The organism is Arthrobacter sp. 92, from assembly GCF_050260325.1.
GTDB lineage: Bacteria > Actinomycetota > Actinomycetes > Actinomycetales > Micrococcaceae > Arthrobacter.
In genome coordinates this window covers 3129324-3244399 of the sequence record NZ_CP189863.1, presented here as the reverse complement: position 1 = coordinate 3244399, position 115076 = coordinate 3129324, and the positions used below count along the sequence as shown (strand labels likewise).

The window sequence follows — 115076 nt, the reverse complement described above, 5'->3', positions numbered from 1 at the left end:
TCCTGCATTCCGCAGGTCCTCGTTTCCCAGGCCGAGGAAGCCGGCGTGTTGGTTGACTCCCGCGGGCTCACCAGCGCTCCCGCGGTCCAGGAAAGCTTTGCGAAGCTCTGCCTTGCCGCCGATACCGGAGACGTCAAGGCCGGCGAGATCCTCGACAAGTCCGCCGTGCTGGTGGCCCGGGCGGTGGCGGTTGTGACCAACACTCTTGACGTGGAACGGGTGGTCTTTGGTGGTCCATTCTGGACGTCCCTATCGCACCGCTACCTGGACCGGATTCCGCCGCTGGTGACGGAGAACAGCGCGGCCCGCCGGATCCACGGCATCGAAGTGGTGGGTACGGGCGTTGGTGAGGACGTGGGCGCCATCGGTGCTGCCTGCCTGGTCCTCGAGCATACGTTGGCGCCTCGCGCCCAGCGCCTTCTCCTGGAAGGGTAGGGGGCCGCCCCGACACCTTGTCAGAGGGACTTGCTAACCTGAATTGCATATCGGCTAAAGGCTGGGGCCAGCAGAGACAATATTGGGGGCTGCAGCCGCTCGAGGAATGGAGCGTCATGCGTGGCCCTATAAAACTGTCTTTTTCGTTGTTCGCCTCAGCGGTGCTGCTGGCCACATCGGCATGTTCGGCGGAACAGCCCAACGCCGGCAGCCGGACCTTGAAAATTGTCTATCAAAAAACCGATTCATTTGCAGCGTTGGACAACCTGTTCAAGGATGCAAAGAAGGAGTTCGAGGCCGCGAACCAGGGAATCACGGTGGATCTGCAGCCTATCCAGGCCAATGACGACGATTACGGTACCAAGCTCGCTTTGGCATTGAGGTCAAAGGAGACCGCACCGGATGTCTTCTACGAGGACACGTTCAAGGTCAGGTCCGATGTCGACGCCGGATACCTCCTGAAGCTGGATGGCTACCTCGAGAAGTGGGACGACTGGAAGACATTCAACGAGTCAGCGAAGGCAGCCGGCGCCGCGGACGACGGCGGGATCTACGCCGTGCCCGTTGGCACGGACACCCGGGGCATCTGGTACAACAAGAAAGTCTTTGAGAAGGCCGGAATTCCGCTGCCCTGGCAGCCCAAGACGTGGGACGAGATCCTCGACGCCGCCCGCAAGATGAAAGCGGCGGATCCTTCCCTTATCCCCTTCAACATGTATGCCGGAAAAGCCACAGGTGAGGGCACAGTCATGCAGAGCTTCTACGAGCTGCTCTATGGCACCGGCAGCGAACTATACGACCAGAAGGAAAAGAAGTGGGTTGTGGGGTCTGCCGGATTCACGGACTCGCTTGCTTTCCTGAAGACACTCTACGACGAAAAGCTTGCTGTCCCGCCGGCCGAGGCGCTCGATTCCAACGTGTGGAAGAAGGTCTTCGGCGAGTTGCTGCCGCAAGGCAAGATGGGGGCGACAGTCGAGGGTTCCTATGCGCCCTCGTTCTGGCAAAAGGGCGGCAGCTACGAATGGCCGGGCTACACCACGGACATGGGAGTGGCACCATTTCCAACCCAGCACGGCCAGGCGCCCGGCGGTGTCAGCATGTCCGGCGGCTGGACCCTGGCGGTAGGGGCGGATTCCTCCAACCCTGAGCTCGCCTTCAAGTTCCTGTCCACGGCGCTCAACAAAAAGAATTCACTGGCGTTCAACGTGGCTGGCTCACAGATCGCCGTCCGCACCGACGTTGCAGCGGACCCCGGCTACCTTGGGGCCAATCCGTTCGTCAAGGACGTCACCGGGCTGGTCTCCGTCACCCACTACCGGCCGGCCACGGCGGACTACCCCAGGGTCTCCGCGGCCGTGCAGGCCGCCACCGAAGCGGTGATCACCGGCGCGATGTCACCGCAGGCGGCCGCGGCGCAATACGACAAATCAGTCAGGGACCAGGTGGGTGACGCCAAGGTCCTGCAGAAATAGCGGATGACATCCCGAGCCCCCGCCAGGCGCCGGGCACGGCCGGAGCGCTGGCTGCCGCTCGTTCCGTCCGTCCTGCTCATCCTGGTCTTCATAGCGGCGCCCGTGCTGTGGTCCTTTCGCGCGTCCTTCACCAACGCAGCCCTCACGGGACGCAATGCGCGGAATCCAAGCTGGACCGGGCTGGAGAACTACGCCCGGATGGCCAGCGACGCCATCTTCCCCTCTTCAGTGGTGCTCACCGTACTGTTCGTGGTGGGCTCGGCCATCCTGGGCCAAAACCTGCTGGGGCTGCTGATCGCAGGGCTGATGGCCCGGGCGCGGAGGCCAGTGGCGGCCGTCGTCGGTGCCGCCGTGCTGGCGGCGTGGGTGTTGCCGGAGATCGTAGCGGCCTTCGCCTGTTACGCGTATTTCAACAAGCAAGGCACTCTGAACCAGTTGCTGGCCGGGGCCGGCCTCGCTGGGGCGGACTGGCTTTATGCGTTTCCCATGGTGGCGGTGGTGCTGGCCAATATCTGGCGGGGCACCGCATTTTCCATGCTGGTCTACCGCGCGGCTCTCGCTGACCTGCCGGGGGACGTCACCGAGGCCGCCCTGATGGACGGCGCGGCGGGCTGGCAGCGGCTGGTGTACATCACTTTGCCCATGATGAGGCAAAGCATCGCCACCAACTTGATGCTCGTCACCCTTCAGACCCTGGCGGTCTTCACCCTGATCTGGGTGATGACGGCGGGTGGTCCCTCAAACGCCAGCACCACATTGCCCGTGCTGGCCTATCAGGAGGCGTTCAAGTTCGGGGACATCGGATACGGGACGGCTATCGCATCGGTGCTCATCGCCATCGGTCTGCTGTTCGGGGTGGTCTACGTCCGCCTGCTTCAGCGGGAGAAACCATGACGCAGGCACGGCAGCGGATGCGGCCGTCCAGGACCGGACGCGTGACATCGCCGATGCGGGGGAGTCTGCGGCGCGCCCGCACCCTGGCGGACCTGGCACTGTTGGCTATCGGTGCCTGCTTCGTGCTGCCGCTGTTGTGGCTGGCACTGGCCTCCCTCGACACGAAGGCCGGTTACCAGACGCAGCTGCCGGTCAGCCCCTCATTCGCCAATTTCTCGGCGGTCATCACCCCCGAGCTGCTGCTTCGCCCCATGCTCAACAGCCTGCTGATCTCCGCAGGGACCGCCACGCTGACCGTCGTTGCCGCGGTTCTGGCGGCCTACCCTCTGTCGCGTTTCCAATCGCGGTTCAACCGGCCGTTTCTCTATTCGATATTGTGCGGCACCTGCCTGCCCATCACGGCCATCATGGTGCCGGTCTATGGGCTTTTCGTGCAGTTGAAACTGCTTGATTCGATGGTTGCCACGGTCCTCTTTATGGCTGCCACCGCCTTGCCGATGGCAATCTGGATGACTAAGAACTTCATGGATTCGGTTCCCCTGTCCCTGGAGGAAGCCGCATGGGTGGACGGCGCCTCCGGGTTGACCGCCCTGCGCATGGTGGTGCTGCCGTTGATGCGCCAGGGACTGGGCGTGGTGTTCATCTTTGTGTTCATCCAGACCTGGGGCAATTTCTTTGTGCCCTTCGTGTTGCTTCTATCCCCGTCCAAGCAGCCCGCCGCGGTGTCGATCTTCAGCTTCTTCGGACAACACGGAGCCATCGCCTACGGCCAGCTGGCCGCATTTTCCATCCTCTACTCCGTGCCCGTGCTGGTTCTCTACCTGATCGTGGCACGCGGCACCGCCGGATCGTTGGCGCTGTCCGGGGCCATGAAGGGCTGACCTCAACGCGCTCAGGCTCCAACCCGGGCAGGGCTTTAGTCGATGTCCTCCACCACGGTCCCGAACGGGAGGGTGTCATCAAGATGAGCCTGATGATCGTGGGGGTGGACCACTACCCGCACGCCGTACCTGCGGTCAGCCGCGGACTGCATGAGGACCGGACGGACCGTGTTGACGATATTCTCGCTCTTGCCGGCGAGATACTCCTGGTAACTGGCTGGAAGCTGGATCATGCCACCAGAATAGCCCCGGGCAGCTCACATAGGGAGTGCCATAGGCCGCTCTTCGAATGGTCTGCCTTCCACCGGACCGGTCGCCTCCGGCCCGGCGATCTCCCCGCGCCTGACGCGGCGGCGGGTATTCTCCGCGCGGCTCCTGATTCCGTGCAGCATCCGCGTGGACATCACGAAGCTGGCCACTTCCACCGTCTCCACCAGCAACCGCGCCCACCACCGCCGGCAGGCATAGCGTTCACGAACCAGCAGCCGCGTTGTGCCGTCCGGCCTTTGCTGGAGGACAAAGGCCCACGTGAAGTCGAACGGAGCCGGAACCTCCCGGGGGCTGCGCAGCACCAGCAACTCGTCCGGAGCGATATCGGCCACCTCAAGGTACGCCGTGGGCGCCGGGGCAAGATGAATCCTGTCCCCGATATCCGTGCCCTGCCACTCTGGGTGGACCCGGTCGGCACTGCGGACATCCAGGCCGATAAGGTTCTCGAGGACGTCGTAGCTGTAGAATCCTCCCCGCCCCTGGCCAAGCTGGGCGAGCCAAGGCCAGACCTGAGTTGCGGGAGCCTTGATGCTGACGGCCCTGGTGGCCTCCAGCGCAGGACTGCGGATAAAGCCGTCGCCGGGCAGGTCAACGTCACACTCGGCAGTGGTGGCACCCCAGCGGAGTTGGATGCGCCGGAACAAAAGACCGCAGGACACGAGGCAGACGAGCGTTGCCGCAACGGCAAGCTCCGGAGGGATGGGTTTGCGTTTCATCGGCCAAGTCTTTCCGGCCCCGGGCTGCGTGTCACGGGCCGGAAGCCCCTAAGCAGCTCCATTGGCGAACAATGTTCTATTGCCGACTGAAACAGGGCGTAAAGGTGCGTCTTAATTCGGAGGCCAGCTTGAAAGCCCCGGGCTGGTGCCTCTAGAGTCTTATACAAGTTACCGAGGTAACGTGTCAGCGATCCTCTGCATTGGATCTGCCGCAAGCGGCAGCCAGGAGGGTGTGGGTGCCCCCATGTGGGCCTGACATTTGCTCACGGACAACTTCTTGTCAGGCGTAACAGTCGCGGCTGCGCCCTGCCGAAGTTCCTTCCGTGTTCCCCAAACTCAATTCATTGACGGCACAGCCATCCGAGGTCCCTCCGGCCACGGCGAAGCTGCTGGCAATGGCACCAGCCAAGGACGCAAATGTCACCACCCAGCCTTATTGACACCCATCCGAATCTCTCCGACACGGCGCCGGTAGCGCTGTCCTATGAGCTCTTTCCGCCGCGGTCGCCCGCGGCCGCGGAATCGCTGTGGACCACCATCAGTGAACTCGAGGCCACGGACCCCGACTACGTCTCTGTGACGTACGGCGCCAGCGGCTCCAACCGGGACACCGCCGTCGAACTCATCAACCGTCTCCTGCTGGAGACCACCCTTCGGCCACTGGCGCACCTGACGTGTGTGGGCAACACACCCCAGGAGCTCTCCGAAATCATCGGCGAACTGCTGGACGTAGGGGTCCGGGGGATCCTGGCGCTTCGAGGCGACCAGCCCAAGGACGGCGGGACGCCTCCTGCGGGTTCGCTGCGGTACGCCCAGGACCTCATCGAACTCATACGCCGGGTGGAGCAACGCCGCTCGGCCCTGCTGTGCGCCGGCAAGGTGGCCGTGGGCGTGGCAGCGTACCCTACGCGCCACCCGGAATCTCCCAGCGAGGCCCACGACGTCGAAGTCCTGCTCGCCAAGCAGCGTTCGGGCGCGGACTTTGCCATCACGCAGGTCTTTTTCCACACCGGGCAGTACGCGGACCTGATTGCCAGGGCACGCAGGGCCGGAGTCACCATCCCCATCATTCCGGGCGTGATGCCCCTCACCAGCGTCCGGAGGCTGACCCGGCTGAGCGAACTGACCGGCGTCGAGCCCGCTCCGGAGCTCATAGCGCGTCTGGCGGCAGCGGACACCGACGCCGAACGGCGCCTGATCGGGGTCCGGGCCACCGTGGACCTGGCTAACGCGGCGCTGGACGCCGGGGCCCCGGGAATCCACCTGTATACGTTCAACGAGCATGCCTGCGCCCTGGAGGTGCTGGACAAGCTGGCGCTGCCGCGCCCCGCTCGTCCGGCCAGCAGGCTTAGCGCCATCGCCCGCCGGCACCAGGAAATGGCGAGCTGAGGCTCGGGCCGCGCCCGCCGGCACTGCTCGCCAGGGCAAAAACACACTTTCAGCATCAAACACCCCTGATTTTTCACCCACAGATTCAAGGAATTTCACATGACTGACCTGACTGCCCCGCAGAACACCACCGCCGAAGGCACTGCCTTCCCGTCGGCCTCGATCCTTGGCTACCCGCGTATCGGCCGTCGCCGCGAATTGAAGAAGGCCGTCGAAGCCTATTGGGCCGGCAAGATCGACGCGGCGGCCCTTGATGCCGCGGCCAAGGAAATCCAGCTCGGCACGGCCAAGCGCCTCCAGGGCCTGGGATTGACCGAGGCTGCCGCCGTTCCCGGCACGTTTTCCTACTATGACCAGGTGCTCGACGCGATCGCCCACCTCGGCGCTGTCCCCGCACGTTTCGGCAACCTCCTCAACGCAGAGGGCCAGCTGGACATCGACGGCTACTTCACCCTTGCCCGCGGCACCAAGGACCAGCAGCCGCTGGAAATGACCAAGTGGTTCGACACCAACTACCACTACCTCGTTCCCGAAATCGGCCCGGAAACCACCTTCTCGCTGGCCTCGAACCGCATCGTTGAGGAATTCGAGTACGCCGTCGCCAACGGCGTGGAAACCCGTCCCTACATTGTGGGCCCGGTCACCTTCCTCTTGTTGAGTAAGGCTTCCGACGCCGCGACGGCGGACTTCGACCCGTTGTCCCGCCTCGAGGACGTCCTCCCCGTTTACGCCGCGCTACTGGAAAAGCTGGCTGCCGCGGGCGCCAGCTGGGTCCAGCTGGACGAGCCCGCCCTGGTGGTTGACCAGGACACGTCCGCCGAGGAAATCCAGGCCGCCGTGGAACGCTCCTACGAGGTCCTTTCCGCTGTGGCCAGCCGACCGCGGCTGTTTGTCTCCACCCCGTATGGCGCGTTGAACGGCCAGTTTGGGACCCTCGCCGCCACCAACATCGACGCCCTCCACATCGACGTCTTCAAGGGTGCGGTTCCTTCCGCCGAAGCACTGGCAGCACTGGGCAACAAGACCCTGGTTGCCGGTGTCGTGGACGGCCACAACATCTGGCGCAACGACCTGCAGGCTTCAGCGGACAAGATCGCCGAGCTGAAGAAGACCGTTGCCAAGCTGGCCATCAGCACCTCCACCTCCACCCAGCACGTACCGCACGATGTTGACGAGGAAACCCGGCTTTCCGCCCAGCTGCGCAGCTGGCTGGCATTCGCCGACCAGAAGGCAGTCGAGGTGGTCACCCTCGCAGGCCTGCTCACCGACCCGCTGGCCGTCCAGCCGGCCATCGACGAGGCCACCCGCATCATCGCCTCCCGCGCTGAGGCCGAAGGCGTGCGCCGGGCCGACGTCCGGGCACGCATCTCCGCCCTGACCCCGGCGGACTTCAACCGCTCCGACTATGGTGTCCGCGAAGCCGCCCAGGAAAAGGCGCTGCACCTCCCGCCCCTGCCCACCACCACCATCGGGTCCTTCCCCCAGACGTCCGAGATCCGTACCGCCCGTGCCCGCGCCAACAAGGGCGACCTCACCACCGAGCAGTACGAGCAGCTCATGAAGGACGAGATCAAGCGCGTTGTTGAACTGCAGGAAGAGCTCGGCTTCGATGTCCTGGTGCACGGCGAGCCCGAGCGCAACGACATGGTCCAGTACTTCGCCGAGAACCTCGAAGGTTTCGACGTCACCGTGCACGGCTGGGTCCAGTCCTACGGCTCACGCTGCACGCGCCCGTCCATCCTCTGGGGCGATGTCACCCGGAGCGCCCCCATCACGGTGGACTGGGCCAAGTATGCCCAGTCCCTCACCGAGAAGCCGATGAAGGGTATGCTCACCGGTCCTGTCACCATCCTGGCCTGGTCCTTCGTCCGCGACGACCAGCCGCTGGGGGAGACGGCCAACCAGGTTGCCTTGGCCCTGCGCGACGAGATCGCTGACCTCGAAGCAGCCGGCATCAGGGTTATCCAGGTGGACGAGCCCGCGCTCCGCGAACTCCTGCCGCTGCGCAAGGCAGACCAGGCCGCGTACCTGGACTGGTCCGTCAACTCCTTCCGGCTCTCCACCGCCGGTGCAGCCGACGCCACCCAGATCCACACGCACCTTTGCTACTCCGAATTCGGCGCCATCATTGACGCCATCGACGGGCTAGACGCCGACGTGACCTCCATCGAAGCCGCACGTTCACGCATGGAGGTTGTGCACGACCTCGAGTCCCACGGCTTCGGCCGCGGCGTTGGCCCGGGCGTCTACGACATCCACTCCCCGCGTGTTCCGGGGGAGCAGGAAGTCACCGAGCTCCTGAGCACCGCCGTAAAGCACGTCCCGTCCCGCCAGCTCTGGGTCAACCCGGACTGCGGACTGAAGACCCGCGGCTACGCCGAGACCGAGGAGTCCCTGCGGAACCTCGTCGAGGCCACCAAGACCGTTCGCGCCGAACTGTTGGAAGAAGCCAAGTAGCTCAACCACGCACGACGGCGCCCGGTCACCCCTCAAGGTGACCGGGCGCCGTCGTGCGTTACCGCGCAGTTTTCCCGGCGTCCTCAGGACTCCCAGAGGATTTCGTCGTCAACGACGCCGTCCTCGTCCGCGGAGGCCACCAGCACCTCGTCGGTGAAGTGGGCGCCAAGGGTGAAATCGAGGACGAAGTAACGTTCAGGCTGGCCTGGGTAGATACCCACATGGCCAAGCTTCAAGGCTTTGAGGAATACATCATGCGTGAGCTCGCTTCGGTCCGAGACTCCAAAAACCGCCTGTAGATGCTCCGGCTTGATGGCGTTGCAATGGAAACGCAGGTACTCCTGGGGACTGGTGCCGTCCTGTTCGAGTTCGTCGGCAATCATGTCCCGCACCTGATCCACGAGCTCGGGCAGGAAGCGCAGCCTGTAATCAACCTTGTGCAGGGCCGCCTCATCGAAGTGGTCGTGCGCGTTGACGTTCAGGTCCAGCTCCACGGTATGGCCGGCCAGCTCATGCCTGGCGGCGAACAAATGGTCGCGCCCGTGGTTGAGTTCGACCTCTCCGAAGTGCTGGCTTGCTACCTTGCTCATGTCTTCAACATAGTCCTCTCTGGCAGTCCATTCCAGCGTTGGAGAGCTTTTTGTCCGGCACCGTTCACGCCCCGGTCCGTCCGCGGTAGATTGATCGGATGGAATCCGCCGTCACCGCCGTCGCCCGTTCCCGCGAAGTCTTCAACAGCGGTGCGAGCCGCCCGCTGAAGTGGCGGCTGGAGCAACTGGCCAATCTGCGCAGCATGCTGAGCGAACGGGGCGAGGACTTCGCAGACGCCCTGCACCAGGACCTGGGCAAGCACCGTACGGAGTCGGAGCTGACGGAGATCGGCTTCGTCGCCGGAGAGGCGGCACATCTTCAACGGCATCTGGAGGCATGGCTTCGTCCCAAGCCTGTGCCGGTACCGCTCACGGCGCAGCCGGCCAAAGCATGGACCCAGCTAACGCCATTGGGCGTTGTGTTGATCATCGGTCCGTGGAATTACCCGGTGCAACTGACTTTGGCCCCCCTTGCGGGGGCCCTTGGGGCGGGCAATACGGCAGTGCTGAAACCGAGCGAACACGCCCCCGCCACCTCCGCTATGCTCTCGCGCTGGGTGCCGGAATACCTGGGCGGCGCGGTAGAGGTGGTGACGGGCGGTGTCCCGGAAGCCGCGGCACTGCTCGCGGAACGATTCGACCACATCTTCTTCACCGGCGGTGAAAGCGCGGCGCGGGCGGTGATGCGGGCAGCCGCCGAGCATCTGACCCCGGTCACTCTTGAACTGGGCGGCAAATCCCCGGTGTACGTCGATGGCGTGTCCGATATTGGAGCGACGGCGAAACGCATCGCGTGGGGACGCTTCATGAATGCCGGCCAGACCTGCGTTGCGCCGGATTATGTGATGGGGACCCCCGCTACCCTTGAGGCGCTGGAATCTGCACTGGTGAAATCCATTGCGGCCCTCTTCGGGGATGATCCTTCAACCAGCGATTCTTACGGCCGGATCATTGATGACCGTCACTTTGGCCGACTCTCGGCCCTGGCGGACGGGAGCACTGTGGTTCATGGAGGTCAGCGTGATGCCGCCACCCGCTATTTTGCCCCGACCATCCTGCGCCCGTCCCGGGACGATGCCGTAATGAAGGAGGAAACATTCGGGCCGCTGCTGCCGCTGGTCCCGGTGGCCGGTCCGGACGAGGCCGCGCGCATGATCAATGCCGGACCCAAGCCACTGGCCCTGTATGTGTTCAGTCGCGACGATGAAGTGCGCCGCACCTTCGCCGAAGGCACGGCCTCGGGTGCGCTTTGCTATGGCGTGCCCACCGCCCACCTGACTGTGCCGGGGCTTCCCTTCGGCGGCGTGGGGGCAAGCGGCATGGGCGCCTACCACGGTGAGCACTCGCTGCGGACCTTCTCGCACGAACGCTCCACCCTGGACAAGCCGCTGTGGCCGGACACACTCGAACTGATCTATCCGCCCTACGGCAAGGCCAAGAGCACCCTGATCAGAGCCATTGCGGCGCCGGCCTGCGGCCGTCGCCGCAAACCGAGTCGCCGCAAACCGAGGGGACCGTGGGGTTAGAGTCCGCGGCCGCCGCGCGAACGGTTCACGAGGAACACCACCACGGCGATGACCAGCAAAATCGGGGCGATCCACAGCAGGAAGCTGACTGCTTTGACCGTTCCTCCGATAATGAAGAAAATGATGGCAATGACGAGTACGATCCAAATAAGCGCGTTCATTTTGCTGCCCACCTGCATTCTTGTAAGGACCCGGAGTTTCTCCGATGACCGATAGTACAACTCCGCAGGGGCCGGCACCAGAGTCATGGAATGCTGTACAGCCGCTGGACGGGGAGGCCTGGAATGACTACCGGGGACCGGGACGATAAGCCGGACATTTTTACGCGTTTCACCACCAGGACCGCCAAAGTGCTCGGCCACGCCTGGGTATTTGCCGGCGCAGTGGCGGTGCTGGTTATCTGGGCGTTCACCGGACCGCTGCTGGGTTTTTCCGATACCTGGCAGTTGGTCATTAACACGAGCACCACCATCGTGACATTCCTGATGGTGTTCATTATCCAGAACACTCAGAACAGGGACACAGCGGCCCTGCACGTGAAGCTTGATGCTTTGATGCTGGAACTCAGAGTGAGTAACGCGAAACTTTATGACGCCGAAAATGAAGGCGAAAAAGAAATAGAGCGGCAACGCAAACGGATTGAAAGCGAAGCCGAAAAGAACCAGGAATAAGGACGTCCAGGCGCGTGCACACCGGGTTGGAGATGGCCGTCAGAGGTCAGCCCCGATGAGCCGCCAACTTGTGCATGGTGTCGGCGAGTAGTTCCACGAAAAGCTGGACCCGGGCTGTTTGCTTCTCATTGATCAGCAGGGCGAAGACGTTCCGCGCAAGCCTGATCTCGGGAACATCCAGCACCACCACGCCGTCGGGACGGTGCAGCAGGGCGAGCTCGGGAACCAGCGCGGCGCCCAGACCGGCGGCGGCCATCTCCAGGCTGGCGTGGAAGTCATCGCTGTAGGCCACCACGCGCGGATGCAGATTGCAGCTGGCAAAGAGGCGTTCGATCACGGTGGCGTCGCTGGTGCCGGGGTGGTGGACAATCCACGGCATGTCCGAAAGGTGGTCCGCTGCCACTTTGGATTCGGTGCCGATGCCCCAGGCCGCCGGCAGCACCACACGGAAGTTGTCATCCCCGATCCACTGGCGGTTTACCGTGTGCGGCCAGGCGAGGCCCGACTGGCCCACCTGGTACACCAAGGCCACGTCCAGTTCCCCGCCGGTCCGCAATCCCTGGATGGTCTGGGACGGTTCGGCCACGGACACCCGGAGGTCGATGCCCAGATTCTTCCACGCCGGGTTTCGCAGGATACGGGGCAGCACGTAGGTGGCGAGGCTGGGGAAAATGCCCAGCCTCAGCTCCTGGCTGGTGGTGTCGTGGGTCCGTGAGGCCGCTGCCATAAGAGCTTCGATGTCCGTCAGGACTTTGGACGCGTGGCGGACCATCACCAGCGCGGCCTCCGTGGGCTGGACGCTGCGCGCTGAGCGCTGGAACAGGGAAACGCCCGTGTCCCGTTCCAAAGCCGACATCTGCTGCGAAACAGCGGACGCCGTGTAGCCGAGGCGGGTTGCGGCCGCCGCGAAGGAACCCAGGCGGGTCACCTCAATGAGGGTCCGCAGATGAACGGGGTTAATCAATGGTTGTCCTTCGCCTGGTGCCACGCCGCCGGTGCCCCTGACGCCGGGGCGGAAATCCCGTTTCATTCTGGCACACCGCCCACTCCGGCGCCGCCGCCCCTTGCATGGTCCCCGCGACGTGCGGAACGTCGGCGGGGGGAACGGCAGGTCAACGCAGGAGAATCCTGGAAACCGGCCGCCGGAAAAATCGGACACATCCGCCGGCTACGTGGCTACGAATTGCCCATAAGACGATGTACAGCACAATTCAGGCCAAACCAACAGGAGCAGATCAGTGTCGAAAGCAACTATTCCCGACGGTCGGCGGATAGCCGTCATTGGCAGCGGCGTGGCAGGGCTGACCGCCGCCTATGTGCTCAACCAGAAGGACAATGTCACCTTGTTCGAGGCAGATTCACGCCTCGGCGGCCACGCCCACACGCACGACGTTGCGCAGGCGGACGGGACTGTCCTGGCGGTGGACACCGGATTCATCGTCCACAACCAGCGCACCTATCCCACGCTGCTGCGGCTCTTTGCCGAACTTGGCGTGGAGACACAGGACTCGGAGATGAGCATGTCCATCCGCTGTGACGGCTGCGGGCTTGAATACGCCGGGGCGCGCGCGAAGGGCCGCGGCATCATTCCCCGGCCCTCCACGCTGCTGCGCGGACGCTACCTGCTGATGCTCCTTGAGGTGACCCGCTTCTACCGCCGCGCCCGTGCCCTTCTTGCCGAGACCGGGACGGCCCATACCGAAATGACCCTGGGGGACTTCCTGGCCCGGGAGAAGTTCAGCACCTACTTCAACTCGCACTTCATGACCCCCATCGTCAGCGCGGTCTGGTCCTGCGACCCCACCACGGCGCTTGCCTACCCGGCCCGCTATCTCTTCACCTTCCTGGGCCACCACGGACTGCTCGGGGTCTCCGGCTCACCCCAGTGGCGTACCGTCACCGGCGGCTCGCGCAGCTACGTGGACAAACTCGCCGCCACCCTACCGGATATCCGCCTTTCCACGCCGGTCACCGGCGTACGCCGGCACGCATGCGGCGTGGAACTGATCGTTGAGGGCGGGAAGGAGAACTTCGACGCCGTGGTGATCGCCACCCACCCGGAGCAGGCTCTGCGTATGCTCTCCGATGCCTCGGCCACCGAGAAGGAGGCGCTGGGCAGCATGCCGTACTCGGTGAACCACACCGTTTTCCACCGGGACGAGGCGGTGTTGCCCTCCAGCGACAACGCCAAGGCCTCCTGGAACTACCGCCTTCCTTCCTGCAATGCCCGGCCGGACAAAGTCCTGGTCAGCTATGACATGACCCGTCTTCAGCGTCTCGCGCCTGCGGATGGCCGGCGCTACATTGTCAGCCTGGGTGAATCCGAGCGTATCGCCGAGGACACCGTGCTGGAGCGGATGGTCTACGAGCACCCGCAGTACACCCCGGAATCCCTTAAGGCGCAGCAGCGGATCCGCCAACTGGGCGATAACACCATGGCTTTCGCCGGCGCCTATCACGGGTGGGGCTTCCACGAGGACGGCGCCCTTTCCGGCGTCCGGGCCGCGGCCCGGCTGGGCCGTGAATGGGACCAGCGCCAGGCCGCCACGGGCGGGGAAGCCACGCACCCGGACCTCCACGTACTCTCCCTGGAGGGCGCATGAGCACAACAGCGGCGATCTACCGCACTTCCATAGCGCATGTGCGCCGGACTCCGCTGCATAACGCCTTCACGTACCGCAGCTACAGCTGGTATGTCGACGTCGACCGACTCCCGGCAGTGCCCCGCCTGCTTAAGCCGCTCGCCGGCTTTCATGCCTCGGATCATCTCGGCGACCCTGCCGGCACCATCCGCGGCAACCTCGAGCGTTTCCTGCAAACGCAGGGGATACCGCTCGACGGCGGCCGTATCACCATGCTGGCCAGCGCCCGCGTGCTGGGCCACGTCTTCAATCCACTGAGCCTGTTCTGGTGCCACGACGGTACGGGGGAGTTGCGCTGCGTTGTCGCCGAGGTACACAACACCTACGGGGAGCGGCACTGCTACGTCCTGGAGACCGACGACGCCGGCAGGGCCAGCGTGCCCAAAGCGTTCTACGTTTCTCCGTTCAACGACGTCGAGGGCCAGTATCGGATGAAACTTCCCGAACCGGGAGAACGGCTCGCTGTTTCGATCGTGTTGGAACGCGCCGGGCACAAACCGTTCATAGCCACCGTGGACGGCGAACGCCGCGAGGCCACCGCGCGGAACATCCTCGCGGCGGCGCTCGCCGTGCCGTTGGCGCCCCTGCGCGTATCCACGCAGATCCGCTGGCAGGGCATCAAGCTTTGGGCACGTCGGCTGCCCGTCATCAAGAGACCACACCATCCCTCACAGGAGGCAGTTCAGTGACAATGACCGAAGCGACCGGACCCGCTGCAGGCCAGCCTGCGAACCACGCCGCCACCAAGGCCAGGACCGGTACCACCCCCCACGGCAGGGTTCCGTACAGCGTTCCCCGGCCGCCCCAGGCGATCGACCCCGCGATCTGGCCCAGCATCGCCAGCGTGCCCTCAAGCTTCAAAGCGCGTGTTGCCGGCCGGGCAGCTGACGCCATTTTCAAGGCAGCCATTCGCAGACTTCCCCTGGAAGTCCGCTACCCGGACGGCACGGTCCTGGGCAAGGGCGCCCCCAGCCAGCCGCCAGCCGGCCCACCGTACCCCGTGATGACCATGAACCGTCCCGAGGCCTTCGCAGCCAGGCTCGGCGACGGCGGACTCATCGGCCTGGGCGAGTCATACATGGCCGGAGACTGGGATGCGGACGACCTCACGGCAGTGATGGAAGTCTTCGCAGCCCGGGTGGGAACCCTTGTGCCGGAGCCGTTGCAGAAGCTGCGCGCCCTTTACCTGCCGCGCCAGCCGCGCAGGGAACGCAACACCGAGCAGAACACCCGCTCCAACATCTCCCGGCACTACGACCTCTCTAATGACCTCTTTGCCTCGTTCCTGGACAGCACCATGACGTATTCCAGCGCGCTGTTCCCGGAAGCCGGGGAAGCCCTCAACCACGTCGACTGGGACGGTTTTGCCGACGCCCAGCAGGCGAAGATCGACCGGTTGCTGGACAAGGCCGGCGTGAAGAAGGGCACGCGTGTCCTGGAAATCGGCACCGGCTGGGGCGAACTCGCGCTGCGTGCGGCCGCCCGCGGGGCCACCGTCTACTCGGTGACGCTCTCCAGCGAACAGCAGGAGCTGGCCCGCCAGCGCGTGGCGGAGGCCGGCTACGCGGATGCCGTCACCATCGAACTCAAGGACTACCGTGCCGTCGAGGGGGAGTACGACGCCGTCGTGTCGGTGGAAATGATCGAGGCTGTGGGCTACGAATACTGGGCCACGTACTTCCAAACGATCGAGCGTGTCCTGGCGCCGGGAGGCAGGGTGGCCATCCAAGCCATCACCATTGCGCACGACAGGCTGCTGGCCACGCGCACCAGCTACACCTGGGTGCACAAGTACATCTTCCCCGGAGGCGTCATTCCGTCCGTGCGGGCCATCGAGGAGATCACCGAAAAGCAGACGGGGCTCCGCGTGCGGGAACGCTTCGCGATGGGCGAGCACTACGCGCAGACCCTCCGGCTCTGGGAAGAGCGCTTCATGGGCCGCGGGGAGGAGGTCAGGCGCCTCGGCTTCGACGAGATATTCCAGCGGATGTGGCAGTTCTACCTCTGCTACTCCAGGGCGGGTTTCGCCACGGGCTACCTCGACGTCCAGCAGATGGTACTGACGAAGGGATCGGCAGGGTAGTTTCGTTCGTCACACAGAGGGCCCTGATGCCACGTCGGGGCCCTTTTTGTGTGCCTCGGGACACGTCCGACACACCCTGGCGACACGCCGCCCACACGGCGACACGCTGGTTGATTAATTGTGGCTAACTAGTCCACAGGGTGTGGATTTCGTCCGCCAAAACGGCAGAAATACGGACATTTTGACCCCCTTCCCCTGTGGATTAACAGTGCATTAAATGACATACTTGTAATACATCATCTTGGGGTTCCACCGAGGTACTTGCACTACATGTAGTATCGACATACAGATTGACCGGGGCATCTGAGTTAGACACCAACATGCATATCCCAGCTGCTCCGGCGGCCGGGCGGCGAGGCCAGTATTCGGACATGGATTCCAGTTCGGGGCGGGTTCGCGGAAGAAGAAGAGCAATGACTTCAACAAAGGGGACAGGGACCATGACCGTAACGGTTTACACAAAGCCGGCCTGCGTTCAGTGCAACGCGACGTACCGCGCGCTGGACAAGAAGGGCATCACCTACCAGAGCGTGGACATCTCGCAGGACGCGGATGCACTCGAACGCCTGAAGGCCCTTGGCTACCTGCAGGCTCCCGTTGTGGTCACCGACCAGGACCACTGGTCGGGATTCCGTCCGGACAAGATCGAGGAGCTGGCGCTGGTCGCCGCTTCCTCCGTGGCGTAGCAACATCCTGCTCGCCACCCTCACAAGACACAACCCAGGCGAGGTGACTCCGGTGGCAACACTGGCAGTGGCCGAAGCTCCTCGCGGAGCCCAGGCCGAAAACACCACCCACAGCAATCTCATCTACTTTTCCTCGACATCCGAGAACACCCGGCGCTTCGTTGAAAAACTTGGCCGGGATGCGGCCCGGATACCACTGCATCAGCGTGACGCTGAACTGCTTGCCACCGAACCCTTCGTCCTGGTGGTTCCCACCTACGGGGGAACCGGGGGCGAAGGGTCGGTGCCCAAACAGGTCATCCGGTTCCTCAACAACCCGCAGAACAGGAAGCTGATCCGCGGCGTGATCGGTGCAGGAAACACTAATTTCGGGGACAACTACTGCATGGCTGGCGACATCATCGCCTTCAAATGCCAGATACCGCACCTCTACCGTTTTGAACTCATGGGGACGCCTGAAGACGTCCACCTGGTAAACCAAGGATTGGACAAGTTTTGGACACGACTGTCGCAGATACAGAAGTAACCATGCCTGCAGGCCAGAAGCCCGAGATGCCGGCCGCTTACAAGGGCCTGGGCTATCACGAGCTCAACGCCATGCTCAACCTCTACGGCCCGAACGGCGAGATCCAGTTCGAGGCCGACCGAGAGGCCGCGCACCAGTACTTCCTGCAGCACGTGAACAACAACACCGTGTTTTTCCACGACCTCGAGGAAAAGCTCGACTACCTCGTCAAGAACGAGTACTACGAGCGCGAAACCCTCGACCAGTACACGATGAACTTCATCCGCGAACTCTACAACCGCGCGTACAAAAAGAAGTTCCGCTTCGAGACCTTCCTCGGCGCCTTCAAGTTCTACACCTCCTACACGCTGAAGACGTTCGACGGCAAGCGTTTCCTGGAGCGCTACGAGGACCGCGTCTGCATGGTGGCCCTGCACCTGGCCCGCGGCGACGAGAAGCTCGCCACCCAGATGGTGGACGAGATCATTGAAGGCCGCTTCCAGCCGGCCACGCCCACGTTCCTGAACGCCGGCAAGAAGCAGCGCGGCGAGCTGGTCTCCTGCTTCCTGCTCCGCATCGAAGACAACATGGAGTCGATCGGCCGGTCCATCAACTCCGCGCTGCAGCTGTCCAAGCGCGGCGGCGGAGTGGCCTTCGCTCTGACCAACATCCGTGAGGTCGGCGCGCCGATCAAGCAGATCGAGAACCAGTCCTCCGGCGTCATCCCCGTGATGAAGCTCCTTGAGGACAGCTTCTCCTACGCCAACCAGCTCGGTGCCCGCCAGGGTGCCGGCGCGGTGTACCTGCACGCGCACCACCCGGACATCTACCGGTTCCTGGACACCAAGCGGGAGAACGCGGACGAGAAGATCCGCATCAAGACCCTCTCACTCGGCGTCGTCATCCCGGACATCACCTTCGAACTGGCCAAGCGTGACGAGGACATGTACCTTTTCTCCCCGTACGACGTCGAACGCGTCTACGGCATGCCGTTCTCCGACGTCTCGGTCACCGAGAAGTACTACGAGATGGTGGACGATGCCCGGATCAAGAAGACCAAGATCAAGGCGCGCGAGTTCTTCCAGACCCTCGCCGAGATCCAGTTCGAATCCGGCTACCCGTACATCATGTTCGAGGACACCGTGAACCGGGCCAACCCGATCGACGGCAAGATCATCATGTCCAACCTGTGCTCCGAGATCCTCCAGGTCTCCCAGCCCACCACGTACCACGATGACCTGTCCTACGACCAGACCGGCAAGGACATCTCCTGCAACCTGGGCTCGCTGAACATCGCGAAGACCATGGATTCGCCGGACTTCGGCCTGACCATTGAGACGGCCATCCGGTCGCTCTCGGCCGTCTCGGACATGTCCAATATCACCTCGGTGCCCTCGATTGCCCGCGGTAACGACCAGAGCCACGCGATCGGCCTCGGCCAGATGAACCTGCACGGCTACCTGGCACGCGAGCGGGTGCACTACGGCTCCGAAGAGGGCCTGGACTTCACCAACATCTACTTCTACTCGGTGGTGTACCACGCCGTCCGCGCCTCCAACCTGCTGGCCATCCAGACCGGCCAGACGTTCGGCGGCTTCGAGAAGTCCAAGTACGCCAGCGGCGAGTTCTTCGACAAGTACACGGAGCAGGAGTGGGTGCCGCAGACCGAGAAGGTCGCGGAGCTGTTCAAGAACATCCACATCCCCACCCAGGATGACTGGCGCGCGCTGAAGGCCTCCGTCATGGAGCACGGCATCTACAACCAGAACCTGCAGGCCGTTCCGCCGACAGGCTCGATCTCCTACATCAACAACTCCACCTCGTCGATCCACCCGGTGGCGTCCAAGATCGAAATCCGCAAAGAAGGCAAGCTGGGCCGCGTGTACTACCCGGCGCCGTACCTGACGAACGACAACCTGGAGTACTACCAGGACGCGTACGAGATCGGCTACGAGAAGGTCATCGACACCTACGCCGCCGCCACGCAGCACGTTGACCAGGGCCTGTCCCTGACACTGTTCTTCAAGGACACCGCCACCACGCGCGATATCAACAAGGCCCAGATCTACGCCTGGAAGAAGGGCATCAAGACCATCTACTACATCCGTCTCCGCCAGCTCGCGCTGGAAGGGACCGAGGTGGACGGCTGCGTCAGCTGCATGCTGTAGCTTCAACTAAATCGTGACAGTACGACGGCGGGCGCCCGCCCGCCGTCGTACGCTTTAACTAAGAACCAACCCAACATTTAGGGGATGACATGACCGAAAAGGTCAAGCTGCTTAGCCACGTCGAGGCCATCAACTGGAACCGCATCCAGGACGACAAGGACGTGGATGTCTGGAACCGCCTGGTCAACAACTTCTGGCTGCCGGAGAAGATCCCGCTGTCCAACGACGTCCAGTCTTGGGCCACGCTGACCCCCGACGAGCAGCAGCTCACCATGCGCGTGTTCACCGGCCTGACCCTGCTGGACACCATCCAGGGCACCGTTGGCGCCGTCTCGCTGATTCCGGACGCGATCACCCCGCACGAAGAGGCGGTGTACACGAACATCGCCTTCATGGAATCCGTGCACGCGAAGAGCTACTCCTCGATCTTCTCCACGCTGGCCTCCACCAAGGAGATCGACGAAGCGTTCCGCTGGTCCACCGAGAACGTGAACCTGCAGAAGAAGGCCCAGATCGTCATGGACTACTACCAAGGCGACGACCCCCTGAAGCGCAAGGTTGCCTCCACACTGCTGGAGAGCTTCCTGTTCTACTCGGGCTTCTACCTGCCGATGTACTGGTCCTCACGGGCCAAGCTGACGAACACGGCCGACCTGATCCGCCTGATTATCCGCGACGAGGCCGTCCACGGCTACTACATCGGCTACAAGTTCCAGAAGGGCCTGGAGAAGGTTTCCGAGGAGCGCCGGCAGGAAATCAAGGACTACACCTTTGAGCTGCTCTTCGAGCTGTACGAAAACGAAGTGCAGTACACGCACGACCTCTACGACTCCGTGGGCCTGGCCGAGGACGTCAAGAAGTTCCTGCACTACAACGCCAACAAGGCCCTCATGAACCTGGGCTACGAGGCCATGTTCCCGGCCTCCGTCACAGACGTGAACCCGGCGATCCTGTCCGCCCTGTCGCCGAACGCCGATGAGAACCACGACTTCTTCTCCGGGTCGGGTTCCTCTTATGTCATTGGCAAGGCTGTCAATACCGAGGATGACGACTGGGACTTCTAGTGTGATGTAGATGGACAGGCTATTTGGTCCTTTGGACAACCTATTTAGTTGTGAGATTCGAAGCTAGTTGAGCTCTTTCTGAAAAAGTTGGACCAATTCAGGTGGACTTGATGTTTCTTTCTCACGGGGCGGTGGCGAACGTCGGCAGCGCCCAATAACCCCGGCCTCCAGTATCGACCGCGCTACCGCGAGGTCTCCCGGATCGATGATCTTATGCTGGTGTCATGACGCAGACGTCGATCACTTCCCCCGCAGTGCTGGCCGAAAGGCTGGCCGCCACCGGCTACCTCGCCGACGAGGGCCTGGCCACTACCTGTTACCTCGCCCTGAGAATGGAACGGCCGCTACTGCTGGAGGGGGAACCCGGCACCGGCAAGACTTCTCTGGCCGAGGCACTCGCCCATGTCTTCGGCCTTCCGCTGATCCGTTTGCAGTGCTATGAGGGAATCGACGCCTCACAGGCACTGTACGACTGGGACTTCACGGCCCAAATCCTCCATCTGCGCAGCGTGGAGGCTGGCGGCGGTGCGGGAATAAGCGTGGCTCAGCTGGAACACTCGCTGTACGACAAACGGTTTCTGCTGGCCCGGCCCATTCTCAAGGCGCTGCAGCAAAGCCCGGCGGTGCTGCTGATCGACGAAATCGACCGGGCCGACGACGAGTTCGAAGCGTTCCTGCTTGAAGTGCTCTCCACCTACCAGGTCTCCATCCCCGAATTCGGCACGGTCAAGGCAGACGTCGCGCCGATTGTGGTCCTCACCTCCAACCGGACCCGCGACCTGCACGATGCGCTCAAACGCCGGTGCCTCTACCACTGGATCGACCACCCGGGGCTTGCCCGCGAGGTGGAAATTCTGCGCACCCGGCTGCCCGAGGTGCCCCCGCTGCTGGCCGAGCAGGTGGTTCGCGTGGTCCAGCAGATCCGGGCCACCCAAGACGTGCTCAAGCCTCCTGGCGTGGCCGAAACCCTGGACTGGGCCCGCGCGCTGCACCAGCTCGGCCGGCCAGAGCTGGACCTGGCCTCGGCCGCGGCCAGTATCGGCGCGCTTTGCAAGTACCGCGAAGACACAGAGCGCGTCTCGGCGGCGCTGTCCAGGATGCTCGGCTGAGCCATGCCGGCAGGACAACGCACAGATCACAGCGCCGAGGAGATCCTGTTGGCCTTTGCCGCTGCGGTGCGCGCAGCCGGAGTCAAAGTAACCGCTGACCGGGCGCGCAGCTTCGTCGACGCCGTCGGCAGGCTCGCCCTCGGCCGCCGGTCGGACGTCTTCTGGGCCGGCCGGGCCACCCTGTGCGCCGCTCCGGATGACGTGCCCGCCTATGAACGGACCTTTGAAGCCTGGTTCACAGTGGAGCATTCGGCAGCCCAGCGCCAGGAAGCCTCCTCAACCTCCGTCAGCGCCGCCGCCTTGGACAACGACGACGGCGGTCCGGAGAGCGGCCTGGACCAGCTTCGGGCACTCGCGAGCCGCCGGGAGCGGCTGCGGCACCGCGATGTAGCCATCCTCGACGACGCCGAACGGGCCTTGCTGCACCGAATGTTCGAGGAGCTTCCGGTGCGCTTGCCCGCCCGTCAGACCCGGCGCAGACGCCTGGACCGGCACGGCGACGTCGACCGGGTGCGGACTTTGCGCGACCAGCTGCGCCGCGGCGGTGAACCTGGGCCGCTGCGCCGCGCCCGGGCGCCGCGCAAACCCCGCAGGCTGGTCTGGCTGATCGATGTTTCGGGCTCGATGGCGCCCTACGCAGACAGCCTCCTGCGCTTGGCCCACCGGGTGGTGCAGGCCGCCCCGCACCATGTGGAGGTGTTTACGCTGGGCACGAAACTGACCCGGGTGACCGGCGCCCTGCGGGTCCCGGACGCCGACCACGCCCTGGCACTCGCCGGGCGCGCCATCCCCGACTGGTCCGGTGGAACCCGGTTGGGAGAAGTGCTGCGCGCATTCAACGATCGCTGGGGCCAGCGCGCAACGGTACGCGGCGCCGTCGTCGTGATAGCCAGCGACGGCTGGGAGCGTGGGGACCCGGCGTTGCTGGGCCGCCAGGCCGATCGGCTGCACCATCTGGCCCGGCGGATCATTTGGTCCAACCCGCACCGCGGCAAGATGGGCTACCAGCCCCTTCAACGGGGAATCATGGCGGTGCTGCCGCACGTTGACTATTTTATAGGAGGACACTCCATGCAGAGCTTCGAGGAATTGCTAGAGGTGATTGCCGATGCGTGAGGTTTTGGACGATCTGGTCGAAGCCATAGTGTCCGGCCACACTGTGGGGCTCGGTACGGTAGTGCGCACCTTCCGGTCCGCACCGCGGCCGGCCGGGGCCGCCATGATGGTCGACGCCGACGGCAGCGCCGTCGGCTCGGTGTCCGGCGGCTGCGTCGAAGGCGCGCTCTACGAACTGGCCACGAAGGTGGTCCAGTCCGGCCGGCCGGTGCTCCAGCGCTACGGCATCAGTGACGACGCCGCGTTCGAGGTCGGCCTGACCTGCGGGGGGATCCTCGACATCTTTGTTGAGCCGGTCTCCACCAAGATCTTCCCGGAATTGCCGCAGGTGGCCGACGACGTCGCTGCAGGCCGGCCGGTGTCGGTGGTCACCGTGATCGAACACCCCGATCCGGCATGGCTGGGCCGCCACCTGGTCATCCGCCCGGATGGGTTCGTCGGCTCCCTGGGCAGCGAGCGTGCAGACCAGGCGGTGTGTGACGATGTCCAAGGCCTGCTGGCAGCCGGCCGCAACGCCACCCTCATGTATGGACCGGACGGCCAGCGCCGCGGCGAGGGGATGCGCGTGTTTGTCCTCAGTTTCGCCCCGCAGCCGCGGATGCTGGTGTTCGGCGCGATTGACTTTGCCGCCGCCGTCGCCAAGCAGGGCAGCTTCCTCGGCTACCGCGTGACCGTGTGTGACGCACGAGCGGTTTTCGCAACGGCCGCCCGGTTCCCGCAGGCGGACGAGGTAGTGGTGGAATGGCCGCACCGCTACTTGCAGGCGCAGATCAGTGCCGGCCAAGTGGATGAGCGCACCGTGATCTGCGTGCTCACGCATGATCCGAAATTCGACGTGCCGCTGCTGGAGTTGGCGCTGCGCCAGGACGTAGCCTATGTGGGGGCGATGGGGTCCCGCCGCACGCACCACGACCGCATGGAACGGCTGCGCGAAGCGGGCCTGACCGATGCCGAATTGGCAAAGCTCTCGAGCCCGATCGGCCTGGACCTCGGGTCCCGTACGCCTGAGGAAACAGCCGTCTCCATCGCCGCCGAAATCATCGCGCTGCATTGGGGCGGCGGCGGCGGACGATTGAGCACCATGGAAGCACGGATCCACCACGGGCCCCTGGCCGAAGCGGACCAAGAAGATGCGGGGTACGAACTCAAGTCGACCTAAGGCGCTAACCTCCTCCTTGGAGTAACCTGTGTCACATCAGGACTGGATGCCGGGCAGTGATGCTCGTCCTCCAATGCGACAGGAGATCCCAATGGCGAGTTCCAAGACGATCACCGTCGAAGTCGATGATGTGACCTACACCGACAATGTCGAGCCCCGATTGCTGCTGGTCCAATACCTGCGCGAACGGCTTGGCAAGACCGGCACATTGATTGGCTGCGACACCACCAACTGCGGCGCCTGCACGGTCCATCTGGACGGCGTCAGCGTCAAATCCTGCACCATGTTCGCGGTTCAGGCAGACGGCCACAATGTCACGACCATCGAAGGCCTGGCCCGGGACGGAAAACTCGCCCCGCTGCAGCAAGCCTTCCACCAATGCCATGCTCTGCAATGTGGCTTCTGCACGCCTGGCATGATCATGCAGTCGGCGTCCCTGCTGGCGGAAAACCCGCACCCCACCGAGCAGGAAATCCGGAACGGCCTGGAGGGGAACCTGTGCCGGTGCACCGGGTACCAGAACATTGTTGCCGCGGTCCAGGCCGCGGCGGACGGCACAGTTTCCTCGGACAGCGACAAAACGGAAACGGCAGGTGTGGCATGACCACCACTGAGGTCGGCAGGGCCCGTCTCCGCAAGGAAGATGCCCATCTCATCACCGGGCGTTCCAGGTACACCGATAACATCACGCTGCCCGGCATGCTCCATCTGGCCATGGTGCGCAGTCCTTTCGCCCACGCGAAGATCACCTCGGTCGACGCGTCCGCTGCGAAGTCCTCACCCGGCGTCGTTGCCGTGCTCACCGGAGCCGACGTGGCCGACCAACAGGGAAGCCTGCCCAACGCCTGGCCGATAACGCCGGACCAAAAGGCCCCGGCTCACCCGGCCATCGCCGTCGACGCGGTGGCCTTTGCTGGCGAGGTGGTTGCTTGCATCATTGCCCGCAGCGCCGCCGCCGCCCGCGACGCCGTCGAGCTGGTCGACGTCAGCTATGAGGAACTGTCGGTCGTCCTGGACCTGGAGGAGGCATTGAAGGATGAGGTCCTGGCCCACCCGGACCTGGGCACCAACAAGTCGGCTACCTGGGTGTTTGACTCGGGCGAGGCGGGCACCGGCAAACCGATCGCCGAGGCGCTCGCGGGCGCCGAAGTCCTCATTGAGCGTACATTTCACCAGCAGCGGCTCATCCCGGCCTTTATGGAGCCCCGATCGACAGTGGTGGACCCCACGGGTGAGCAGATCACCATGTGGTCGGCCACCCAGATACCCCATATTCTGCGGCTCATGCTGGCGCTGACCCTGACCATCCCGGAAAGCAAAGTGCGCGTGATCGCCCCCGACGTCGGCGGCGGCTTCGGCGGGAAACTGCAGGTGACCCCCGAGGAGGTCATCACCGTGCTGGCAGCGCGGCACACCGGCAAGCCATGCAAATACACCGAAACCCGCAGCGAATCCCTGATGGCGGCCCACCACGGCCGTGCCCAAGTGCAGAAGGTGAAGCTCTCGGCCACCAAGGACGGGATCGTCACCGGGCTGGACGTTCATCTGCTGGCGGACATGGGCGCCTACCTGGGCCTGGTCACCTCCGGGATCCCGATCCTGGGCGCCTTCATGTACAACTCCATCTACAAGTTCCCGGCCTACCGGTTCGAATGCACCAACCTCTTCACCAACAAGGCGTGGACCGATGCCTACCGCGGTGCGGGTCGCCCGGAAGCGACCTTTGCCATCGAGCGCTTGATGGACGAACTCGCGGTCGAACTCGGCATGGATCCCCTGGAGGTGCGGAAAAAGAACTGGATCAAGCACGAGGAATTCCCCTTCACCACCGTCGCCGGGCTCGAATATGACACCGGCAACTACGAGGCGGCCACGGCGAAGGCCGTGGAACTCTTTGGCTACGACGAGCTCCGGGCCGAGCAGGTGCGGCGGCGCGAAGCGAACGACCCGGTCCAGCTAGGCATCGGCATCTCGACTTTCACCGAAATGTGTGGCCTGGCTCCGTCCCGGGTGCTCGGCGCGCTCAGTTACGCCGCCGGCGGCTGGGAGCACGCCCAGGTGCGGGTGCTGCCCACCGGCAACATTGAGGTGGTCACCGGCTCCTCCGCCCACGGCCAGGGCCATGAAACCGCGTGGAGCCAGCTCGTGGCGGACAGGCTGGGCGTACCGTTCGAAAATGTCGAAGTGCTGCACGGGGACACCCAGACCTCCCAGCGGGGCATGGACACCTACGGCTCCCGGTCGCTGACCGTCGGCGGCATGGCAGTGCTAGCCGCGGCGGACAAGGTGATCGAGAAGGCCAAGGTTGTGGCCGCGCACATGATGGAGGCCGCTGAAGAGGACATCGAGTTCGCGGACGGCAAGTTCAGTGTCAAGGGCACCGAGCAGTCCACGGCGCTCGGTGAAATCGCCTTCGCCACCTTCTCCGCGCACAACCTGCCGGACGGGTTTGAGCCCAATCTGGATTCGGACGCCACCTTCGACCCGCAGAACTTCTCCTTCCCGCACGGCACCCATCTGGCCGCCATGGAAGTGGACACCGAGACCGGGCAGGTCACCATCCGCAAATACGTTTGCGTGGACGACGTCGGGGTGGTGGTCAATCCGCTGATTGTCGAGGGCCAGGTCCACGGCGGCCTGGCGCAGGGAATCGCGCAGGCCCTTTATGAGGAGGCCGTGCATGACGATGCCGGCACCCTGGTCACAGGCTCCTTTGTGGACTACCTGGTGCCCGGCGCGCCGGATCTGCCGCACTTCACGACTGCGCGCACCGAGACCCCTTCCACCACCAACCAACTGGGGGCCAAGGGAGTCGGGGAGGCGGGAACCATCGCCTCGACGCCCGCCATCGTCAACGGTGTGCTCGACGCCGTGCGGCATCTGGGCGTGAAGGACATCAAGATGCCCTGTTCGCCGTCCCGTGTATGGACTGCCCTTGAAGAAGCCAAGATGACCGGAGGTGTGCAATGATTCCGAGCGCATTCGACTACGCCGCGCCCGCTACGGTCGCGGAGGCGCTGGGCGTGCTGGCCGACGCCGGCGATGACGTGAAGCTGCTGGCCGGGGGGCAAAGCCTGATCCCGGTGATGAAGCTGCGCCTGGCCGATCCGGCGATGGTGGTGGACCTGGGCCGGATCGGCGAGCTTTCCGGGGTGCGCGACGACGGCGATGCACTGCTGATCGGCGCCATGACAACCCACCACCAGATCGCCACCGACCCGATGATTGCCGCACATGTGCCGTTGCTTGCCCAAGCCGCGGCGACGGTGGCCGATCCACAGGTGCGCCATCGCGGCACGTTCGGTGGCGCTTTGGTGCACGCCGACCCGGCGGGCGACCTGCCCGCGCCGGTGCTGGCCGCGGAGGCGACATTCATCCTTGCCGGTCCGGACGGTGAACGCCGGGTGGCAGCGGCGGACTTCTTCCAGGGCTACTTCACCACCGCCGTCGATGACGGCGAGATCCTCACGCACATCCGCGTGCCGAAGTACACCGGTTGGGGCGCACGGTATGAGAAGTTCACCCGGGTGGCCCAGCAATGGTCCATCGTCGCGGTGGCCGCGATGGTCCGGGTGGAAGGCGGCACCATCGCGGAGGCCCGGATCGGGCTGACCAACATGGCCAGCACGCCCCTGCGGGCCACCGCCGTCGAACAGGCACTGGCGGGTGCTCCGTTGACCCTGGAAGCGATCGCCGCCGCCAGCGCACACGCGGCCGAAGGGGCCGATCCTGCCAGCGATCTTAACGGGGACGCGGCCTACCGGCGCCACTTGGCCGAGGTTTTGACAAAGCGGGCCGTCATCGCGGCCGCCGGGCTCTAGAAGATCACGGCGGGATAGACGTGGAACTCAAACACCGATTCGTGGTTCCCACTTCGCTGGAGGACACTTGGCATTCCTTCAACCAATTGGAAGACATCGCGCCCTGCTTCCCGGGAGCGACGCTCACGTCCGTTAACGGCGAGCAATTCACCGGAACGGTCAAGGTCAAGCTCGGGCCGATCGCCATGATCTACACCGGCACTGGTGAATTCCTTGAACGCAACCAGGAAACGCACACAGTGGTCATTTCGGCCACAGGGAAGGACAAGCGCGGCAACGGCACGGCGGGCGCCACGGTGACGGCGGTGCTGGCGCCTGACGGCGACGGCACCTCCGTGGATGTGACCACCGATATGAACGTCACAGGCAAACCCGCCCAATTTGGCCGGGGCGTCATCCAGGACATCTCGGACAAGTTGCTGGGCCAGTTTGTCCAGTGCGTGATCGGGAAGGCGGGCGACGGAGCCGCCGGAGCCGTTGCGCCGGCCGGACCCGGGGCCCACGGACCGGTGGCGACTGCCGAGCCCGCCTCCGCAGTCCCGGCGGCATCGGCAGCCCGGCCACCGGCGGCCCCTGTGCCCAGAACACCGTCCGCGCCGGCGGCCGAATTGGATCTGGGCTCGGCTGCAGGGCCGGCGCTGATACGCCGTTTCGGCCCCGCAGCGCTCTGCGCCGCCGCCCTTGCCCTGGCCATCTGGCTGCTGAGGCGACGCCCTGAAGGCAATACCCGCGCGCAATAGCAAGGCCCGGTTCCCTTTGCATTGAAAGGGAACCGGGCCTTGCTATTGCGCGGGCCGGAGCGGTTCGCGCTTTCCGCGACGTGCGGGGGAGTACCTGGTTTCGCACCAATCGCGGAGAGCTTCAAGAACTCTCAGTCGATGTATTCCACCAATATGGACTTAGCCTTCCATATTTCGTATGGAACCTCTTCGAGCGTCGAATCCAATTAGCCGAAGTCGCGGACGCGGTATCAAGGACACGAACTGAGGCCGGTCTTGATCCCGCGCCAGCAGTTCTAATCCAAGGACTGCTGCCCTGACGCGCGTGCGCGTCCGATGGCGCCAAGACGGTAGTGCCCACTAGCGTGGTGTAACCGGCCCCGAGGGGCGTGTTGCCAGATGCGAAGGCGGTCACCGCGTGATCCTTGGAAATGACAGTCCAATGTCTTTCCTGAAGGAGAACTCCGCGATGACCGCACCCCATTCTATCGATCCGACGCGTTTCCTTTCCGAGCAACTCGACCAGGCGTCCCCGGACCTGCTGCGCCAGATGCTCCAGACCTTCGTTACCGCGCTGATGGGGGCGGAGGCCGACTCCGTCTGCGGCGCCGGCTACGGCCATGCCTCCGCAGAACGGGTGAACTCCCGCAACGGGTACCGCCATCGCGACTTCGACACCCGTGCCGGGACCCTGGACCTCGCCATTCCCAAGCTCCGCCAGGGCACGTATTTCCCCGGCTGGCTTCTCGAGCGCCGCCGCCGGGCCGAGGCGGCCCTGACCAGTGTGGTGGCAACCTGCTACCTGCTCGGCGTCTCCACCCGTCGGATGGAGAAGCTGGTCGAATCCCTGGGCATCACGCGCCTGTCCAAGTCCCAGGTCTCGATCATGGCCCGGCCCGGGACCTGGACGAACAGGTGGAAGCGTTCCGGACCCGTCCTCTGGACGCCGGCCCGTACACGTTCGTCGCCGCGGATGCCCTGGTCCTGAAAGTCCGCGAGGGCGGGCGGGTCGCGAACGTCCACGCCCTGGTCGCGACCGGTGTCAACGCCGACGGGCACCGGGAAGTCCTGGGGATCCAGGCGACCAGCAGCGAGGACGGGGCCGGCTGGCTCGGCTTCTTCCGTGACCTCACCGCCCGTGGACTGTCCGGGGTCAAACTCGTGACCTCCGACGCCCACGCCGGCCTCGTGGCGGCGATCGGCGCGACCCTGCCCGGAGCGTCCTGGCAGCGGTGTCGAACCCATTACGCGGCGAATCTGATGTCCCTCACGCCCAAGACCAGCTGGCCCTGGGTGAAAACCCTGCTGCACAGTGTTTACGACCAGCCCGATGCGGATGCCGTGCACGCCCAGTTCGATCGGGTCCTGAACGCGTTGGAGGAGAAGCTGCCCAGGGTCGCGGACCATCTGGAGGCCGCCCGGGCCGACGTGCTCGCGTTCACCGTATTTCCGAAGGAGACCTGGCGTCAGATCTGGTCCAATAACCCCAAGGAACGCCTCAACCGGGAGATCCGCCGCCGCTCCGATGTCGTCGGGATCTTCCCCGACCGGCAGGCCCTGATCCGTCTCGTCGGCGCCGTGCTCGCGGAGCAGCACGACGAATGGATCGAATCCCGCCGCTACCTCGGACTCGACGTACTGAGCCGCTCACAGCAAGCCGGAACCACCACAGAAAAGGAGGACACCAGCCCCGAACTCGGCGCGCTCAGCGCCTGAGAAAACCGAGGATCACGCGGCAACCGCGTTACACAGAGATGATGGATTCGGCTCCGGCGTCGGCGTGACCCGAAATTACACGGACGCCCGCGAGGGCTGTCTTGGAGTGGATCTGTCCGTCGTCGCCGGAGTTTCCGCGGGCCGGGCAGGCCATGACTTGTCAGCGCCTCTGTGTGTCAAGCCGCCAGTTTTTGGGCGTGGTTGTGGTCGTGCAGGATCCGCCTGTAGAGGACATTGGAGAGGCGTCGTTTGAGCGCCCTACGGGCTTCGCGGGGTGTTTTTCCTTCGGCGGTTTTCTTCAGGTAGTACTCCCGGCCTGGTCCGGGGTCACGGCTTTGGCAGACGGCCATGGTGTGCAGCACGGAGTTGAGCTGCCGGTTTCCTCCGGTGTTGAGTCTGTGACGGTTTTGTTGGCCGCTGGAGGCGTCCAGGGGTGCTGTTCCGGTGTAGCTGGCGAAGTGTGAGGCGCTGGGGAATCTGGTGATGTCGCCAACGTGGCCCAGGAGTTTCGCCGCGAGGACGACGCCGACTCCTGGGATTTCCTGCAGTGTCGTGGCGGATGCGGCCAGGGCGTCGCGGGTTTGTGCCTCGTTGTTTTTGATGGCTGCATCGATGCGCCGCAAATCGGCCAGCAGTTCCCGGGCGAGCTCGCGTCTGAGCGCATCGGTGGCCGTCGCCGGCCGGATGGTACGCAGCGCGGCGGCAGCCTTGTCGGCGCTAAGGCCGGGCTCAACTCCTCCGGGTATGAGCTCGCGCAGGAGCCGGTGCAGACGGTTAAGCAGCCGGGCCCGTTCGTGGCCAAGGTCTTCACGGCGTTCGGCCAGCAGCCGCAGAATCGTGCTCTGGTTCTCGGCAGCGACCGGGCGCAGATTCTCCTGCCGGAGTGCAGTGACGGCAACAGCAAAAGCATCTGCCGGGTCGCTCTTACGGCCACCGCCGGTGGAGAGGACTCTGACCTTCATGGCCAGTGTCGAGGGGACATCGACCACGGACTCCCCGCCTGCCACAAGGATCTGAGCGATTCGGCGCCCCAGGCCGTTGGCGCCCTCGATGGCGAATCTGCGCTCGGGCCATTGGGCGGCCCAGCCCAGCAGTTGCTTGGCAGTGCCTGCATTGACCACGAAACGCCGCACCGCGAGCTGACAGCCCGTGGAATCGATGGCTGAGGCGGTGATGGAGGATTTGTGAGGGTCGATGCCAATAACGATCATGTCCGGGGTTCCTTTCGCCGATGTCGGTGATGGATCACCCGTGGCGGGCACCCTGACTTGAAGTGTTTGCATGCCTCTGTCGAGCCACGCCCCGGGCGGGTGTCAGCGGCGCGGCACGCTATCAGTGAGCCAACCCGGACAACCGGGCGGCAAGGAGCTTGCGGACCTGTGCCGGCTGACACCCTGGACGCTACAAGACTGCAGATCCCGCGGCATCCCACCACCATGGAACAAGTCAGGAGCCTGACCGGAAAGTCGTCTCGCCTTTGTGCTGTCTGCCCCACCCGGCCCGCGGTGACATTGTTCACCGCAGGAAGGGAATCCGTCTATGACGAGCATGACAGCCGTTACTCCAGCCGCCGGCCTCTCCGCACCGCAGGGCCTTATGGTCGCGGGGATCGACACGCACAAGCACACTCATCACGTCGCTATCGTCGACCCTCTCGGCCGTCCTGTCGCGGACCGGGAGTTCCCGACGACGCCCCTGGGTTATGCGGGGATTATCGATTTCCTCCGACTCCACGGGCAGGTTGATCAGGTCGGCGTCGAGGGCACCGGTTCCTATGGCGCCGGCATCGCACGGGATCTGAGCGCTGCGGGATTCACGGTGGTCGAGGTGATGCGGCAAAACCGGCAGGCTCGCAGGTTGCGTGGCAAATCGGACCCGATCGACGCGCACCAGGCCGCGTTGGCGGTGCTCACCGGTGCCGGCGCCACCGTCCCGAAGACGGCTGACGGCCATGTCGAATCGTTGCGGATCCTGATCAGCGAACGACGCTCGGCAGCCAAAGCGAAGGCGCAGACGATGAATCAGATCCAGGCGCTGCTGATCACCGCGCCAGAGCCGGTGCGGACAGCCTACCGCGCACTGGCCGGCGTCAAGCTCGTCGCCACGCTCGCGCGCACCAGGCCCAGCGCCGGCAGCGGATTCGATCCTGAGCTGGTCGCCCGGCAGACACTCAAACGGTTAGCGTCCCGCTATCTGGCCCTCCAAAACGAGATCGATACCATCGAGGAACAACTCAACCCGATCGTGCGTGCCGTGAACCCGACACTGCTGTCCCTCAGCGGCGTCGGAACGGTCACCGCAGCGACGCTTCTGGTCGCCGCCGGCGACAACCCGGAACGATTGGCGACCAGGTCCTCTTTCGCCGCCCTGGCAGGCGTCGCGCCCCTTCCCGCCTCGTCCGGGCAACGGACCCGTCATCGCTTGTCTCGCGGCGGGAACAGACAAGCGAACGCCGCCCTCCACCGGATCGTGCTGCTGCGCAGGCGACACCATGAACCCCGCACCATGGCATACTTCGCCCGCCGCCGCGCCGAAGGACTCACCGATCGCGACATCACCCGCTGCCTCAAACGCCACATCGCGAACGAGATCTACGCCGCTCTCCTCAACCCGGGCAGGGACAACCCTGTCGGCCGAGAACTGCGCATGGAACGGCAACGCCTCGGGATCCCGATCAGCGTGCTCGCCGCCACGCTCAGCGTCCCCTACCAGCGACTCCGACGACTTGAAATCGGCATCCGCGCCGACCCCGAACTCGAACAACGCGCGACCCGCGCTCTCACGCAAATCACCACACAAACCGCCGCTTGACAGCAATAGGAGCATCCACGCATTTGGACTTGACCCCTGTTTCAGGCTTCGGAGGTGAGGTGGGGCGGTAGGTAACCGTCGCGAATGAGCGGAAATACCTGCCGGGGTACGGGTTCCGAGCCGTGACCCTGCTGACGGACAGGGGCAAGGTGGAGCTGGCCGCGAGCCCCGAGTCATTGGACAGGCTTGCAGAGGTCGTTCGGTCGGGTCCCGCACAGCCGGCTTTCTGAAGGTGCCCCGGCTTACTGTCCGGCAAGAGAAGCCGTCATGGTGAGACTCATAGAGATAGCAAGACCTCACGGGGGTGAGTCTCTCGTGGAGGCGAAATAGGTTCACTAATACGACCGGATCACTGCTGGAGAGACCCCGTTTTTAGCGAACCAGCGTCCGCAAGGGCCCGGTTAGGGATCCTTGGGTTCTTGCGGTGATGGCAACACTTAGCGGATGGGTGTTGTCATGGCGAGGTATTCAATTTACGCAAGACCGGATCTTCTGCAGCGTCCAGCTTAATTATCAGTTTTTTCATCGAGCCCGTCAGTCTCCGGGATTCTCCCCGTTGTCTCATCTAAGTTGTCAATGTGGGCAATGACCGGCTGGGGGATACAAGCGTTTCTCGGCAGTTGGAATCGGTCCAAGATGGCTGCGGAAGCTCGTCCTCGCTGGATATGATTCGCCCTTCCCGCCTTCTCGGATCTCGAAGCTGGCGATGAAAGCAGAAAGTTGAGGAATCGGGTGCAGACACAACCGTTGAGACCGCCACCGGACCCACGCCGCATTCGGATCAGCGATCGTCTGAGAAGGCTGGTTGGCCCAGGAGCGGTCGCTTTTTACAGCGATGCTTGCGATCTGATGGAAAACTACTCACGGCTTCACTCTACGAGCCATCTCGTGAGTCACCTCATTCGAGAAGTTGAGTCCGCCCTCCGTGCTGTTCTTGTCCCCTTGGCTCCAGAAGTTCCGGGAAGGGGAGAGAGCGAAAACCACAAGCGGAGCATCGCCGCGATCATCTCGGCGCTCGACATTCCTTCGGCGGACCCGGTGGGCAAGGAGTGGCTCAAGCAGGCGGGCAGCTATCAGGGACGGGCGCATCGTCGCAACCTCGCGGAACCGGCCCCGTTCAACGATGCATTCATTCAGTACTTCGATGACTTCCAAGGAATCCTCGATTACGTCCTGGACAAAGCCGAGGCCAAATTCGCCGCGATAATCGTCAAGTTGGACGAGCTGGCTGTGAAGACCCATCCAGTGGCGGAAGACGTCGGGTTCCTCCTGACCAGCGTCCCCCAGAGCCCAGTTACCCTCGGGCGCTTCTTCGAGAGGATTTCGGATCCCGCTTGGTTGCCGCTGCTTCGAAGGAAAGACGTTTTCGCAAAGCCACCAGAACCCGAAGAACATGACGGTACCGTCAGCTTTCCACCGTGGCCACCGATGCAGTACCTGCTCAAGATGGCACCGATCATGGCCGTCGAGGTCACTGAAATCGTCCGGAACCTTCCCGCGACCGGCAACGCTTCCGTCAACGCGCAACTCGTCGCCGTCGCCCGCGCGCTGCCCACAGACCGCTCGGCCGAGCTCCTTCCCCGGCTGATCGAAACCCTCGACTCCCAATACCGTCTCGTCTTCCCCGACCAGCTCGCCGAGTTGATGGCCTCCTTCACCATTGCGGGCGACACCACATCGGCCCTCAGGTTGGCCCGAAGCATGCTGACCTTCGATGACCCCGAGGAGGATGAGCAGGACGGGGCCTCGCCGTCGCGATCGCGCCGAGAACCCGTGTTGCGGATCGACGAACACACCTACGGCGAGATCCTCCATCGCCACATGCCACCCCTGGCCGCCGCGGCAGGCGTGGAAGCGATCGAACTGATGGTAGAGCTTCTTGAGATTTCCATCATCGACTCATCATCACCTCACATGATCGAGTCCCGCGAAGACCACTCGTCAATCTGGCGGAAGGCGATCAGCTCGGGGGGCTTGGGCCACGACCACGACACCAAAAACCAGCTCACGACAGCGCTGCGCGAGAGCATCGCGGCCCGGGTGTCCCAAGATCCAGAAGACCTCCAACGGATCGTGGGCATGCTCGAGGCCCGCGGGTGGCCGATCTTTCACCGGCTAGCCCTCGACCTGCTGTGCCAAAACGTGCCTGTCGACGGCACCATTGTCGGGGAGCGCCTCACGGATCGTGCCAACTTCGACGACGCCCAGCTCCGGTCCGAGTACGATCGGCTCCTGTCTGCCCGTTTCGAGGAGCTCGACATCGAGGACCAAGCGAAAATCCTCACGATGATCGAGCAAGGGCCGCCCGGCCTCGACAGTCACGCAAAGTGGGTGCGCGAAGCACACGGGTATGAGCCAACGCCCGAAGAGCTGCAAACCTACATGGAAGTTTGGCAAAGGGACCGGCTCTCGCCCATCGCGGATGATCTTCCCGACGGATGGGGAGCTCGATACGACGCGCTCGTAGCCCGCAACGGACCTCCGCGACCCCGCACTCCCGCCGTCGGCGGAGGCGGTTTCATTTCCGAACGCAGCCCGGCCACTCCGGAAGAGCTCGCGGCGCTCGAGATCGACGAACTGGTCAACTACCTCACCGCGTTCGAACCTTCCTCTGAGTTCCCCGGGCCGTCCAAACGTGGACTCTCGCTGACCTTGACGGACGTCGTCGCCGCGGAACCGGATCGCTACCTGGCGGCCGGCCGACGGCTAGGTGACCTCGCCGTTGACTACGTCCAGGCGATCGTCAACGGCGTCCAGCGTGCCGTGAGCAATGGGAAGGAAATCAATTGGAATCAGGTGCTCGACTTGTGCGAGGCGATCGTCGATCATCCTCGGCCACCCGCCACCGACGAGGGCAGCGACAATGGCTGGGGCTGGGCACGGCTCGACGTGATGCGGCTACTGTCTCAGGGGTTCGCCTCCTCGAACCCGCCAACCGATAATCATCGTCGCCGAATCTTCGTCGTGATCGCGACGGTGGCTAGCGATCCCAACCCCTCGCCTGACGACGAGGAACGCTACGGCAGCTCAAATAACAGCCCAGACCTATCCCTCAACTGCGTTCGCCCGCGGGCGATCGAGGCGGTAATGCGGTACGGAGTTTGGGTTTATCAGCGTCACCCCAACGATGCATTCATTGAAGTCACCGAACTGGTCGCCAAGCATCTCGATCCGCGCGAGGAACCTTCGGTGGCCGTACGTTCAGTTCTCGGCTCCCACTTCGGGAACTTGGTGGCGTTCAACCAGGAATTCGCGGCTCAGGCGGCAAGTCGCGTCTTCCCTGATGACGAACGCTATCGGGCCCTGTGGGAGGCGGCATGGGGTGGGCACCTCGCGCGTGGCATGCCGAATCGACCCACCTGGAAAGCGTTGCAAGCGCAGTACGCCCTTGCCGTCGCCCGGCTGGAGGGGGAGGGGGATGATGGTCACAAGCACGGCCGAACTCGTGCTCTCGGGAACCATCTCGTGCACCTCTACTTGGCAGGCGAGCTTCGGCTCGAAGATGGACTCATTGCCGAGTTCTTCGACAAAGCCGACGAAGAGGTTCGCCGACAGATCCTGGAATGGATCGGTCGTTGGCTGGCCGAAGAGGACACTTCTTTGGAGCCGCCACTCCTCGACCGTCTGCTGGCCCTGTGGGACAGCCGGATAGCAGCCGCCCGTGCAGCTCCTACTAAAGAGTTGTCGGCGTACGGCTGGTGGTTCTGTTCCCCCCGACTGACAACTGACCGACGCGTTTGCGGGCTGCGAGATGCCCTCGCATTATCCGGGTCAGTTGAGCCCGCCCACCTGGTCGTCGAGCACCTCGCCGCACTCTCCTCGGAGGATCCGAGAAGCGCCGCGGAACTGCTGGTAGAGATGGTGAACCGTGAAGAGAATGGGTGGCGATTTGCGCAATGGGACGAAAGCGCTCGGACGATCATTCACAATGCGCAGGCCAGTCCCTTCGCCTTCGCCCAAGAGGCAGCGCAACACGCCGCCAGTAGGGCTGCCGCTAGAGGACACCTCGCCTGGCTCGAGTTCGAGTAGGCATCCTTGTCGCGGCACTCCGATGCGACACGACGCGATGCCGACGTCCACCATCGATGCTGGCCATCGTATTTCTGGACTCCTTTAGTCGAGGTCAATCCGGAACTGTCGGGCCCAAGGAGACTGGACAGTGAATCCGGCTGACAGGCTGTGGACCAGCAGGCCTGTAAATGATCTTCGCAAAGACATGGCACCAAGCGATGCAGGAATCGGGGCGCCCGGGCAACGTACGACGGGGCAGCGGTCGCCAGTCTCAGGCCTGTCCGGGCCGTGCTGCGAACACAACATCGTCGCGACCGAGCGTGCGCAGCAGGACTGAAATGTCTCATGAGACACGTGAACTCTACAGAACCGCCGGCCGGCTTCAGCTGGGTCTGTTTGCCAGCCTGGCCGAGTACGAGCGCGAGCTCATCAACGAGCGGGTCCGGGCCGGCATCATGGCGGCCAAGGCGCGCGGTGTCCGGTTCGGCCAGAAGCCGGTCAACCAGGACACGGTCGAAGCCAAGCTCGAGGTGGCACGCCAGCTGCTGTCTAAGGGAAAGACTGCGGAGCGCGCGGCCGAGACGGTCGGCTGGTCCCGGGCCACCCTGTACCGCTACCTCAAGAAGTACGGTGCCGAAGTCCCGGAGCTCGATGACCGGCACGTGGTTCTCGGCCGGGGCAGATCACAATACGCGCACAGTAAACCGCTGCCGCCCAGAGATTAGCACCAGACCGGTGTCAGGATTCACCGAATGACGGTAGGATGTCGCCCGGTTGCCCGTACTACCCCAGGCAACCCGCCAAGTACCACCCAACTTCATGATTGGTCTCATTATGACAAGCATTCTCTCTGCCCTCGGTGCGCTGGGCACCACAGGTAAAGTTGCCGTCGCCGCCGCAGTCATCGCCACGGGCGGGGCCGGCGCGGCCCTGGCTTCAACGACGTCAGACACCACCACGGCGCCGGCAACCTCCACCACCGCCCCGTCAACGACAGCACCCACCGCCGACGCAACAACCGAACCCGCCACTTCGGCCACCGCTGAGCCGACGGACTCCGCGACAGCTGAGCCGACGGAAGCTCCGGAGCCGGCTAAGACGGCACCTGTAACTACCTCGGATCCGACCGATCCGGCATCTGTTCCTTCCACCTACCCCGCACCGCCTGTAAAGGGCAACAGCGAAGTGGCCCACGCTGACGCCGCCGAACACCGCGCGGCCGGCCTGGCCACCGCAGCGGAACACCGCGATGAGCACGCGGCCACCCCGGCTACTCCGTCCTACGGTGGAACCGCAGCTGCCGCTCCGGCAGCGCCCGCGGCAGCCGCCGCACACACCGACTCCGGCCAGCACGGCAAGAGCGGCAAGTAGCACCCCTTACAAAGGGCTCCGGTGCATCACGCTCCGGGGCCCTTTGTGCTGGGCCGGGAGTTGCAGCTGGTACACGTCATGGTTGCACAACCCCTGAGGTGGTCACGAAGATCTGTACAGCATGGGCGGCGTGTCTTCTACGTCGTAGCTAGCCTTGCCGATTCGGCAAACTTAGGGAACGGACGCAACAAACTTCCAATTAGGTTGGCCGCGATGACCCGGTCCCCAGATACATGTCTCCACGGGATCCCGGCGATTCCTGTTGGAAGTTCTTCCAAATAGGTCGACATCTCACATGTGAGTGTGAGGTCGGAGGCTAGTTGGCGGTTCGACCCATTGTTGGCGAAACGGGACTGAGAAATTGGCGAAGACTGGTCTAGTTGGCGGAAGTCTTCCAACTACCCACGCCTCAGGTGCCAACGCTCCGAAGTCCACCGCATGACTCTCCGCAACGTTCTTGGACTCTGATTCGTGGGTTGGGTGTGCTCCTTAGAAGGTCCGGAGCGTCTGGCCTGCAGGGGATCATGGGTGTACCTGGCCCCACCTGGCCCACCTGGCCCACGTGGCAGCCGTGGTCGGATCCAGCTTCGCCTGCATGCTAGTGATCATTGCATGTGTTATTTAGCTGCCGTACTTTGACCTCGGTGAAGTTGGCGGCCGGCTACTTGTACTGATTATTGATTCCGCTTGAAGCCTGACAACCGCAACTCAGACCTTAACAGTCGTCCTTGTCGGATTCGACATGGCGCACGCTGGCGTGGGAGCGTCCTTGAGTGTCCGGGTGGGGTATACCCCAACCGGACGTCAGGACCGCGATCGGCAGTCATGTCAGGTTGGGATGGTTTTGAGGATTTATTGACAACCAGGGGTGCGGATTTTAGGGGTCAACGTGACACTCTTCGTTAGGAATGGAATGTCCGGGCAGTGCATCGGATACATCAGGGGCAGTAGGCGGGAGCGGAACGCTGGGCGTCAGCTCGAGGGTGTCCAGCTGGAGCGGGTCTTCACGGATAAAGCCTCGGGTATGGACATCAAACGCCCCCAGCTCGATGAGCGGACGACCTCCGGTCCCTGGTCCAGAGGTCGACGAAGAAGGGCGTGCGGATCGAGTTCATCAAGGAGCATCTGACTTTCACGGGGATGATTGCCCCTTGGCGAACCTGATGCTCTCGGTCATGGGTGCCTTCGCTGAGTTCGAGCGGGCGCTGATCGGGGGAGCGCCAGCGCGAAGGCATCACCCTGAGCGGGACCCGCGGCGCCTACCGGGGCAGCTGGAGAGGAGTCTGGCCCGGAGCGGTAGGTCAGCGGAGGGAGCGGCCCGGCGCGGGGAGCGGAACACCGCCCTGGCCCGCGAATCGGCATCAGCCGCGACACCCTCTACCAGTATCTGAAGACGGAGAGCTAGAGTCGGGAACGACCGGCGGGCCGTGCGATGCGATCGATGCCGGCAGCCGTGAGTGGCAGATGGCCCCGATGTTTGGGGGCCCGGTGTCAATGGCGTGTTCAGCGCTGGGCTGGCGAAGGCTCATCCGTAATACGGGTTGGCGGGCCGGCCAGCGTCACTGGGGAAGTGGCGTTCCAGGTGTAGGTTCCACGTTCAATGTTTTGGTGCACGGCCAGGAAGTGCATTTCTTTGATTTTCAGTGGTGGTAGGCCGTTTGTGGTGACGTCGTCGGATGCGCGCTGGATGTCTTCGCTGCTGCCATCGGCCAGGCCGTAGCCGAGGCTGATGTGGGGCCGGTTGGGAGCCTCCGGCATTGGTGTGCCGGAGTTGATCGTCCTGGCGGCTGCCGTGCGGACTCCTTCGACTAGTGCCTTCCACTCGGGAGTTGTGGTCCCGCGGGCGCCGAGGGCCCAGTCCTCTGCCTTCGGTGCCGCGAGTTGGATACTGAAGGGCGCTGTGGTTGCCGCCAGTAGTTTCAGCGCATCCATGAATGCCGCGGTTTGTTCCGCCGTGGTGTCTTCGGTACTCACGGCGAACTGCTGAACGGTCGCGTGCAGGTATTCCGCCGGTTGAATTGAGCAGTAGTCGAATTCTTTGAGGATGCGCTGCCGTTTTCCCATCTCGGAGCGCAGGTCATCGTCGGGAAGGACGTAAACATGCAGGCGGTTGCGCAGTGGCCAGAGAGTCATCGGAGTCCCGAAAAATCGTTTCACCGCGCCAGCATAGAAGGCGCCGTTGAACCCGAGGTTAACGTCACCCCCGGAGCGGCCGCACCCAGGGATGGTTGCCACCGTTCGTTGTGCAAGCACCGGGTCGGCGCAGGCTGCCGGCGGGGCGTGGCAGACCAGGTCTCGGGCAGTGGACCCGGGGTGTAAGGATGAACTGCTGTGGCGGTGGGGTTTGTCGGCTTTGAAGCGGGCTTGGTCAGGGGAGTTGACGGGGATGTCTTTTTGGGGGTGCGGCTGTGTTGCCGGGTACCAGCGTTCCGGTTAGGCGCTGTTGAGTGATGGTGGGGGAGGATGTTCTCCTACGAGCCGGCCCATGAGGTCGATGGTGCGTCGAGCCAGTTCGTTCACGGGCAGTCGCAGTGTCGTCAGGCCCATGAGGTCCAGGCCCGGCATGATGCCGTCGCATCCGGACACGGAGACGTCGTTCGGAGCGGAGAGGCCGGCTGAGCGCAGTCCGCGCAGGACCGCCAGTTGCCGGAGGTCCGATGGGCACATGATGGCTGTGACGGCACCGGCGCGCGTTAGTCTCACCGCGGTTTCGACCCCGTCGGGGCCTGTCACGGGAATGGGTGTCACTGGAATTCTTTGTTTGGTCAGTTCTGCTGTCATGGCTGTGCTGCGCACGAACTCGGGATATGACGTGGACTCGGCTGTGATCAGGACGGCGACGTCGCGGTGGCCCAGGGAGATGATGTGTTCGGCGAGCCGGCGAGCCGGCGTCCGGCGTCCGGCTCGTCGTAGGAGAGTGCGTGGATCCTTCCGGTGGGTTCAGGGCGCCCGGCTCTGACGATCGGTGTTCGCCGCTGGAACGGCCGGAGCTGTTCGCTCGTAACGCCGCCGGTCGCCACGATCAGTCCGGCAACCCGCATTCCCACGAGATGGTGCAGGCTCGCTACCTGCTGTTGTCCGCGGTGGTCGTCGCTGATGGGCATGGTCACCAGTGTGAGCCCGGCGTCATGGGCGGCTTTTTGGAGCTCGGTGAAGAGCATGCCGTAGGCGGGGTTGGCAGCATCCCGCAGCAGAAGCCCTATGGTGTTGGATGCCGGGATGCGAGCTCGGAGGCCATGACGTTGGGGACGTAGCCCATGCGTTGGGCTGCCTGGTGGACCTTGCGGCGGGTTTCCTCGGGGACCTTGTTCTGGCCCAGGAGCACACGCGACACGGAGGTGCGGGAGACGCCGGCCTCGGCCGCGACATCGTCCATGGTGTATCTGTGTGCGGGCCTCTCCTGCGTCGTCATAGGTTCATCGGCCGGGCCGGGGGGTTTGATCAAGTGACTGTCTCTGTTAGCGGTGGACCCGGTCTCGGCGGCGGGCCTCCGGAGATGTGGTGCTGTCCAGGGTGTCGGCCTCCCCGGCTGCGGATAGCTGGTGGGCCGCGGACTCGGCCACCGGCCCGGGGTGTGTCCGGACGGGGCGCTTTTTGTGCCGTTTTCCGGAGGTGGAGCGGCCGTAGACGAGGAACATGATGGTGCCGGCCACGATCATCAGCAACACGGTGTAGACGAAGGTGTTGGCAGCTGAGTGAACATCCCCGCCGCTGTCGGTGTTGGCCTTGATTTGCAGGCCGAGGGGCTGGAACAGCGGATGGGCCAGGAAGACGGCGGTGTCGTAGTCATCGAGAAGGCTGTTGAAGTTCAGAGCCGCGATGGCGGCGGCTGCCGGAAGGACGGCAGGCAGGAGGACACGCCGGAAGGTGTAGAGCGTGCCTGCTCCCATGACGGTCGCGGCTTCTTCCATCGATTCACTCACGGAGGCGAAGGCCGCTTTGAGCATTCGAAGCGTGAACGGGATTTTGATGATGACGAACCCGATCAGCATGATTCCTGTTGTGCCGCTGAGGACGATGCCGCCCAGCAGCGGGCTTGGGCGGTCGTAGGTGATGATCAGGCCCAGGGCGATCATGGCGGCGGGCAGGATCCATGGGATGTGAAGAAGGTATTCGAGGACCGAGGTGAGCCTGGAGGGGTACTTTTGCAGGATTCGGGAGACGAACAGCAGGCCGCCGACGACGATGGCGGCGGCGAGGGCGCTGTAGACGAGGCTGATTAGGAACGGGCGCAGGGCCGAGGCCTGGAAGAGGACCCTTGCGTAGTTATCCAGGGTGAACCGGTCCGGTGAGAGGACGCCGGTTTCGATGGCGGATCCGTCGGTGAACGAGTATAGGACGACGAAGATAACCGGTGAGATATAGATGAAGAAGAGCAGGTAAGCGGCGGTGTGGATGATTTTGCTTGCCGTCGGGTTGGTGATTGTCTGCTTCTCGAGCCGGGCTGCGACCTTGGATACTGCATAGTAGGTGCCGCCGCGTTCGAGGCGGGTCATGACCGCCAGCATGATGATGGTGGCGGAGCCGAGAACGATGGCCAGGAGCGCGGCGACGTCGCGGGAGGTGGTCGTGGCGGCGAAGGCGAGAATCATTGGGGTAATGGTTTGGAAGTCCTGGCCTCCGAGGACCTGCGGGGCACTGAGCGCCCCCAGGCCCGTGAGGAAGGAGAGGATGGTCACGGCGAAGAGTGTTGGTTTCAATGCTGGCAGAACAACCCGGCGCAGGATCCTCCAGTGGGAGGCGCCCATGTTCCGGGCCGCTTCGATCGTTTGGTTGTCCAGTCTTTTGAGGGCATTGCCGACGAACAGCATGTGGTTGGTGGTCGTGGCGAAGGTCATGACCAGGAGGACGGCGAAGAAGCCTCCGAACCAGTTCGGGTCAGTCTGGGGGATGAGGCCGGTCACGAGCCGGGTGATCACCCCGTCGGGTCCGTAGATGAATTTGTATCCGGCGGCCAGGACGATGCCGCCGTAGATGAACGTGGTGGCGTAACCGAGCCAGAGCAGGCGCGCCCCGCGGATCCGGAAGTATCCGGTAACCAGCACTATGAAGACGCCCACGATGTTGACCGTGACCGACAGGGCCAGTGCCAGAAGGAAACTGTTGCCGAGCGATCTCATGGCCCGCGGGGAGGAAAGGAGCTTGTCCACTGCGCGAAGGGAGAATGCGCCGTTCGGGAAGAACGTCGCGATCAGGAGGTTGGCGTTGGGCCAGATGAGGAAGGCCGTGACGAACCAGATGAGAACGGCGCCTGCTATCAGGACAAACGGGGAGCGGAGCGTCCTGGAGCGGAGGGCCGTCATGCGGTGGCCTGGTACTGAAGGACGTGGGCCGGATTCAGGCTCACGTGGACCGTGTCGCCGGGCTGCGGGCCCGGATGCCCGGTTTCTTTGATGAGGACCTTGAGTTCGGACCCGTGCGCGTTGACGGTGTAGCGGCTGTGGAGTCCGTGGTAGTTCCGGGCCGAGACGGTGCCCCGGATGCTGATGGTGCCGGCGGCTGCGGGTTCCCGGGGAAGGGTGGTCGTCAGTGCCGGTTTTTCGACTCTCAGGTAGCACCGGCGGGAGGGGTCCAGGTCCGCGGTTCCGGATCGGTTGAGTTCGCTGATGAACTCGGGGCTCAGGGCGGAGCTGTCTCCGATGAAGGTGCACACGAATTCGGTGGCGGAACGATCATAGATTTCCTGGGGCCGGCCGACCTGTTCAATCCGGCCCTTGTTGAACACGGCGATGCGGTCACTCATGGTCAGGGCTTCGTCCTGGTCGTGAGTGACGTAGACCGTGGTGATGCCGACGTCGGCCTGAAGCTGTTTGAGCTCCCCGCGCAGCTGCTGGCGGAGTTTGGCGTCCAGGTTCGATAGCGGTTCATCCAGCAGCAGGATCTTCGGCTCGAGCACCAGGGCGCGGGCGATCGCCACCCGCTGCTGCTGGCCGCCGGAAAGTTCCGTGACGTTCTTGTTCAGCTGGTCTTCGGTCAGGTCCACGCGGCGGGCAATATCTGCCACCAGCCGCTCGCGCTCCGCCTTGCCCGTCCGGCGTACCCGGAGACCGAACGCGATGTTCTCCCGAACGTTCATGGACGGGAACAGGGCATAGTTCTGGAAGACCATGCCGATTTGCCGCCTGTCGCTGGGCAGGTCGGTCACCTTTTGCCCGTCAACATAAACATCACCGCCTTCCGGGTCCACGAATCCGGCAAGGGTGCGCAGTGCTGTGGTCTTTCCGCACCCGGAGGGTCCGAGAAGGGTGAAGAACTCACCCTTTTCCACTTCAAGGCTTAGCTCGGGTATCGCGGTGAAGCCGTCAAAACTTACTCGGACCTTGTCGAAACGGATCATGGGTCACTCTCCAGGTATTCGATCGTCGGGCACAATGCCTCAGGGGCGCGGTGATCGCGCCGACGCGGAAACGGCTCCCGCGTCGGCGCTCATCGGCTTACTTCATGTATTGGAGCTGGATTTTTTCCATCCATGGGCCGAGGTTTTTCTGCACGAACGCCCAATCGATGTCCTGGGCCTTGAACTGCTGATCAATGGCCAGGGCCGCGGGGTTTGCCGAAGGCAGCGCCTTCTGGTTTACCGGCAGCGAGTTGAACTGCTTGGCCCACTGGCCCTGGATGTCGTCCGCGCCAAACCAGTCGATGAATTTCTGTGCCTGAGCCTGATTTTTCGAGCCCTTGATGATGCCGGCCTGTTCGACGGCGTAGGGCACCCCGATGGCGGGAACCACCGCGCCGGTCTTCACTTTTTGGGCCTTTTCCTGGGCGGCTATTGTCGACGATGGCATCTGTCCGTAGTCCGCCTCGCCCTTGGCGAACCGGGCGAACAGATCGACCTTCTTGACCGCCGGGACACCGTTCTGGAAATACTGCTCGACCTGCTTCCATCCCGCATCGCTGACACCCAGATCGCCCTTCTCATCCCGGTAGCGGCTGAGGATGCCGGCCATGACCAGCTGGGTCGTCGCCCCGGAGAGGTCGGTGACCCGTTCGTAGCGGGACTTGTACTGGTCCTTGCTCCATAGGTCCGTCCAGTCCGTCGGTGCCTGGTCCTTGGACACCCTGTCCGCGTCGTAGGTCAGGAGTATGGCCTGCTTCACCAGGGGCCAATAGGACTTCTCGGTTCCGGAATCGCCAAGGCCGCCATCGACATTGGATAACCACTTCGGGGTGTAGGGGTCCAGGACTCCCTCTGACTTCAACTGGGAGAAGTAGACATTGTTCAGTCCGAACGCCACATCGGCCACGGGGTTGTTCTTTTCAGCGATGAGCTTGTTCACAACGTCACCGCCGCCGGCCCCGACGATCTGAATGTCGAAACCGGCTTCCTTCGCTTTTTGCTGGAGCCATTCGCCGCGTCCGTCCGAATTGGAGTTGGTGTAGACGATTAGCTTCCCGTCGGAACCGCCGGTAGAGCCCGACCCGGCGGGGGCCCCACCCTGGCCGCAGCCGCTCAGAAGCAGCATGCTGGCGATCGCCGTCGAAACGATACTCGTAACCTTGTTCATCAGACTCTTTCTCTCGTGGCCGCCGACCCGCGATGGGGTTGACCTCGTTCCGGCGCACTCTATTGGCGAAGAACAATCACTGTTCGGGGGGCGCTCTCCCTCTGGCGCAAGGGCCGGATGCCGCAGCGCGCTGAAATACTTCATCCGGATCCAATGTCATCGCCTGGGCATCTCCGCGACCGTGAATCAACCGCGTCGGCCCTCTGGTTGGTGCCTTCAGGAAAGGCGGCGCCGTGACAGAGAACCGCTTTAGTCAGTGGAGCCCCGGCGTGCCTGCGACGATACGAGCGGTGGTTTGCCCACTGACTAAGTGAGAAGGAACGAGCACCCAACAACTCATGAACAACCCCCTGGAAAATCGCAGAAAGTCGAGGATTGGCGGGCGCTCAATGCGGACTCGGGATTGAGAAAACGGCTCACCTGGGAGCGGATCTCCGACCCTAACCGCGGGCGTTTCCGCACATATGCGCTGTTATCGGCGTTCGGACCTGGGTGACGACTGAATCTCCAGCAGCCCCGCCCTTCTTTGAAAGCTCAGTGGCCACCATGTGATGGCATCCGGGACAGGCGGGGGACGGCCTAGAGCATGAACGTCACGAAGCAGAACAGTTAGGGGTACCCGCGGCCGTGCGCCGCTTCCCGGGTAAGCATGTCGCTCAAAGTTCACCACGTCTATACCGGGCAGTAACTTGGCGCTGGAAGAGTCCATCGGGGATCACCGGACCACACGCACTAGGAGCAGCTCATGGCAGGTTTGGACCGCCGTCGTTTTCTTCAACTTTCTGCCGCCGGCGCCGCGGGCACCGCGATCTCGCAGATTCTTGGGGAGGGCATTGCCCGGGCCGCGGAGATTCCGGCCAACCGGGCCACGGGTTCGATCAAGGATGTCGAGCATGTCGTGATCTTCATGCAGGAGAACCGGGCGTTCGATCATTACTTCGGAACACTCAAGGGCGTGCGCGGGTTCTCGGACCCCCACCCCGCGGTTTTGCCCTCCGGCAAGGACGCGTTCCACCAGGCCAACGCCACGCGCGAGGTTACTCCGTTCCACCCGGCGGCCCCGGACCTGGGCATGCAGTTCATGGAGGACCTTGACCACTCGTGGAAGCTCACCCATGAGGCTTTTAACGACGGCAAGTACGATAAGTGGCTGCCGGAGAAGACCGACGCGACGATGGCGTTTTACGGACGCCAGGACATCCCGTTCCATTTTGCCCTTGCCGATGCGTTCACGGTCTGCGACCAGTACCACTGCTCGGTCCTGGGCCCGACGGACCCGAACCGCTACTTCATGTTCGCCGGCGGGGACGACCCGGACCGCAAAGGTGGGGGCCCTGACCTGTGGAACGATGAGAAGGGGTACTGGTGGAGCACGTACCCCGAGGAGCTTGAGAAGGCCGGTGTGAGCTGGAAGGTTTACCAGGACATTGGCGAGGGCCTGGACCCGGCCCACTATGAGGGCTGGACGGGTGACCCGTACATCGGCAACTATGGAGATAACTCGCTGCTGTATTTCAAGCAGTACCAGGACGCGAAGCCGGGAAGCCCGCTGTACGAAAAGGCGCGCACCGGCACGACTGCCAAGGCCGGCGATGACCTCTTCCGGGTTCTCCGCGAGGACGTGAACGCGGGCAAGCTTCCGCAGGTGTCTTACGTCGTGGCCCCGGAGGCTTATACGGAGCACTCGAACTGGCCGCCGAACTTCGGTGCCTGGTACGCGGCGAACGTTCTGGACATCCTTACCTCCAACCCGGAGGTCTGGAGCAAGACGGCGGTGTTGTTCATGTACGACGAGAACGACGGCTTCTTCGACCACATCGTCCCGCCGCACCCGAACACCCCGCAGATCCCCGGCGCGTCAACCGTCTCGACGGCCGGTGAGTGGTACGACGGCACCCCGACGTTCTATGGCAGCAAGGACGTTCCGGGACATTTCGGCCTTGGCGTCCGGGTGCCGATGATTGTGGCCTCGCCGTGGAGCATGGGCGGCTGGGTCTGCTCCGAGACCTTCGACCACACCTCGATCATCCGGTTCCTGGAGGCCCGCTTCGGCGTCCCCTCGCCGAACATCACGCCGTGGCGCCGCGCGGTCAGCGGCGACCTCACGAGTGCGTTCGACTTCGCCGCGGCCGGCGGCGCGGCGCCGGCGATGCCCGGCACCTCGGCGTACAAGCCGGCTGATCATAACCGGCACCCGAGCTATGTTCCGACGCCCCCCGCGACGAACTCGATGCCCGTCCAGGAGAAGGGCACGCGCCCGTCCCGCCCGCTCGGCTACGCCCTCGACGTCGAGACGAAGATCGAGGCCGGCAAGCTCACCGCCCGCTGGGCGAACCGGGGTGCCCTTGGCGCGCACGTGCAGGTCCGATCGAACCTGCTGCCGGCGGCGCCGTACTCCTACACCATCGGCGCCGGCGCCTCACTTGACGCGTCGTGGGCCCTCGGTGCCCAGTACGACGTGCACATGCACGGTCCGGCCGGCTGGTACCGGCGCCTCGCGGGCACGACGGCGGCCGCGGACCTCCGCGTCACTCTCGCCGCCGACGGAAAGGCCTCGCATGCGCAGTTCCGGATCGAGAACACCGGCTCCGCGGGCGCAGCCCTGACGCTCAAGGACGCCTATGGCGCCGGTACCCAGACGCTCTCGCTCAACCCGGGCCAGGGCAAGACCGTGGTCATCCCGACCCAGGGCGGCTGGTACGACCTGACCATCACCTCCGCCGAAGACCCGAAGCTCGTCCGTGTCATGGCCGGCCGTCTTGAAGACGGTCGCCCGCTCACCTCAGACCCACAGCTCGGCCGATAACTGCACCGCGTGGGGGAACGACGGCCGGAGTGCTGTCGTAGTCCGCCGGTAACTGAGCTTTCCCTTGCTGCTGTACCCGAGAAACAGGCGCCCGTCCGGGGCGCAAACCGAAAGGATTATCCGATGCTCAGCATGCTGAAAAACCGGGCGGCAGGCGCAGCAGCACTCGCTGCCACCATCGCCCTCACTGGATCCGCCGCCGTGGGCGCGGCCGCACCCGCTGACGCCCAAACGGCGTCGGGAGCTCCCGCCCAGGCGGCCGGGCAGGGGGCGAACGGTCCTGACCATGTCTTCGTCATCATGATGGAGAACCACGGCTACGACCAGGTCATCGGCAACACCGCCGACGCGCCCTACATCAATACACTCGCCCAGCGCTACAACACCGCAACGAACTACCACGGCGTGACCCACCCGAGCCTGCCCAACTACCTGGCCACCATTTCGGGCAGCTCCCAGGGCATCTGGGATGACTGCAAAGCCGGCGCGAATGTCACCTGCGCCCCCGAAGAGTTCGTCCCCGGCTCCAGCGACCCGGCGGCCACCGGGCTCCTCACCCCCGCACAGGTCGCCAGCGCCTCGTCCACCCCGCACATGTTCGCTGGCAAGACCATAGTTGATCAGCTTGAGAACAAGGGCCTGAGCTGGAAGGCGTACATGGAGAGCCTTCCAAGCGCCGGCTCCCAGGTCGAGTACGCGCCCACGATCGGCTCCTCCACGGTCAAGCTGTATGCGCAAAAGCACAACCCCTTTATGTACTTCTCGGACATCAACTACCCGGGCAGCCCGCGCCTGCAAAACATCGTGCCGCAGGAGAACAACCTCAACGCCGACCTGGCCAGCGGCAAGGTGCCGAACTTCGTCTGGATCAGCCCGAACCAGTGCCACGACATGCACGGGATCTCCCCGTCCGGTGCGGCCCTGATCGGCCTGCCCCAGTGCGGTTACCCGGCCTCCGGCCTGGACCATGGGGCGATCCAGCTCGGCGACACCTATGTCAAGGACACGGTCCAGCAGATCATGGACTCACCGACGTGGAAGACAACCAAGTCCAGCATTGTCCTGGCCTGGGATGAGAACGACTACTCCGGATCGACCGGCGGCCCGGGCAGCCCGGTGGGGCAGAACGGCGCCATCCTCGGTGGCGGCCACGCCCCCACAATCGTGATCAACTCAGCGGACGGCCCGCACAAGACAACCAACCAGGTTTCCGACCACTACACCCTGCTCTCCACCATCGAGCACATGTGGCACCTGGGCTGCCTGGCGAACACGTGCTCACCCACCACATCGGGCACCTTCGAGGAACTCTTCCGCCCCTGACCCCGGGGGGGCGGCTTCGGCGATTCCAGCGCCGGCACAAGAGGCTTGAAGCAACCTTCAGGGCTTCAAATATTGAGGGCCTGCCTGCACGCCACGTGCAGGCAGGCCCTCCCGCTATCCGGTCAGGCCACCATCCCGCGCTGCTCGCTTCGCCCTGGCCGCCGGCAAACAGTTCCCCGCCGACTCAAACCGGACAGGAGGCGACCGTTGCCAGCAGATGCAACTTGTTCCACGGTGCATCATCCATACTGGAGGATCGCGTGGCACGCACGGCCGTGGGCTCTTGTTGGTGAATCATCTGGAACAACGGGACGCTATCCGGAGCGTCTCTGGGACCGAGCTGTTCAGCTCTTCACCATCAACACTCGCGGGCGACGTGACTGAAGTCGCTCATCAAGAGTCGGAACTCACGCGCGGGGCGTTAGACCTTTGTAGGACCAGAAACCGGAACGCCGTGCCGGTGGACTCCCCGGACCTGGCCGCCTCCCGACCGAATCGGGGACCTGACTGCGCATTATCTCGAACCGGCGACCAACTCTGGGCCGGCGGTTCAGCTTTCACACTCGGTGCAGTACGCGTGGCCGTCTTTTTCGCGCGCCAGTTGGCACCGGTGCCGGACCAGGAAGCAGGAATAGCAGACGAACTCGTCCGCTGCCTGGGGGATGACCTGGACGATGAGTTCGTCGTTGACGATTTCGCCGCCCGGGATAATTGCATCATCCATGGAATCTGATTCGTCCAGGTCACGCACGATCCGGGCATCCGGTGCGTTCTCGGACTGCAGCGCCTCGAGCGAGCGGTCCTGAGACTCCTTGACGTCGGAACGGACTTCGTCATAATCGGTCCCGGCCCGGTGACCGCAACACCGAATGGATCACACATGCCACCCTGGCCAAGGCCGGTGCCAAGATCGGATCCCTTGTCGGCGCCGGGAGCGCCGCGGACAACATGCTGATCTACGCCCGTGAGCACAGGAACCGCATCGACTTCTAACCCGTCGAGCACAGCCGACGCCTTGCCTTGGTAGCCAGTATCGCTTTCACGTAGCCTCAGCATCTGCGCTGTGGCCGTGACCGGAGGTTCAGCTCAATACCCCGATGAAGTTATCCGCCACCCCCGCGAGGATCTGATCCAGGCGCTGGTCGAGGAGCTCGGCTCCACGCCCGGTGACGATCGCATCCAGGACGCCACAGGTTATCGACGACCTGGCCTTTGCCTCCTTTGATCCCGACGCGGTGTACGCCCGGTATTTCCGCGACGGGCCGGTCGCCACCGACCTGGACCTGGCCGCCGTGCGGGGCGGGGCCAAGGACCGGCTGCTGCTGTAGCGAACATCACTTCCGGACATGCCGCGGACGTAACCTTCTGGACTCCTTGTCGGCGCATGTTTATCGGTATGACACCTCGCACCGATCACCGCTACTTTTTGCCCCGTCACGGGCTGGCTTTCGAGGCCTCCTGGCCCAGGCCGGCGCGCACGCGAAGGGGCTGGATCCGTGCCCGGTTTTATGGCCTGGTGTTCGGCGGCCCGACGCCCGGCAGCCCGGAGGAAAAGGTGAACCCGGAGGCGCTCGTCGCGGCCGTTGACCTCGTCGAGGCCCAGGACATCGAGGCCGCCACGAGGGCGTTCACCGAAATGGGCTACCGCGTCACCGTCCGCGCGCTGCGGTGAAAGCGTCCGGGCGGCGTTGCTGGGCTCTGGTTGGAGCGGAAACAGGCGCTCGAGGAGGCGGAAGTTGCCGCAGGTGATGCGTTCGACGCGGCTTTCCAGGGGTGGGGCGGATCACGTCCTGCCCGGATCGATGTTGGTTAGACTGAGGAATTCATTCTTCGATAGTCAAGGAACTGGTGAGGGCCTACCATACCGGACGATCCGACTTCGGGGTCCGGGAGGCACTTAGCTGTCTCGTTCAGGTACGTCTTTGCGTCTTCCCTCTGGCTTCTGCGGCGTCCGCGTCGCGGATACCAGGCGGCGCCGGGAGTTCGCGAGGTGGGTGCGCATAGCCGCGGAAGCGGCAGGTCCATCGTGGTCTGCAATGCCCTCGAGGATGGACCGGTGTTCATGAACCACCTGTTCGAAGTGGTCGCGGGCGTAGTGTTCTTGGCCTGTCATCAGCCGGGTGCGAGGCATGGCGATCATGGTCTGGCCCAGTGATGCCAGGCAGTCCGAGTAAAAGGGGTTTCCGGACGCCGCGGCGATGGCCTTGTGGAAGTCGTAGTCGGACTTCATCGCGTGCGCGGGGTGGTCAGCGCTGGCGGTGAACTCCTCCAGGGAGTTCATGACGGCCCTCAGCTGCCTGTCCGTCCGGTTGCGGGCTGCTAGGGCGGCGGCCTCCGCCTCGACCCCCACGCGGAACTCGAGGAGGAGGAGTCGGTCCTCCAGGCTGACAACGGGCCGACCCCCGGGCGCCGGCGGATCGCCGTGCGGGTGCGGGGTCAGCGCAAAACTGCCCCGCCCGCGTTCGGTTTCCACCAGCCCCTCCGCCTGCAGCCGCGTCAGGGCCGAGCGGACCACGGTCCGGCTGACGCCGAACTCGCTGATCAGGGTGTTTTCGCTGGGCAGCTTCGCGCCCGGAGCAATGACGCCGTCCACGATGCGGCGGCGAAGATCGCTGGCAAGGTCGGCAGTCAGGTTCCGGCTCATGGCTTCAAGGTTACTTGCCGAATTCCACCGACTCGGTGGTCCAGGTGCGCGCCTGCTCGCTGAGGGAGATGCCGAGGCCGGGGCGGTCCGGGACGAGCATGCGGCCGTTCTTGGTTTCGAGGCGCTCGTTGAACAGCGGATCGAGCCAGTCGAAGTGCTCCACCCACGGTTCGCGCGGGTAGGCGGCGGCGAGGTGGAGGTGGATTTCCATGGCGAAGTGCGGGGCGAGTCCGAGTCCGCGCTCGTCGGCCAGGGCGGCGAGGCGCAGGAACTGGGTGATGCCGCCGACGCGGGGCGCGTCGGGCTGGATGATGTCACAGCCGTTGGCGTTGATCAGGCCCTTGTGCTCCGCGACGGAGGCCAGCATTTCGCCGGTGGCGATGGGGGTGTCCAATGTGCGGGCGAGGTCAGCGTGGCCTTCGAAGTCGTAGGCGTCGAGTGGTTCCTCGATCCAGACGAGGTTGAATTCCTCCAGCCGGCGGCCCATCCGCAGGGCGGTGGCTCGGTCCCACTGCTGGTTTGCGTCGACCATGAGGGGCACGTCCCAGCCGATATGTTCGCGGATGCCGGCGACGCGGCGCAGGTCCTCGGCGGTGTCCGGAAGGCCGACTTTGATCTTGATGCCGCCGATGCCTTCGTCCAGGAGGACGGTGGCGCGTGCCTTGACCTCGTCCAGGGAGGCGTTCAGGAAGCCGCCGGAGGTGTTGTAGGTCTGGACGGAGTCGCGGTAGGAGCCCAGGAACTTGGCCAGCGGCAGGCCGGCGCGCTTGGCCTTGAGGTCGTAAAGTGCGATGTCGATCGCGGCGAGGGCCTGGGTGGCCACTCCGGAGCGGCCGACGGAGGCCCCGGCCCACAGCAGCTTGGTGTAGAGCTTGCCGATGTCGTTGGGGTCCTCACCGATGATGCCTTCGGCAATTTCCTTGGCGTGCGCGTACTGGGCCGGCCCGCCGGCACGCTTGGAGTAGCTGAAGCCGATTCCGCTGTGTCCTTGTTCGGTGGTGATTTCGGCGAAAAGAAACACAACCTCGGTCATGGGCTTCTGGCGTCCTGTGAACACTTTCGCGTCGCTTATCGGAACGGCGAGCGGAAGCCTGGCCGTGGACAGCTTTACGTGGCGGATGAGATCAACGCTGGTCATGGTTCTCCCTGAAGTTCCTGCGAGGCAACTCCGCCCCGCTCAACATATGATATAAGTTACTTACTTGTATAACAAGTGTTACTTGTTTCCTGGTTCGCCACAATCAACCGAGCAGCCAGGCGATGACCAGCAAGGAGCCGGAGCAGAGCAGGGTGGTGCACAGGACGACGTCCCGGGCCACGATCACGCCGCGGCGGTACGGGGAGGCGAAGAGGAAGACATTCTGAGCTGTGGGCAGCGCCCCCATGATGACGATGGCCAGCAGATGCTTCCCCTCGAGGCCAAAAGGAAGCGGCCCAGGGACCAGACGATCACGGGCATCCCGGCGATCTTCAGGAGCGTGGCGACGAGCGATCCGTTTCTGCCAGGGGATCTTTGATCCCGATGCGAGGCCCTGTACGGTCAAATAGATCGGTGCCTGGACGAGGATCTGTGCCAGCAGGACGGGAGCCACGTGCTCGGCCGTTCCCACGTCGTAGAGGGAGAGGGGGATCCCGATGTTGTTGGCATTTGCCGTAACTGCTGGTCTTCGCCCCGACTGCCGTCTCCGCCACCGGCCGGCGGAAGAACAGGAAACTCAGCAGGGTATAGGGCAGCCCCACTGCAGCGGCGGAGAGCAGCGCCAGCAGGGCATCAGTTCCCAGCCCGGCCCGGATATCACTTCCGGTCACAACCGTGAACAGCAATGCCGGGTTGGTGACGTAAAAGGCGGTGCGGGTCAGGGCACCCTGGGCCTCCGGGCCGAGGACCCGCAGCCGGCCGTGAGATATCCGACGGCGATGACGGAGCCGACAATTAGTATGCCGGTGAGAACGCCGCCCAAGTTTGGTCCTTCTATTTGTCCGTGTATGCGTGGCTCTGCACGGCCGGGGCCCCTGTTGCGGGTGGTGGCCCGGCCGTGCAGAAGGAAGGGTTGCTTTCTACCGGACCAGGCAGGGCCGCTTGGGCTCAAAAGACCACCCGTCGACGTAGTACTGCATGCCGATGCTGTCGTCGCGGGCGTCGAGGCCGTGTTCCAGATACAGCTGGTGTGCTTTGTCCAGGGCGTCGCGGTCCATCTCGATGCCGAGGCCTGGAGCGTCCGGAACCTGAATCGCACCGTCTTTGATCTGTAGCGGGTCCTTAGTGAGCCCCTGGCCGTCCTGCCAGATCCAGTGCGTGTCCAGCGCCGTGATCTCGCCTGGGGCCGCCGCGCCGGTGTGGGTGAACATGGCTAGTGAGATGTCGAAGTGGTTGTTGGAGTGCGATCCCCAGGTGAGTCCGAATTCGGTGCACATCTGGGCGACGCGGACGGAGCCGTGCATGGTCCAGAAGTGCGGGTCCGCCAAGGGTATGTCGACGGCGTTGCTGCGGATGGCGTGGGACATTTCGCGCCAGTCCGTGGCGATCATGTTCGTGGCGGTATTCAGCCCGGTGGCGCGGCGGAATTCGGCCATGACCTCGCGTCCGGAGAAGCGCCCTTCGGCACCGCACGGGTCCTCGGCGTAGGCCACGACGCCCTGCATTCGTTTGCCCAGGCGGACGGCCTCGTCCAGGAGCCACGCGCCGTTGGGATCCAAGGTGATCCGGGCCTCCGGGAAGCGCTTGGCCAGGGCGTTGACCACGTCGACTTCGGCGTCGCCGGAGAGCACGCCGCCCTTGAGCTTGAAGTCGCTGAAGCCGTACCGTTCCTGGGCCGCTTCGGCCAGGGCCACCACGGCCTCGGGCGTCATGGCTTCCTGTCGGCGGAGCTTTTCCCACCGGTCTGCCGACGCATCCTCCACCAGATACGGCAAATCTGTCCGGCCGGGGTCGCCGATGAAGAACAGATAGCCGAACATGGGCACCGAGCTGCGCTGCTGGCCGTCGCCGAGCAATTCCGCGACCGGAACTCCGAGGAACTGGCCGTGGAGGTCAAGGAGGGCGGATTCGACGGCGGTGACGGCGTGCACGGTGGTGCGCAGGTCAAAGGTTTGGAGGCCGCGGCCGCCGGCGTCACGATCGGCGAACTTCGCCGCGACGGATCGCAGCAGGGAGCGGTAGCGGGCCACCCGCTGGCCGGTCAGGAAGGCGCCGGTCTCTTCGATGGTGTTCCGGATCTTCTCCCCGCCGGGGACTTCGCCGAGGCCGGTGCGGCCGTCCGAGTCGGTGATGAGAACGACGTTGCGGGTGAAGAACGGGCCGTGCGCGCCGCTGAGGTTCATCAGCATGCTGTCCTGCCCGGCGACCGGAACCACTTCAACGCCGGCGATGGTGGGCTGCTTGCTCATGCGTTGACCTCGGCATTCGCGTTGGCTGCCGCTCCGACCGTTCCGTCGATCCGGCGGTTCAAGTGCCAGGGGTTGGCATCCTGCAGCGGCACCGGGAGCAGCTCCGGGGGGAGGTTCTGGTAGGCGACGGGTCGCAGGAACCGGTTGATGGCCAGCGTGCCCACGGAGGTGGTCCGGGTGTCAGAGGTGGCGGGGAAGGGGCCGCCGTGGACCATGGCGTGGCCGACCTCGACGCCGGTCGGCCAGCCGTTGACGATGATCCGGCCGACCTTCTGCTCCAGTACCGGCAGCAGCCGGGCCGCAGTCGGATAGTCCTCTTCGGTGAGCTGGAGGGAAGCGGTGAGCTGACCTTCGAGCCGTTTGATGGCCTCAATGAGTTCCGCGGTGGTGGAGTAGCGGATCACCAGGCTGGCGGCGCCGAAGATTTCCTGGTGCAGCACGGGGTTGGCCACGAACTCGGCGACCGACGTGCCGAAGATGGCCGGAGCCGGCGCGTTCTTCGTCTCGCCGTCGGCGCCTTGCCCGACGACGCTGACGTCCTCGACGGAACCCAGGGCCGAAGCGCCAGCGTTCCAGGACGCGGCGATTCCTGGGGTGAGCATGGTTTGTCCGGCGCAGGTGGACAGGGCCCTTCCGACGGCGGCGGCGAATTCGTCGCCGCCCGCGCCGCCCGGGGCGAACAGCAGGCCGGGGGAGGTACAGAGCTGTCCGGAGCTGCCGGTGACAGCGGCGACGTACTGGCGGGCGAGTGCGTCCACGTCACCGGTGAGGGCGCCGGGGAAGACGAAGACCGGGTTGAGGGAGGACATTTCCGCGTAGACCGGGATGGGCTCGGGGCGGGCGGCGGCGGTGCGCATCAGGGCGATGCCGGCGGACTGCGATCCGGTGAAGCCTACGGCCTTGATGGCCGGATCGGCCACGAGGGCCTGCCCGATGCTGGCCCCGGGACCGTAGATCAGCGAGAACACGCCCGGGTGAAGCCCCAGGTCCTTGACGGCTTTGGCGATGGCCTGGCCCACGAGTTCACTGGTGCCGGGGTGGGCATTATGGGCCTTGAAGACCACCGGGCAGCCGGCGGCGAGGGCCGAGGCGGTGTCGCCGCCCGCCGTCGAGAAGGCCAGCGGGAAGTTGCTGGCACCAAAGACGGCGACCGGGCCCAGCGGGATCTGCCGCTGGCGGATGTCCGCGCGGGGGAGCGGTGTGCGTTCGGGCCGTGCCGGGTCGATCCGGACGCCGCGGAAATCACCCTGTCGGACCACTCCGGCAAAGAGCCGGAGCTGGCCGGTGGTGCGGGTCCGTTCGCCTTGGAGCCGGGCGGCGGGCAGTCCGGTTTCCTGGCCGGCGCGGATGATCAGCTCGTCTCCGATCGCCTCGATGTTCTCGGCAATGGCCTCGAGGAAACGGGCGTGGGTTTCGGGGTCGAGCGTACTGAAGGAGGGGTAGGCCGCCGCGGCCGCTGCGGTGGCGTCAGTCAGCTGGTCCTCGGTGAGCAGCGTGTAGCCGGGCTCGAGCTCGACGTTTGTGGCGGGATTGAAGGCGTAGACCCTCTTGCCGTCCCCGGCAACGGGCTGCCCGGCGATGAGTGAGCGTCCGGTGAGTGTCACGGTGCGTCCTCCTAGGAAACGGTGGCGATGAGGGACGTGAGGTCTGCGAGGTCCTGGGCCGCCAGGTTCTGCAGCGGCGGACGGACTCCACCGGCGGGGCGCCCGATCGCGTCGAGGCCGCCCTTGACAATCGAGACGGAGTAGCCCTTCACCCGGTCGCGGATGTCGAGGTACGGAATCACGAACTCGTTGAGCTTTTTGTTGACGGCGATCCGGTCCTGGTTGCGGACGTCTTGGTAGAAGTCCAAGGCAAACTGGGGCACGAAGTTGTACATGGCGCTGGAGTAGGTGCTCATGCCCAGCTGCAGCAGCGGGAGCGCGAAGGTCTCCGCCGTCGGGAGGCCGCCGAGGTAGAACAGGCGGTCGCCGAGCTTGGCGTACACGCGGGCATCGTGCTCAAGGTCGCCCACACCGTCCTTGAAGCCGATCAGGTTCTCATGGCGGTCAGCCAGCGTGGCGACCGTGGTGTCCTTGTAGATCGCGTTCGCACGGTTGTAGATGATGACGCCGAGGGAGGTGGACCTGCAGATGGCGCTGACGTGTTCGATCAGGCCGCCCTGATCCGCTTCGGTCAGGTAGGGCGGAAGCAGCAGGATGCCTTCCGCACCGGCGGCTTCCGCGGCGCGGGCGTTCTCGATGGCCTGGGTAGTCGATCCGCCGGCGGAGGCGAGGACCGGGACGATGCCGCCGACTTCCTCGACGGCGGCGCGGACCACGCGCTCGGATTCGGTCGGGGTCAGCGAGAAGCCTTCTCCGGTTCCGCCTGCCGCAAAGAGTCCGGCCACCGGGAAGCTTGCCTGCCAGGCGAGATGCTTGCGGTAGTTTTCCTCGTCGAACTGCAGCTGAGCATCGAACGAGGTGACGGGGAAGGAGAGCAGCCCGTCCTTCAACCTCGTTGCCAGTTCCTGGGGCGTGTATTTTGCCACGGTGTGGTCCTCCATGTCGGCGCCGCGTCGCGGCTGGTGATGATTGGCTTGCTTCAGCGTAGGCACCAGTTGTGATGCCTGTCTAAGTGTTTTTTTGAATACGGCGATACCCCCAGGGCATCGTTCTGATGGCTCCGGGGGTATCCCCGCGGTTCAGGAGAAAGGCGGAGCTAGGCCGGCACGTTTTCGACGGCAGGAGCAGCGCTTGTGGTGAATTCGAGCCGTTTGACCCGGCCCATGATCAAGTAGCCGATAAGGGCTAGGGCGCCGTGTGCGCCGACGAACCAGAGGGCGACATCGAATGAGCCGGTCGCGGCGATGATGTATCCGATGACAATGGGAGTCACGATGCCGGCGATGTTGCCGAAGGCATTCATGATTGACGCGGAGACGCTGTTGGATTCCTTGGGTGCCATGTCGGTCGCGAAAGCCCAGCCCAGCGCGGCAACGCCCTTGCCGAAGAATGCGAGCGTCATCAGCAGCACGATGATCGGGGTGCTGTCCGTGAAGGGGCAGAGCATTATCAGCATGGCCAGCGCCATACCTGCGACGGATGGGATCTTCCGTGCCGCGGTCAGTGACACGCCCTTGCGCAGGAGGTAGTCGGAGATGAATCCGCCGAGGAGGCCGCCGGCGAATCCGGCCAGTGCGGGGATCGCGGCGATGAAGCCGGCCTGCATGATGTTCAGGTGCCGGCTGCTGACGAGGTAGATGGGGAACCAGGTAATGAAGAAGTAGGTCAGGGCGTTGACGGCATACTGTGCCACGTAGAGGCCCCAGAACATACGGCTCGTAAACAACTGCTTGAACTGTGCCCGGGTGATGGTGGATTTCCTGTTGGACAGGGTGTCCGATTCGTCCAGGTCGACGAGGCCGCCGCCGGTCCGGATCGTATCGATTTCGGCTGCGGTGACGCGCTTGTGTTTGGACGGGACGTTCATCCAGCGGAACCAGACGAAGGCCATCGCCACCCCCAGGACGCCCAGGACGTAGAAGCCCAGGCGCCAGCCAAATGTGTACGTCATCCATCCGATCAGGGGGGCGAACATCGCAGTGGCAAGGTACTGGGCGGAGTTGAAGACGGCGGTGGCCTGCCCGCGTTCCTTGGTGGGGAACCAAATGGTGGTGATGCGTGCGTTGGCAGGGAAGGCAGGTGCTTCCACTATCCCCAGGAACAGGCGCAGGCCGAACAGGATCCCTACAGAGACGAGCACAGGCGTGGAAACCAGGCCGACAAAGCCCACCACGAGAGTGGCGACGGACCAGAGGATCAGGCTCCAGCCGTACGTTTTCTTGGCTCCGAAGCGGTCCAGCAGGTATCCGCCCGGAAGCTGGCCGACCACGTAGGCCCAGCTGAAAGCAGAGAAGACGAAACCGAGCTGCACTGTTGTCATGCCGAGCTCTTTTGTCATGTCTGTGCCGGCGATGGACATACTGCTGCGGTCGGCGTAGTTGATGACAGTGATGAAGAAGATCAGCCCTAGAACTAGAAACCGCGTGTGGGACTTGTTGCGGCTAGGTCGCGGCTGGGCCGCTTTCCCGGCTGGCGAATCGAGAGTGGGGTTGGACATCGACGTTCCTTATCTGGGTAAAAAATCCGTCATCAGCGGCGGCGCCGCAACGAAGGCGGCGGTGCGGGATCGCGTGATCTGAAGCACATGTGCGTTACCCAAATATTAGGAGCGGAAAGTAATGCACGTCCAAGACGTTATTCGCATGACTTGATGCCCTCAAGGTATTGTTGTGGGGCCTTATCCGTGCTGAAGGCGGGCCCGGCAGATTCAGGTCATGTCGAAGTCCAAGTGGCGCAGCAGCCGGGCCAGCGACGGGTTGGTGACGCGCCGGTTCCAGATCGCATGAAGCTCCACCGGCTCCCCACCGCTCGCCAGAGGTAGGAACTGGACGCCCGCGATTCCGAGCTTGACGGCCGAATGGGGCACGAAGGCAACCCCGCGCTTGGCAGCCACTAACGAGACCATCGTGAGGACCTGGCTCACCGTGTGCACGACGTTGCCGTGCTGGACGGGAAGCATCCTAATGACGAGGTCGTAAAAGTACCGGGCCCGGGTGGGGGAGTGCATGATCAAGGGCTCATCCTTGAGGTCAGCGTCCCCTATGTCCCTTCCAAGGAGGGTTAGCCGGTGACCGCGGGGAACGGCGAGCATCATCGATTCGCGGTAGAGCAGGCGTGAGTCGTAAGTATCGGTGTCGAATGGAGGGCGGGCCAGGCCAAGGTCAAGCTCTCCGGTCTGCAGGCCCTTGATCTGCTCGCCGGTCACCAGCTCTTGGAGATCTATGTCCACGTCCGGGATGAGTGCCTCGGCTTGCTCCAGCAGCGTGCCCAGGACACTGAACGCACTCGTGGCGGTGAAGCCGATTCGCAGCAACCCGGAACGGCCAGAGGCGATGCGGCGGGCCGTCAGCGGGGCACGGTCTGCCAGTGCCATCAACCGTCGGGCTTCCTCCAGAAACGCCTGCCCGGCAGCCGTCAGGTTCACCTTGCGGTTGTCCCGCTCCAGCAGTTCTGCCCCCACGGTCTTCTCAAGCTTCTGGATCTGCCGGCTCAGCGGGGGTTGGGTCATGTTGAGGCGTTCGGCAGCGCGGCCGAAGTGGAGTTCTTCGGCGACGGCGATGAACCCTGCCAACTGATCGAAAGTGAACGTTATGCCCTCCAGGTATTACGCCTACAGATTGAAGCCTAGACATGCATCGTAGCGTGCACACAGAGTCGCGCAGGACGCTTCAGCCGGCGTTCTAGAAATCAGTGCCCGAAACGGAACTATGGCCCCGAACAGGCGCGTCATCGAGCCAAAGACCGGGGAAATACAGCGCCCGGAGAAGCCCCGGTCATTGTGCCTCAGAAACCCTCATCCAGCACTCCGCAGAGACGATCTACGGTGAGACATCTTTCCAAGACGCGGGGGCGGCCCGGCACGCCGTCGATTCCTTCGATCTCCAAGACATGACGTCCGTGTCTTGAAAAGACTTGTTTATCGAGACGCCGGAGGGTCAAGCCGCAGAGCACTCCACGGCTGCGGGTAGGGGCTGAAGCGAGCATAAAGGCTGCAGCTCGCTGGCCTCCTGAGTCGGAGGTCTTAGAGTTCAACCTGAGACTCTTCGTTAGGAATGGAACGTGGCCGGGCAGCGCATCGGATACATCTGGGTCAGCGGGCCTGGATCAAAACGCCCATCGCCAACTCGAGGGTGTGGAGCTGGACAGAATTTTCACGGAGGTCAGCCCCCGGTCTTGTCCCACCAGGGGTTTCCAAGTTGGAGTCCTCAGCCGACGTGTGCGCTGATACCGGCGCTTGGAGCCGCCCGTCGTAGTGTCTCCGGCCAGCTAGCTGAGTTGGAAGCCGAAGAGTCGCCTGCACCTTCGCGTTTCTCTCGGTGATCAAGGCGCCAGGGCTCCAGCCATGAAGCTGCGGGAACGAGAGCGAAAGACCGCAGACCATCGTCATTCCACCGAGGCCGGGGCATCCATGGGATCGGCGTCGCCGTACTCGTCATGATCCCCGCGGTCTACCGGCTTTCGAATGGGCGGTCTCATTGGGTTGACGCCTCGCTGGTAGCCGTCCGCACCGGCCTCGCCATTGTCCAGGTCGTCCGATTGGTCCGCCTGAACCGGGGCACGTTGAGTCGCTTACGCCAAAAAGATATGGATGGTCCGGCGCCCTGGTCCCAGTCAACCCCGGACGCCGAACTCTGGACCCATCGCAGTCCAGGCATTCGCCAGCCCTGTTGCTGGCCCCGGAACGGCCCAGCTCGCAGCGTCGGCCTTCGCAGTATCAACCCGAAGCCGCCGGAGGCTCACTTCTTGACGACGCCTGAAGAGGCGGCCAGACAAGATCGATGCCATGTTGCGCTGCGATTCACACGCCGGGCCGGTTCACTCCGGTAATCGTCAGCTGTTTCGTTGCTCTCCACGCGTCATGCTCTAGTCCGCAAGGAAATTACACGCTATGATGAAAAGGTTTTCACGATAAATCTATCTGCCATTGAAAAGGACTGACGATGACGACCATTCCTATTGCCCGTAACTTGGCTGACGTCGCGCTCGTGTTGCGCCCGGGGGACGACGTTGCGGTCGCCATCATCAACCTTGAGCCGGGCATGGAGCTGACTGGTCATGGGAGTCCTTTCCTGGTGCGGCAGGGCGTGTCCCGGGGGCACAAGCTTGCTGTCCGGCCGGTTGAGGCCGGGGGGCAGGTGTACAAGTACGGCCAGTCGATCGGTCGTGCCACGCGTGCTATCGCCGCCGGAGACCACGTGCACACCCATAATCTCGGCATGGACGACACGGGACGGGACCATGAGTTCGGTACGGCCCGCGTGCAGCTCCCGGCTCCGGACGGGCCGCCGCGCACCTTTCAGGGTTACCGTCGCTCCGACGGGAGGGTGGGAACCCGGAACTACATCGGCATCGTGACCTCGGTGAACTGCTCGGCCTCAACGGCCCGAATGATCGCGGCGCAGTTCACCGGGCCCGCGCTGGAGGGCTATGCGAATGTGGATGGAGTGATCGCCCTTACGCACAACTCCGGTTGCGGGCTGGTTGCTGGCAGCGAGGGCGCCCGACTGACGCTGCGCACGCTGGGCAGCTACGCTGACCATCCCAACATCGCAGGTCTGCTGGTCCTGGGCCTCGGGTGCGAGATGCTGCCCGTGACTTCCCTGCTGGACGGCCTGGATCTTCCTGCCGAGAAGCTTGTGCGCACGCTGGTCATTCAGGAGAACGGCGGGATCCGCGCGACGGTGCGGGCCGGGGTGGAGGCAATCCAGGACATGATCCCGTCCTTGGAGGCGATGCGCCGCGAACCGGCTCCTGTCGCGGAGCTGGTGCTCGGGATGAATTGCGGCGGCTCCGACGGGTACTCCGGAATCACCGCCAACCCTGCCCTCGGCGCGGCCTCGGACCTGCTGGTGGCCCACGGCGGTACCACGATCCTGGCCGAGACGCCGGAAGTCTTCGGCGCCGAGCACCTGCTGACGCGCCGCGCGGTTTCCGAGGACGTGGGCCGAAAGCTCCTGCAGCGCATCGCCTGGTGGAAGGACTACGCATCCGCCGGGGGCGGTTCCCTGGATAACAACCCTTCGCCCGGCAACAAGGCCGGCGGGCTGACAACCATCCTGGAGAAGTCCCTCGGCGCGGTCGCCAAGGGCGGCACCGCGGAGCTGTCGGCAGTGTACGAGTATGCCGAACCGGTCACCGCTCGCGGGTTCACTTTCATGGACACCCCCGGCTACGACCCGGTCTCGGTGACTGGCATCGTCGCGGGCGGTGCCACCGTGGTGGTCTTCACCACCGGCCGGGGTTCCGTCCTGGGGTGCAAGCCCACCCCCTCGATCAAGGTGGCGACCAACACTCCGATGTTCGAGCGGATGCACGAGGACATGGACCTGAATGCAGGCGGCATCGTGGACGGGACGGCCTCGATCGAGAGTGTCGGCCAGGAAATTTTCGAGAAGATCATCGCGGTTGCTTCCGGGGAGCGGCCCGTCTCGGAACAACTGGATCTGGGCCAGGACGAGTTTGTGCCGTGGCAGCTCGGAGCGGTGACGTGATCGGGACCGGTATGGCAGACAGCGAAGCGGTTCGGCAGCGGCGACAAGCGGTAAAGAAGTTGAATTCGGCCACGGTTGCACGACCGGAGCTTCCTGTCACGATTCTGCAGTTCGGCGCCGGGAACTTCTTGCGCGCTTTCGTCGACTGGATGATCACCCGGAGCAACGAGGCTGGCATCACCCGGGACGGGATAGTGATCGTGCAGGCCACGGACCACCCGTCCAGGACGGTGGAACAGCTCTCCGAACAGGACGGCCTTTTCCACGTGTACCTCGAAGGCATCAAGGACGGCCGCCCCGTCAAGGAGGTCGACCTGGTCACCTCGGTGCGCTCGGTGCTCAGTGCCCATGACCAGTTCGAGGAGTACGACCGGCTGGTCGTGAGCCGGGACCTGCGGCTGGTCGTCTCAAACACCACCGAGGCCGGCATCGAGTTCGTGCCCGGGGACGACCTAACCGCGCGTCCTCCGCAATCATTCCCCGCCAAGGTGACCGCTTTGCTGCACCGGCGGTACGAGCACTTCCAGGGTGATCCGGCGACAGGACTATCCTTCCTGTGCTGCGAGCTCATTGAGGACAACGGATCCACCCTGCGCGAGTACGTTCTGCGCCATGCCGCCGACAGCGGCCTCGAGGCGGGCTTCCTCGAATGGGTGCGCACCGCCTGCCACTTCTACGACACGCTCGTGGATCGGATTGTCCCGGGGTTCCCCCGGGAGGAGATTGACGCCGTGCAGGTGGAGATCGGATTCGCAGATCAGCTTGTCGTTAAGGCCGAGTATTTCTATGTCTGGGCGATCGGGGGTGATCCGTCCATCCGCGAGTTGTTGCCGCTGGACAAGGCCGGCCTCAACGTTCTCTTCCTCGATGACATCCGTCCGTTCCGCTCCAAGAAGGTGCGAATCCTCAACGGATCCCATACCGCGATGTCAGCGATCGCACTTCAGCTCGGATGCGACACCGTGCGGGACGCCTTCGACATCCCGCAGGTGGAAACCTTGATCAACCGCCTGGTGGCCGAAGAGGTGCTGCCCACCATCGAGGGGGACCGCACGGAGCTGGCGATCTTCGCCCAGCAGATCCTCGAGCGGTTCTATAACCCCTCCTTGCGGCACCGGCTCGCGGATATCGCTCTGAATGCGCTGTCGAAATGGACAACGCGCAACCTTCCCGTCGTCCTGGACCGGTGGACCCACCACGCCCAGGCGCCGCTGACTGTCCTGTCGTTGGCTGCGCTCCTGGTGCTCTACAGCGGCCGGTCGGAGAATCTCCGATTCGAGCCCCGCGACGACGCGCGAGCCATGGAAGTGCTACGGGGCGCCTTCGACCCAGAGGATCTCCTGGGGTGGGTCAGCGATGTGATCGGGCATCTCCCGCTGGCCGCCCCGCTGGAGCCTGCGACGGCCGCGCGGCTGGCGCGGGAGACAGCTAACGGAGTCGCACTCATCCTCGAGTGCGGCATGTCCGGGGCACTGCAACAGACCCTCACCTGCCCTGCGCAGGCGGGTAATGTCTCAGCCGACGTCGTCCGCCGGGGTCGATAAGTCCTGGCTGGACTTACGCCGTGGTCGCCTGTGTTACCGGTGCGCGGACGGAGGTGCCGCGGAAGACGAACTCGGTGGGCAGTTGAGCCGGGGCCTCCACCGCGGAGTCCGATGAGGTCAACAATGCGTGCAGGTAGGTCATGGCCAGGGCGCCGGCCTCCTCCCGAGGGATCCGCACCGTAGTCAGCGGTGGATCCGACATGGAGGCGAACTCGATGTCGTCGTACCCGACCACGCTCAGATCCGCCGGCACAGAGACCCCGTACTGGCGCAGCTGCTTGATCAGGCCCAGCGCCATGACGTCGTTGTAGACCATGACGGCCGTGACGTCGGCGAGCAGGACCTTCTCCGCAGCGCTGCGCCCGCCCTCGAAGGAGGGCGCGAAACTGCCGATGGCAACCTCGGTCAGGCCCGCCGCTGCCAGGTGCTCCGTGGCAGCGCGCTGGCGCACGCGGCTCGAGTAGCTCGTAACGGGGCCGGCCACATACCCGATCCGCTGGTGCCCCAGCGCCTTCAAATGGGTGACTTCCTGGGCGATGCCGCTTTCATTGTCGAAGGTGACGGCCGGGATCCCCGGGACCTGGCGGTTAATCAAAACGATCGGGCACTGCGGTCGTTGGGCGGCCAGATCTTCATCCGACATGCGCGCCGCACACAGAACGAGCCCGTCCACCTGGCGGGCAAGACGCGTCACCAGCTCAACCTCACGGGCCGGATCCTCCCCGGTGTCGACCAGCAGCGCGGAGTACCCGATCCCCTCGGCCCGGGTCTGGATGCCCTTGACCATACTGGGGAAGAACGGGTTGCCAAGGTCCGGGACGACGATGCCGATGTTGCCGGTCAGACCGGTAATAAGAGACTGCGCGGCACGGTTGGGCTGATAGTCCAGCCGGGTGGCGGCACTCATCACCCGTTCGCGGGTCCCCTTGTCAACCTTCTCCGGACGCATGAAAGTCCGGGAGACCGTCGCGGGAGAGACGCCGGCAGCCCGGGCAACGTCCCGGATCGTCACGGGCTCAGCCATCCAGATCGCACTCCCATCGGTATTGTTACGGATTCTATCCGCGTCCTCGCCCATTCCGGGCGTCGTAGAAATTTCTGCGGACGTGACGTTGATCTCAAGACTATCGCGGAGCTACACTGATGAAAACCTTTTCAAATGAAAACCTTTTCATAAGCGGGGCTTTCGTACCCCGCAGGAACTGAGAGAGAGACACCGATGTCTGCATCCTTGGAACTGCAGCCGGACCTGCACCGGTCGCGGCGTGCCGACAAGCGCGAGCTGACGCTGCATCCGGACCGCGCACTGCCCGCGGACACGCGTCAGCGTGCCGTCGCCCGCGAGATCTATGAACAGAGCGCCCGTTTGCCGCTGATCTGCATGCACGGACACGTCGAGGCCGAGGTGTTTGCGGACAACAAGCCCTTCACCGACCCTGCCCAGCTGCTCGTCGTGCCAGATCACTATGTGACCCGCATGATGGTCTCGCAAGGGATCGCACCGGAGGCGCTGGGGATCCCCCGGGTCGACGGCGGTGCGGTCGAAACAGACTCGCGGGACATCTGGCGGACCTTCTGCGGGAACTGGAAGCTGTTCCGCGGCACCCCCTCGCGCTACTGGCTGGAGCACGAGCTCGTTGAGGTCTTCGGGGTCGATCTGGTGCCGGGCGTCGAGACCGCGGATGCCATCTACGACCAGATCGCCGCGCGCATCGCCGAACCCGGCTTCCGGCCCCGCCAGCTGCTCGATCGGTTCTCCATCGAACTGATCTCCACGACGGACCCCGCTACCAGCGACCTTCGCCACCATGCGCGGCTGGCCGGGCAGGGCCTGGGCGAGCGGGTTGTTCCAACCTTCCGCCCCGACGCTGTGTTCCACGTGGACCGCCCGGGGTGGCGCGCGGAGACCGCCCGGCTCGCCGAGGTCTCAGGGGTGGACACCTCCACCTACGCCGGCTTCCTCGACGCCCTGCGGGAACGCCGCAGGGCCTTCGTCGCGGCCGGGGGCCTGGCAACGGACCACGGTCATCTCAGCGCCGACACCACCCCCATGAGCGAGACCGCTGCCGCGGTGCTGTACGCCCGTGCATTGGCCGGACCGGTCAGCCCCGAGGAGGTGCAGGCCTTCGCCGCACACATGCTCTTCGTCACTGCCGGGATGGCATGCGAGGACGGGCTGGTGATGCAGATCCACCCCGGCGTGCTGCGAGACCACCACACCGGTGTCCTTGCCCGGCACGGACAAGACAAGGGCTTCGACATCCCGGTGGCGACCGAGTTCACCCGCTCGCTGCGCCCGATGCTGGAACGCTACGGCCACGACCCGCGGTTCCGCACCATCCTCTTCACCGTCGATGAGACCGTATACAGCCGTGAGCTTGCCCCGCTGGCCGGAGCATATCCATCGCTGCGGCTGGGGGCTCCGTGGTGGTTCCTCGACTCCCCGGAGGGCATGCGGCGTTTCCGTGAGGCAGCGACCGAGACGGCAGGGTTCTACAACACCTCCGGTTTCGTTGACGACACACGCGCCTTCGCCTCGATCCCGGCCCGCCACGACCTTTCCCGCCGCATTGACGCCGGTTACCTGGCCCGCCTGGTCCTCGAGCACCGGATCAGCCAGCACGAGGCCGTGGAGACGGCAATTGACCTGACATACAACCTTCCGAAGATCGCCTATTCCCGGCGTTCCGCCTGACCCCTGATTGGCCCGGATGCAAAGGAGCACCCCGATGGACAGCAAGACCACCACTACCGCCCCGCAGGCGATGAGAACGAGCGGGATCGTGTCGCTGAAGGAGAAGATCGCCTATGGCATGGGTGACCTGGGCAACGGCTTCATGTTCGATCTCGGCCAAGCCTATCTGCTGAAGTTTTACACCGACGTGGCAGGGCTGCCGCCTGCCGCGGCAGCCTCTGTCTTCGTCGTCACGAAGCTCTTCGACGCATTCATGGATCCGGTCGCCGGCACGGTGATCGACGGGCAGCGCAGAGTCGGGCGGTACGGGCGCTTCCGAGGCGTGATGTTCTACTCCTGCATCGCATTGGCCGTCCTGACGGTCGTCACCTTCCTCACCCCCGGGCATTCCGAGGGCGTGAACCTGGCCTACGCCTACGTGTCCTACATGGCCTGGGGCGTGCTGTACTCGTTCACCAACATCCCCTACGGCTCCCTGGCCTCGGTGATGACCCAGGAACCGGTCGAGCGGGCCAAACTGGCGTCCTTCCGCCAGGCCGGGTCCGTCACGGCACTGCTGATCACCGGCGTGGCGTTTATGCCAATTGTGCTGGCCTTCGATTCGGCGCGGGTGGGCTACGCCTTCGCCGCCGGCGCGATGGCCGTGACAGGCGTGCTGTGCTTCTTCGCCACGTTCCGCTACACCCGTGAGAACGTCCCCGTGGTGCGCCGTCACGAGAAGCTCACCGCCCGCGAATTCGTCAGGACCATCGCGAGCAACCGGCCGTTGCTGGCCCTGATCGCGATGACGATCTTCTCGATCTCGGCCTACAACGTGAAGACGTCAATGATCGTCTACTTCACCCAGTACTACCTGGGGGATGTGCGGCTGCTGGCCGCCGTGAACGTCATCGCCATCGGTTCCTCAATCATCGGGATCCTGCTCATCCCCGTGCTCACCCGCCTCATCGGCAAGAAACGCACCGCCCTGTACGGATTCCTGCTGGCCGTGGTCGCGGACGGGCTGAACTTCGTACTGCCGACCAACCCGGTGCTTTTCACGGTGCTGTTCAGCCTCTCCTTCATCGGAGTCGCCCTGCCCAACGGCATCACCTGGGCCATGGTCTCGGACGTCATCGACTTCGGCCACTGGCGCACCGGCAGGCGGCGCGAAGGCATCACCTACTCCATGTTCAACTTCTCGCGCAAGATCGCCCAGTCCGTCGCGGGCGGCCTCGCCGGATTCGGGCTCAGCGCCATTGGCTACGTGCCCAACGCGCATCAGACCGACGGCGTATTGTTCGGCATGAAGGGTCTGCAGACTCTCTACCCCTGCCTGGCCCTGGCCGTCGCTGCAGTCATACTTCTGCTGCTGTATCCCCTGACGGACAAGAAGGTCGCGGAGCTGGCACTGGAGACCCACGCACGGGAGGGCACTGAGGCCCCCGTGGAGCGCGGCCCACAGGATTGACCGATCCTGTCCCCAGCACCCTTGTCCTCCCGGCACCACCGGTGGGACACCGGTTCACCACCGTCATACCGGTCTGGCGTCCCCCGGGCGCTGATCATCCCGATGACTCATTACCCAGGAGAAAACTGATGCCCCACCACCGCCCACAGCCCTCCCAGACCTTGCTGGCCCATCCGGTGATCGCCGTCTTACGGGCCTCCCACGCCCGTGAGTACGCACCCGTTATCGAGGCACTGATCGCCGGCGGAGTCCGTTCCATCGAGCTGACCCTCACCACCGAGGGTGTTTTCCAGGAGATCGCCGAACTCAAGACCCGATTCGCTGATGCAGCAGAAATCGGGGTGGGCACCGTCACCGACGCCGAACAGGCCCAACGGGCACTCGATGCCGGTGCCGACTATCTCGTCACGCCGGTGACGGTTCCCGAGGTGATCCGCGCAGCCGTCAACCGGGGCGTGCCGGTCTTCCCGGGCGCCTACTCGCCCACCGAGATGCACACCGCGTGGTCCTTGGGGGCCACGGCCGTCAAACTGTTCCCCGCCTCCGTGGTGGGGCCCGGCTACATCGGTCAGGTGCACGGGCCGTTCCCCGGTCTGCCGATCATCCCCTCCGGGGGAGTGTCCATCCAAGACGTCCCCAAGTGGCTGCAGGCAGGTGCTCTCGCCGTGAGTCTGGGAGGACCTCTCCTGGGAGATGCCTTCAAGGGCGGTGATCTTTCCGCACTGACCGAGCGTGCCGCGGAGGTGACCCGCCTTGTCGGCAATGTCCGTGACAGGACGGTTGACGCATGAGCCAGGTCGTGACCATGGGGGAGACGATGGCCCTGGTGAAGGCAGAGACTCCCGGGCCGCTGGCCCACACCCGTTCCCTCAGCATCGGGATGGGCGGGGCCGAAAGCAACTTCGCCATCGCCCTGTCCCGGCTGGGTGTATCCGTAACCTGGGCCGGCCGAGTCGGCGATGACAGCCTGGGGGAGTTGGTGCTTCGGGAGCTACGGGCTGAAGGGATCGACGTCCACAGCATCGTGGACCCCGAGGCGCCCACCGGGCTGATGATCAAGGAACGCCGCACCGCCGAGCAATTGAAGGTGTGGTACTACCGCTCCGGGAGCGCCTGCTCCCGGCTCCGGCCCCAGGACGTCCCCGAGGAACAAATCCGCGCCGCCCGCCTCCTGCACCTGAGCGGGATCACCCCGGCCCTGTCGGCCTCGGCTGCCGCAGCCGTGGACCACGCCATAGCCGTGGCCCACGATGCCGGAACCCTGGTCTCCCTGGATCTCAACTACCGCTCAGCCCTCTGGTCACCGGAGGAAGCAGGCGAACTGTACCGGAGGTTGCTCCCGCAGGTGGATCTCGTCTTCGCCGGCGATGAAGAAGCCGCGATCGCCCTGGGACCGGACCGGACACGGTCGCACGAACCCCTCGCCCTGGCACACCGCCTCGCAGCGCTGGGACCGAGCCACGCCGTGGTGAAACTTGGGGCCCTGGGCGCCGTCGCGGTCGCGGACAATGCGGACCACGTCCAAGCCGCCGTCCCCGTCAACGTCGTGGACACCGTGGGAGCCGGCGACGCGTTCGTCGCCGGCTACATCGCCGAGTTCCTGGCCGGCGAAAACCTGGAACAACGCATGAAAACCGCAGTCCGCACCGGCGCCTTCGCCTGCCAGGTACCAGGCGACTGGGAAGGCATGCCCCGCCGGAACGAGCTTGACCTCCTGGAGGCCAAAGACCCCGTCGCCCGCTGACCACCCACCCCTGTCCAGAGAATGTCCCCCCGAGACAGAATCGCACCAGATTCGGTGAAGTGGCGGCTTGGCCGAGGGAATCGGAATCCGGGACTGCGCCATGCCGGCCTACCTCGTCAGAGGTAGGTAAATCCATGTGTTCCGAGACATCCCTAGTGCAGACACTTCCTCAAAGAGATGGCCATGACAGGGCAGCCTAAACAGCGGCAACGAGGGGGTTTTGGTTGAGTTCATTCCCCCTGTGTTGAGGCCGGGGGCCAGGAACAACGAGGGCGCCAGCGTGCACTGCATGTAGACACAACTCTCATAGACGATCGATTAACGAGTCAGGCGGCCGTGCTTACCCCGTGCTTAAGGCCTTCCCGGGGCGTTGCAAGTCTCAGAGCTATTTGGCGGTTAAATTGCTCCGATATTTGGCATGCGACAAACTGAATGGGATTGTTTCTGCCGGATCTGCCGTGGGAGGAATCGCTGGTGTTTGGAATGGTTAGCCTGAGGCCCTTCAGACTGCTCGACCAGCCCATACCGGATGCGTGGTCTGCCGTTCTTTCTTCTAACCCACTTGCTGGTGACGCAAGATGTGTGGTCAATCAGTTTGGCCGGCCCACGGAAAGTGGTCCTGAGCACTTTCTGTTTATTGGGGGGCGAGTTCACCGTAGAAGTAGGAGGCGGTGACGCCGCCGTCCATGAGGAAATCGCTTCCGGCGATGAAGGCGCCGTCGGGGCTCATCAGGAGTGCGGCCACCGCGCCGACTTCGTCCGGGGTTCCGCCCCTCCCCACAGGAGACAGCTCGATCATGCGCCGGTACCCCTCGCCGCGTGGCCCGGTCAGCTCGTCTTTCGCGAGAGGTGTGAAAATGATGCCGGGGCTGATCGTGTTGATCCGCGCGCCGCGTTTTCCCCACCTAACGGCCTCTGCCATGACGCGGAGGGAGTTGCCGCGCTTGGCCAGTTGGTAGGCGTTGAGCGAATCCGTAACCTGGTCCGGCTGAAGCATCGGCAGGGACAGCAGTTCGTCAGCCGGGGTCATGGCGAGGGCGGCATTCTGCTCGGTAGTCAGCGCGCCGAGGCGGTGCCCTGATTGTGAGGCGATGACGACGCCGGACCCCCCGGGTGCGATGACGTTGCCGAATTCTTCGAGCAGTACTGCGGTTCCGTAGGGGTCTACGGCGAGGATGGTTGCCGGCGATGCCTGGCTGGGTGAGACTCCTGCGGCGTGGATGAGCCCGGTTACGTTACCACGTGCTGTGGCCTCCTTGACCAGGGCTTGAATGGAGTCGCGGGAGGACACGTCGACGGTTGTGGTGCTGACGTCGAAACCGGCGTTGATCAACACTTCGGCCGCCGCATCGGCGCTGTCCTGGTTCAGGTCCGCCAGGACCACGTGCTTGCCCGCGCTCACGCGCCGGGCGATGGCCTGGCCTATCGATCCTGCCCCGACAACAACAACGACGTCGCTCATGGTGATCTCCTGTTTCTCTGTAGTGGATGTTCGAGGCGAAAAAACGGAGCTTTGGAATCAGCGGCGATTGAGCCGTGCGCGTTGCAGGCTGGTCCCGGACGTTCCCTGCTTGGTCCGGCTTACGTCCGCGACGTCAGCTGCCTGAACTGCGGTTTCCAGCCGAAATCGTCGCGAGGTCATGACGGAACGTTTCGGGTTCTTTGGTGACCGGTAGGTCGACCTCGTCTTCGACTGCATCCAAAGACTCGCCTGAGTCCGGTATCAAGGCGCCGAAGAGTGCGGTGAGGTCGGTCTGTTCGCTGCCGTGCTCGGCGACGAGTTCGAGGGTTTTGTGGTCGGCGGCATCACTGCCAAGGCTGTCGATGAGGACGCGTGCGATCTGGTCCCTGGCGATCACGCCGTCGGCGGGTGAGCCGGACTGGCGCCTGTCGCCTTGGAGCATGACGATGGTCCGCTGGTCGGGTTGGTTGTAGTCGAACCATCCGGGACGCACGATCGTGTAGGGGTTACCGCTGGCGCGGACGAGCCGTTCGCTGCGTAGCTTCCACCGGGCGGTCATGAGCGCGATGCGCACCCGGCGGCCGCCCAGTGCACGGAGGACGTTCGCGACCCCGGCGTAGTCGTTGTCCCGCACGTCCCGTTCGCTGGTGGTGGATCCGTGGGTGAAGACGACAGCATCCACTCCCTCTACGGCTGTACCGAGGGTTTCGGGACGGGTCAGGTCACCGATGACGAGCTCGGCCGCGTCGGGGAGCACACGGGCGGCCCGGGCCTGATCGCGCACGAGCGCCCTGACCCTGTAGCCCTGCTGCAGCGCCTCGGCCACGGCGTAGCGGCCGATGCTGCCGGTGGCACCGGCGATGAGCACGGTGGAGGGACGGTCGTTCATTTCTTCTCCTTAACGGCGGTCTCTGCCGTGGTCTGCTGGGTCGCGGCCCAGCTGGCGAGGACTTTCAGTGCGTCCTCGGAAGGTGTCCCGGGGTCGGCCGTGTAGACGTTGATGCGCAGTCCCGGGTCGGCGGGCAGCTCGAGTGCCTCGAAGCTGAGGTCCAGGTCCCCGACGATCGGGTGGTGGAGCCGTTTGCGGCCGGCGCGGTGGTACTTCACGTCGTGCCGGGCCCACCGGGTGCGGAACTCCTCGCTGCGGGTGGAGAGTTCCCCGATCAGGTCTGTGAGGTCCCTGTCATAGGGGTTTTTCCCTGCGGTGGAACGGAGGATGGCGACGATGTCGTCCGCCGCGCGTTCCCAATCGGCGAAGAACTCCTGCGCTTTCGGGTTCAGGAAGGTGAAGCGTGCGCTGTTCGGCGGTGTGGTTTGTTCCGCCATGAGGTCCAGGTAAAGGGCTTCGCCGAGTTCGTTGGCGGCGAGGACATCCCCGCGGTCGTTGCGGACCCAGGCCGGCGCCGTCGTGATTGCATCAATGACGCGTTGCACGCTCGGCCGCACCGTCTGGGGGCTGCGCTTGCGCCGCACCCGGGGGGAGGCGGTGGCGGCGCGGGCCAGGTCAAAGAGGTGGGCCGTTTCGGCGTCGTCGAGTTTCAGGGCACGACCCAAGGCTTCCAGGACGCTGTCCGAGGCACCGGAGAGGTTTCCGCGCTCCAGGCGGATATAGTAATCGATGCTCATCCCGGCGAGCATGGCGACTTCCTCGCGGCGCAGCCCGGTGACCCGGCGGTTGCCGCCGTAGACCGGAAGGCCCGCCTCCTCGGGAGTGATTTTGGCGCGGCGGGAGGTCAGGAACTTCCGCACGTCCTCGCTGTGTGTCATGGCATCCACGCTACGCCCGGCTTGTGGAGCGAGGGAGGGACTGGCGTTACCCTGTACGACAGTGACTCCCGGGCAATACGGAATCACGGTTGTATGGAAAGCATGAAACCTGAACCCGCACCCGCTCCCCACCCGGCAGCGATCCTGGCGATCATCCTGGCCAGTTACTTCATGATCCTGCTGGACAACTCGGTCATCTTCACCGCCCTGCCGAGCCTGCAGGCAGACCTGCGGCTGAGCACCGGGGAGCTCTCCTGGGTCCAGGACGCCTACGTCCTGGTCTTCGGCGGCCTGCTGCTCCTTGGCGCCCGGGCAGGAGACCTGCTCGGGCGCCGCCGGGTGTTCGTGTTCGGGCTGGTGGTGTTCTCGATCGCGTCCCTGCTGATCGGACTGGCTCCCTCCGCGGGGTGGGCCATCGCCGGCCGCGCCGTCCAGGGCATCGGGGCCGCGATCGTCGCGCCTGCCTCGCTGTCCCTGCTCACGGCGAGCTTCCCCGAAGGGCGTGAGCGCACCCGCGCCGTCGCCTTGTACGGCGCGACCGCAGGGATCGGCGCCAGCCTGGGCCTGGTCATCGGCGGGGCACTGGCCCACTGGATCTCCTGGCGCGCCGGGTTCTTCGTCAACGTACCCATCGGCGCCGCCATGATCATCCTCGCCCCGCGATTTCTCCCCGAAACCGGCCGGGCAACCGGACGGTTCGACGTGTCCGGCGCACTCAGCGCCACCCTGGGCGCCGGCGCCCTGGTGTTCGGCATACTCAACACCGCCGACGCCGGCTGGGATTCGCCGCTGACCATCACGGCCGTCAGCGCCGGCGTCGTACTCCTCATCGCGTTCGTGCTGATCGAACGTAAGGCCGCCCAGCCGATCATGCCGCTGCGGCTGTTCGCGAGCCGCCGCCGCACCGGCGCCTACGTGGCACGCTTCCTGTACCTTGGTGCGATGATCGGATTCTTCTTCTTCACCACCCAATTCATGCAGGAAGTCCTCGGCTTTGACCCGCTGCAGGCAGGCATCGGGTTCCTGCCCATGACGGCGGTCAACTTCGGCGTCGCCATGGCCAACCCGCGGCTCGCACGGCGGATGCCTGGCTCCGTTCTGCTCCTGGCCGGGATCCTGCTCACGCTGGCGGGGATGTTCTGGCTCAGCCTCGCCGGAACGAATTCTTCTTACCTGACCGGCGTCGCCCTGCCCATGGTCCTCATCGGCGGCGGCCAGGGCCTGGCGTTCGCGCCGCTGACGTCGTTCGGGATCAGCGGCGCACCCGCCGCTGACGCCGGCGCCGCCTCCGGCCTGCTGAATACTTTCCACCAGATCGGCACCTGCCTGGGACTCGCCGTCGCGGTGGCCGCCGCCGCCACCGTACCCGCCGGCCCGGCCACCGCCCATTTGGCGGCGCAGGTCAGCGCCGCCCTCACCGTCGGCAGCGTCCTCCTGCTCCTGGCCCTGGCCGTCACCGCGGGGCTCATCCTCCCCGCAGACCTCGCTTCACGGCCGACCAAGACGCCCCGGACGGCCGTGCCCGCACCGGAAGCCGAACCTGCCCGCTGACCCACCAATACAGCACTTCATGGGGGTACTGACATGCACTCCCAAGAGGTCCGTGACCGGTGTTGACTGGAAATTGACCGACAACATGGTAAGGAATCCCAACATGCGAGCAACACTGATGTACGGCGCCGGCGATGTGCGCGTCGAAACCGTCCCCAACCCCACCATTCAGGAGCCCACCGACGCCGTCGTGCGCATCGTCGCAGGCTGCATCTGCGGCAGCGACTTGTGGCCCTACGCCTCCAGGCCCGAGTCGGCTGAGGGCTCCCGCATGGGCCACGAATTCGTCGGCATCGTCGAAGAAATCGGGTCCGAGGTGACCGGCCTGGCGATCGGCGACTTCGTCATCGCACCGTTCGTCGCGTCCGACGGCACCTGCGACTTCTGCAAGGAAGGCCTGCAGACCTCCTGCCGCCACGGCGCACACTGGGGCGGCCACGACGACGGCGGCCAGGGCGAATTCGCCCGGGTCCCGCAGGCGTCCGGCACCCTCGTCGTCGTCCCCGCCGGCTTTGATGAGAAGCTGATCCCGTCGCTGCTGAGCCTCTCCGATGTCATGTCGACCGGATACCACGCGGCCAGGAAGGCTAACATCAAACCGGGCCAGAGCGTGACCGTGATCGGCGACGGCGCCGTCGGGCTCTCAGCCGTTCTCTCCGCCAAGCTGATGGGCGCCTCGCGCATTATCCTCATGGGCCGCCATAAGGCCCGCACCGACCTTGGCCGCGAGTTCGGTGCCACCGATGTCGTCGCCGAACGCGGCGACGAGGGCATCGCCAAGGTCAAGAAACTCACCAACGGAGACGGAACCCACGCCGTCCTCGAAGCCGTCGGGCTGAAGCCGGCGATCGAGATGGCGATCGGGGTGGTCCGCGATGGAGGTGTCATCAGCCGCGTCGGCGCACCGCAGTTCTCCGAGGTACCGCTCGGCTTCCCCGAGTTCATGCGCAACATCACCCTCACCGGAGGTGTCGCACCGGCACGCGCCTACATCGAGGAACTGCTGCCCCTCGTGCTCGACGGAACCATCGAGCCGGGCAAGGTCTTCGACCGCACCATCGGCATGGACGACGTTCCTGCCGGCTACCAGGCGATGGCCGACCGCGAAGCGCTCAAAGTACTCGTCCGCCCGTAACGACAAGGATCCGGATCGCATGCACATCACACTTAACAACGGGGTCACCATGCCGGCCATCGGGCTCGGGGTCTTCCAAAGCGCCCCGGAGCAGACCACGGCCGCTGTCGAGGCCGCGCTGGCCACCGGCTACCGGCACATCGACACCGCCGCCGCGTACGGAAACGAGCGTGAGGTCGGTGCGGGCATACGCAGCTCGGGCCTGGATCGATCGGAGGTGTTCATCGAGACCAAGGTCTGGGTCAGTGACTACGGCTACGACCAGACCTTGCACGCCTGGGACAAAGCAACGGGAAAACTCGGCGTGGACTATCTGGACCTGCTGATCCTGCACCAGCCCGCCCCCGACCGGTTCGAGAAAACCATCGCCGCGCACAAAGCACTCGAGCGTCTCCTTGCTGACGGGCGTGTGCGCGCGATCGGTGTCAGCAACTTCATGCCGCACCACCTGAAGGAACTGCTCGGCTCGACCGACGTCGTCCCGGCCGTGAACCAGATCGAGCTGCACCCCTACTTCACCCAGCCGGACGTGCAGGCAGCCGACACCCGGCACGGGATCCTCACCCAGGCCTGGTCGCCAATCGGCGGGATCACCTTCTACCCGGGGTGGGGCCAGGACCGCCGGAACGTGATGGAGGACCCGGCAATCGCCGCCATCGCGCAGGCGCACGGCAAGAGCCCGGCCCAGGTGATGCTCCGCTGGCACCTGCAGCAGGGCCGCTCAGCCATCCCGAAATCGACCAACCCCGCACGCATCGCCGAAAACTTCGACATCTTCAACTTCGAACTCAGTACGGACGAACTCGCCGCCCTCGACACGCTCGACACCGGAACGCGGAACGGACCAGACCCGGACGAGGCCCGCGAAGAGCGCTTCGCCATGGCCATCCCCGAAGCCTAAGACCGCCGAAGCCTAAGACCTAGAGAAGGAACCACCGTGGAATACCGTCCCCTTGGCCGCACCGGCGTGCAGGTCAGCCCCTTGTGCCTTGGTGCGATGATGTTCGGCCCCTGGGGCAACAAGGACACCGCGGACTCCATCCGCATCATCCACCGCGCCCTCGACGCCGGCATCAACTTCATCGACACCGCCGACGTCTACTCCGGCGGGACCTCCGAGGAAATCGTCGGACAGGCACTGGAGGGCCGGCGCGACGACGTGTTCCTCGCCACGAAGTTCTTCATGCCCATGAACGAGGACGATCCCAACCAGCGCGGCGGATCCCGCCGCTGGATCATCCGCGAGGTCGAAAACTCCCTCCGCCGCCTGAACACCGACCACATCGACCTCTACCAGGTCCACCGGCCCAGCCCCGACACGGACGTCGAGGAAACCCTCGGCGCCCTCACCGACCTCGTCCGCCAAGGCAAAGTCCGCTACATCGGCTCCTCGTCCTACTCCGGATCCCAGATCGTCGAAGCCCAGTGGGCCTCCCGGGACCGCAACCTGGAGCGGTTCGTCACCGAGCAGCCGCCCTACTCGATCCTGGTCCGCGGCATCGAGGAAGACATCCTCCCGACGGTGCAACGCCACGGCATGGGTACCCTCACCTACAGCCCGCTCAGCGGCGGCTGGCTCTCAGGACGGTGGCGCAAAGACTCAGCGTCCGCACCCACCTCGTCAGCCCGTCCGGGCGCCCGCTTCGACATGACAAGCCCTGCCCACCAGCGGAAACTCGACATCGTCGAAGACCTGGCCCAGCTCGCCGAACAAACCGGGCTGACGCTCATCGAACTGGCCATCGCGTTCGTGATCAACCACCCCGGCGTCACGGCAGCAATCGTCGGACCGCGCACCATGGAACAGCTCGAGTCCTACCTGCCCGCCGCCGACATTACTTTGTCCAGCGACGTGCTGGACCGCGTCGACAAGATCGTCGCCCCCGGAGTGACCGTCAACCCCGACGACAACAGCTACGGCACCCACGAACTCACGGCGTCGGCCCGGCGACGGTGACAGACGCGACCGCCGCGGCGGTGAAAACACTCTATGACACCCTGTGCGAGGCGATGGTGGACGGGGACGTGGCAGGGCTGGGCTCGATCCTTGCCGATGTTTGCCCTCTCCTATATATGGGAGGGGCGGCCGCCGGAATCCTGGTCGCAGGCGCGGCCTACCTGCTCCTGATCCGGGTGCGCGACCCGCTCATCATCAACATCGCCCTGCTCATCACCCCGTTCACCGCCTTCCTGCTCGCGGAAGCGGTGGGAGCGTCGGGGGTGCTGGCTGTTGTTGCCGCGGGGTTGATCATCTCCTTCACCTCGAACCGGATCAGTACGGCAGCATCGCGTCGCCAGACCGAGTCCGCATGGCCTCTCGGTTCCTACCTTTTGAACGGCGCCTTGTTCGTTCTCATCGGCCTTCAGGTGCAGGCTGCGGTCCACGAAATCAACGCCCGCGATGTGGGCCGCCTTCTGCTGTCCCCTGTTGCCGTGTGGCTGGTGCTCATCATCATCCGGTTCGTGTTCCAAACCGTCAGCATCACTGTCGTCCGGTTTCTGGACCGGCGCCCCTCCCAACGCCAACGCCGGATGACCTACCGGGCCCGGGCCGTGAGCTCCATTGCCGGCTTCCGCGGAGCCGTATCCCTCGCGGTCGCCCTCTCCGTGCCAACGGCAGTCAATGACGGCACCCCGTTCCCCGGCCGCGACGACATCAAACTGGCAATCGCGTCCGCCGCGGTCTTTGCCCTCGATGAACTCGCGCACGAGCTCGGGACGAGTCCAACGGTGCACAGCCGGCTCGCAGACGAGTATCGGTCCCACCTGTCCGTCACACAGGCACTGAAAGCCGGTTCTGATCCGGCGGCCACCATGCAATCGCGCCAGGAAGAAATAACGCTCCGCCAGGCCGTACTCGACAGGAAACGCGAAGCACTCCTGGGCCTCCGCCTCGATGGCACGGTCGATGACACCGTCGCCCGGCGGCTGCAAACCAGGCTCGATGTCGAAGAACAACGCCTGACCGGCGTCGAAAACATCGACTGACAGTTCCTAGGAACGACCGACCGCTACAGATTTCAAACCGAAAGAAGGATCATCATGACTGACCAGCCCAAGCAGCTCGGAGGCGGCCGAAAGATGTTTGGCGACTTCGCGCCAAAGCTTGCCGACCTCACCGACGACGTGCTCTTCGGGGACGTCTGGAACCGGCCCGAACTGAGCGCCCGCGACCGCAGCCTCATCACCGTAGCCGTGCTCACCGCCGGCGGAAACACCGACCAGTTGGGCTTCCACCTCGGCCGCGCCGTCGAGAACGGCGTGTCCCAAGAGGAGCTCATCGAAGCCATCACTCATGTCACGCTCTATGCCGGCTGGCCAAAGGGCATGTCCGCGATGGGCGTCGCCAAGCAACTCTTCACAGACAACAAATAAGGAAGACCATGAATATCGAACCCTCCCTGCCCACCACGAAAAACCCGGCAGCCCAGTTCGCCGGGGACGTGTGGCTGGATCCGATCGCGCTTCCCCACGAGTCCGACCAGACGATGGTCGTCGCGACCGTCCGCTTCGCTCCCGGAGCCCGTACCGCCTGGCACTCCCACGAACACGGCCAGTACCTACACGTCACCCAAGGTGTAGGCCGTTTCGGTACCCGGGACGGGAAGATCATCGAAGTCCACCCCGGCCAGACCCTCTACACCCCGCCTGGTGAGGAACACTGGCACGCCGCCACCCCCGGCTGCTTCATGGAACACATCGCCATGCTCCAAAACGGTGAAGACCCCTCAAAAACCACTACTTGGAACGAACACATCACCGACGACGAATACAACGGCCGCTGACCACCGGACACGTAATGCCGTTCAACAACACTTGGTCTCACAACGGCTAACCGTTCGGGATTAAGAGAACTATAGGGACGGCTATGGCTGTTATCGGGTATGCGAGGGTTTCCACCACGGATCAGAACCTTGATCAGGGTGAACTCGTCCTCCAGGGCCTCCCGGACCGAGTCGGGGACCTGACTGCGCATGTCGAACCGGCGATCAACTCTGGGCCGGCGGTTCAGCCTTCACACTCGTTGCAGTACGCGTGGCCGTCTTTTTCGCGGGCTAGCTGGGACCGGTGCCGGACCAGGAAGCAGGAATAGCAGACGAACTCGTCCGCTGCCTGGGGGATAACCTGGACGATGAGTTCGTCGTTGACGATTTCGCCGCCCGGGATAATTGCATCATCCATGGAATCTGATTCGTCCAGGTCACGCACGATCCGGGCATCGGGTGCGTTCTCGGACTGCAGCGCCTCGAGCGAGCGGTCCTGTGATTCCTTGACGTCGGAACGGACTTCGTCATAATCGGTTGCCACTTGTGGTGCTTCTCTTTTCATTTGTGGTGGTTACAGCAAGGTGAACGTACAGCATCGGCGTATGATTCCCCCACTCTTGGCGGCATCTCAGGTCGCGGCCGCTGGATGTATCCCGGCACTGTTGGTCGGGGACTGTTTGGTCTAGCGTGGGGGCGTATCGGGCCAGTGTGAACATGATTGCGCGCTGGAGGGGACCGGACGGGGATCATCTAACAACGCCTTCGGGGTCTCAAAGGCGAAGAAACGTAGTGATGATGATTGTTGACCCTGAATTCGACGCGCAGCACCCGTTGGCTGGCCGGGGCGTGTACCTGCTGGATGATCACGAGGTCGTGAGGCGGGGGCTGCGCCAGCTGCTGGAGTCTGGGGGTCTGAGCGTGGCCGGGGAATCCGGGTCCGCGCTCGACGCGGTCCGTCGGATTCCGGCCCTTCGCCCGGAACTGGTCATTATTGGCGATGTTCTTCCGGACGGTTCCGGTGCCGGCGTGTGCCGGGCCATTGCCGCTGCGGCGCCGGATATCCGGTGCGTGCTGATGACCGGGGACGCCGGCGAGGCGGTGCTCATCGACGCGATTCTGGCCGGGGCGTGGGGGTGCCTGTCCAAAGTCGATGACAGCAGCGAACAGCTTAGGTTGATCCGCCGGGCCCTGGCCGGGCACACCGCGTACAGCGCCCGTTTCCGGGACGTGGTCGTGGCCCCCATCTCCCCATTCGAGCCGCAGCGCCCGGATGAGAAACTCCTGACTTTGACGAAACAGGAAATGGTCGTGGCCATCGGCGTGGGGAGGGGGCTGAGTAACCGCCAGATCGCCCGGGAGATGTTCCTGGCCGAAAAGACAGTGAAGAACATGGTCTCGACCATCCTGATGAAACTCGGCATGGCGCGCAGGACACAGGCCGCAGTGCTGATCGCCAAGGCGCTGAATCCGTCCGAGGATCCCGCCGACCTCGGATACCGGTTCGGCCGGTTCCCGGACCTGATCTCTGAGGTCACGGCGGCACTGCTGAACTGCATCAGCGAGTCCGGCACCGTGCCGCCCACGAACGAAGCGCGGGCCAGGGATGCCGTCCGGCTTGCCGACGCGCTTGCCGCGACCCGCACCGGGCTGAAGGTCACCCGCCCGCTGCCGGGCCAGGGTCGCTAACACCCGGTGCTGAAAGAAGCGCTGCCGCAGCTACCTGGCATCATTTGCGAGTCAGTTCTGGCCGGCCCATGGCCGGACCGGTCAGGTGCGGGGCGGGTGGTCTTTGGTGTCGCGGCGGTGCGGGTTGTGGCGGGGGTGTGGGGGCTGGACTGTGTCGAAGAGCCGGTCGGTGCCGTGGGCGGGGTAGGCGATGTGGGCGCGGCTGCGGGTGAACTGCAGGTCGTCCTCGTTGAGCCGGGCCTGGCCGTGGGCGTCCTGGGGACGGGCTGTTCGGCGGTGCGGCACAGTGCCGCGGCAGGCACTGGGTTCTTGACCAGGGAGGCCCTTGATGGTCGGAAGTCCACGACAGAAGAGCGCCCCGAGAGGGCAAGCGCTTGCCGGGAAGCAAGAACGTGTGGTTGTTGTTAACATTTTTGCCGGTCCGGATGTGGGTGCTGACGGTTGATAGGTCGTGAAGGCTCATCATGGCCGGGCCGAGGGCGGAGCCCCGCGGGGATTCCGCCGCCGTTAGAAACAATGTCCCCGGGGTCCGGCCGGGCCCGGGGGAGTCAAGATGACAGAGGTGGTTTCGATGAAGAAATGGACGCGATGGCAGGATTGGGTCACGGTCGTTGCCGGGCTCTACGCTGCCCTGTCGGTCATCTGGACCAGGGCAGCCGGTTCCTCCACTGCCTTGATGCTCGTGTTCGGCGTTTTGCTGATCATCAGCGGCGTCATTAATCTGGCCATGCCCGGTACGCCGGCCATGGAATGGGCTCAGGCGGCCTTCGGCGCCCTGTTGTTCCTTTCTCCGTGGTTCGGTTCCTATGCCATGCAAGCCGGCGTCGCCTGGACCTCCTGGATCACCGGCCTGGTGGCGCTTGTTGTCACCGCGACGGCGATCAAGCCCAGCACCGAGGAACACCGGCATCATACGGTCAGCCCTTCGCACTAATCTGCGGAAACACTGAAGATTGGTCAATATCGACCGGCGGGGGCCGTGACGGCACCCGCCGGTCGCTCGAGTGTACGGCCGGGGCCCCGATGGCTTTCGCCCCCGCTGGGAAGGAAGAGGTGAGTTCCGCCGGCGGGCCGCCGAATGATTCATTCCCTGCACCCGGTGAGGCTGTTCCGGAATACGTCAACGTACCTCCGGGCCTATGGTGCCGGGTTCCAAGGCTTGCGGTCAGGAAGATAGCGCATGGATCAGTCCCTGATGCCATGATCAGATGGTGAGTATTCGCAGCTTCAGCGCCGCGACCCACAGCACCAGGTTCCGACTGTTCGCCATGGCGGTCGGCGGAGTCGCCGTGGACGTTGCCGTGGGTCTTCTTGGTTCCTGGGCGTATGCACCGGCCCTGGGCTGGGCGGCTTCGTCGCTGATCTACCTGGTCTCGGTTTGGTCGGTTATCTGGCCCCTTGATGCTTCCGGCACGTCCACGCATGCGCTCCGGGAGGATCCGGGCCGGATCGTCTCCGATTTGCTCGTCCTGGGCGCCACGATGGCTAGCTTCGGCGGCGTGGCACTCATCCTGCTGGAGGCAGGAAACGCGGAGGGCGGAAGGAAAGCAGTCATTATCGCGCTGGCCCTCACAGGCCTCGGCCTCTCCTGGTTGCTGGTCCATACACTCTTCGCCCTGCGCTATGCCACGCTGTATTACTTGGAGAATGACGGCGTCGACTTCAACAAGGAAAAACCGCCCAGGTACGCGGACTTCGCGTACCTGTCGTTCACCGTCGGCATGACGTTCCAGGTCTCGGACACCAACCTGACCACTGATGCCGTCCGGTACGCCGCGTTGCGCCAGGCGCTCATCTCGTACGTGCTGGGAACCATTGTGTTGGCCACGACCATCTATCTCGTCGCTGGTCTCGTCCGCTGAAGTTTCATCCCGCCGGGAGTCTTGAACCAGTGTGCCAGATTAGACGCTTCCGTCGCCCGCAAGATCAAACATCCGGGATGTCGCAAATCCGTGGTCGCCTCGATCACCGGAACAGCGGATGTTCAGGCCTGCTTCATCGAGGGACCCCGTACCTGCCATCGGAGCTGACTCTTGGCGGCGGAAAGCGCCGTTCAGGGCACGAGGACTGTTGCCGCTTGCACGGTCTGCGGATAGTTACTGGCATAACACGGCGCCGCGTCGTCCACAGGGCAGGATGCGAGGCGGCCGGCCCGGTGTGGCCTGGGCCGTCGTTCGACCGGGGCGCGACGTGGCAGCAGCGCATGGTGCACCGGTGGGAATCGAACCCACGACCCGAGGATTAAAAATCCAATGCTCTGCCAGCTGAGCTACGGATGCGGCCAGCGCCCGGGGGTTGACGAGAAGCCGTGCCGGAGGGGTTGCTGATGCCCGCGGTCCGGTGGCCGGCTCGGTGCTGGGATCCTCGCGACGGGGTTCTCCTCGGCGGTGCGTTGTTGGAGTTCTTGCGTGACCAGCGTGAGGAGTTCGCGGGCGGTGTCGGACCCGACGAGCTCCACACACTGGGTGAGGGCGGCCTGGAGCCGGAAGAGCTCGGTGGAGGGAACGAGCGGCCACCGCCGGAACGTGTCGAAGATCGAAGGCGAAGTGCACCCGGGCGCCGGCTGGCCGTAGGTGCTCACACCGTTGCTCCCTGCATCCGGGCGGTCCGCCGGTGTGAGCGTCTCAGATGAGCGTTGGCGGGCCGGTTCTCCGCCGGGTGAGCCCCGGCGGGTCTCAGGATCCGGGCGCCGGCCGGCTCTGAGGATTTGAGGAGTTGAGCGGCGGCGGGTTCCATCCCCGAAAGTGTCCGCAGATCCAGGACGAGGGTCAGATCCGGGGCGAGGGAGGCCGCGCGCTGCGCCACGGGCGTGAGTGCCTGGACATTGTGGAGCGTGAGGTGCCCGGTGGGGGTGACGGTGACGGTGCGGGAATCGATGTCCACGGCGACGGTAACATCTAGTTTGCTGGTCATAGACACGATCTCTCTACGAATCAGGTTTGGCCGGCTGCTTGGCGGTTTCCAGCATACTGATCCTTGATGGACGGCGTCACATGGCTACGTGGCTGAATTGGGCGGCGTGCCGTGGCGCGGCCCTCGGCGACCTCGCGTCAAGGGGCATGGTGGACCAGCTGGATCCGCTCGTGCCGAACGGGCTCTTGAATCGCTGCTGGAATTGTCCGTGAGCGGATGGAGCCCGGCTATGCCTCGCGGCTGCGCATGTACAGCCAGATGGTGTGGTCCAGGACGCGCGGATCGACCTCCAGCTCGGCAGCCGCGGCGTTCACCAGCCGGCGCACGTAGTCGTCAGAATCCAGCTCGGGGGTCTCGAGGACGAGCTGTACGAAGCGTTTGACCCAGATGTCAGGCTTCACATCATGGGCGCCGATCAGCATCGTGAAGTAGTACCAGGTCACCGCGCCGAGTCCCGGCACGTTCACATAGACAGCTTTCTGGCGCGGATCCAGCGGGTCGGTGTCGGCAGCTGTTTCCACGCCGATGCCCGAGAGGTTGCGGGCGGCCCGAACGATTGCAGAAGCTTTTGTTTCGGCGCCCGTCATCTGGTGGTTGTGCAGGACTTCGACAAGCTTGACCGCGTCGAAATCGGCGAGACGGGACAGGGAATTCGGAGTCTGATCGCCTACGGCGTCCTTGTAGCGGGTTACCGCGGCACGGACGCCGGTGTCTGCTTTGCCGTAGCGGGCCCGGATGGACAGGACTGCGTCGATAAGCGCCGCCGCGACCTGGTCCGGGTAGCCGCCCGGCCGTTCCGGGAACGGTTTCGGCACCCGGGAGTCCATTCCGGCCAGAAGTCCCTTCAGGTCTTGGTCAAAGTCGCGTGTGGCGCTGTCGGTCATGGGGTCCCCCGGGTCTTCGTCGGCCGCCGATCGGCGGGCTCCTTCGTAGTTATACACGACAGGCTCGGGGTCACAGGGGTTGGCGCCGCCGGCGGTGGAGTCCGCCGAAATCCCGGGGATAACGATCCGGGAGATTGATTATCTTTGGAGAGAGTGCCGTCCTGGTAGTGCCAGGAAAAACACACAAGCCGTGGCCGTCCGCCACTATCCATTGGAAAGATGTTGTGGGCCCGGTCCCATCGGCCTTCAGGTTCATCGGTACCAAAACGAGGACAAGGACTGCTGAGGCTTCGATTGACGCCTCCCCTAAAGCTCCACGATGGGCGCAGACGGCGAGGGCAGGAAGAATGCTGCGTCCGGCGCATGAGCGCGCGCGGGCCCTAATGTCCACGCTTGACCTGGCAGGAACGGAGCAACAGGTCCTCAAGTCCCGGATATGGATCTATCCGGCGCACGTGGGCTGCCGTGATCAGAGCCGGGGACTGCCCCTGAGGGCATCCACCCGTCACGGAACCCGGATCAATCGGTTCTGTGCCAAACTCAGACACCGGCAGATTCGGGGGATTGATCGTTGGTTTCGGACTCTTCCGGCGAAACTCCGCCCGGTATTGACATCACGCTCCAGAAACTGGTCCTGGACTCCACCGGCTTCGGGGACTTTCTGGGCGGGCTGGCGGGTCTGGCCGCGACCGTTCTTTCACGCCCTGGGGCCGGAGTGACGTGTGGGATCACGGTGACGCACCCGAAGAAAGCCGCGACGGTGGGTGGCAGTGATGCAGGTGCCCGTGCCTTGGACGAGCTGCAGGCCGAAACCCGCCAGGGCCCGGGCCTGACCGCCATCGGTTCACAGACCGCCGTCCTCGTCCCGGACCTGGACCGTGAGCAAAGATGGCCTCGTTTTTTGCGGGCCGCGTCCGAACGCGGAGTGGGATCCGTTCTCTCGGTCCCGCTTCCTGCAGAGGGCCAATCCCGGGGTGTGCTGACCCTTTATGCCAAACGGGCGGATGCCTTCCCTCCTGAGGACGTCACCACCGCACGGGCGTTCACCCGCCAGGCGTCCCCGGCGCTCCGGCTGGCGCTGCGGATCGCGCAGCTCACCGACACACGGGATCACCTCACGGCCGCCATGCACTCACGGTCAATAATCGATACGGCGCTGGGTGTGGTCATGGCCCAGAACAGGTGCGGCCGGGACCAGGCTTTTGGAATCCTGGTGGACGCCGCCAACACCCGCGAAACAAAACTCCGCCGCGTCGCCGCATCGATCATCGCCTCCGTCTCGGGTGAGAAAGACATCACCACACACTTCAAGGAATAAGTCCGCCGAGAATGCAGGCAATTCCGCAGGGAGGCCTGCGGGGTCACCGGGCCGGTTTGCCTGCACGGCCCACGATGCTGATGCTGATCCTGGCCGCCGCTCAGGGGGCCAGAACCTTGCCGAGCCGATCCGGTTGATGGCTGCCGGCAAGGGCAATACTATCGAGGGCCCGGTGCGGTCGATCCAACGAACGTGCCCTGTCCTGGTGTCGGGCGTGAGCATCGATGAAGCCTGTGGGCCGGCGGCACGGTGTGCGGCATGCACGAGATCATCACCGCGCAGTTCGATGGTGGGGTTGGGGTGTTTAGTCGTCGAAGTGGGTGGTGACGTGGGTGTCGCCGGCGATGGAGGTGATGATGGCGGATGCGAGGTCGTGGAGTTTGATGTTGCGGTTGTTGGAGGCGCGCTTGAGCAGTGTCATGGCGGCGGTCTGGTTGCACCGGTTTTGTGCCATGAGTGCCCCTATGGCGGTGTCGATGGTGGTGCGGGTTTCCATGGCCGCGGCCATATGGTCTTTGACGTCGGTGAGCCGGGTGATGCGCAGGGCAAGTTTCAGGGACGTGCAGGCCTTTCCGGCGAAGCCGAGGGCGTCGTCGATGTCCTTGCCAGTGAAGGCGGCTGCCTGTGCGGAGTAGAGGCTCAGTGCGGCCCTGGCGTCGCCGTCCAGCGGCAGGGGGATGGCCAGGACCGAGAGCAGTCCGTGACCGGCGGCCAGTGCGGTGTATTGAGGCCACCGGGTTTCTTCCCGCTTCAGGTCCGGGATGTGGACGGTGGCCTGTTCGCGGATAGCGGTCAGTGAGGGCCCGTGCGCGGTGCGTGCCTGGATTTCCTCCAGGGCGTACGCTCCCGGGTTGCTGCCGGCGGTTGCCGGCGCTTTTTTAGGCCGGGTCACCGTGAGCCCGCACGAGACCGCGCCGCTGTCCGGCGAGAGGAGGGTGGCTGCATGGGCGGCCAGTGCGGTTAGGAAGTCCTCAAGCTCCAGGCTTTCCAGGACGAGTTCCTGGAGGTCGGGGCCGGCGCCGTTGAGCGCGCCGGGCATTGACTTGACCAGGGCGGTCTGATGTCCGTGGTGCCGGCCGGCCGCGTGCCACCGCGGCCGTTCGGGGACCTCATCCGCAGGTGTGCCCTCATCAGCGGGTGCGCCTCGGGCCAGAACCCGCGTGATGATTTCCTGCCCCTGCCGGCTCAGACTGTTTCTCCCGGGCAGGGGGGAGCGCGGCCGCTGACGGGGCGGGAAGTGATGACCGGCCGCCGGCCCGGAAGGATGCTCCCGCTTCACCCGATCATCCACCCCTTGAGGATTTCCCGTCCCGACCCCGGACCGGAGGATAAGGGCGGGAGCCCGGGTGCTCCGGACATGGTCTTCGCGCCGGCCTGCGGTGCCGGCGCTGGACCGGCCCGGCGTGCAGGCTTAGCCAGGCAGGCGTCCGGCCGCCACCGGGGCTGTTCCGGCCGCGGCAGAGCCGCCTGGGTAAGGTTCTCCAGGCAATGGTCCTGGATAAGCCCGGTGCCGGCGCACTCGCGCACGTCGTTGATGGCTGCCGCGGCGGCGGCCTTGTCCTCAAAGGCCTGGGAGAGGGCGAGCACGGTCCCGTCCGGGGCGAGGAGCCGGAACCTGATCCGTGCGTCTTCATCGGTGAACAGCTCAAACGTTCCTGCCATATTCGTTTCCTTTCGGTCATCCCCGCACGATGATGATGCTCCCGTGCACCTTCGCGCGGGAAACAGCTTCCTGGCGGGTCCGCCGGGGCTCCATGGAAGCGGAAGGTCCCCGACGCTGCGGACAAGATCGTTAACCCCACCCCTGACGGCAGCGGTCACACCTCAGGATCGCCGCTCCCGCTAGGGCCCGGCAGAGACAAAGGTCCCGAAAACCGGGAGATTCCGGCCCGGTCTGCTCCCCCGGGCCGGACAGGGTGCCCCGGCAGGACCTTCGTCCCTGTCGCCCCGTGCCCGCCGGGGTATCTACTGGGATGACCCCGGGGCTCACAACGGAGTCCTGCCCTGCTCTGAAATGGGAGAAACCGCCATGGCTGATCTGATGAAATGGTCCCCGTTCGCAACCAGTCGCTGGAATTCGCCGTTCGAGCTCCTGAGGTCCCCGTCGGATATTATGGACGCCTTTGACAGGATGTTTGAGTCCGCGGCCGGTCCCGCCCCGATCCGGGTCGAGGAGTTCCTCGATGACAAAACACTCGTTGTCCGGGCCGAGATGCCCGGAATGGACCCTGATAAGGACATCGAAGTGAGCATTTCCGAGGGCGTCCTGCACATCCGTGCCGAGCGCCAGGAAAAGGAAGAACACAAAGACAAAAACCAGTACCGCTCCGAATTCCGGTATGGCTCCTTCACCCGCGATCTGACGCTGCCCGAGGGGATCAGGGAGGAAGACATCAAGGCCTCCTACACCGACGGTGTCCTGGAAGTCAGGACCCCGCTGCCAGAAGCCGTTGCGGCCGGAACGGAAAAGAAGAAGCTTCCCATCACCCGCGGCTGAAACCGGCGCCGCGGAAACGTGCAGGCCCGGGAGCGCGGCCCCAAGGCGGGGACTCCGATGACCATCAGATCGAACTGGAACGAGTTTGACCCTGCCACCCGGCAGTGGCTCATGGATCACCACGGTGCGGTCATCGTGCCCCGGACCGTGGCGGCCGCCATCAACCGGGCCACCGCGGAACCGGTCCCCACCGACTCCCACGGCCAGATCAGGCTCACGGACGAGGACGTCCTGTTCATCCGCAACCGGGCCCACAGCGCCTACGCCGCCCACGGGGTCGAACGGTTCTTCGACGCCGTCCAGCCCGAAGGCCCCCGGCATCACCCGGCCAGGAACAACGCGCACAGATGGCCCCACGCATGAGCGACGCCCGGAACAGTCCGCCGGACTTTGGCCGCATCCCGGTGAGCGGGGGCCGGCTCGGTGGTAGCGGGAACCTTCATGGGTGACCCGTCAACGCTCGCGTTCAACCTCACGTTCCTCGCAACAGCTGCGCTGGCGTTCCTGATGTTCCTGACCGGCTTCGTTTTCTTCACCGTTGTTCTACTGGCCGCCGGCGCGTTCCGGTTGATCACACTGTTGCTGACAGCCGTGACTGGAAGGCTGTTCGGGAGGCGCGCGGATCTCTGAATACTGTGTGGCACGAAGGAGAGACTCGGGATTTCGGGCTGGTCGTATTCCCCGTCAGACTGCGGCAGCGTACGCCAGGCGGCGGATGCCTCTGTCGGAGGAGTACTTCCCGGGCCTCCTCAAGTGAGGGCACAAGGGTCTCAGCTCCTGCCCTGGCGGGTTCACACCGGGGGACCCGGTACCAGGGAGGCCCGGGCATGCCGCTGCCAGGGGGTGCATCGGGGCGCGTGTGGCGATCATATTCCCGGCCTATTTGCAGGTCAAGCATTGAGGCCGGGGCCCGGGAGAGACCGCGTGCAACGATGCGGCCCGCATTGATATTGGGGGTGCGGGCCACATCCGTACGCTTCTCCCGTCGCAGCGCCGTGAGTGCTGACCGTGCGGGCGCGTAGCGGTGGAGGAAGACAGGTAGCGGACACTCACGCCGGGCCCGCGTATTAGGCCTAAAGTTTTTAAGAGAGGTTGTTTCTCTTGGAGACCACTCTCGGCGGTAGCGGCGGCCAGTGCCCGGAACATCGGTGACACCGGGCACTGGCGCGCGTTTCCGTTCAGGTTTTCGGCCCATGCCGGCAGGGTCGCTTGAACGGGGCCGGCGGCGATGCGCCTTGTGAGACCGAGGTGCCCCCCAGTCGTCGCCGTCCCTTAACAAACGGTGCATGACAATGAGCAACCCTCTGCTTCCGGGGCCGCCTGCGGCTATCGAGAGAGTAGTTTCTCACCGTCGGAACGCAACTCCCCTGTGGGGGAGACGTGCCGGTAGAGCGTCTGGCGGGTGATGCCGAGTTCGGTGCAGAGAGCGCTGACTTTGGTGGCCGGGCTTGCCCATGGACGCCATGGCGAGCCGGAGTTTCGCGGGGGTCATCTTGTAGGGGCGTCCGCCGTTGCGGCCGCGGGCCCGTGCGGCGGCGAGTCCTGCTGTCGTGCGTTCGGAGATGAGTTCGCGTTCGAATTCGGCGAGGGCGGCGAAGATTCCGAAGACAAGTTTGCCGGAGGCGGTGGTGGTGTCGATGGCCTCGCCCTGGCCGGTGAGGACTTTCAGGCCGATGCCGCGTTCGGTGAGGTCGTGGACGATGTTGACCAGGTGGCGCAGGTCCCGGCCGAGCCGGTCGAGTTTCCAGACCACGAGGGTGTCGCCGTGGCGCAGGGCTTTGAGGCAGCCTCCCAGGTGGGGCCGGTCGTCCTTCTTCCCGGAGGCCCTGTCTTCGTAGAGGGACTCCGTGCCGATGCCGGCGGCTACGAGCGCGTCGCGCTGCAGGTCGGTGGTCTGGGATCCCGTCGGCCTTTGAGACGCGCATGTATCCGACCAGCACGGATCTCTTTCTTCCTAATGAAACCATCCTCTATGATCCGGAGCTGCTTTAGGAATACCGCATCCCGGCGATCTGTGGGGATGCGTTGAGTCGAGGCGGATTTCCTAAGTTTTTGGTAATTTTGGGTTGTTTGTCGCGGAGTCGTTCTTCCGCGTTGGCGACCTGCATGCCCGTGTTGGCACGGATGAGATCGGATTCTCGAAACTCGATTCTGGGCACTGTCCGATAGAGTGACTTTGAGAACAAATTGCGAGAGACCCAAAAATAAGCAATTACTGACATTTCGCCAAACACCCCAAGACTGAGGACTTCGAGGTTGTCACTCACGGGCTGCAGGAGCCTTAAACAAATCAGGGACTAGAACAAATTAACTCTAGTCCCTGATTATCTAATGAGGTGTGTTAGTGCGCAGCTGCGTACTTCTCTATCACGTCAGCTTGAATACGGCCGCGGGTGTTGATCGGAATACCGTTCTCAATCGCCCAGGCACGGATAGCCTTCGTATCAGCCCCGGCTGTGGCCATCCGGCGCGCCGGCTTAGCTCGCCCACCTAGTTTGCGGGACACCGATATGAACCTGCTCAGTGCTTCCCGTAGTTCGTTAGCGTGAAGCTCGTTGAGATCAATCTCATATTCAGCCCCGTCGAGGGCGAAGCTGATGGTTTCGTTCGCATCCGAGTCGTCGAGATCGTCAACTAGTCGGATATAAGTTTTTGTAGCCATAAATACAGCATAGCCGACTCCCGGGATAAATCGGACCTAGGAGCGAGACGCTCGTATAACTTGCTCGATAAACGCCGGGCTAAGCCGATATCCGTCAGCCTTTTCCGCTAAGAAACTCCTTGTTCACTTACCGGCGCAGAACAATAGATCTTGCGATTACCCATTCATCCCTAGGATCAGCTCTTCAACTAATTCATCAATTCGCGGTAGTAAAGCCTGTTTATACTCGGCCACCTTCCTATCCGCCCAGCCCTGGCATCACGCAGCGCTCGATCAAATACCGGCGAATCGACAAGGTCTTTGTCGATCGCCCAGCGATCAGCCCGGCTACTGCCCGCCACCTTCCGCGCGCGGCAATCCTGAACTCGCTGGAGGCACGGAGTGCAGCGTGGAGCCTCGCCAGATTGGCCTGGTTTAGTACCCGCTGTTCTGCTGACTCTCCGTCAGATTCGTGGGCGGCCTCTGCCCGTGCCTCCAAGAGTGAATCCCAGAATTCCTCGTCGGCAGTTCATTCAAGAATGAGGCCGTGCGCCCATTGCAGGGTCAGTTTCTCAACCTCGCCCTCATGGGAACTGCCCCCAACCGATGACGTGTCGTCCTACGGGCGGTTGGGTCGTGGACGGATCCGCCGATGCTGAGCTTCACGTTCCGTGTGGTGAGGTCTTCGATGATGTCCCTGGCGTCGGGCAGGGAGCGGGCGAGCCGGTCGAGTTTGGTGACGACGAGGGTGTCGCCGGCGCGGACGGCGGCGAGGGCTTCGCGGAGTCCGGGCCGTTCCTTGTTTCTGCCGGTCAGTCCGTGGTCGACGTAGACCCGGTCAGCGGGGACGCCGAGTGCGGCGAGGCCGTTGCGCTGCGCGGTCAGGTCCTGCTCGCTGGTGGATACCCGGGCGTAACCGATGATGTGCGCGGTCACGGGTGCAACTGTAGCGGTTGAGCTACCTAAGCGGGACAGTTTTGCGGGCGGGGTATACGCGAATCCCGGACCCCAGCATCTGTATGGGATTTGTCATTTTCCGAAGTCGCCTGCACGGAATGTCCGAAGTCGCGTGCACAACGCCGCAGCCCCAGATCGGTCCCGTTTGGGCAACCATTGACGGTCACTGTCCAGAGACAGTGCCATTCCCAACGCATTCGGGCAGACCCAGCCCTACACCCAGACACTTGGGGGAGTTCTCGGCTTCTTCCGCAACGGGTGAGCCACGGCTAGGGTTCTGCCATGACAGGTGGAAGGGCACGCAACGCTTGGCTGCGAATCACTGACATGATGGGCCTGACTGAACCTGGGAGAAGGCCTCTGAGACCCCGACGGCGGCTTCTGCTATTGTCGACCGTTATCTGGTCGCTGCTGACCGTCGGATGGCTGACTCTGGTCATCCGTGATTTGTCAGAGGGAACTCCGGATTACCTCCGAATTGTCCTGGTGGTCATATGGTTCGTGTTGGCCGTCACCAACTTCGTAATGTGGCGGAAGTCGGGCAAATCTCCGGACGATTCAAACAACGCCTCTTAGCCAGGAGGGGGTGTTTCCCTCCCGATGGTGGCAGCTGTGGTGCGGTTCGAGCATTGCGCGTTCCCCTACGGCTCGGGCGTTCCATTTCGTTAGTCGTGGATCGGACCTATCCGCTGCTGTCAGACCTTCTTGCGCACCCGAGCGTCTACCGGGGACAGCAGCTTTTCGCCGTCGGGACGCAACTCGCCAGTTGGCGACACATGTCGGTAGAGAGTCTGCCGGGTGATCCCGAGTTCGGTGCAGAGGTCGCTGACTTTGGTTCCGGACTTGCCCATGGAGGCCATGGCGAGCCTGAGTTTCGCCGGGGTCATTTTGTAGGGGCGTCCGCCGTTGCGGCCGCGGGCGCGGGCGGATGCGAGCCCTGCTTTGGTGCGTTCGGAGATGAGTTCGCGTTCGAATTCTGCCAGGGCGGCAAAGATCCCGAAAACGAGCTTGCCGGACGCGGTGGTGGTGTCGATGGCGGCGCCCTGGCCCGTGAGGACCTTAAGCCCGATGCCGCGTTCGGTCAGGTCGTGGACGATGTTGACCAGATGGCGCAGATCCCGGCCGAGCCGGTCGAGCTTCCAGACCACCAGGGTGTCTCCGTGACGCAGGGCCTTGAGGCAGGAGGCCAGCTCTGGCCGGTCATCCTTCTTCCCCGAGGCCATTTCTTCGTAGAGAGAATCCGCACCGATGCCGGCAGCCAGGAGCGCATCTCGCTGAAGATCGGTTGTTTGGGAACCGTCCGCCTTCGAGACGCGCATATATCCAACCAGCAACGGCTTCTCCCTCTGTTATTTATACGTTCGTTTAAGTGACGGTCGGAATCGAAAAAGGCACGCATCGTTAAATTGTCACTTAACCCGTTATTTATTCTACGTCATGCAAAGGATGCCTGACCGTCCGTAAGTGACAAGATTTCCAGGGGTATGCCGAGTTCGGCGAAGTCGGCTCTCAGCCGGGTCACGGACTCCGGTGTTCTGCACCCGATGAGGGCGAAGGCGTAGAGGGCCTGCGCCTCGGCAGGGTCTTCCCGGGCCGCCTGGATCGCTTCTTCCAGGGCCTGCCCGAGCGCCTTTAGGTTGTCGGGTTGACTCTTCGAAAATTCAGCCGGTGTTCGGCCGTCACCGAGCTCGAGATCAGGTTCCGGAAGGAAGAGGTGCGCGCCGCAGCCACGCCCGGTGATTGTCCCTGCCTCGAGGAGGGCGATGGTGACGGCCGCAGCTTCCATGGTGTGCCGTTGCACCGTTTCCGGTTGCTGTTCGAACGGGCGCCAGAGTCCCTGTCCGTCGCGGGCCGGATAGCCGGCTTCTTTCCATATCTGCCGGATGGTGCCGGTATCGGCTGGCCGGTTCTCGGAGAGGGGACAGCTGAGCTCATCGACCACGGTGCGAAGAAGCCGGAACCAGATCCCGGCATGGACTCGCCGGCGCGGAAGCTCGACATGGCCGACGGCGAAGGCGTCCCGGGTTCGTTGATCCAACGTCAGGACGTGTTGCGGTGCCGGACTGGGTGCCGGCCGGTCGAAATCCCACATCCCGAAGTAGCTGCGCGCGGCGAGGGTTGCCTCAAGCCAGCAGCCGTGGGCCAGACAGCTGGAGACGATGGGGATTGCCCACAGTAACCGGTATGGATGAGGGGATGGGCTCTCTGCCACACATTCCGGACACCCTCTCGCCGGCAGCCGGTCCGGCAGCCACGGCCGCCACGACGGGACCACCCGCGCTTTCTGTTTCCCGGCCGGCCGCAGCACCGACAGCTGCCGGGTATAGGTGGGGAAGCCCTCCGGGCCGGGCTCCATGTCATCGAGCAACCACGGAACCGAGCCGGCCACACTCATTTGCCGCAGCCGGGCAGGGGCGACCCCGGTGCGCTCCGCCAGGACCTCGATCATGCCAGGCGGAGGCGCCAGGTCGACGTCATCAAGGTCACCCGCGTCGATCTTGTAGCCGATGTCATCACCCAGGTGTTCGATGTCGGTGCCGTAGCAGCCCGCGATCCGGCGCAGCCAGGAGGAGAGCGCTTCACCGTCGTTCGGCGCGGGATGCACCGGCCACCGCAGGGGTCCGCTCACAGTAGTTCCCGTTCGAACAACCGCCGCCGTTCGGTGGGTCCGGCGTACTCGGCCATGGCCAGGGTGCGGTGGGTGATGCTCTCTTCACCGCTATCAACTGCAGCGATCGCCGCAGTGGTCAAAAGCCGGGTGAGTTCCCCGATGGTTCCCTCGCTTCGGGCCAGCAAATACCGGGCCATGTCCTCGGTGGCGATCCGGGACGGCCGGCGCAGCGGCAGCGCGGCGGCGAAGCTGGCCAGCAACGACAGGGTGTCGGCGCCGGTACTCCACAAGGGAAGCACGACGGGTTCGAATCTGTTCTCCAACTGGTCATCGGATCGGACCGCAAGATACGCCTCCCGTGTTCCGACCCCGATGATCGGAATGCGCAGCTCGTTGCCGAGGAATCGGAGCAGGTTCAGGAACTCCCGGCGGCTGTTGCCCTGCCCGGCGAGGACGTTATGCAGTTCGTCGATGACCAGCATGCGAACTCCCGTGGCACGCAGCAGGCTCAGCGACACCTGCTCCACCTCGGCCAGACGCCGCCGGGGCTGAAGAGGCGCGCCGAGGGCAGCGAGGAGCGCGGTGTAGAACCGCAGTACGGAAGGCTCGGACGGCATCTGCACGCACAACACGGGAATGTGTTCCCTGTCCGCCTCGGTCCTTGGCAGGTGCCCGCGGCGGAACTTCTCCACAATCATCGACTTGCCATTGTTCGTCGGCCCGACCAGCAACAGGTTCGGCATCCGCTCCTTGTCCGGCCAGCGCAGCAACGTCTCCAACCGTGCCACCGCCTCCACCGCACGCGGGTAACCGATCCACCGGTCCGCCCGGATCAGTTCCACCCGCTCATTTGCGGGCAACCGTGCCGCGTCCCGCACCGCCGGATGCAGGTGGGACAGATCAGACACGACGCCGTCAGGCACTCTCACCACTGCTCAATCTGATCGAACCGGGACACCTGGGCAGCCGCCGGCTCCCCGTCCGGCAGCTGATCCTCAGGCGATTGGGGCGGCATTGGAGGGCCCGGGCTCTTGGCGCGCTTCTCCGTTGCGGCAGCCGCCATCCTGCGCCGCTCGGTGTCGCGGCGCATCCGTTTGGTTGTCTTCGTCGCAGTGCCGGCAATCTCTCTCATCTGTTCGATCATCCTGAACAGGGCCGCCTCATCTACCTGCGCGATACCGCGATCGTGAAGCCGCGCCAGGGCGTGCCGGTGCTCCCACAAGCTCACGGACGGGTTCGCCATCGTCCGATACGGCACCTCTAGATAGGCGTGTCCGTCCGGTTCCAGTACCCAGATCCGGCTGATGTCCCGCGGGTCACGGCGGATCAGGAACCGGCCAAGCGTGTCGCGTCGGCTGATCCACGGTTTCAGCGCGTTGGAAAAATAGTGGACATGGTCAACGACGAATCCCGTCCGGTCAGGGTGCGCCGTATGACCGGGAGGAAGTCGACCAGAAACGCCGTCGGGTTCGACGCCACGGCCGGCACCCCCGTGGCCGCGACTCCTTCGGCCCAGCGGCCGGCCGGTGTTTGTCCCAAGGTCCTGTGAACGGTGCCGTGGTAGCCGGCCACGGCAAGGGTCAGCCATTTCTCCAGCTCGCGAAGGGTCAACATCGCCATCCGGTCCGAGTCATAACGGCCGCGTTCGACGGGATTGGAGAATGTGGTCCCGGGAAGTTCGTGGACCTGCTGCATCGCGGTGCCGATCACCCGTTCCACGATCCCGCCATAGTGCGGCCGGCCCAGCGGCCGATAAGCCAGCTCGATACCGTGCTGCTCACACCCGCGCCGCAACGCCTCACTCTTGAATTCACTGGCGTTGTCCAGATACAACTGCCTCGGTTTTCCGCTCATCGGCCATTGCGCCTCAACACCCAAATTCTCAAGCCAAGGCCGTTTATCGGTGCCGGCATGCGCGAGGCACAGGCCTACCGACACTGCCGAGGGCGCTTCCAACGTGACGACCATGCCCACAAGGGATCGGCTGCACACATCGACCGCCGCGGTCAGGTATGGGCGGCCGATCGGTTGCCGTTCCCGTTCGTCGACGACGATCACGTCAATCACCGTGTGATCGATCTGCACCTGCTCCAAAATGTCCCCGGTCACCGGAACCTCACCACCGGCGGACTGCAAGCCCCGCACCGCATCCGGTCCGCCCCGACGGCGGCCCACTTCCACCGGATTCAACGCCCGGATCCGCCGCTCCACAGTATTCCTGGCCGGAACCGGAAGCCCCCGTGTCCGGCATGCTGCCGCGATGTCGCGGTACACCGCCGCCAACGTCCGCTTCTGCCGGGTCAGAAACTGTTTCCGTACGAGCTCGCGCACGAGGTCCTCGACCGCATCCGACAGGCGCGGGGTTCCTTTCCCACCAGAGGAACGCCGCGGGGCCAAATCCGTCAGTAGACCGGACCCGTCACGGTATCGCTTGATCAACACGTAGACCTGGCGAGGCGATAACCCCAACGCCGATGCGGCCGCATCAACCGCTGCCCTGCCGACAATCGTCTTCGCTGCCAACGGTGCGATCACGGCCGAAACTGCCTTCGTGCGATCCCACACATCGTCCGGCATGGTCAACGCGCCCGACTCACCAATGCGCACCGATTCCGCGTCCACTCCGCCACCTCCCTGTTGTGCATAGGAGTATCAAGCAGAAACGAGGCTAGTGCAGACGAGTACTGAAAAACCAGTGTTCAACACTCGCCTGCACAACCCCGAAAACATGCGGGCCGCTGTGCAGGCTGGTGCTGAAAATGACAGGGATTTTTCGTGGCGGGGGAGCGGGCCGGAGGTGTCGCGGTGGGGGACCGGCTTACGGACGCTCGGGCCGTCTCGCAACACAGCGATTCGACTGAAGGTCGCAGTTCGTTTCAGTTGTGACCATGGCTTGAGATCAGGCCGACGCTAATTGCGGAAGTCCTCGTTGAATCAGAGCTACGTGCGGGCGCGTACGAACTGCAACATCAGTTGAGGATCGGCGCGCCGAGACCGTTGGTAATCCTGAACGTCAGCCGTGCTGTGTAGGTTCAGCTATGGGCTTGTCTCGGGCCATCCCTTCCTGGGGAGCCGATGACAGCAGATGACAACTGATTCACCCAGCTAGGAATGTGCAGTTATGGCGACAAACGAGAACAAGGCATGAAGCCCGAGAAGGTCAATCCGCGGGAGGTCTTTTATCAGCCCTCGAGAATGGTGGTGCCTCTTTTCCAGCGCCCTTACGTCTGGTCCAAGGAGCGGCAATGGCAGCCCCTGTGGGAGGACATAGCGCGGCTCGCTGATGTGCTGGCCACAAAGAACCCGGCAGCCACTCACTTCCTCGGCGCTTTCGTCGTACAGCAGTTGCCTTTCACGCTTGGCACCATGCCGGAGTGGAGTGTCATCGATGGTCAGCAGCGACTCACGACACTCCAGATCCTCCTCGACTCACTTCACTCGCAGCTTGACGCCCGCGGTCTGACGATGCTCGCGGCACAGGTCGAGCCGCTCATCGTCAATCCGGCCGCCTTCCTCAAGAAGCCTGAGGACCGCTATAAGGTCTGGCCGACGAATCTCGACCGGGTGGGATTCAAATCGGTCATGAGCGCCCCTGCTCCGGTTGACTACTCGAGCGTCGTGCCATCGCGGCTCGCTGAGGCCCATCAGTACTTCAGCGATTCCATCGGCGCGTGGCTCGACAATGCGGACGAGCTCGAGATCAGCGCGAAGCTCCTCGTTGATGCCGTGTCCGGTCAGCTCGAGATCGTGAGCATTCGCCTCGACGCGACAGAGGATGCGCAGGCGATCTTTGAGACGCTGAATGCGCGGGGCGAGCCACTGAGCGCCGCGGACCTCATCAAGAACTTCATCTTCCAGAATCACGCCGGCACCGAAGCGGAAGTCGAAGTCGCGTACCTCAGTAACTGGGCTGAACTCGAGACTCCGTGGTGGGTCACGCAGGTCACGGCCGGACGCATCTCGCACCCGCGCGCGTCCTGGTTCCTCTGGCACTGGCTGCGCGCCCGACTGCTCGAAGACTTCCCGATTCGAGAGCTATTCACGCAGTTCAAGGGGTACGTGACCGACAAGCGGCCCGACCTGTCCAGTTTGCTACCGGAGATCAAGACGGCGGCGGATAGATATCGGTTCGTGATCGAGGGGGCGCAGGCGGTGAACGGTCCGTTGACGAGGGTGCAATGGTTCAGTTACCGCGTCGGCACTCTCGATTCTGAGGTTGTGCGACCGCTGCTGATCTGGCTCGATGAGGAGCCGCAGTCAGATGTTCCGGAAAAAGACAAGACTCAGATCCTCAAGTACCTCGAAAGCTGGTTCGTCCGCCGCGCGGTCGTGAAAGCGCCCTCGCAGGGCACAAACCGATTCATGCTCGACCTCATTGTCCACCTGAGCAAGCAGCCGCACGATCGTCTGGCCATTGAGGTCCAGTCCTACCTCGCTTCGAACAAGACGCCCGTCGGGTACTGGCCGGACGACGCAGAGGTCACCTCGGCGCTGAAGGGCGCGCCCGCATACAACAAGTATCTCCGGGCTCGACTCCGAATGATCCTTGAAGCGCTCGAAGACTACCGCCGTGGTTACCCTGATTGGAATGCACTCGGTATGGGGCCGATCGCGCGTGGGGTCGGTACGGTCGAGCACTTACTCCCTCAGAAGTGGCGGGCAGCCTGGCCGGCTATATGGTCGCCCGACGAAGCCGAAATGAAGGCGGCGTCACGTGACCGCACTCTGCACGAACTCGGCAATCTCACCTTGGTGACCCAGAAACTGAATTCGAAGGTTTCAAACGGGTCATGGACGACGAAGGTAGAGCACTTTCAGCACGTCAACGACGTGCTCCTCACGAACGATGTCATTCAGTCCGCCCCGACCAATTGGGACGAGACGGTGATCACTGCCCGTACGGCGACGCTTGCGACGTCGGTCCTAAAGGTTTGGCCTGCCCCAGCAGGACATATTGGACTCGCAACGCAGCCGGCGCAGCCTGAAGCTTCGGGGGAAGTCGACCTTGCTCTGCTTGTCTCGGAGGGGCTCATTCAGCCGGGAACCGTGCTCGTCGCTCGTCCCGCTGTACTGAACGGTGCGACCGCCGCGGTCGGGCTCGACGGGCGCGTGTTCGTCGGCGATGTCGGTTACGACACGCCCTCCGCGGCGGGGGTGGCTGCCAACTCGACGGACCTGTACCGGGGCGGCATCAATGGTTGGCGATTCTGGAAGATTCAAGGATCTGGGAAGTCGCTCTGGGAAGTTCGCAATGAATACCGCGCCAGCCTTGGCGAAGATGACCAAGGAGACGAGGTCGGCGTGGATGCACAAGACTCAGAGCAGATCGAGGCCGAACTGGTCGCCGCTGAGAGCGCAGACGAAGTTGACTACGAATAGGTCAGCGCAGGCTCTTGGCTCTTCCCAAGCACTTCCGACCGCAACTCCGCCCGGCACTAGACTAGCTTCTGCCCGGCAGCCGGGCAGTAAGTATCAAGAGATGGGGTACCCGTGATGCCGGTGATGTGCCCGTTGGACATCGGCCACGAGGATGTCGAGGTGCTCGAAGAGCTCCCCGATGGTCGCAAGAGGGCCCGGTGCCCAGACTGCGACTATGCGTGGGTGCATGGGGCGGCCCGGCCGGACTCTGCGTCTCGGATCGCAAAGCCGACCCTTCATCGCATGCCGACGACGGACAAGGCCTGCCCGGAGGCAATGGCCCGGGCCGAGCGCCTCAAGCCAGTGTTCCTGAGCCAGGAGCATGCTGGGCTTGATCCGCGCGTGCCGGCCTTCTGGGCAAAGTATCAGTACTTCTTCAGCGAAGAGGGCCTACCCACCGCTGGCCCCGCTGACTTGCGGGCATTCGGGAAGGACACCAGCGGCTCCAACCTAGGCATCCAGGCCACGTTCCTCAGCGCTTTCGACCAGAACCCGGAAGACGGTGCAGAGCAGGTCCGGCAGGTTGTGGACTACCTTCTGCACGGAACGGGCAAGTCCTTGGAAGACCGGCTCACCGACCTGATCCACGGGAAGCTCCCCTTCTCGTTCCCGGGGTTCAAAGAACTCCTGCTCTCAAAGGTGCTCTCGGTCATGTACCCCGAGCGGTTCTTGACCCTCCTGACTTACGAGCAGAAGACGATAGCGGCCAAGGATGTCTACGGCATCGACCTGCCGCCTTACGATCACGCAAGGATCGGCCACCAAATCGTAAGGAGCAACGACCTGCTCGCAGAGCTCGCCGGCGATGGCTTCATGCACCGCCCGCACGCGGGCGAGTTCCTGTGGTGGGTTCAGCAGCAGCCTTAGCTTTGACCCAAGGATAAGTTTTGATCATGGACTTGAGGATCTAAACCTAGGTCTCAAGCGTCCGGTTGAGGATCCTCAAACGGGATAGCAGGGAGACTCTCGGGACGTGGCACAAAGGACAACTGCCCTGGTTTCCGGGATAGGCTCGGCAGGACTTCAGCTGTTCGACGGAAGGATTCCATTGCCTCTGGAAATTGGCCTCTGGCGCGTGACGGACAAAGCCGTCCAATTGACACCAGCAAGGATGCCTTTGGAATCCCGCCTGGAACAGCTCATCCTCGACGATCCCGCGATCCTTGAAACCGAATTGCTGTTGATCGGCCACCAAGTTCTAACCAGTCACGGAAAACTTGTCGACATCCTGGGCATCGACGTCGAAGGTACGGTTCACATCGTGGAGCTCAAGAGGGACAAGACGCCTCGCGAAATCGTCGCACAGGCGCTGGACTACGCCTCGTGGGTGCAGGGCCTGTCGAATGAGGACCTTCGGGACATCTTCAACAAGCATCGTCCTGGCACGGATTTCGATACTGCCTTCGCCGACCGCTTCGGTGGGACCCCCACACCAGATGACCTCAATGAGGCCCACTCGATTACTGTTGTGGCGAGCGATCTCGACGACAGCACCGAGCGCATCGTCCAATATCTGAACACGACCTATTCCGTCCCGATCAACGTCATGCTCTTCCGCTACTTTTCGGATCAGGGCAATGACTACCTTGCACGGACATGGCTCATCCCGGCCACGCGTCAGGCCGCTCCTTCCGGAGGGGCGCAACACCGTTCTACCAAGGCCGCGTGGAACGGCTCGGACTGGTATGTAGCATTCGGACTGGAAAACTCGACACGTAGTTGGGATGACGCACAGGAGTATGGCTTCGTATCCGCCGGCGGCGGTGAGTGGTACTCACGTTCCCTGCGCAAACTCCCAGTCGGTGCGCGCATCTTCGTGTACGTTCCCGGCAGCGGCTACGTGGGGGTCGGGACGGTGACCGGTCCTGCCGTGCCAGCCTCGGAATCCAAACTCGAGCAGAACGGCGTGGAAAAGCTCTTCAGTCAGCTGGACCTCAAAGGTGACTATGGACTTCGCAGCGTGGCCCTGGGTCAGGATGGCGCTGACACTAACGAGTACATCGTGCCTGTCTCATGGACAAGTACCGTTGATCTTCGGGAAGCATTTTGGCTCAAGGGGCTTTTCGCCAATCAAAACAGCGCCTGCAAGCTACGCCATGAACTGACTCTCACAGAAGTTTCTAAGGCATTCCATTTGGACAACAAGGCCTGACCAAGCGCGGGCAAAGCAAATGGCCGTCTGCTGCTGGTCGGTGGACTGCTGCCGGGTCGAAATGCATGCGTAGTCGATCATCATCGTCTTGGGCTGCTCTGGTGCGTCTCGTAACTAACGGTGAATTCACCGACTCCGCCGAAAGGTTTAGAGACATAGTTACGGGAATCGCCGGCCGCGGATGAGCCCGCAGCTTCGGCGAAAATTAGAGTATGGCCGCTTCAGCGGTTGCCGGGTCAATGAGACGCCTCGTATCCCAAGCGTTCCGAGACGCCAGGGGCGTTGCAGCTGGAATCCGCTGCAGCTTCACCGGGCGTTTAATCGAGCGGGGTATATCGGATGTCCACGGCAGAGGAAAGCTCCGTCCCTGTCGGGTTGCGTCATTTGGGCCCGATCATGGCGTCCATGCGTTCCTGGGAGAGCGCGTGTTCTATGGCGAGGATACTTGCGCCGATGACGCCTGCTTCGGGTCCGGCCTTTGATTGCTCGATGACGAGGTTTTGTGTGGCCAACGGCATGGATCGTGAGTATACGATTTCGCGGATTCCTGCGATGAGTTGGTCGGCGACCGGGGCCAGGGAACCTCCTATGGTGATGAGGGAGGGGTTGACGATGCTAACGCACATGTTGAGCACTTCGCCGATGTCGCGTCCGGCTTGTCGGACGGCTTGGATCGCAGTCAGATCTCCGGCGCGCACCAGGTTGATGACGTCTGTGCTCGTTGCGGCGTCCAGGCCTGCGGCACGTAGCGTTGCAGCTATTGCGGGCGCGCTGGCGACCGCTTCGAGGCAGCCGAGGTTTCCGCATGTGCAGGGCACACCGGCTGCCCTGGCAATCGGGATGTGGCCGATATCGCCGGCCGTGCCGTCCGTGCCGCGTTGAAGCTGGCCGCCGCTGATGATGCCCGATCCGATGCCGGTGGCAACTTTGACGAAGATCATGTCATCGGGCTGAGGCTGCCTCATGGTGCGCTCACCGAGCGCCATAATGTTTACGTCATTATCGACCAGGACCGGAACCCTGTATGTACGTCTGATGTATTCCGGGACATCGAAGCCATCCCATCCTGGCATCAGGGGCGGTTTTGAGGGTTTTCCGGTTGCGTGCACTACAGGTCCGGGCAGTCCGATGCCGATGGCTATGAGCTCAGAGCCGTTCCATTCGATCTGCTCCAGTAGAGCTGCAATGGTCCCGACAAGGTATCCCAGCACTTTTTCCGGGCCCTCAGCAATGTCCAGTCTGGTGCGTGTCTCGCTCAGGGTTGTCCCCGCCAGGTCCGTGAGGGCGACAGTTGAGTGCGTCGCTCCCAGGTCGGCTGCGGCCACGATCCTGGCACGTGGATTGAAGGCGATCCGTGACGACGGCCGCCCTCCGGTCGATGCGGCGTCAGTGACCGGCTTTAGGAGGCCCAGCTCCCGTAACGCGTCGATGCGCAGCCCTACTGTTGAGCGCGCCAGTCCCGTGAGTGCTGCGATGTCGGCGCGCGTCCGGGGTTCACCGTCGCGCATGAGCTGAAAAAGCTCATAAACCCCCGCCACGTTTGCGCTGGTCGTGGAATTGTTGATCGTCATCGGCTTCCCTTCGCACACTCTGTCGGGCGTGTTGTCCCGACACTTCTCGTCTTCATTATCCGTTGGCCCGCGTACCTGTAGTACTCCACATGAAAAGAGTATCGACTATCGGTCTACTTTTGAATAGAGCTTGACAAAAGTAAGGTGATCCATGCCATACTTTCGAGTGAGGGTGTGAAAGTAAGCCGCTGGTGGGGTTGTAGGGATCCTGGATCTTCGGCAAGCGAAGCCTCTCCTTTTTTACTAGCGGCCCATCACATATTCATCGGAGAATATTCATGAAACACAAGCTTCCGCTCGTCGTTCTTAGCGCCGCCCTTGCGGTCGCCGCTTCCGGTTGCAGCTCATCCACTACCGTCTCGGGCACCCAGGATTCCGGCGTGTCCCAGAAGGCAGAGAAGGCCTTGGCGCAGGTGAAGGGGCAGGTACTCAGCAAGGGCCCGAACGGGGAGACGCCGTCGCCGGCGTCGGTGGCTGATCTGACGCCTGATGAAATCGCGAAGGTTAAGGCGCTCGGCGCGAAAGCTGCGGTCGTGATGCACTACGGCGGCAATGACTGGGCGACCGCGCAGATCGCAGGTCTGAAGAGCGAGTTCGAAAAGCTGGGGATCAAGGTCATTGCGACCACGGACGCCGACTTCAAGCCGGATAAGCAGGTGTCCGATCTTGAGACGGTCATGACGCAGAAGCCCGACATCATCGTTTCCATCCCGACGGATCCTGTCGCGACTTCCGCTGCCTACAAAAAGGTGGCAGACGCTGGAACGAAGCTGGTGTTCATGGACAACGTCCCCCAGGGCCTGACGGCCGGCAAAGACTACGTTTCGGACGTATCGGCGGATAACTACGGCAACGGTGTTGTCTCGGCCCATGAGATGGCCAAAGCGCTCGGCGGCAAGGGCCAGATCGGCGTGATCTTCCACCAGGCGGACTTCTTCGTCACCAAGCAGCGTTACCAGGGCTTCAAGGAAACGATCACCAAGGAATACCCGGACATCAAGATCGTAGAAGAAAAGGGCATCGCAGGTCCGGACTTCGCCGGTGATGCCCAGGGCGCCGCCAATGCCATGCTCAGCAAGCACACGGACCTTTCGGGGATCTGGGCTGTGTGGGACGTTCCGGCCGAAGGCGTCATGGCAGCCGCCCGCGCCGCCGGACGCACCGACCTGAAGATCGCCACCGAAGACCTCGGTAAGAACGTGGCCATCGCGTTGGCAAAGAATGAGCTCGTCGTCGGTCTCGGCGCTCAGGTTCCCTTCGACCAGGGCGTGACCGAAGCCAGGCTCGCTGCCGGTTCCCTGATTGGCAAGAAAGCCCCGGCGTACGTCGCCCTCAGCGCCCTTCCGGTCGATCACTCCAACGTCCTTGAAGCGTGGAAGCAGGTCTATCACGAGGATGCTCCCAAGGATCTTCAGGATGCTTACAAGAAGTAACCCGGCAAAGGGGCGGCGCCACTCCTGCGCCGCCCCGCCCACGAAAGCGACCTTCCCATGACCACAACAGACAACGTCGTCGAGATGCGCTCCATCTCAAAGAGCTTCAGCGGGGTCAGTGTCCTCAAGGACGTCGATTTCGAAGTCCAACGGGGCGAGGTCCATGCTCTTGCAGGCGGTAACGGCGCCGGTAAATCCACTTTGATGAAAATCCTGCAGGGCGTCTATCAAGCAGACTCCGGCGAGATCCTCATCGGAGGAAAAACAACGCTCATCAACACCATCCAGGACGCGAAGGCCGCCGGTATCGGCATGGTGTTCCAGGAATTCAGCCTCGTGCCCAGCCTGACAGTGGCTCAAAATATCTTCCTCGCCGCCGAACCCCAAGGCCGTACCGGGCTCATTGACGACAAGGAATCCGTGCGCAGGGCACGCGACGTCTTCGCGGAGATGGAAGTTACCGTCGACCCCCGGGCACACGTCTCCCGTCTGGGCACCGCCTACTGGCAGTTGACGGAAATAGCAAAGGCCCTCGCCCAGAACGCCCGCGTGCTCATCATGGATGAACCGACGGCGAGCCTGGCGAAGCATGAAACGGAAGCCCTGTTCGATCTGATCGAAAGGCTGAAGAAACGCGGAATCTCGATCATTTACATTTCGCACCGGATGGACGAGATCTATCGGATCGCCGACCGCATCACCATCCTTCGCGACGGACGCAGACTCCTGACGGAGCCGCTGACGAACGTCACCCCTGAACAAATTGTGGAAGGCATCGTCGGGAAGAAGATCGAAGGCCAGCTGGCCTATCACGAGCGGGACCACACAGCCCACCTCGGCAAACCGCTTCTGGAGGTCCGGGGACTGAACGCCGGTCCCAAGGTCCGGGACGTCTCATTCACGCTTCGCCCCGGCGAAATTCTCGGCCTGGCAGGTCTGATGGGCAGCGGCAGGACCGAATTGGCCCGTGCCCTGTTCGGCATCGACAAACTCGACAGCGGAGAGATCCTGATCCGGGGGAAGAAAACTACTCTCGCCACACCCCAGCAGGCGATAGGGGCCGGGCTGGCCCTGATCCCCGAAGACCGGCGCGCCCAGGGACTGGTCCTTGAACACTCGGTCCGGGACAACCTGCTGCTGCCGTTGCTGGGAAAGATCAGCCGTGGACCACTGCTTGATCTCGCTGCCGGAAAATCCCTGTCCGCCGCCCTGATCAAGAAGTTCGCTGTGAAAGTCGCGCACCCCGGCCGTCCCGTCCGCCTCCTCTCAGGCGGCAATCAGCAAAAAGTGGTGCTGGCAAAGTGGTTGGGCACCGAGCCGGACATCCTGATCCTTGATGAACCGACGGCCGGGGTGGACATCGGCACCAAGAGCGAAATTCTGGACATGATCCGTGAACTGGCCAATGAGGGCAAGGCTGTCATCGTTATTTCTTCGGAATATCCCGAGCTGCTTGCGGTCAGCGACCGCGTGCTCGTCCTCAGGGAAGGTTCCGTCATCCGTGACCTGCCTCGCAGCGAGATCGCTGACGAGGAATCGCTACAACTCGCAGTCCAGGGAGTCTGAGAATGAACAAGGCAAGCGCGATCGGAGCCCGCGAAGCGACGGCTCCCCGCAACATCGGCACCGTACTGAAGGAACTCGACTGGCGGCGGTACGTCATCTACATCGGTTTCGTCGTCGTCTTCATCTTCTTCGCGATCCTCTTGCGGGACCAGGGTTTCCTCTCCGCCAACAACATCCTGAATATCTTCCGGCAGACGGCCACCATCACCGTCATCGCGGTCGGCATGACCTACGTCATCTCGTGCGCCGAGATTGACTTGAGCGTGGGTTCAGTGGCCGGCCTGTCAAGCGTTTGCACAGCCATGGCGATCTCCCACTGGGGTATCCTTCCGGGCATCCTGGCCGGGCTGGCCGTCGGCGTGGTCGTCGGCGCAATCAACGGTTCGCTGGTGAGTCTGCTGGGTATTCCCTCGTTCCTGGTCACCCTGGGCATGCTGGGCATTGCGGTCGGAGCCGCGCAGTGGATCACCGCTTCAGCGCCCCAGCCCATCCTCGATGACACCTTCAACCTCGTCTTCGGCTCCGGAAACTTCGGCCCCGTTCCCGGGCTTGTCCTATGGTCAGCAGTGTTCGTCGCAGTCGGAGCGGTCGTCCTTGCGCGCACCAAGTTCGGCCGCCAGGTCCTGGCCACCGGAGGAAACCGCACCGCGGCCGATTTCACCGGGATCAACACCAAGCGCATCAAGTTCCAGGTCCTGCTCATCTCCGGTGTCGTCGCCAGCATTGCCGGCATGCTCTACGCAGGGCGCCTGCAGTCCGGCCGCTTCCAATGGGGAACCGGCGACGAACTCTCGGCCATCGCGGCCGTGATCCTCGGCGGAACCAGCCTCTTTGGCGGCAGCGGCACCGTCGTCGGCACACTGTTCGGGGCGTTGCTGATCGGGCTGATCAACAACGGCCTGATCCTGGCCGGCCTGGACAGCAGCCAGCAACAGGTCGTCCGTGGTTGCATCATCATCCTCGCCGTCGCCCTTGCCCGCAAGAAGTAGCCGGGCATGAGCACAAACCTTCGCTCCGGAATCATCGGAACCGGTTTCATGGGCTCGGTCCACGCGCACGCAATCAGGGCTTCCGGAGGGGTTGTCAGCGTCGTGGCAGGCCGCAGCCGGGACAGTGCCCACGCAGCCGCCCGGCGTCTGGGAGCGGGATCAGCGGCCGAGTCGGCGGAAGAGCTGATCGCCAGCGACGAAGTGGACGTCGTCCATATCTGCACCCCTAACGCCACCCACGTTGACCTGGCGCGGAAGGCCATCGCTGCAGGGAAAGCCGTCATCTGCGAAAAGCCTCTGGCCACGACGTTGCCGGACGCCATTGAGCTGAGTGAGCTGGCCGACCGTGCCGGGACGGTCACAGCCGTTCCCTTCGTTTACCGCTTCTACCCGGCGGTCCGGGAAGCACGGGCACGCCTGGCCGCAGGGGAGGCCGGGCGGTTATGGCTCCTGCACGGGTCATACCTGCAGGACTGGCTGGCCGGGGCGGACACGAATAACTGGCGCGTTGATCCCGGACAGGGCGGATCATCGCGGGCCTTCGGCGATATCGGTGTCCACTGGTGCGATCTCATGGAATTTACCACCGGTCACCGGATCACCAGGCTCGTCGCGAAGACTGCGCGTGCCTTCGAGCACCGCGAAGGCAGCGGAGGACTGTCGGCGGTGGGCACGGAAGACGGTGCGACCGTGCTGTTCGAGACGGACCTGGGAGCAACGGGGTCCCTGGTGGTCAGCCAGGTCACGCCTGGAAGGAAGAACCGCCTGTGGTTCTCTTTGGACGGAACCGAAGCATCTTTCAGTTTCAACCAGGAGCAGCCCGATACTCTGTGGGTCGGCGGAACCCGGTCGAGCAGCCTTGTTCACAGCGGAGCAGACACTCTGTCTACTGAGGCAGGGAAGCGATATGCCCGGCTGCCCGCCGGACACCCCCAGGGTTACCAGGACAGCTTCAACGCCTTCATCGCGGACGTCTACTCAGCCGTTGAAGGCCGGACACCCGACGGTCTGCCGACTTTCGGCGACGGTCTGCGCGCGGCCCGGATCACTGACGCTGTCCTGGCGTCCGCCTCCCGCGGAGGCTGGGTCGACGTGCCAGGCGGGGACCCGAACACCCCGACTGTTACAACCGGATCATTTTCATCTTCACTTGAAAGGCAGGAACAATGAAACTGGGATACTGTTCGATCACCTGGGGCGGCGTCGTCGGCGACGCCGGGGGCGTCACCAGCGTCAAAGACCTCTTCTACAGGACCAACGGACCCATGGACAAAGCCGTCCAGGATATTGCTGCGGCCGGGTACGAAGGCACCGAAATGTTTGACGGCAACCTTGCCGAATATGCAGAGAACCCCGATGAACTCCGCGGCATTCTCGAAGGCTCAGGGCTTTCGCTGGTCAGTGTCTACACTGGGGCGAACTTCATCTACGCCGACATCCTGCCCGATGAGCTTCACCGCATCCACCGCGCCGCCGAACTCGCGGCGACCTTCGGCGCAGAACGCCTTGTCGTCGGCGGCGGCGCACGACGGGCAGCCGGCACGACCGATGAAGACTACGTACGTCTGGGGACCGCTCTGGACCGCGTGACCGACATTGCCGAAAGCTTCGGACTCTCCGCCAGCTACCATCCCCATCTGACCACGATCGTGGAAAGCCCAGACGAGCTGGAGCGCCTGATGGGTTTGAGCCGGATCGGTTTCTGCCCCGACACCGCGCACCTGGCCGCGGGCGGCTGCGACCCGGCAGCGGAGATCCGCAAATATTCTGACCGCCTCCGTCACGTCCATCTCAAGGACTTCCGGAAGGACCCGTTCCAGTTCCTTCCTCTGGGCGAAGGCGACCTGAACTTCCCCGACATCATCGCGGCCATCAAGGAAAGCGGCTACGACAGCTGGCTGATGGTCGAACTTGATTCCTACGACGGCGACCCCCGCGCGGCAGCGGAGATCAGCAAGAAATACCTCGGCACCATCCTCTCCTGACCGGGACGGGAGCCATCAAACGGCCCGTCTGAGCGCAACCGGAAAATAATTCAGCAATACGAAGGGAAAAATCCACGTGAAAAACCTCAATGTCGGCCTCATCGGCGGCGGATTCATGGGCAAGGCCCACTCCTTAGCCTACGCAGCTATGCCCATGTTCTTCTGGCCGGCGCCCGCGCTGCCGGTACGCGCCGTGATCGCGGAAGCAACCGAAGAACTCGCCAGCGAAGCCGCACGCCGCTTCGGTTTCGAAAAATCGACGTCGGACTGGCGAAGCATCATCGATGACCCAACCATCGACGTCGTGGACATCGCCACACCCAACCACCTCCACGCCGAGATCGCCATCGCCGCCGCCCAGGCCGGCAAGCACATCATCTGCGAAAAACCGCTGGCCCGAACGGGCGAAGAGTCCAAGGCCATGTACGACGCGGTGAAGAACACCGATATCGTGCACATGGTCGCGTTCAACTACCGGCGCACCCCTGCCGTGGCCCTGGCCAAGAAATACATTGAGGAAGGGGCCATCGGCCGGATCACCAACTTCCGTGGCACGTACCTGCAGGACTGGAGCGCCGATCCGAACTCGCCGCTGTCCTGGCGGTTCCAGAAATCCATCGCCGGCTCCGGCGCCCTCGGCGACATCGCAACCCACGTGATCGACATGGCCCGCTACCTCGTTGGCGAATTCAGCCAGGTAAACGCACTGATGTCGACCTGGATCCCCGAACGTCCCCTTCAGAGCGGCGGTGCCGATTCCCTCGGCAAGGCCCGCACCGGAGAAGGGCCCAAGGGAGCGGTTGACGTCGACGACGAAGTGATGACCATGATCCGCTTCGCCAACGGAGCAGTCGGGTCGATCGAAGCGACCCGCAACGCCCACGGACGCAACAACTTCATCACCTTCGAAATCCACGGGACCGAAGGCAGCATCGTCTTCAATTACGAACGACGCGATGAACTTCAGGTGTCCTTCGCCAACGACCAGGCCGACCGGCGCGGCTTCCGTACCGTCTACACCGGCCCCAACCACCCCTACGGCGAGGCACTCTGGCCCATCCCCGCCCTGGGAATCGGCTACGGCGAAACCAAGATCATCGAAGCCCACGACTTCTTCAAAGCCATCGCCGAAGGCGGCAGCGTAAGCCCGAACTTCGCGGACGGTTACCAGACGGCCCTGATCGATGACGCCATCATCGAATCAGCCGAAAAAGACAGCTGGGTCGACGTTCCGCTCATCGACGCATAAGCGAGTCCGCATCGGGAGGACCGGTCCGCTGCCGGCAGCCCGGTCCTCCCGACCACGCACCACCACCCCTCCGACACGAAAGCCGACCCATGCCCGACAACACAGGCCCCGCGGCGCAAGACCACCGGATTACGCTCATACCCACATTCGTTGCAAAGCCGGGCTCAATCCAAGACCTGGAGAACGCGCTCAACGACCTGCAGGCCGCCAGCCGCCGCGACCCCGGCTGCGTCGTCTATGACGTCCTGGGCGATCTGTCCGACCCTGCCCGGTTCTTTCTCTACGAGCGATGGGAAGACGACGAAACGCTCGAAGATCACAACCGGCGGTCCCATGTGACAGATTTCCTGGCCCTGGCCGATCCATTGCTCGCCGAGCCCATGGTCGTCCACCGGCTCCGCAGCATCGGCTGAATGCAGCCACCAACTCACAACAGCAAGCGTTTAAAGGAGCCTGACATGCCCCGCCCGTACACCCTGTTCACCGGCCAGTGGGCCGACCTCCCCTTCGAGGAAGTCGCACGCCTGGCCTCCGGCTGGGGCTACGACGGCCTGGAAATCGCCGTGTCCGGCGACCACCTGGACGCCTGGCGCTGGGACGAGCCCGGCTATGTCGAGTCCAAGCTAGCGGTGCTGGAGAAGTACAACCTCAAGGTCTGGGCCATCTCCAACCACCTCAAGGGCCAGGCCGTCTGCGATGACCCCATCGACTTCCGGCACGAGGCCATCGTCGGGTCCAAGGTCTGGGGCGACGGCGATCCCGAAGGCGTCCGGCAGCGCGCCGCCGAGGAAATGAAGCACACGGCCCGGCTCGCGCGAGCGTTGGGCGTTGACACCGTGGTCGGATTCACCGGCTCCTCGATCTGGCAGTACGTGGCGATGTTCCCGCCCGTCCCGGAGAAGGTGATCGAGGCCGGCTACCAGGACTTCGCTGACCGCTGGAACCCCATCCTGGACGTCTTCGACGAATCCGGGGTCCGCTTCGCCCACGAAGTCCACCCCTCCGAGATCGCCTACGACTACTGGACCACCGTCCGCACGCTCGAGGCGATCGGCCACCGCCCCGCGTTCGGGCTGAACTGGGACCCGTCCCACTTCATGTGGCAGGGCATCGACCCGGTCTCCTTCATCTGGGACTTCAAGGACCGGATCTATCACGTGGACTGCAAGGACACGAAGCTGCGCCCTACCGGCCGGAACACCGTCATGGGCTCGCACCTGCCCTGGGGCGACCCGCGCCGCGGCTGGGACTTCGTCTCCGCGGGCCGCGGGGACGTGCCCTGGGAATCGTCGTTCCGGGCCCTCACCGCGATCGGCTACAACGGCCCCATCTCCGTGGAATGGGAAGACGCCGGCATGGACCGCCTCCATGGCGCCCCCGAGGCTCTCGCCGCCCTCAAGAAGTTCGACTTCCCGGCGTCGAACACCTCCTTCGACGCCGCCTTCAACACCAAGCGCTGACCAGTCCGCTTAGGCCCCTGCGCAGCCTGTAATTCGTCTCGGAAGCGTAGGTCGCGCCGAAATTAGTGACAGATCCGGACTTTGTACCTATATGGTGCCTAAATGCTGCCGCGGTGATCATGGGGGCACTCCACGGCAGTCATCACCCTTGTCGCCTCTGTGCTTGTATCTCTTGTCCTCTCCAATACTCGCTGCCTAAAGACCACAGCATGAATACGTTTGGAGCTCGGACTCAATCTCCCTCGACATCCTTACCAGATCAGCTCTGGACAGCACCCTGAATGCCACGGTGCAACTCCTCACGCCAAGGGCCGAGGCCCGCCGGCACGGCATCCTGGTCACGCGCACCGGCCCGAGCAAATTCATGGCCAGTCTCAAGTCCCCACGTACCGTACGGCACAACCCGGGAAAAGACTGGACTGGAAATGGAGTCAGTGACTTCTTCTGACGATGTCGGTGGATCAGGCGCACGGCAGCACTGACTTTCTGGACGACAGGGCGCACCTCACGCGTCAGGGTCGACGGGACGGGTGACGAACGACTTTGGTGTTTCCCAGGGCATGCGGTGCCCACCTTACATTCGGGCAAG

General features: G+C 64.0%; 104 protein-coding genes, 1 tRNA gene and 3 pseudogenes (1 of these 108 only partly in view). 62 read left to right on the top strand and 46 right to left on the bottom strand.

What is annotated here, in order from left to right:
- From ACP4XC_RS15030 to ACP4XC_RS15015, 4 genes are all read left to right on the top strand, one after another.
- Positions 1-435: the final stretch of an ROK family protein gene (locus tag ACP4XC_RS15030; RefSeq protein WP_427171026.1), read on the top strand. It extends 819 nt beyond the left edge of the window; 435 of the gene's 1254 nt are visible here — the last part of the coding sequence; the start codon falls outside the window, past its left edge; it ends in the stop codon at positions 433-435.
- 116 nt (positions 436-551) lie between these two features.
- Entirely contained in the window at positions 552-1907 is a 1356-nt protein-coding gene (locus ACP4XC_RS15025; RefSeq protein WP_427171024.1) for an extracellular solute-binding protein, read from the top strand.
- Positions 1908-1910: 3 nt separating this feature from the next.
- A complete protein-coding gene (locus ACP4XC_RS15020; protein ID WP_427171022.1) occupies positions 1911-2801 on the top strand; it encodes a carbohydrate ABC transporter permease in 891 nt (296 codons plus the stop codon).
- Positions 2798-3682 (top strand): carbohydrate ABC transporter permease, encoded by an 885-nt coding sequence (locus ACP4XC_RS15015; protein ID WP_427171020.1) that lies wholly within the window; start codon positions 2798-2800, stop codon positions 3680-3682. The genes ACP4XC_RS15020 and ACP4XC_RS15015 overlap by 4 nt, the downstream gene beginning before the upstream one ends.
- 35 nt (positions 3683-3717) lie before the next feature.
- Here ACP4XC_RS15015 and ACP4XC_RS15010 read toward each other — a convergent pair whose 3' ends face one another.
- The gene (locus tag ACP4XC_RS15010) at positions 3718-3915 is read right to left on the bottom strand and encodes a hypothetical protein (RefSeq protein WP_427171018.1); all 198 of its coding nucleotides are present in this window, start codon (positions 3913-3915) and stop codon (positions 3718-3720) included.
- Between the two features lie 24 nt (positions 3916-3939).
- Entirely contained in the window at positions 3940-4668 is a 729-nt protein-coding gene (locus tag ACP4XC_RS15005; protein ID WP_427171016.1) for an SRPBCC family protein, read from the bottom strand.
- 417 nt (positions 4669-5085) lie between these two features.
- Between ACP4XC_RS15005 and ACP4XC_RS15000 the strand changes: the two genes are divergently transcribed.
- Both ACP4XC_RS15000 and metE read left to right on the top strand, forming a co-directional pair.
- The gene (locus ACP4XC_RS15000; protein WP_427171014.1) at positions 5086-6057 is read left to right on the top strand and encodes a methylenetetrahydrofolate reductase; all 972 of its coding nucleotides are present in this window, start codon (positions 5086-5088) and stop codon (positions 6055-6057) included.
- Positions 6058-6156: 99 nt separating this feature from the next.
- Positions 6157-8514, top strand: a complete 2358-nt coding sequence (gene metE, locus ACP4XC_RS14995) for a 5-methyltetrahydropteroyltriglutamate--homocysteine S-methyltransferase (RefSeq protein WP_427171012.1) — start codon at positions 6157-6159, stop codon at positions 8512-8514.
- An 83-nt stretch (positions 8515-8597) separates the two neighbouring features.
- Here metE and ACP4XC_RS14990 read toward each other — a convergent pair whose 3' ends face one another.
- Complete coding sequence (locus ACP4XC_RS14990; protein ID WP_427171010.1) at positions 8598-9104, bottom strand: DUF2004 domain-containing protein; 507 nt, start codon at positions 9102-9104, stop codon at positions 8598-8600.
- Between the two features lie 98 nt (positions 9105-9202).
- On the opposite strand from ACP4XC_RS14990, the gene ACP4XC_RS14985 reads away from it, so the two are divergent.
- Positions 9203-10630 carry an aldehyde dehydrogenase family protein gene (locus ACP4XC_RS14985; protein WP_427171008.1) on the top strand — a complete coding sequence of 476 codons (1428 nt, stop codon included), beginning with the start codon at positions 9203-9205 and terminating at the stop codon, positions 10628-10630.
- Here the strand turns inward: ACP4XC_RS14985 and ACP4XC_RS14980 are convergent.
- Complete coding sequence (locus ACP4XC_RS14980) at positions 10627-10791, bottom strand: hypothetical protein (RefSeq protein ID WP_427171006.1); 165 nt, start codon at positions 10789-10791, stop codon at positions 10627-10629. The genes ACP4XC_RS14985 and ACP4XC_RS14980 overlap by 4 nt on opposite strands.
- Positions 10792-10914: 123 nt before the next feature.
- Here ACP4XC_RS14980 and ACP4XC_RS14975 point away from each other — a divergent pair, with 123 nt between their 5' ends.
- Positions 10915-11301: a low affinity iron permease family protein gene (locus tag ACP4XC_RS14975; protein WP_427171004.1), complete on the top strand. Its 387-nt coding sequence runs from the start codon at positions 10915-10917 to the stop codon at positions 11299-11301.
- 46 nt (positions 11302-11347) lie between these two features.
- Here the strand turns inward: ACP4XC_RS14975 and ACP4XC_RS14970 are convergent, their stop codons facing one another.
- Entirely contained in the window at positions 11348-12265 is a 918-nt protein-coding gene (locus tag ACP4XC_RS14970; RefSeq protein ID WP_427171002.1) for a LysR family transcriptional regulator, read from the bottom strand.
- 274 nt (positions 12266-12539) lie between these two features.
- Between ACP4XC_RS14970 and ACP4XC_RS14965 the strand changes: the two genes are divergently transcribed.
- The 15 genes and pseudogenes from ACP4XC_RS14965 to ACP4XC_RS14895 all read left to right on the top strand — a co-directional run bounded on the left by ACP4XC_RS14965 (position 12540) and on the right by ACP4XC_RS14895 (position 30089).
- Positions 12540-13904: an NAD(P)/FAD-dependent oxidoreductase gene (locus ACP4XC_RS14965; RefSeq protein WP_427171000.1), complete on the top strand. Its 1365-nt coding sequence runs from the start codon at positions 12540-12542 to the stop codon at positions 13902-13904.
- Positions 13901-14632 (top strand): DUF1365 domain-containing protein, encoded by a 732-nt coding sequence (locus ACP4XC_RS14960; protein WP_427170998.1) that lies wholly within the window; start codon positions 13901-13903, stop codon positions 14630-14632. The genes ACP4XC_RS14965 and ACP4XC_RS14960 overlap by 4 nt, the downstream gene beginning before the upstream one ends.
- Complete coding sequence (locus tag ACP4XC_RS14955; RefSeq protein ID WP_427170996.1) at positions 14629-16026, top strand: class I SAM-dependent methyltransferase; 1398 nt, start codon at positions 14629-14631, stop codon at positions 16024-16026. The genes ACP4XC_RS14960 and ACP4XC_RS14955 overlap by 4 nt, the downstream gene beginning before the upstream one ends.
- A gap of 440 nt (positions 16027-16466) precedes the next feature.
- Positions 16467-16712: a glutaredoxin-like protein NrdH gene (nrdH, locus tag ACP4XC_RS14950; RefSeq protein WP_427175123.1), complete on the top strand. Its 246-nt coding sequence runs from the start codon at positions 16467-16469 to the stop codon at positions 16710-16712.
- Between the two features lie 52 nt (positions 16713-16764).
- The gene (nrdI, locus tag ACP4XC_RS14945) at positions 16765-17238 is read left to right on the top strand and encodes a class Ib ribonucleoside-diphosphate reductase assembly flavoprotein NrdI (RefSeq protein ID WP_427170994.1); all 474 of its coding nucleotides are present in this window, start codon (positions 16765-16767) and stop codon (positions 17236-17238) included.
- A gap of 26 nt (positions 17239-17264) precedes the next feature.
- Entirely contained in the window at positions 17265-19385 is a 2121-nt protein-coding gene (gene nrdE / locus ACP4XC_RS14940) for a class 1b ribonucleoside-diphosphate reductase subunit alpha (protein ID WP_427175122.1), read from the top strand.
- 89 nt (positions 19386-19474) lie between these two features.
- Positions 19475-20449 (top strand): class 1b ribonucleoside-diphosphate reductase subunit beta, encoded by a 975-nt coding sequence (gene nrdF / locus ACP4XC_RS14935; RefSeq protein WP_377984912.1) that lies wholly within the window; start codon positions 19475-19477, stop codon positions 20447-20449.
- A gap of 224 nt (positions 20450-20673) precedes the next feature.
- Positions 20674-21558, top strand: a complete 885-nt coding sequence (locus ACP4XC_RS14930) for an AAA family ATPase (protein WP_427170991.1) — start codon at positions 20674-20676, stop codon at positions 21556-21558.
- 3 nt (positions 21559-21561) lie between these two features.
- On the top strand, positions 21562-22674 hold the full coding sequence (locus ACP4XC_RS14925; RefSeq protein WP_427170989.1) for a vWA domain-containing protein: 1113 nt from the start codon (positions 21562-21564) through the stop codon (positions 22672-22674).
- Positions 22667-23833 carry an XdhC family protein gene (locus tag ACP4XC_RS14920; protein WP_427170986.1) on the top strand — a complete coding sequence of 389 codons (1167 nt, stop codon included), beginning with the start codon at positions 22667-22669 and terminating at the stop codon, positions 23831-23833. Before ACP4XC_RS14925 ends, ACP4XC_RS14920 begins: the two co-directional genes overlap by 8 nt.
- A gap of 91 nt (positions 23834-23924) precedes the next feature.
- On the top strand, positions 23925-24437 hold the full coding sequence (locus tag ACP4XC_RS14915; RefSeq protein ID WP_427170984.1) for a (2Fe-2S)-binding protein: 513 nt from the start codon (positions 23925-23927) through the stop codon (positions 24435-24437).
- Complete coding sequence (locus ACP4XC_RS14910; protein ID WP_427170982.1) at positions 24434-26803, top strand: xanthine dehydrogenase family protein molybdopterin-binding subunit; 2370 nt, start codon at positions 24434-24436, stop codon at positions 26801-26803. The genes ACP4XC_RS14915 and ACP4XC_RS14910 overlap by 4 nt, the downstream gene beginning before the upstream one ends.
- Positions 26800-27654 (top strand): FAD binding domain-containing protein, encoded by an 855-nt coding sequence (locus ACP4XC_RS14905; protein WP_427170980.1) that lies wholly within the window; start codon positions 26800-26802, stop codon positions 27652-27654. The genes ACP4XC_RS14910 and ACP4XC_RS14905 overlap by 4 nt, the downstream gene beginning before the upstream one ends.
- A gap of 20 nt (positions 27655-27674) precedes the next feature.
- Complete coding sequence (locus ACP4XC_RS14900) at positions 27675-28394, top strand: SRPBCC family protein (RefSeq protein ID WP_427170978.1); 720 nt, start codon at positions 27675-27677, stop codon at positions 28392-28394.
- A gap of 448 nt (positions 28395-28842) precedes the next feature.
- Positions 28843-30089, top strand: a pseudogene (locus tag ACP4XC_RS14895) (IS256 family transposase).
- Between the two features lie 28 nt (positions 30090-30117).
- Here the strand turns inward: ACP4XC_RS14895 and ACP4XC_RS14890 are convergent.
- Together ACP4XC_RS14890 and ACP4XC_RS14885 are read right to left on the bottom strand one after the other, a co-directional pair.
- Positions 30118-30243 carry a hypothetical protein gene (locus tag ACP4XC_RS14890; protein WP_427170569.1) on the bottom strand — a complete coding sequence of 42 codons (126 nt, stop codon included), beginning with the start codon at positions 30241-30243 and terminating at the stop codon, positions 30118-30120.
- 22 nt (positions 30244-30265) lie between these two features.
- On the bottom strand, positions 30266-31300 hold the full coding sequence (locus ACP4XC_RS14885; RefSeq protein ID WP_427170571.1) for an IS110 family transposase: 1035 nt from the start codon (positions 31298-31300) through the stop codon (positions 30266-30268).
- A 328-nt stretch (positions 31301-31628) separates the two neighbouring features.
- On the opposite strand from ACP4XC_RS14885, the gene ACP4XC_RS14880 reads away from it, so the two are divergent.
- From ACP4XC_RS14880 to ACP4XC_RS14865, 4 genes are all read left to right on the top strand, one after another.
- Positions 31629-32900 (top strand): IS110 family transposase, encoded by a 1272-nt coding sequence (locus tag ACP4XC_RS14880; RefSeq protein ID WP_427170573.1) that lies wholly within the window; start codon positions 31629-31631, stop codon positions 32898-32900.
- Positions 32901-33788: 888 nt separating this feature from the next.
- Complete coding sequence (locus tag ACP4XC_RS14875) at positions 33789-36929, top strand: hypothetical protein (RefSeq protein ID WP_427170976.1); 3141 nt, start codon at positions 33789-33791, stop codon at positions 36927-36929.
- A gap of 320 nt (positions 36930-37249) precedes the next feature.
- Positions 37250-37636, top strand: a complete 387-nt coding sequence (locus ACP4XC_RS14870) for a recombinase family protein (RefSeq protein WP_427170973.1) — start codon at positions 37250-37252, stop codon at positions 37634-37636.
- Positions 37637-37745: 109 nt separating this feature from the next.
- Positions 37746-38282: a hypothetical protein gene (locus ACP4XC_RS14865; protein ID WP_427170971.1), complete on the top strand. Its 537-nt coding sequence runs from the start codon at positions 37746-37748 to the stop codon at positions 38280-38282.
- Between the two features lie 1503 nt (positions 38283-39785).
- On the opposite strand, the gene ACP4XC_RS14860 is transcribed toward ACP4XC_RS14865, so the two are convergent.
- From ACP4XC_RS14860 to ACP4XC_RS14830, 7 genes are all read right to left on the bottom strand, one after another.
- Complete coding sequence (locus ACP4XC_RS14860) at positions 39786-40415, bottom strand: 2'-5' RNA ligase family protein (RefSeq protein WP_427170969.1); 630 nt, start codon at positions 40413-40415, stop codon at positions 39786-39788.
- Positions 40416-40715: 300 nt separating this feature from the next.
- Entirely contained in the window at positions 40716-41111 is a 396-nt protein-coding gene (locus ACP4XC_RS14855) for a substrate-binding domain-containing protein (RefSeq protein ID WP_427175121.1), read from the bottom strand.
- Positions 41111-41443 (bottom strand): hypothetical protein, encoded by a 333-nt coding sequence (locus ACP4XC_RS14850; RefSeq protein ID WP_427170967.1) that lies wholly within the window; start codon positions 41441-41443, stop codon positions 41111-41113. Before ACP4XC_RS14850 ends, ACP4XC_RS14855 begins: the two co-directional genes overlap by 1 nt.
- A 38-nt stretch (positions 41444-41481) precedes the next feature.
- Positions 41482-41658, bottom strand: a complete 177-nt coding sequence (locus ACP4XC_RS14845) for a LacI family DNA-binding transcriptional regulator (RefSeq protein ID WP_427170965.1) — start codon at positions 41656-41658, stop codon at positions 41482-41484.
- 82 nt (positions 41659-41740) lie between these two features.
- On the bottom strand, positions 41741-43585 hold the full coding sequence (locus ACP4XC_RS14840) for an ABC transporter permease (protein ID WP_427170963.1): 1845 nt from the start codon (positions 43583-43585) through the stop codon (positions 41741-41743).
- A complete protein-coding gene (locus ACP4XC_RS14835) occupies positions 43582-44619 on the bottom strand; it encodes an ABC transporter ATP-binding protein (protein ID WP_427170961.1) in 1038 nt (345 codons plus the stop codon). Before ACP4XC_RS14835 ends, ACP4XC_RS14840 begins: the two co-directional genes overlap by 4 nt.
- Before the next feature lie 97 nt (positions 44620-44716).
- Complete coding sequence (locus tag ACP4XC_RS14830; RefSeq protein ID WP_427170959.1) at positions 44717-45787, bottom strand: extracellular solute-binding protein; 1071 nt, start codon at positions 45785-45787, stop codon at positions 44717-44719.
- A 745-nt stretch (positions 45788-46532) separates the two neighbouring features.
- Here ACP4XC_RS14830 and ACP4XC_RS14825 point away from each other — a divergent pair.
- Together ACP4XC_RS14825 and ACP4XC_RS14820 are read left to right on the top strand one after the other, a co-directional pair.
- A complete protein-coding gene (locus ACP4XC_RS14825) occupies positions 46533-48593 on the top strand; it encodes a phosphocholine-specific phospholipase C (protein WP_427170957.1) in 2061 nt (686 codons plus the stop codon).
- A gap of 123 nt (positions 48594-48716) precedes the next feature.
- Entirely contained in the window at positions 48717-49916 is a 1200-nt protein-coding gene (locus ACP4XC_RS14820) for an alkaline phosphatase family protein (RefSeq protein ID WP_427170955.1), read from the top strand.
- 550 nt (positions 49917-50466) lie between these two features.
- On the opposite strand, the gene ACP4XC_RS14815 is transcribed toward ACP4XC_RS14820, so the two are convergent.
- Positions 50467-50787: a DUF4193 domain-containing protein gene (locus ACP4XC_RS14815; RefSeq protein WP_427175120.1), complete on the bottom strand. Its 321-nt coding sequence runs from the start codon at positions 50785-50787 to the stop codon at positions 50467-50469.
- A gap of 295 nt (positions 50788-51082) precedes the next feature.
- Here ACP4XC_RS14815 and ACP4XC_RS14810 point away from each other — a divergent pair, with 295 nt between their 5' ends.
- Both ACP4XC_RS14810 and ACP4XC_RS14805 read left to right on the top strand, forming a co-directional pair.
- On the top strand, positions 51083-51244 hold the full coding sequence (locus ACP4XC_RS14810; RefSeq protein ID WP_427170952.1) for a hypothetical protein: 162 nt from the start codon (positions 51083-51085) through the stop codon (positions 51242-51244).
- 68 nt (positions 51245-51312) lie between these two features.
- Positions 51313-51588: a hypothetical protein gene (locus ACP4XC_RS14805; RefSeq protein ID WP_427170950.1), complete on the top strand. Its 276-nt coding sequence runs from the start codon at positions 51313-51315 to the stop codon at positions 51586-51588.
- 225 nt (positions 51589-51813) lie between these two features.
- Here the strand turns inward: ACP4XC_RS14805 and ACP4XC_RS14800 are convergent, their stop codons facing one another.
- From ACP4XC_RS14800 to ACP4XC_RS14765, 8 genes are all read right to left on the bottom strand, one after another.
- Positions 51814-52560, bottom strand: a complete 747-nt coding sequence (locus ACP4XC_RS14800) for a FadR/GntR family transcriptional regulator (RefSeq protein WP_427170948.1) — start codon at positions 52558-52560, stop codon at positions 51814-51816.
- A 10-nt stretch (positions 52561-52570) separates the two neighbouring features.
- Positions 52571-53698 carry an L-talarate/galactarate dehydratase gene (locus ACP4XC_RS14795; protein WP_427170946.1) on the bottom strand — a complete coding sequence of 376 codons (1128 nt, stop codon included), beginning with the start codon at positions 53696-53698 and terminating at the stop codon, positions 52571-52573.
- Positions 53699-53801: 103 nt separating this feature from the next.
- Positions 53802-54152 carry a hypothetical protein gene (locus tag ACP4XC_RS14790; RefSeq protein WP_427170944.1) on the bottom strand — a complete coding sequence of 117 codons (351 nt, stop codon included), beginning with the start codon at positions 54150-54152 and terminating at the stop codon, positions 53802-53804.
- Positions 54153-54618: 466 nt separating this feature from the next.
- The gene (locus ACP4XC_RS14785; RefSeq protein ID WP_427170942.1) at positions 54619-55947 is read right to left on the bottom strand and encodes an enolase C-terminal domain-like protein; all 1329 of its coding nucleotides are present in this window, start codon (positions 55945-55947) and stop codon (positions 54619-54621) included.
- Positions 55944-57551, bottom strand: coding sequence for an aldehyde dehydrogenase (NADP(+)) (locus tag ACP4XC_RS14780; protein WP_427170940.1), 1608 nt, complete (start codon positions 57549-57551; stop codon positions 55944-55946). Before ACP4XC_RS14780 ends, ACP4XC_RS14785 begins: the two co-directional genes overlap by 4 nt.
- Positions 57552-57562: 11 nt before the next feature.
- On the bottom strand, positions 57563-58477 hold the full coding sequence (kdgD, locus tag ACP4XC_RS14775; protein ID WP_427175119.1) for a 5-dehydro-4-deoxyglucarate dehydratase: 915 nt from the start codon (positions 58475-58477) through the stop codon (positions 57563-57565).
- 170 nt (positions 58478-58647) lie between these two features.
- On the bottom strand, positions 58648-60048 hold the full coding sequence (locus tag ACP4XC_RS14770) for an MFS transporter (protein ID WP_427170938.1): 1401 nt from the start codon (positions 60046-60048) through the stop codon (positions 58648-58650).
- 210 nt (positions 60049-60258) lie between these two features.
- Positions 60259-61122 carry a LysR family transcriptional regulator gene (locus ACP4XC_RS14765; RefSeq protein WP_427170935.1) on the bottom strand — a complete coding sequence of 288 codons (864 nt, stop codon included), beginning with the start codon at positions 61120-61122 and terminating at the stop codon, positions 60259-60261.
- 1369 nt (positions 61123-62491) lie between these two features.
- Between ACP4XC_RS14765 and ACP4XC_RS14760 the strand changes: the two genes are divergently transcribed.
- Positions 62492-64042, top strand: a complete 1551-nt coding sequence (locus ACP4XC_RS14760) for a UxaA family hydrolase (protein ID WP_427170933.1) — start codon at positions 62492-62494, stop codon at positions 64040-64042.
- A gap of 11 nt (positions 64043-64053) precedes the next feature.
- Entirely contained in the window at positions 64054-65586 is a 1533-nt protein-coding gene (locus ACP4XC_RS14755) for a tagaturonate reductase (RefSeq protein ID WP_427170931.1), read from the top strand.
- 13 nt (positions 65587-65599) lie between these two features.
- On the opposite strand, the gene ACP4XC_RS14750 is transcribed toward ACP4XC_RS14755, so the two are convergent.
- Positions 65600-66610, bottom strand: coding sequence for a LacI family DNA-binding transcriptional regulator (locus tag ACP4XC_RS14750; protein ID WP_427170929.1), 1011 nt, complete (start codon positions 66608-66610; stop codon positions 65600-65602).
- Between the two features lie 195 nt (positions 66611-66805).
- Between ACP4XC_RS14750 and uxaC the strand changes: the two genes are divergently transcribed.
- From uxaC to ACP4XC_RS14730, 4 genes are all read left to right on the top strand, one after another.
- On the top strand, positions 66806-68281 hold the full coding sequence (uxaC, locus tag ACP4XC_RS14745) for a glucuronate isomerase (protein WP_427170926.1): 1476 nt from the start codon (positions 66806-66808) through the stop codon (positions 68279-68281).
- A gap of 34 nt (positions 68282-68315) precedes the next feature.
- A complete protein-coding gene (locus ACP4XC_RS14740) occupies positions 68316-69731 on the top strand; it encodes a glycoside-pentoside-hexuronide (GPH):cation symporter (RefSeq protein ID WP_427170923.1) in 1416 nt (471 codons plus the stop codon).
- Between the two features lie 128 nt (positions 69732-69859).
- Complete coding sequence (locus tag ACP4XC_RS14735) at positions 69860-70522, top strand: bifunctional 4-hydroxy-2-oxoglutarate aldolase/2-dehydro-3-deoxy-phosphogluconate aldolase (protein WP_427170921.1); 663 nt, start codon at positions 69860-69862, stop codon at positions 70520-70522.
- Positions 70519-71475, top strand: a complete 957-nt coding sequence (locus ACP4XC_RS14730; protein ID WP_427170919.1) for a sugar kinase — start codon at positions 70519-70521, stop codon at positions 71473-71475. The genes ACP4XC_RS14735 and ACP4XC_RS14730 overlap by 4 nt, the downstream gene beginning before the upstream one ends.
- A gap of 634 nt (positions 71476-72109) precedes the next feature.
- Here ACP4XC_RS14730 and ACP4XC_RS14725 read toward each other — a convergent pair.
- The 3 genes from ACP4XC_RS14725 to ACP4XC_RS14715 form a co-directional block, all read right to left on the bottom strand.
- Positions 72110-72937, bottom strand: coding sequence for an SDR family oxidoreductase (locus tag ACP4XC_RS14725; protein WP_427170917.1), 828 nt, complete (start codon positions 72935-72937; stop codon positions 72110-72112).
- A 133-nt stretch (positions 72938-73070) separates the two neighbouring features.
- Positions 73071-73826 (bottom strand): SDR family oxidoreductase, encoded by a 756-nt coding sequence (locus tag ACP4XC_RS14720; RefSeq protein ID WP_427170914.1) that lies wholly within the window; start codon positions 73824-73826, stop codon positions 73071-73073.
- Positions 73823-74704 (bottom strand): helix-turn-helix transcriptional regulator, encoded by an 882-nt coding sequence (locus ACP4XC_RS14715; protein ID WP_427170912.1) that lies wholly within the window; start codon positions 74702-74704, stop codon positions 73823-73825. The genes ACP4XC_RS14720 and ACP4XC_RS14715 overlap by 4 nt, the downstream gene beginning before the upstream one ends.
- A 102-nt stretch (positions 74705-74806) precedes the next feature.
- On the opposite strand from ACP4XC_RS14715, the gene ACP4XC_RS14710 reads away from it, so the two are divergent.
- From ACP4XC_RS14710 to ACP4XC_RS14680, 7 genes are all read left to right on the top strand, one after another.
- Positions 74807-76255 (top strand): MFS transporter, encoded by a 1449-nt coding sequence (locus tag ACP4XC_RS14710; protein ID WP_427170910.1) that lies wholly within the window; start codon positions 74807-74809, stop codon positions 76253-76255.
- Between the two features lie 103 nt (positions 76256-76358).
- Complete coding sequence (locus ACP4XC_RS14705) at positions 76359-77390, top strand: zinc-dependent alcohol dehydrogenase family protein (protein ID WP_427170908.1); 1032 nt, start codon at positions 76359-76361, stop codon at positions 77388-77390.
- A 19-nt stretch (positions 77391-77409) separates the two neighbouring features.
- Entirely contained in the window at positions 77410-78291 is an 882-nt protein-coding gene (locus ACP4XC_RS14700; protein WP_427170906.1) for an aldo/keto reductase, read from the top strand.
- Between the two features lie 36 nt (positions 78292-78327).
- The gene (locus tag ACP4XC_RS14695) at positions 78328-79347 is read left to right on the top strand and encodes an aldo/keto reductase (RefSeq protein WP_427170903.1); all 1020 of its coding nucleotides are present in this window, start codon (positions 78328-78330) and stop codon (positions 79345-79347) included.
- On the top strand, positions 79344-80378 hold the full coding sequence (locus ACP4XC_RS14690; protein WP_427170901.1) for a cation:proton antiporter: 1035 nt from the start codon (positions 79344-79346) through the stop codon (positions 80376-80378). The genes ACP4XC_RS14695 and ACP4XC_RS14690 overlap by 4 nt, the downstream gene beginning before the upstream one ends.
- 54 nt (positions 80379-80432) lie before the next feature.
- Complete coding sequence (locus ACP4XC_RS14685) at positions 80433-80765, top strand: carboxymuconolactone decarboxylase family protein (RefSeq protein ID WP_427170899.1); 333 nt, start codon at positions 80433-80435, stop codon at positions 80763-80765.
- A gap of 8 nt (positions 80766-80773) precedes the next feature.
- Positions 80774-81175 (top strand): (R)-mandelonitrile lyase, encoded by a 402-nt coding sequence (locus ACP4XC_RS14680; RefSeq protein WP_427170896.1) that lies wholly within the window; start codon positions 80774-80776, stop codon positions 81173-81175.
- A 223-nt stretch (positions 81176-81398) separates the two neighbouring features.
- Here ACP4XC_RS14680 and ACP4XC_RS14675 read toward each other — a convergent pair whose 3' ends face one another.
- Positions 81399-81698 carry a DUF4193 domain-containing protein gene (locus tag ACP4XC_RS14675; protein WP_427170894.1) on the bottom strand — a complete coding sequence of 100 codons (300 nt, stop codon included), beginning with the start codon at positions 81696-81698 and terminating at the stop codon, positions 81399-81401.
- Between the two features lie 251 nt (positions 81699-81949).
- Between ACP4XC_RS14675 and ACP4XC_RS14670 the strand changes: the two genes are divergently transcribed.
- On the top strand, positions 81950-82843 hold the full coding sequence (locus tag ACP4XC_RS14670) for a response regulator (RefSeq protein WP_427170892.1): 894 nt from the start codon (positions 81950-81952) through the stop codon (positions 82841-82843).
- 81 nt (positions 82844-82924) lie between these two features.
- On the opposite strand, the gene ACP4XC_RS14665 is transcribed toward ACP4XC_RS14670, so the two are convergent.
- Positions 82925-83128, bottom strand: coding sequence for a hypothetical protein (locus ACP4XC_RS14665; RefSeq protein ID WP_427170890.1), 204 nt, complete (start codon positions 83126-83128; stop codon positions 82925-82927).
- Between the two features lie 268 nt (positions 83129-83396).
- Between ACP4XC_RS14665 and ACP4XC_RS14660 the strand changes: the two genes are divergently transcribed.
- Both ACP4XC_RS14660 and ACP4XC_RS14655 read left to right on the top strand, forming a co-directional pair.
- On the top strand, positions 83397-83777 hold the full coding sequence (locus tag ACP4XC_RS14660) for an SPW repeat protein (protein ID WP_427170888.1): 381 nt from the start codon (positions 83397-83399) through the stop codon (positions 83775-83777).
- 274 nt (positions 83778-84051) lie between these two features.
- Entirely contained in the window at positions 84052-84705 is a 654-nt protein-coding gene (locus tag ACP4XC_RS14655; protein WP_427170886.1) for a DUF1345 domain-containing protein, read from the top strand.
- Positions 84706-85047: 342 nt separating this feature from the next.
- On the opposite strand, the gene ACP4XC_RS14650 is transcribed toward ACP4XC_RS14655, so the two are convergent.
- The 4 genes from ACP4XC_RS14650 to ACP4XC_RS14635 form a co-directional block, all read right to left on the bottom strand.
- Positions 85048-85122: transfer RNA gene (locus ACP4XC_RS14650), tRNA-Lys, on the bottom strand.
- Positions 85113-85424 (bottom strand): hypothetical protein, encoded by a 312-nt coding sequence (locus tag ACP4XC_RS14645; protein WP_427170884.1) that lies wholly within the window; start codon positions 85422-85424, stop codon positions 85113-85115. The genes ACP4XC_RS14650 and ACP4XC_RS14645 overlap by 10 nt, the downstream gene beginning before the upstream one ends.
- Positions 85421-85756 (bottom strand): hypothetical protein, encoded by a 336-nt coding sequence (locus ACP4XC_RS14640; RefSeq protein ID WP_427170882.1) that lies wholly within the window; start codon positions 85754-85756, stop codon positions 85421-85423. Before ACP4XC_RS14640 ends, ACP4XC_RS14645 begins: the two co-directional genes overlap by 4 nt.
- A gap of 227 nt (positions 85757-85983) precedes the next feature.
- A complete protein-coding gene (locus ACP4XC_RS14635; protein WP_427170880.1) occupies positions 85984-86697 on the bottom strand; it encodes a hypothetical protein in 714 nt (237 codons plus the stop codon).
- A 514-nt stretch (positions 86698-87211) separates the two neighbouring features.
- Here ACP4XC_RS14635 and ACP4XC_RS14630 point away from each other — a divergent pair.
- Positions 87212-87958: an ANTAR domain-containing protein gene (locus tag ACP4XC_RS14630; protein WP_427170878.1), complete on the top strand. Its 747-nt coding sequence runs from the start codon at positions 87212-87214 to the stop codon at positions 87956-87958.
- Between the two features lie 304 nt (positions 87959-88262).
- Here ACP4XC_RS14630 and ACP4XC_RS14625 read toward each other — a convergent pair whose 3' ends face one another.
- Entirely contained in the window at positions 88263-89249 is a 987-nt protein-coding gene (locus ACP4XC_RS14625) for an ANTAR domain-containing protein (RefSeq protein ID WP_427170876.1), read from the bottom strand.
- Positions 89234-89620, bottom strand: coding sequence for a YegP family protein (locus tag ACP4XC_RS14620; RefSeq protein WP_427170874.1), 387 nt, complete (start codon positions 89618-89620; stop codon positions 89234-89236). The genes ACP4XC_RS14625 and ACP4XC_RS14620 overlap by 16 nt, the downstream gene beginning before the upstream one ends.
- 367 nt (positions 89621-89987) lie before the next feature.
- On the opposite strand from ACP4XC_RS14620, the gene ACP4XC_RS14615 reads away from it, so the two are divergent.
- The 3 genes from ACP4XC_RS14615 (at position 89988) to ACP4XC_RS14605 (ending at position 91085) form a co-directional block, all read left to right on the top strand.
- A complete protein-coding gene (locus ACP4XC_RS14615) occupies positions 89988-90455 on the top strand; it encodes an Hsp20/alpha crystallin family protein (RefSeq protein WP_427170872.1) in 468 nt (155 codons plus the stop codon).
- A gap of 57 nt (positions 90456-90512) precedes the next feature.
- Positions 90513-90818 carry a hypothetical protein gene (locus ACP4XC_RS14610; RefSeq protein ID WP_427170870.1) on the top strand — a complete coding sequence of 102 codons (306 nt, stop codon included), beginning with the start codon at positions 90513-90515 and terminating at the stop codon, positions 90816-90818.
- 78 nt (positions 90819-90896) lie between these two features.
- Complete coding sequence (locus ACP4XC_RS14605; RefSeq protein ID WP_427170868.1) at positions 90897-91085, top strand: hypothetical protein; 189 nt, start codon at positions 90897-90899, stop codon at positions 91083-91085.
- Positions 91086-91800: 715 nt separating this feature from the next.
- Here the strand turns inward: ACP4XC_RS14605 and ACP4XC_RS14600 are convergent.
- From ACP4XC_RS14600 to ACP4XC_RS14555, 10 genes and pseudogenes are all read right to left on the bottom strand, one after another.
- Positions 91801-92310 carry a recombinase family protein gene (locus tag ACP4XC_RS14600; RefSeq protein ID WP_427175118.1) on the bottom strand — a complete coding sequence of 170 codons (510 nt, stop codon included), beginning with the start codon at positions 92308-92310 and terminating at the stop codon, positions 91801-91803.
- Between the two features lie 133 nt (positions 92311-92443).
- Positions 92444-92722 (bottom strand): hypothetical protein, encoded by a 279-nt coding sequence (locus tag ACP4XC_RS14595; protein WP_427170865.1) that lies wholly within the window; start codon positions 92720-92722, stop codon positions 92444-92446.
- A 74-nt stretch (positions 92723-92796) separates the two neighbouring features.
- On the bottom strand, positions 92797-93117 hold the full coding sequence (locus tag ACP4XC_RS14590) for a histone-like nucleoid-structuring protein Lsr2 (protein WP_427170863.1): 321 nt from the start codon (positions 93115-93117) through the stop codon (positions 92797-92799).
- A gap of 606 nt (positions 93118-93723) precedes the next feature.
- Positions 93724-94032, bottom strand: a pseudogene (locus ACP4XC_RS14585) (recombinase family protein); the annotation flags it as partial.
- A 716-nt stretch (positions 94033-94748) separates the two neighbouring features.
- Positions 94749-95387 (bottom strand): recombinase family protein, encoded by a 639-nt coding sequence (locus ACP4XC_RS14580; protein ID WP_427170860.1) that lies wholly within the window; start codon positions 95385-95387, stop codon positions 94749-94751.
- A gap of 101 nt (positions 95388-95488) precedes the next feature.
- A complete protein-coding gene (locus ACP4XC_RS14575; RefSeq protein ID WP_427170858.1) occupies positions 95489-96682 on the bottom strand; it encodes a TniQ family protein in 1194 nt (397 codons plus the stop codon).
- Positions 96679-97572 carry a TniB family NTP-binding protein gene (locus ACP4XC_RS14570; RefSeq protein ID WP_427170856.1) on the bottom strand — a complete coding sequence of 298 codons (894 nt, stop codon included), beginning with the start codon at positions 97570-97572 and terminating at the stop codon, positions 96679-96681. Before ACP4XC_RS14570 ends, ACP4XC_RS14575 begins: the two co-directional genes overlap by 4 nt.
- Positions 97573-97589: 17 nt before the next feature.
- Positions 97590-97907 (bottom strand): hypothetical protein, encoded by a 318-nt coding sequence (locus ACP4XC_RS14565; RefSeq protein ID WP_427175199.1) that lies wholly within the window; start codon positions 97905-97907, stop codon positions 97590-97592.
- 78 nt (positions 97908-97985) lie between these two features.
- Positions 97986-98042 (bottom strand): annotated as a pseudogene (locus tag ACP4XC_RS14560) (hypothetical protein); the annotation flags it as partial.
- Positions 98033-99241, bottom strand: a complete 1209-nt coding sequence (locus tag ACP4XC_RS14555) for a DNA-binding domain-containing protein (RefSeq protein WP_427175117.1) — start codon at positions 99239-99241, stop codon at positions 98033-98035. The pseudogene ACP4XC_RS14560 and the gene ACP4XC_RS14555, both read right to left, overlap by 10 nt.
- A 567-nt stretch (positions 99242-99808) precedes the next feature.
- Here ACP4XC_RS14555 and ACP4XC_RS14550 point away from each other — a divergent pair.
- From ACP4XC_RS14550 to ACP4XC_RS14540, 3 genes are all read left to right on the top strand, one after another.
- Positions 99809-102043, top strand: coding sequence for a GmrSD restriction endonuclease domain-containing protein (locus tag ACP4XC_RS14550; RefSeq protein ID WP_427170853.1), 2235 nt, complete (start codon positions 99809-99811; stop codon positions 102041-102043).
- A gap of 282 nt (positions 102044-102325) precedes the next feature.
- Positions 102326-102949 carry a hypothetical protein gene (locus ACP4XC_RS14545; protein WP_427170851.1) on the top strand — a complete coding sequence of 208 codons (624 nt, stop codon included), beginning with the start codon at positions 102326-102328 and terminating at the stop codon, positions 102947-102949.
- A 181-nt stretch (positions 102950-103130) separates the two neighbouring features.
- The gene (locus tag ACP4XC_RS14540; RefSeq protein WP_427170849.1) at positions 103131-104234 is read left to right on the top strand and encodes a hypothetical protein; all 1104 of its coding nucleotides are present in this window, start codon (positions 103131-103133) and stop codon (positions 104232-104234) included.
- Positions 104235-104614: 380 nt separating this feature from the next.
- Here the strand turns inward: ACP4XC_RS14540 and ACP4XC_RS14535 are convergent, their stop codons facing one another.
- Positions 104615-105805 carry an ROK family protein gene (locus ACP4XC_RS14535; protein ID WP_427170847.1) on the bottom strand — a complete coding sequence of 397 codons (1191 nt, stop codon included), beginning with the start codon at positions 105803-105805 and terminating at the stop codon, positions 104615-104617.
- Positions 105806-106083: 278 nt separating this feature from the next.
- Between ACP4XC_RS14535 and ACP4XC_RS14530 the strand changes: the two genes are divergently transcribed.
- From ACP4XC_RS14530 to ACP4XC_RS14495, 8 genes are all read left to right on the top strand, one after another.
- A complete protein-coding gene (locus tag ACP4XC_RS14530; protein ID WP_427170845.1) occupies positions 106084-107238 on the top strand; it encodes a substrate-binding domain-containing protein in 1155 nt (384 codons plus the stop codon).
- A 57-nt stretch (positions 107239-107295) separates the two neighbouring features.
- Positions 107296-108804, top strand: coding sequence for a sugar ABC transporter ATP-binding protein (locus ACP4XC_RS14525; protein WP_427170842.1), 1509 nt, complete (start codon positions 107296-107298; stop codon positions 108802-108804).
- A gap of 2 nt (positions 108805-108806) precedes the next feature.
- Positions 108807-109793 carry an ABC transporter permease gene (locus ACP4XC_RS14520; RefSeq protein ID WP_427170840.1) on the top strand — a complete coding sequence of 329 codons (987 nt, stop codon included), beginning with the start codon at positions 108807-108809 and terminating at the stop codon, positions 109791-109793.
- A gap of 6 nt (positions 109794-109799) precedes the next feature.
- Positions 109800-110963: a Gfo/Idh/MocA family protein gene (locus ACP4XC_RS14515; RefSeq protein WP_427170837.1), complete on the top strand. Its 1164-nt coding sequence runs from the start codon at positions 109800-109802 to the stop codon at positions 110961-110963.
- Positions 110960-111778, top strand: coding sequence for a sugar phosphate isomerase/epimerase family protein (locus ACP4XC_RS14510; protein WP_427170834.1), 819 nt, complete (start codon positions 110960-110962; stop codon positions 111776-111778). The genes ACP4XC_RS14515 and ACP4XC_RS14510 overlap by 4 nt, the downstream gene beginning before the upstream one ends.
- Before the next feature lie 76 nt (positions 111779-111854).
- On the top strand, positions 111855-113027 hold the full coding sequence (locus ACP4XC_RS14505; RefSeq protein ID WP_427170832.1) for a Gfo/Idh/MocA family protein: 1173 nt from the start codon (positions 111855-111857) through the stop codon (positions 113025-113027).
- 89 nt (positions 113028-113116) lie between these two features.
- The gene (locus ACP4XC_RS14500) at positions 113117-113440 is read left to right on the top strand and encodes a putative quinol monooxygenase (protein WP_427170829.1); all 324 of its coding nucleotides are present in this window, start codon (positions 113117-113119) and stop codon (positions 113438-113440) included.
- A 45-nt stretch (positions 113441-113485) separates the two neighbouring features.
- Complete coding sequence (locus ACP4XC_RS14495; RefSeq protein WP_427170827.1) at positions 113486-114487, top strand: sugar phosphate isomerase/epimerase family protein; 1002 nt, start codon at positions 113486-113488, stop codon at positions 114485-114487.
- The last annotated feature ends 589 nt before the right edge of the window (positions 114488-115076 follow it).

Bases quoted from the DNA above. Each gene is read 5' to 3' on its own strand.
- ACP4XC_RS14660 (WP_427170888.1), top strand. From the start codon at position 83,397: ATGACAGAGGTGGTTTCGATGAAGAAATGGACGCGATGGCAGGATTGG.
- ACP4XC_RS14525 (WP_427170842.1), top strand. From the start codon at position 107,296: ATGACCACAACAGACAACGTCGTCGAGATGCGCTCCATCTCAAAGAGC.
- ACP4XC_RS14735 (WP_427170921.1), top strand. From the start codon at position 69,860: ATGCCCCACCACCGCCCACAGCCCTCCCAGACCTTGCTGGCCCATCCG.
- ACP4XC_RS14915 (WP_427170984.1), top strand. From the start codon at position 23,925: ATGGCGAGTTCCAAGACGATCACCGTCGAAGTCGATGATGTGACCTAC.
- ACP4XC_RS14975 (WP_427171004.1), top strand. From the start codon at position 10,915: ATGACTACCGGGGACCGGGACGATAAGCCGGACATTTTTACGCGTTTC.
- ACP4XC_RS14520 (WP_427170840.1), top strand. From the start codon at position 108,807: ATGAACAAGGCAAGCGCGATCGGAGCCCGCGAAGCGACGGCTCCCCGC.
- ACP4XC_RS14865 (WP_427170971.1), top strand. From the start codon at position 37,746: ATGACAAGCATTCTCTCTGCCCTCGGTGCGCTGGGCACCACAGGTAAA.
- nrdE (WP_427175122.1), top strand. From the start codon at position 17,265: ATGCCGGCCGCTTACAAGGGCCTGGGCTATCACGAGCTCAACGCCATG.
- ACP4XC_RS14890 (WP_427170569.1), bottom strand. From the start codon at position 30,243: ATGGCCTGCCCGGCCCGCGGAAACTCCGGCGACGACGGACAGATCCAC.
- ACP4XC_RS14830 (WP_427170959.1), bottom strand. From the start codon at position 45,787: ATGAACAAGGTTACGAGTATCGTTTCGACGGCGATCGCCAGCATGCTG.
- nrdH (WP_427175123.1), top strand. From the start codon at position 16,467: ATGACCGTAACGGTTTACACAAAGCCGGCCTGCGTTCAGTGCAACGCG.
- ACP4XC_RS14565 (WP_427175199.1), bottom strand. From the start codon at position 97,907: ATGGCGAACCCGTCCGTGAGCTTGTGGGAGCACCGGCACGCCCTGGCG.
- ACP4XC_RS14840 (WP_427170963.1), bottom strand. From the start codon at position 43,585: ATGACGGCCCTCCGCTCCAGGACGCTCCGCTCCCCGTTTGTCCTGATA.
- ACP4XC_RS14845 (WP_427170965.1), bottom strand. From the start codon at position 41,658: ATGGACGATGTCGCGGCCGAGGCCGGCGTCTCCCGCACCTCCGTGTCG.
- ACP4XC_RS14725 (WP_427170917.1), bottom strand. From the start codon at position 72,937: ATGAGCGACGTCGTTGTTGTTGTCGGGGCAGGATCGATAGGCCAGGCC.
- ACP4XC_RS14610 (WP_427170870.1), top strand. From the start codon at position 90,513: ATGACCATCAGATCGAACTGGAACGAGTTTGACCCTGCCACCCGGCAG.
- ACP4XC_RS14705 (WP_427170908.1), top strand. From the start codon at position 76,359: ATGCGAGCAACACTGATGTACGGCGCCGGCGATGTGCGCGTCGAAACC.
- ACP4XC_RS14910 (WP_427170982.1), top strand. From the start codon at position 24,434: ATGACCACCACTGAGGTCGGCAGGGCCCGTCTCCGCAAGGAAGATGCC.
- ACP4XC_RS15000 (WP_427171014.1), top strand. From the start codon at position 5,086: ATGTCACCACCCAGCCTTATTGACACCCATCCGAATCTCTCCGACACG.
- ACP4XC_RS14825 (WP_427170957.1), top strand. From the start codon at position 46,533: ATGGCAGGTTTGGACCGCCGTCGTTTTCTTCAACTTTCTGCCGCCGGC.
- ACP4XC_RS14710 (WP_427170910.1), top strand. From the start codon at position 74,807: ATGAAACCTGAACCCGCACCCGCTCCCCACCCGGCAGCGATCCTGGCG.
- ACP4XC_RS14740 (WP_427170923.1), top strand. From the start codon at position 68,316: ATGGACAGCAAGACCACCACTACCGCCCCGCAGGCGATGAGAACGAGC.
- ACP4XC_RS14545 (WP_427170851.1), top strand. From the start codon at position 102,326: ATGCCGACGACGGACAAGGCCTGCCCGGAGGCAATGGCCCGGGCCGAG.
- ACP4XC_RS14850 (WP_427170967.1), bottom strand. From the start codon at position 41,443: ATGCTCTTCACCGAGCTCCAAAAAGCCGCCCATGACGCCGGGCTCACA.
- ACP4XC_RS14805 (WP_427170950.1), top strand. From the start codon at position 51,313: ATGACACCTCGCACCGATCACCGCTACTTTTTGCCCCGTCACGGGCTG.
- ACP4XC_RS14885 (WP_427170571.1), bottom strand. From the start codon at position 31,300: ATGATCGTTATTGGCATCGACCCTCACAAATCCTCCATCACCGCCTCA.
- ACP4XC_RS14785 (WP_427170942.1), bottom strand. From the start codon at position 55,947: ATGAGCAAGCAGCCCACCATCGCCGGCGTTGAAGTGGTTCCGGTCGCC.
- ACP4XC_RS14500 (WP_427170829.1), top strand. From the start codon at position 113,117: ATGCCCGACAACACAGGCCCCGCGGCGCAAGACCACCGGATTACGCTC.
- ACP4XC_RS14925 (WP_427170989.1), top strand. From the start codon at position 21,562: ATGCCGGCAGGACAACGCACAGATCACAGCGCCGAGGAGATCCTGTTG.
- ACP4XC_RS14590 (WP_427170863.1), bottom strand. From the start codon at position 93,117: ATGGCTACAAAAACTTATATCCGACTAGTTGACGATCTCGACGACTCG.
- metE (WP_427171012.1), top strand. From the start codon at position 6,157: ATGACTGACCTGACTGCCCCGCAGAACACCACCGCCGAAGGCACTGCC.
- ACP4XC_RS14535 (WP_427170847.1), bottom strand. From the start codon at position 105,805: ATGACGATCAACAATTCCACGACCAGCGCAAACGTGGCGGGGGTTTAT.
- ACP4XC_RS14905 (WP_427170980.1), top strand. From the start codon at position 26,800: ATGATTCCGAGCGCATTCGACTACGCCGCGCCCGCTACGGTCGCGGAG.
- ACP4XC_RS14880 (WP_427170573.1), top strand. From the start codon at position 31,629: ATGACGAGCATGACAGCCGTTACTCCAGCCGCCGGCCTCTCCGCACCG.
- ACP4XC_RS14750 (WP_427170929.1), bottom strand. From the start codon at position 66,610: ATGGCTGAGCCCGTGACGATCCGGGACGTTGCCCGGGCTGCCGGCGTC.
- ACP4XC_RS14700 (WP_427170906.1), top strand. From the start codon at position 77,410: ATGCACATCACACTTAACAACGGGGTCACCATGCCGGCCATCGGGCTC.
- ACP4XC_RS15005 (WP_427171016.1), bottom strand. From the start codon at position 4,668: ATGAAACGCAAACCCATCCCTCCGGAGCTTGCCGTTGCGGCAACGCTC.
- ACP4XC_RS14685 (WP_427170899.1), top strand. From the start codon at position 80,433: ATGACTGACCAGCCCAAGCAGCTCGGAGGCGGCCGAAAGATGTTTGGC.
- ACP4XC_RS14680 (WP_427170896.1), top strand. From the start codon at position 80,774: ATGAATATCGAACCCTCCCTGCCCACCACGAAAAACCCGGCAGCCCAG.
- ACP4XC_RS15025 (WP_427171024.1), top strand. From the start codon at position 552: ATGCGTGGCCCTATAAAACTGTCTTTTTCGTTGTTCGCCTCAGCGGTG.
- ACP4XC_RS14920 (WP_427170986.1), top strand. From the start codon at position 22,667: ATGCGTGAGGTTTTGGACGATCTGGTCGAAGCCATAGTGTCCGGCCAC.
- ACP4XC_RS14530 (WP_427170845.1), top strand. From the start codon at position 106,084: ATGAAACACAAGCTTCCGCTCGTCGTTCTTAGCGCCGCCCTTGCGGTC.
- ACP4XC_RS14555 (WP_427175117.1), bottom strand. From the start codon at position 99,241: ATGCCGGACGATGTGTGGGATCGCACGAAGGCAGTTTCGGCCGTGATC.
- ACP4XC_RS14760 (WP_427170933.1), top strand. From the start codon at position 62,492: ATGACGACCATTCCTATTGCCCGTAACTTGGCTGACGTCGCGCTCGTG.
- ACP4XC_RS14960 (WP_427170998.1), top strand. From the start codon at position 13,901: ATGAGCACAACAGCGGCGATCTACCGCACTTCCATAGCGCATGTGCGC.
- ACP4XC_RS14605 (WP_427170868.1), top strand. From the start codon at position 90,897: ATGGGTGACCCGTCAACGCTCGCGTTCAACCTCACGTTCCTCGCAACA.
- ACP4XC_RS15020 (WP_427171022.1), top strand. From the start codon at position 1,911: ATGACATCCCGAGCCCCCGCCAGGCGCCGGGCACGGCCGGAGCGCTGG.
- ACP4XC_RS14800 (WP_427170948.1), bottom strand. From the start codon at position 52,560: ATGAGCCGGAACCTGACTGCCGACCTTGCCAGCGATCTTCGCCGCCGC.
- ACP4XC_RS14990 (WP_427171010.1), bottom strand. From the start codon at position 9,104: ATGAGCAAGGTAGCAAGCCAGCACTTCGGAGAGGTCGAACTCAACCAC.
- ACP4XC_RS14730 (WP_427170919.1), top strand. From the start codon at position 70,519: ATGAGCCAGGTCGTGACCATGGGGGAGACGATGGCCCTGGTGAAGGCA.
- ACP4XC_RS14820 (WP_427170955.1), top strand. From the start codon at position 48,717: ATGCTCAGCATGCTGAAAAACCGGGCGGCAGGCGCAGCAGCACTCGCT.
- ACP4XC_RS14930 (WP_427170991.1), top strand. From the start codon at position 20,674: ATGACGCAGACGTCGATCACTTCCCCCGCAGTGCTGGCCGAAAGGCTG.
- ACP4XC_RS14835 (WP_427170961.1), bottom strand. From the start codon at position 44,619: ATGATCCGTTTCGACAAGGTCCGAGTAAGTTTTGACGGCTTCACCGCG.
- ACP4XC_RS15010 (WP_427171018.1), bottom strand. From the start codon at position 3,915: ATGATCCAGCTTCCAGCCAGTTACCAGGAGTATCTCGCCGGCAAGAGC.
- ACP4XC_RS14640 (WP_427170882.1), bottom strand. From the start codon at position 85,756: ATGACCAGCAAACTAGATGTTACCGTCGCCGTGGACATCGATTCCCGC.
- ACP4XC_RS14715 (WP_427170912.1), bottom strand. From the start codon at position 74,704: ATGACACACAGCGAGGACGTGCGGAAGTTCCTGACCTCCCGCCGCGCC.
- ACP4XC_RS14770 (WP_427170938.1), bottom strand. From the start codon at position 60,048: ATGTCCAACCCCACTCTCGATTCGCCAGCCGGGAAAGCGGCCCAGCCG.
- nrdF (WP_377984912.1), top strand. From the start codon at position 19,475: ATGACCGAAAAGGTCAAGCTGCTTAGCCACGTCGAGGCCATCAACTGG.
- ACP4XC_RS14670 (WP_427170892.1), top strand. From the start codon at position 81,950: ATGATGATTGTTGACCCTGAATTCGACGCGCAGCACCCGTTGGCTGGC.
- ACP4XC_RS14980 (WP_427171006.1), bottom strand. From the start codon at position 10,791: ATGAACGCGCTTATTTGGATCGTACTCGTCATTGCCATCATTTTCTTC.
- ACP4XC_RS14615 (WP_427170872.1), top strand. From the start codon at position 89,988: ATGGCTGATCTGATGAAATGGTCCCCGTTCGCAACCAGTCGCTGGAAT.
- ACP4XC_RS14795 (WP_427170946.1), bottom strand. From the start codon at position 53,698: ATGACCAGCGTTGATCTCATCCGCCACGTAAAGCTGTCCACGGCCAGG.
- ACP4XC_RS15015 (WP_427171020.1), top strand. From the start codon at position 2,798: ATGACGCAGGCACGGCAGCGGATGCGGCCGTCCAGGACCGGACGCGTG.
- ACP4XC_RS14550 (WP_427170853.1), top strand. From the start codon at position 99,809: ATGAAGCCCGAGAAGGTCAATCCGCGGGAGGTCTTTTATCAGCCCTCG.
- ACP4XC_RS14495 (WP_427170827.1), top strand. From the start codon at position 113,486: ATGCCCCGCCCGTACACCCTGTTCACCGGCCAGTGGGCCGACCTCCCC.
- ACP4XC_RS14755 (WP_427170931.1), top strand. From the start codon at position 64,054: ATGGCAGACAGCGAAGCGGTTCGGCAGCGGCGACAAGCGGTAAAGAAG.
- uxaC (WP_427170926.1), top strand. From the start codon at position 66,806: ATGTCTGCATCCTTGGAACTGCAGCCGGACCTGCACCGGTCGCGGCGT.
- ACP4XC_RS14720 (WP_427170914.1), bottom strand. From the start codon at position 73,826: ATGAACGACCGTCCCTCCACCGTGCTCATCGCCGGTGCCACCGGCAGC.
- ACP4XC_RS14655 (WP_427170886.1), top strand. From the start codon at position 84,052: ATGGTGAGTATTCGCAGCTTCAGCGCCGCGACCCACAGCACCAGGTTC.
- ACP4XC_RS14515 (WP_427170837.1), top strand. From the start codon at position 109,800: ATGAGCACAAACCTTCGCTCCGGAATCATCGGAACCGGTTTCATGGGC.
- ACP4XC_RS14510 (WP_427170834.1), top strand. From the start codon at position 110,960: ATGAAACTGGGATACTGTTCGATCACCTGGGGCGGCGTCGTCGGCGAC.
- ACP4XC_RS14870 (WP_427170973.1), top strand. From the start codon at position 37,250: ATGTCTCATGAGACACGTGAACTCTACAGAACCGCCGGCCGGCTTCAG.
- ACP4XC_RS14620 (WP_427170874.1), bottom strand. From the start codon at position 89,620: ATGGCAGGAACGTTTGAGCTGTTCACCGATGAAGACGCACGGATCAGG.
- ACP4XC_RS14860 (WP_427170969.1), bottom strand. From the start codon at position 40,415: ATGACTCTCTGGCCACTGCGCAACCGCCTGCATGTTTACGTCCTTCCC.
- ACP4XC_RS14985 (WP_427171008.1), top strand. From the start codon at position 9,203: ATGGAATCCGCCGTCACCGCCGTCGCCCGTTCCCGCGAAGTCTTCAAC.